Raw genomic sequence first — 93,025 nt, 5'->3', positions numbered from 1 at the left:
CTCCCTTTGGCCGCTCGGGAACCCCACCATATTACATGGCTATTTAACTGGCCTTGCTTGCGAGAGCGCTGTCTCGGTAAGCGGGGCGCATCATATCAAATGAAGCGGATGTGTAAAGCATTGAAATGCAGAAAATGAATCGTTTGCCGTTTTTTTATTCTTGGCGGTGCATCCCTGAACGAAATGCACCGATTTATTGAGCGATTACAGAATAACGGTGCGGTTGCCGTAAACGAAGACGCGCTGCGCCAGCACCTGATACAGCGCGCGGCTAAGCACATTTTTCTCTACGTCGCGCCCGGCGCGCATCATATCCTCGGCGGAATAGGTGTGATCGACGTGGATCACGTCCTGCATGATGATCGGGCCTTCGTCGAGATTGTCGTTAACGTAGTGGGCGGTGGCGCCGATGATTTTTACCCCACGCTCATAGGCCTGGTGATAAGGGCGCGCGCCGATAAATGCCGGCAGGAACGAATGGTGAATGTTGATCACCTGATTCGGATAATGCTGCACGAAGGCCGGGGTCAGCACGCGCATATATTTGGCCAGCACCACGTAATCCGGCTGATATTGATCGATCTGAGCCGTCATTTCGCGGTCGTGTTGCTCACGCGTCAAGCCTTCGTGGCTCACCAAATGGAAAGGAATATCGAAACGTTCCACCAGCGTTTGCAGCGTGTCGTGGTTGCCGATCACGGCGGCGATTTCAACATCGAGGCCGCCATAGGCGCTTTTCATCAACAAGTCGCCCAGGCAGTGAGCCTCTTTGGTGACCAGCACCACGATGCGACGGCGCCCGGTGCTGTGCAGCTCGCGCAGCGAACCTTCCGGCAGCGCGCTGTCCAGATCGGCCAGCAGCGTGTTGTCGTTGAAAATGCCTTCCAGCTCGGTACGCATGAAGAAACGCCCGGTGCGGTGATCGACGAACTCATTATTCTGGACGATATTGAGTTCGTGCTTGTAACAGATGTTGGTGATCTTGGCGATCAGCCCTTTGGCGTCTGGGCAGATGGTGCGTAACACTTTCCGTTGTACATTTTGGTGTGGCATGGGTTTGAGGATCCTGTCTGATACTGAACGGCCTGTCTGCGCAGGCGTAAACGTGAAGCGCCGGCCGCTACCGCCCGCAGCACTTCTTGTATTTTTTCCCTGAGCCGCAGGGACAAATCGCATTTCTGCCGGGCTGGGGTTTAGTGCCGTCGATATAATACCAACGTTGATCGCGACGAAGGAAGCGCGAGCGCTCATGCATCGCCTGCGGTTCGCCGCTTTCGCCATCGGTAAAACGGGCGATGAATTCGACGAAGCCTTCGTCCGGCTCATGACCGGCTTTTTCTTCCACGATCGTCAGGCCCAGCCATTCGGTATTTTTAAAGCTGTCGACGATCGCATTGCGCCAGGCTTCAGCGCCGCAGTCGGGATGCCAGGTGGCGATCAGGTAATCGACGTTATGATTCACATAGGCGGTGAAGCGTGAACGCATCAGCTGGCCGGGCGTCGGCGCCGGCTGGTTGCCGCTGATAAAAGGGGCACAGCATGCGTTATACGCCAGTCCGCTGCCGCATGGGCATGATTCGGGCAAAATAACTCCTGAGAAGACGAGGCAGAAAATGAATTTAGCGCATATGTTACCTAACAATATTCGTCAGTGACAATCTACCCTGAAAGCAGATACCCCTGTTATCGAGAGGATGGCGCTATGCGGCAAATCAAGATCGGACTGGCGTTGGGAGCTGGCTCGGCCAAAGGCTGGGCGCACATCGGCGTGATCAATGCGTTAAAGAAACTGGGAATTGAGGTCGATATCGTTGCCGGCTGCTCTGTCGGTGCGTTAGTGGGCGCGGTGTTTGCCAGCCATCGCCTGCCGGCGATGGAGCAGTGGGTGCGGTCGTTCAGCTATTGGGACGTGATTCGTCTGATGGATTTTTCCTGGCAGCGTGGTGGCTTGTTGCGCGGCGATCGCGTGTTTAATGCCGTCGGGCAGCTGTTGAAGATCAACGATATTGCCGAATGCGCGCTCAAGTTCGGCGCCGTGACGACCAATCTCAGCACCGGCCGCGAACTGTGGCTGACCGAAGGCGATATTCATCAGGCGGTGCGTGCGTCTTGCAGCATGCCCGGCCTGTTGGCGCCGGTGTGGGCCGACGGCTATTGGCTGGTGGACGGCGCGGTGGTCAATCCGGTTCCGGTGTCGCTTTGCCGGGCGCTGGGCGCCGATATCGTCATTGCGGTCGATCTGCAGCATGACGCGCACCTGATGCAGCAGGATTTGTTCTCGGTACGCATTGAGGACGAAAGTTCGGACGATGCGCCTGCCGATACCTGGCGCGGGCGTCTGAGAGAGCGCGTCGGCAGAATGCGACAGCGTAAACCGACGACGGCGCCGACGGCGATGGAGATTATGGGCACCTCGATTCAAATGCTGGAAAATCGCCTGAAGCGCAACCGGATGGCGAGCGATCCGCCGGACGTGTTGATCCAACCTTTTTGCCCGCAAATCTCGACGCTGGATTTCCACCGCGCCGATGAAGCGATCGAGGCAGGGTTACTGGCGGTGGAAAAACAACTGGATCGGTTGTTGCCGTTGATAAAAAATAGATAATTCTCGGTTCTCGGTTGGCAATGCGCGGTCGGTCTGATTCAGACGAGCATAAGTGACCTTTTTGAGCCACTATTACACTATGGAAAGGGACGAGGCTCGGCTGATGGCATTACCACTCACTCACAAACGCATCTTGATCGTTGAGGACGAACAGGTTTTTCGTTCCGTGCTGGTCGGTTATTTGACCTCGCTGGGCGCTGAAACCGGCGAGGCGACCAACGGTTTGCAGGCGCTGAGTGCCGTCGAGGACTTCAAGCCCGATCTGATTCTGTGCGATCTCGCGATGCCGGAAATGGGTGGTATCGAATTCGTTGAGCACCTGCGTTTGCAGGGAGGGCAGATCCCGGTGCTGGTGATCTCGGCCACCGACAAGATGGCCGACATTGCCAAGGTGTTGCGCTTGGGCGTACAGGATGTCCTGCTGAAGCCCCTGACCGATCTCAATCGCCTGCGTGAAGCGGTGCTGGCGTGTTTATACCCCAATATGTTCACCTCCCAGGCGATGGAAGAGGTTGAGCTTTTTCAGGATTGGGATGCGCTGAGCAAAAATCCTTCCGAAGCCGTCAAACTGCTTAAACAACTGCAACCGCCGGTACAGCAGACCATTGCACATTGCCGGATCAACTATCGGCAGTTAACCACGGGCGAAAATCCCGGCCTGGTGCTGGATATTGCCGCGTTGTCAGAAAAAGACCTGGCATTCTATTGCCTGGACGTCACGCGCGCCGGTGATAATGGCGTATTGGCGGCATTGCTGTTACGCGCATTATTTAATGGGTTGCTGCAAGACCATCTGGCTAATCAGCAACATCGCCTGCCGCAAATGTCAGCATTGTTAAAGCAGGTTAATCAATTATTGCGGCAGGGGAAATTAGACGGACAATTCCCACTGTTGCTGGGATATTATCACGCCGAAAATAAGAACCTGATTTTGGTGTCCGCCGGGCTGCATGCCAACGTCAATACCGGTGATAATCAAATTCAGCTGAGCAACGGCGTACCGCTGGGGACGCTGGGGGCGACCTACATGAACCAGATCAGTCAACGTTGCACCGCCTGGCAATGTCAGGTGTGGGGCAGCGGGGGCCGATTGCGGCTGATGCTGAGCGCTGAATAACGGGCGCCGAGCGGCGAGATCTTAAGCTATTCACTTATCGGTAATTAAACCGTTTATTTATTCTCCCGATTATCAGAACGGGTAATAGTCCTAAATGTTTTCTATTTGTGTTCTGGCTAATGCTCGGCGCGCATAAGCTGGTATACTCCGAAGGTTTTTTTATATCGAGCCCAAGCTCATAAAATGAGCGCTTTAGCTTTAAGAGAGGAAATAATGCCTGCTGTAAATCGCAAAGTCAGAAAAGCCGTGATCCCGGTTGCAGGCTTGGGTACGCGGATGTTACCAGCCACCAAAGCCATTCCAAAAGAAATGCTGCCGCTGGTTGATAAACCGCTGATCCAATACGTCGTCAATGAGTGCATTGCGGCAGGGATTAACGAGATTGTGCTGGTCACTCACTCCTCCAAAAACTCGATCGAAAACCATTTTGATACCAGTTTCGAACTGGAAGCGATGCTGGAAAAACGCGTCAAGCGCCAATTGCTGGATGAAGTACAGTCGATCTGCCCGAAAGGCGTTACCGTGATGCAAGTCCGTCAGGGGAATGCCAAAGGCCTGGGGCACGCTATCATGTGCGCCTACCCGATGGTGGGCGATGAGCCGGTCGCCGTGGTATTACCGGACGTGATCCTCGATGAATACAGCGCCGATCCGAAAAAAGACAACCTGCACGACATGCTGCAGCGCTTCGAAGCCACCGGCGTCAGCCAGATCATGGTTGAACCCGTGCCGCATAAGGATGTCGGAAACTACGGCGTAGCCGACTGCAAGGGCGTCGAGCTGCAGCCCGGCGAAAGCGCGCCGATGGTCAGCGTGGTCGAGAAGCCATCGCCGAATAAAGCGCCTTCCAACCTGGCGATCGTGGGTCGTTACGTGCTGTCCGCCGATATTTGGCCGCTGTTGGCGAAAACGCCTCCCGGCGCCGGCGACGAAATTCAGCTGACTGACAGCATCGAAATGCTGATGCAGCAGGAAACGGTGGAAGCGTATCACCTGAAAGGCGTGAGCCATGATTGTGGTAACAAACTGGGTTACATGCAGGCATTTGTGGAATATGGCATGCGTCATGCCAGCCTGGGCAAAGAATTTTCTCAGTGGCTGCAACAGGTTGTTGCCGCTGATAAGAAATAATTGAGTGATCTTTCGTCTTAATTTGAAAAACTAGGATTTTCACATGAAAGTAACAGTTTTTGGTATTGGTTATGTGGGTCTGGTGCAGGCCGCCGTGCTGGCTGAAGTTGGCCATGACGTTATGTGCATTGACGTCGATGAGCGAAAAGTCGAAAACCTGAAAAAAGGCAATATCCCGATTTTTGAACCGGGCCTGACGCCGCTGGTGCAGCAAAACTATGAGGCCGGTCGTCTGCATTTCACTACCGATGCCAAAGCGGGCGTGGCGCACGGGAATATCCAGTTCATCGCCGTCGGTACGCCGCCGGATGAAGACGGTTCCGCTGACCTGAAATATGTCACTGCGGTTGCGCGCACCATCGCCGAGCACATGACCGATCGTAAAGTGGTGATCGACAAATCCACCGTCCCGGTCGGCACGGCGGACAAAGTGCGTCAGGTGATGGCGGAAACGCTGGCGAAACGCGGCAGCAGCGTGCCGTTCGACGTAGTGTCTAACCCGGAATTCCTGAAGGAAGGCGCGGCGGTAGCAGACTGTATGCGCCCTGAGCGCATCGTGATCGGTACCGATAATAAAGATGTGATCGAACCTATTCGCGAGCTGTACGAGCCGTTTAACCGCAATCACGATCGTATGATCATGATGGATATCCGTAGCGCGGAGCTGACCAAGTATGCCGCCAACTGCATGCTGGCGACCAAAATCAGCTTCATGAACGAAATGTCCAACCTGGCGGAAATGCTGGGGGCGGACATTGAGAAAGTGCGTCAGGGTATCGGCTCCGACTCACGCATCGGTTATCACTTTATCTACCCTGGCTGCGGCTACGGTGGTTCTTGCTTCCCGAAAGATGTCCAGGCGTTGATCCGCACGGCGGAGCAGATCGGTTATCAACCGAAGCTGCTGCAGGCGGTAGAGCAGGTCAACTACCAACAGAAAGACAAGCTGAACAGCTTTATCAAAGACTACTTCGGCAGCGATCTGAAGGGTAAAACCTTCGCGCTGTGGGGCCTGGCGTTCAAGCCGAATACCGATGACATGCGTGAAGCGTCCAGCCGTGTGTTGATGGAGCAGCTGTGGGCCGCCGGCGCCACCGTTCAGGCCTACGATCCGGAAGCGATGAACGAAGTTCAACGCATCTATGGGCAGCGTGACGACTTGAAGCTGATGGGAACCAAAGAGGCTGCGCTGCACGGCGCCGATGCTCTGGTGATCTGCACCGAATGGCAGAATTTCCGCGCACCGGACTTCGACGTGATTAAAAGTGAACTGAAGCAGCCGGTGATCTTCGATGGACGTAACCTGTACGATCCGGAGCGTTTGGAGAATCGCGGTTTTACCTACTACGCGATTGGCCGCGGCGCCTCGATTAAACCGGTTATTTAAGGAGTGGGCATGAAATTCCTGGTTACAGGCGCCGCAGGATTTATTGGCTATCACGTTGCAGAGCGTTTGTTGACCGCCGGTCATCAGGTTGTCGGCATTGATAACCTGAACGACTATTATGACGTGGGCCTGAAAACGGCCCGTCTGGACAGACTGGCGGATAAGCCGGGATTCCGCTTTATCAAGCTGGATTTGGCCGATCGTGAAGGGATGGCGGCATTGTTCGCCGAGCATCAGTTCCAACGAGTCATTCATTTGGGGGCTCAAGCTGGCGTACGTTATTCGCTGGTCAATCCGTTGGCTTATGCGGATGCTAACCTGATCGGCCATTTAAACGTTCTGGAAGGCTGCCGTCATAATAAAGTTGAGCATTTGCTCTACGCCTCTTCCAGTTCGGTATATGGCCTGAATCGCAAGCTGCCGTTTGCGACCGAAGATTCGGTTGATCATCCGGTATCACTGTATGCGGCAACGAAAAAGGCCAATGAGCTGATGGCACACAGCTACTCCCATTTATACGGTCTCCCGACGACGGGGCTGCGCTTCTTTACCGTATATGGCCCTTGGGGACGTCCGGATATGGCGCTGTTCAAATTCACCAAGGCCATATTGGCGGGTGAGAGCATCGATGTATATAACCACGGTGAAATGCACCGTGACTTTACTTACATCGATGATATCGCCGAGGCGATTGTGCGGCTGCAGGCGGTTATTCCGCAGGCAGACCCGTCATGGACCGTTGAACAAGGATCGCCGGCGACCAGCTCCGCACCGTATCATGTTTATAATATCGGCAATAACACGCCTGTTAAACTGATGGAATATATCCGTGCGTTGGAGCAGGCATTGGGGGTGACCGCCCGTAAGAATATGCTGCCGATGCAGCCTGGCGACGTGATGGATACCAGCGCAGACACGGAAGAGCTTTATCGTGACATTGGTTTTAAACCGGAAACCAGCGTTGAAGAGGGTGTGAAGCGCTTCGTTGACTGGTATAAGGCATTCTACCAGGTTCAATAATTGAACGTGGGTAATGCGATAAAGGGGGCCTTAGGGTCCCTTTTTTTTCACAGAAATTTCATGCTCGAAGGAAAAGCGAATTAGGATATTTACTAAAAGGATAGGGCGGCGGGAACAGAACGATAAGCTTTAAAATGAAAAGGCCCCCCGCAGGGAGCCTTTCAGATACGGACTGAATCGCTATTACAGCAGGAAATCGTCCAGAGATTTACCTTGCTCTTCGATAGCTTTCTTAATCACCGCAGGCGTACGGCCTTGGCCGGTCCAGGTTTTCAGCTCGCCGTTTTCGTCTTTATATTGGTATTTAGCAGGACGTGCTGCACGTTTTGCTTTACCGGCAGCCTTGTTAGCAGCCATGGTTTGCAGCAGTTCATTCGGGTCGATGCCGTCAGCAATCAGCATTTCGCGGTATTGCTGCAGCTTACGAGTGCGTTCTTCGATTTCTGCTTGAGCCTGGCTGTCTTCTTCGCGACGTTCGTTCACAACAACTTCCAGTTTCTCGAGCATTTCTTCCAGCGTTTCCAGAGTGCATTCTCTTGCCTGGGCGCGCAGGGTGCGGATGTTGTTCAAAATCTTTAATGCTTCGCTCATTGTCCTAGTCTCAAATTATATTGGTGGGGGGCGTCTCGATAATAATAGAGTGCTCTTTTCTTTTCTGCAATAGCCAAATTGACTTGAATACTCAAATTTACCTTTAAAAAAACCATTAATCGGATCAGTCCGACAAATAATAGGAAGGCCTGTTAACTATTACCTTCATCGTGCTTAAGTCAAAATTTCAGCAGATATGCTTTAAAGGGCGCGTGGCGCAAGGCTTTCATCGATAAGTTATCGCCGTAATTTATATCAATATTACAATGGGTTCTGTGGGCTTAATCACGCCATGGCAAGCCAGACATTGTAAACAATAGGGGTATATAGGTAAAGATTGCGTCAGGTAACGTCGGGGCGTCGGCGGAGGCGATTAAATGCCCATTATTGGCCTAACGTATAATAGACAGGCGTTCCAGCGCGGCTACAGCGCCTGCGGAGGGGAAAGGGTGGCTATGCATAATGGGCAAATGACCGAGCCTAACCATTAGCAAGAATTAATAGTGATGACAGGCATACATTATCCTGTAAATAGCTGTTAAAAGAACATGCCGACAGAACGATATGTTTCGCTTGAAAGCGCATTATTACGGCGAACGCAATATTCGTTCGCTTTGGGCTGAGCCGGGGGGCGGGTTATGGTACACTCACCGTCCTAATCAACATTTGAATATTTCTTATACCATCGGAGTGGCGGGGCCATGGCTCAACTTTATTTTTATTACTCTGCGATGAATGCCGGCAAGTCTACCGCGCTGCTACAGTCTTCATATAACTATCAAGAGCGTGGGATGCGCACGCTGGTGTTCACCGCGGAGATCGATCACCGCTATGGCGTAGGCAAAGTCAGCTCACGCATCGGATTATCTTCGCAGGCCCAGCTTTATAACAACGACTCAATGCTCTTCGCCATGATTCAGCAAGAGCATCAACAGCAGCAGGTGCATTGTGTGCTGCTCGATGAAAGCCAGTTCCTGACCAAAGCGCAGGTTGAGCAATTGTGCGATGTGGTGGACCAACTGGACATTCCGGTATTGTGTTACGGTTTGCGCACAGATTTTCTCGGTGAATTGTTTACCGGCAGCCAATATTTGCTGGCCTGGGCCGATAAGCTGGTGGAATTGAAAACCATCTGTCACTGCGGGCGCAAAGCCAATATGGTGTTGCGACTGGACGAGAATGGCAAAGCGATGCATGCCGGTGAACAGGTGGTGATTGGCGGTAACGAGAGCTATGTCTCCGTCTGCCGCAAGCATTATAAAGAGGCGATTCACTCCCTGGATTAGGGGTGAAAACGCCGCCAGAGCCCGCTGAAGGGTTTTGGCGGCGTGCGCCGAAAGGCAGCGCCTCGGGCGCAATAAAAAACCCGCCGTTTGGCGGGTTTTTTTATCGGTTCACGGAACCGTTATTTCTTGGGCTTCTTTACCGCGGCTTTGGCTGCAGCCGGGGCCGCTGCTTCCTCTTCTACTGCTTCGCTGAATTCGCGGCCGTAGAAGGTATCCAGCATGATTTGCTTCAGTTCGGCAATCAGCGGATAGCGAGGGTTGGCGCCGGTGCATTGGTCGTCGAATGCGTCTTCCGACAGCTTGTCGACTTTCGCCAGGAAGTCCGCCTCCTGCACACCCGCCTCACGGATGGAGGTGGGGATGCCCAACTCGGTTTTCAGCTCGTCCAGCCAGGCCAGCAGTTTCTCAATCTTCTGCGCAGTGCGGTCGCCCGGTGCGCTCAGGCCGAGGTGATCGGCGATTTCAGCGTAGCGGCGGCGCGCCTGAGGGCGGTCGTACTGGCTGAAGGCCGTCTGCTTGGTCGGGTTGTCGTTCGCGTTGTAGCGAATGACGTTGGAAATCAGCATCGCGTTGGCCAGGCCGTGCGGAATGTGGAACTCCGAACCCAGCTTGTGCGCCATGGAGTGACAGACCCCGAGGAAGGCGTTGGCGAAGGCGATACCGGCGATGGTGGCGGCGTTGTGCACGCGTTCACGGGCAACCGGATTTTTCGCGCCTTCTTTATAGCTGGCCGGTAGATACTCTTTCAACAGTTTCAGCGCTTGCAACGCCTGGCCGTCGGAGTATTCGTTCGCCAGCACCGAAACGTAGGCTTCCAGCGCGTGGGTGACCGCATCCAGACCGCCAAAGGCGCACAGGGATTTCGGCATGTTCATCACCAGGTTGGCATCGACAATTGCCATGTCCGGGGTCAGCGCATAGTCGGCCAGCGGGTATTTCTGTCCGGTGGTGTCGTCGGTTACGACGGCAAACGGCGTGACTTCCGAACCGGTGCCTGACGTGGTGGTGATGGCGATCATCTTCGCTTTCACGCCCATTTTCGGGAACTTGTAGATACGCTTACGGATGTCCATGAAGCGCAGCGCCAGATCCTCGAAGTGGGTTTCAGGATGTTCGTACAGCACCCACATGATTTTCGCGGCGTCCATCGGCGAACCGCCGCCCAGCGCGATGATGACGTCCGGTTTGAAGGAGTTCATCTGCTCGGCGCCCTTGCGCACGATGCTCAGCGTCGGGTCGGCTTCCACTTCGAAGAACACTTCGGTTTCGATGCCGTGAGACTTCAGAACCTTGGTGATCTGGTCGGCATAGCCGTTGTTGAACAGGAAACGGTCGGTCACGATGAAGGCGCGTTTTGCCCCGTCGGTCGCCACTTCTTCCAGCGCGATAGGCAGCGAGCCCCGGCGGAAGTAGATCGATTTCGGAAGTTTATGCCACAACATGTTTTCTGCTCGCTTCGCTACAGTTTTCTTGTTGATCAGGTGTTTAGGTCCGACGTTTTCAGAGATGGAGTTACCACCCCAGGAGCCGCAACCCAGCGTCAGCGAAGGCGCGAGTTTGAAGTTATACAGGTCGCCGATACCGCCCTGAGAAGCCGGGGTGTTGATCAGGATGCGAGCCGTTTTCATTTTATCGCCGAAGTAGGCGATGCGAGCCGTTTGGTTATCCTGGTCGGTATACAGGCAGGAGGTGTGGCCAATACCGCCCATGGCGACCAGTTTTTCAGCTTTGGCGACGGCGTCTTCGAAGTCTTTGGCACGGTACATCGCCAGGGTAGGCGACAGCTTTTCATGGGCGAAAGGTTCGGACTCGTCGACCAGCTTCACTTCACCGATCAGCACTTTGGTGTTGGCCGGCACTTTGATACCTGCCATCTCGGCGATTTTCGGTGCGGATTGCCCGACGATAGCCGCGTTCAGACCGCCGTTTTTCAGGATGATGTCCTGAACCGCTTTCAGTTCTTTACCCTGCAGCAGATAGCCGCCGTGGGAAGCGAAGCGTTCGCGTACCGCATCATAAATAGCGTCAACGACGATGACCGACTGTTCGGAAGCGCAGATAACGCCGCTGTCGAAGGTTTTGGACATCAGGATAGAGGCGACCACGCGTTTGATGTCTGCGGTTTCGTCTACCACGACCGGTGTATTACCGGCACCGACGCCGATGGCCGGCTTGCCGGAGCTGTAGGCGGCTTTCACCATGCCCTGGCCACCGGTGGCCAGGATCAGGTTAATGTCAGGGTGGTGCATCAGCTGGTTGGACAGCTCGACGGTCGGTTGGTCGATCCAACCGATGATATCTTTCGGCGCGCCGGCGGCGATAGCGGCTTGCAGCACGATATCGGCGGCTTTATTGGTGGCATTCTTCGCACGCGGGTGCGGCGAGAAGATGATGCCGTTACGGGTTTTCAGGCTGATCAGCGCTTTGAAGATCGCGGTAGAAGTTGGGTTGGTGGTAGGAACGATACCGCAAATCAGGCCGATAGGTTCGGCGATGGTGATGGTACCGAAAGTGTCATCTTCAGACAGGATGCCACAGGTTTTTTCGTCTTTATAGGCGTTGTAGATGTACTCGGAAGCGAAGTGGTTTTTGATCACTTTGTCTTCGACGATACCCATTCCGGATTCTTCCACGGCCATTTTGGCCAACGGGATACGGGCATCAGCAGCGGCGAGGGCGGCAGCGCGGAAGATTTTATCCACTTGCTCTTGAGTGAAGTTGGCATATTCGCGCTGGGCTTTTTTGACACGTGCGACAAGCTCGTTCAGTTCAGCGACATTCGTTACAGCCATAATGCTCTCCTGATAATGTTAAACTCTTTCAGTAAATAAGCCGTGCGAGCCACTAGTATAGTCATAACGGGAATAAACGGTGATGAGAATACCGGGGCTTTCCCGCGTTATTTCTTCGCATGCTGCTGATTTGCTTAAAGAGCTTTACCCTACGCCAGCCGGAGGGGCAGACCGTGAGGAGAACGGAATCGGCGATGTGGCCACCCACTTTGTTCTACTCCCTGCCTACGACTAAGAGCTTACCCACTGTTGGGTAGTTGATTTGTGATCTAAATCATGAAAACAGCAAGCTGACACCTTTCAGCTTGCGGGTGTTGGGAATCATTCTTGATAACTGTGAGCAATGACTCTTTTTTCAACATAAAAAATCAAAAGGCCATACATCACTTTAACAAAGGGCATTTATTTCGCTCCATAACTTGCTGACAGTCAAAAATGCTGCTCTGGCCGGATGGATTACCCGCGGCAATTCCATTACATTAGCGCGCATAGGCAGCACACCTTTTTATAGCGATTAATGCGGAGCCATCTGTGGGCCAATCTCTGTTGGATCTTTCCGGCTTTATCAAGTTCTTTGTCGGTCTGTTTGCGCTGGTCAACCCAGTGGGCATTTTGCCGGTATTCATCAGCATGACCAGCTACCAGGCGGAAGCGGGGCGCAATAAAACCAACCTGACCGCCAACCTGTCGGTCGCCATCATTCTGTGGACCTCGTTGTTCCTGGGCGAAGGGATCCTGCGGATGTTCGGCATCTCTATCGATTCGTTCCGCATCGCCGGCGGTATTCTGGTGGTGACTATTGCCATGTCGATGATCAGCGGCAAGCTGGGGGAAGACAAACAGAACAAACAGGAGAAGTCGGAGAGCGCGATCCGCGAAAGCATCGGCGTGGTGCCGTTAGCGCTGCCGCTGATGGCGGGGCCGGGAGCGATCAGTTCCACCATCGTGTGGAGCTCCCGTTATCACAACTGGCAAAGCCTGCTCGGCTTTACGGTCGCGATCGCCTTGTTCGCCTTTTGCTGCTGGCTGTTGTTCCGCGCCGCGCCACTGTTGGTGCGTCTGCTGGGGCAGACCGGCATCAACGTGATCACCCGTATCATGGGTCTACTGCTGATGGCGCTCGGCATCGAGTTTATCGTTACCGGCATTAAGGCGATATTCCCCGGTCTGTTGTAATACGCCTTGTTTAGCCGCGCCTCTTTCGCGTTAGCGTGGCTAAAATTAATTTTAAAGTTTAAATTATTTATTGGCTCGCATTATTATAGTGCACAGGATGAATAAAATTTATGCGGTTGCACTCTTATGTTGCATAAATCTCATGTTGCTGCTCAAAAAAAACGCTAAGCGTTATTTCAATCACTTTTCCTCCCCCATTTCTGCCCATTTCGCCCCCGCTCAACGGTCACGTTGTTGTTAAATTAGTCACATCATTCTGTGGGGCTTGTCTCACTTTCATCCAGGTGTTATTAGTGATTAACCGCACATAGGCAGGTGTTTGTTCTTTGAATGGTTAGATTGTTAACTGAATGTTTCTTTTTGCGGCGGTGAGATTGCGCTGTCGGTTTCAAACGAAATGAATTTGGTTTTTTTGTCTTTAAAATCATAATGATGAGGTTGGTTTTTCCTGCCTTCGATCTTGGGGGCCGGATTGGGCTTCGTGCGATAAAAGAGAATTGCTTAACATTTTCGTAAAATTTATTGGCTATGGAATTTGGCTTCTGCTAATTTCCGAGCAACTTTCCCGTGGTCAATTAACTGAAATGCGCCACAAAAACGGGAATGATTTTTGCTGGTATCCGTTTATTTAGAATTCTTATAAACACTTCACAAACTTCGATAAGCGATGCTTGTCGGTGAAAAGGAGCCTCGATTATGCAGCAAACCCTGAAGCGTACTTCTCTGACCTTGTTGATTAGCGGCGCGTTGGGCGCCGGCACCGTAAATAGCAGTTTGGCGGCAGAGGTTCCGGCCGGCGTCCAATTGGCGCAGCAGCAGAATATTGTGATCAACAACGGTAGCGAAGTGGCTTCATTGGATCCGCATAAGGTCGAGGGCGTACCGGAAAGCAATATCATTCTTAACCTGCTTGAAGGGCTGGTGAGCACCGACGCCAACGGGCATGTGGTGCCGGCGGCGGCGACAAGCTGGGAAAACCAGAATTATCAGCAGTGGACCTTCCACCTGCGCCCCGGCTCGGTGTGGAGCGACGGCAGCCCGGTGACCGCGCAAGACTTCGTCTACAGCTGGCAGCGTCTGGCCGATCCGAAAATCGCTTCGCCCTATGCCAGCTACCTGCAATACACCAAAGTTGAGAATATCGACGACATCCTGACCGGTAAGAAGCCTCCGCAGACCCTCGGCGTTAAGGCGCTGGACGACCAGACGCTGCAGGTGACTCTGAGCGAACCGGTGCCGTATTTCATCAGCATGCTGAGCCACACATCGCTCAAACCGGTGAAACGGGCGGTGGTGGAGAAATTCGGCGATAAATGGACGCTGCCGGCCAACTATGTCGGCAACGGCGCTTACCGCCTGAAAGAGTGGGTGGTGAACGAGCGCATCGTGCTGGAGCGCAGCCCGAGCTACTGGAACAACAAGCAGACGGTGATCAACCAGGCGACCTTCCTGCCGATTACCTCAGAAGTGAGCGACGTCAACCGCTTCCGCAGCGGCGAGATCGACATCACCAACAGCGCCATTCCGCCGTACCTGTACGTCAAGATGAAGCGCGAAATGCCCGAACAGCTGCACGTTAACCCTTATCTGTGCACCTTCTATTACGAGCTCAATAACAAGCGGGCGCCGTTCACCGATCCGCGCGTGCGTACGGCGGTGAAGATGACGCTGGATCGCGACATTATCGCCAACAAGATCATGGGCCAGGGGCAGATCCCGGCCTACACCTTTACGCCAACCTTCACGGAGGGCGCCAGCTTCACTCAGCCTGCGTGGGCCGGCTGGAGTCAGGAGCAACGCAACGCCGAAGCCAGGAAACTGCTGGCGGAAGCGGGTTACAGCGACGCCAAGCCGCTGAAGTTCTCGTTGCTGTACAACACCTCCGATCAAAACAAACAGCAGGCGATCGCCGCCGCGTCGATGTGGAAGAAGAACCTGGGCGCCGAGGTCACGCTGCGCAATCAGGAGTGGAAGACTTCGCTGGAGAGCCGCCATCAGGGGCAATACGACGTAGCGCGCGCCACCTGGTGCGGGGATTACAACGAACCCAGCGCGTTCCTGAATCTGGTGCTGTCCAACAGCAGCATCAATACCGTGTTCTACAAGAGCCCGGCGTTCGACGCCATCATGGCCGCCACGCTGAAGGCGCCGGATGAGGCCGCGCGCGCCGCGCTCTATCAGCAGGCGGAAGCGCAGCTGGACAAAGACTCCGCGTTGGTTCCGGTTTATTACCGCGTCAGCGCGCGGTTGATCAAGCCGACGGTGGGTGGGTTCACCGGCAAAGATCCGCTGGACTATACCGACGTTAAAAATCTCTACATTATCAAGCAGTAAAGGGGTATTCCTCACGCCGAGGCGCTGGGGAATATAGGGAAGGCCGGCCGCCGCATTCGTTCCGCGGCGGCGGGAAAACAAAGTCCGCTTACGGGCAACGCAGGTTCCACGAAGAACCTGTGATAATAAAAAACTGGAGTCGATAAGTATGACCAACATCACGAAGAAAACGCTCATTGCCGCCGGCGTCATCACCGCGCTGGGTATCACAGCAACCACCAGCGCCTTCGCTGCTGACGTCCCGGCGGGCGTGCAGCTGGCCGACAAGCAGGAAATCGTCAAAAACAACGGTTCCGAAGTGCAGTCGCTGGATCCGCACAAAATCGAGGGCGTGCCGGAAAACAACGTCACGCGCGACCTGATGGAAGGTTTGGCGAACAACAGCCCGGACGGTTCCATCGTGCCGGGCGTCGCGGAAAGCTGGGATAACAAGGATTTCAAAGTCTGGACCTTCCACCTGCGTAAAGACGCAAAATGGTCTAACGGCAAGCCGGTGACGGCGCAAGATTTCGTCTACAGCTGGCAGCGCGTGGTGGATCCGAAAACCGCGTCGCCTTACGCCAGCTACCTGCAGTATGCCCATGTGGAAAACGTCGATGACATCATCGCCGGTAAAAAAGACAAGTCGACGCTGGGCGTGAAGGCCATCGACGACCACACCTTCCAGGTGACCCTGAGCGAGCCGGTGCCTTATCTGGTTGAAATGACCCCGCACTACGCCATGAAGCCGGTTTACAAAGACGCGGTGGAGAAGTTTGGCGAGAAGTGGACGCTACCGGCCAACTACGTCAGCAACGGCGCTTATAAACTGAAAGACTGGATTGTCAACGAACGCATCGTACTGGAACGCAACCCGGAATATTGGGATAACGCCAAAACCATCATCAATAAAGTGACGTTCCTGCCTATTTCGTCGGAAGTGACCGACGTTAACCGCTACCGCACCGGTGAAATCGACATGACCTACAACAACATGCCGATCGAACTGTTCCAAAAACTGAAGAAAGAGATCCCGAAAGAGGTGCATGTCGATCCTTACCTGTGCACCTATTACTACGAAATCAACAACCAGAAGGCGCCGTTCACCGATGCGCGCGTGCGTGAAGCGCTGAAGCTGGGCATGGATCGCGACATCATCGTCAACAAGGTGAAAAACCAGGGCGACCTGCCGGCCTACAGCTTTACGCCGCCATACACCGACGGTGCCAAGCTGACCGCACCGGAGTGGTTCGGCTGGACGCAGGAAAAACGCAACGAAGTGGCGAAGAAACTGCTGGCTGACGCCGGATACGGCCCGGGCAAACCGCTGACCTTCTCCCTGTTGTACAACACTTCCGATCTGCACAAGAAGCTGGCGATCGCCGCCGCCTCCATCTGGAAGAAAAACCTGGGTGTGGACGTGAAGCTGGTGAACCAGGAGTGGAAAACCTTCCTGGATACTCGCCATCAGGGTACCTATGACGTGGCGCGCGCCGGCTGGTGCGCCGACTACAACGAGCCGAGCTCGTTCCTGAACATGATGCTGTCCGACAGCAGCAGTAACACCCCGCACTATAAGAGCGCCGAGTTCGACAAGCTGATGGCCAACGTGTTGACCGCGAAGACCAAAGACGAGCGCGCCGAGCTGTATCAGAAAGCGGAAGTTCAGCTGGATAAAGATTCCGCCATCGTTCCGCTGTATTACTATGTGAACGCCCGTTTGGTGAAACCTTACGTCGGTGGCTACACCGGCAAAGACCCGCTTGATAACGTGTACGACAAAAACCTGTACATCATCAAGCATTGATACGGTAAGAGCCGGCGGCGCAGGCCGCCGGCCCATGTTGAGAATAATAAGCCGTCATCAGGCTGTCGCACAGGGTTAGGGCAATGCTTAAATTTATACTTCGTCGCTTATTGGAAGCGATCCCGACACTATTTATCCTTATCACCATCTCATTCTTCATGATGCGCCTGGCGCCCGGCAGTCCATTTACCGGGGAACGCGCATTACCGCCGGAAGTGATGGCAAACATCGAAGCCAAATACCATTTGAACGACCCGATCTGGAAACAGTACGGTCATTATCTGGCGCAGCTTGCGCAGGGAGACTTCGGCCCGTCCTTTAAATATAAGGACTATTCAGTCAACGATCTGGTCGCCAGCTCTTTCCCGGTTTCCGCCAAACTCGGCCTGGCCGCGTTTCTGCTGGCGGTGGTGCTGGGCGTGAGCGCCGGCGTGATCGCCGCGTTGAATCAGAACACCAAATGGGACTACACGGTGATGGGGTTCGCCATGACCGGGGTGGTGATACCCAGTTTCGTGGTGGCGCCGCTGTTGGTGCTGATCTTCGCCATCACGCTGAAATGGCTGCCGGGCGGCGGCTGGAACGGCGGCGCGCCTAGATTCATCATTCTGCCGATGGTGGCGCTGTCGCTGGCCTATATCGCCAGCATCGCCCGTATCACGCGCGGCTCGATGATTGAAGTGCTGCACTCCAACTTCATCCGCACCGCGCGCGCCAAAGGCTTGCCGATGCGTCGCATCATTTTCCGCCACGCGCTGAAACCGGCGCTGCTGCCGGTGCTGTCCTACATGGGGCCGGCATTTGTCGGCATCATCACCGGTTCGATGGTGATCGAAACCATCTACGGTCTGCCGGGGATCGGCCAGCTATTCGTTAACGGTGCGCTGAACCGTGACTACTCCCTGGTGTTGAGCCTGACCATCCTGGTCGGCGCTTTGACCATTCTGTTCAACGCGATCGTCGATGTGCTGTATGCGGTCATCGATCCGAAAATCCGTTATTAATCTGGAGCACGCGAATGATGTTGACTAAAAAGAACAGCGAAGCTCTGGAACACTTCAGCGAGAAGCTGGAAGTGGAAGGGCGCAGCCTGTGGCAAGACGCGCGCCGGCGCTTTATGCACAACCGCGCGGCGGTCAGCAGCCTGTTCATTCTGGTGCTGATCACGCTGTTTGTGGTGCTGGCACCGATGCTGTCGCAATTTGCCTACGATGATACCGACTGGGCGATGATGTCCGCCGCGCCGAGCCTGGAATCGGGGCACTACTTCGGCACCGACTCTTCCGGGCGCGATCTGCTGGTGCGCGTGGCGATCGGCGGGCGCATCTCGCTGATGGTCGGCGTGGCCGCCGCGCTGGTGGCGGTGGTGGTAGGTACCTTGTACGGCGCGATGTCCGGCTATCTGGGCGGCAAGGTTGACTCGGTGATGATGCGCCTGCTGGAGATCCTCAACTCCTTCCCGTTCATGTTCTTCGTCATCCTGCTGGTGACCTTCTTCGGCCAGAATATCCTGCTGATCTTCGTGGCGATCGGCATGGTGTCGTGGCTGGATATGGCGCGTATCGTACGCGGGCAGACCCTCGGCCTGAAGCGTAAGGAGTTCATCGAAGCGGCGCTGGTGTGCGGCGTTTCCACGCGCAACATCGTGCTGCGGCATATCGTGCCGAACGTGCTCGGTGTGGTGGTGGTGTATGCGTCGCTGCTGGTGCCGAGCATGATCCTGTTCGAATCCTTCCTCAGCTTCCTGGGGCTGGGCACGCAGGAGCCGCTCAGCAGCTGGGGCGCATTGCTCAGCGACGGCGCCAACTCAATGGAAGTTTCACCGTGGTTGCTGCTGTTCCCGGCGGGTTTCCTGGTTGTCACTCTGTTCTGTTTCAACTTTATCGGCGATGGCCTGCGTGACGCCCTCGACCCGAAAGATCGTTAAGGAGTGCAATCATGAGCACCATTGAACATCCTCAACTGCAAACCGGCACCGGCGTCAAAACGTCGCCGCTGCTGGACGTGAAAGACCTGCGCGTCACGTTTTCCACGCCGGACGGCGACGTGACGGCGGTGAACGATCTGAACTTCGACCTGCGGGCCGGCGAAACGCTGGGCATCGTCGGTGAATCCGGCTCCGGTAAATCGCAGACCGCGTTCGCCCTGATGGGGCTGCTGGCCAGCAATGGCCGCATCGGCGGCTCGGCCAAATTCAACGGCCGCGAAATCCTCAACCTGCCGGAAAATCAGCTCAACAAGTTGAGGGCCGAAGAGATCTCGATGATCTTTCAGGACCCGATGACCTCGCTCAACCCTTATATGCGCGTTGGCGAACAGCTGATGGAAGTGCTGATGCTGCATAAGAAAATGAGCAAAAGCGAAGCCTTCGAAGAGTCGGTACGCATGCTCGACGCGGTGAAAATGCCGGAAGCGCGCAAGCGCATGCGCATGTATCCGCACGAGTTTTCCGGCGGCATGCGCCAGCGCGTGATGATCGCCATGGCGCTGCTGTGCCGGCCGAAGCTGCTGATCGCCGACGAGCCGACCACTGCGCTGGACGTGACCGTTCAGGCGCAGATCATGACGCTGCTCAACGAGCTGAAGCGCGAGTTCAACACCGCCATCATCATGATCACCCACGACCTGGGCGTGGTGGCCGGCATCTGCAACAAGGTGCTGGTGATGTACGCCGGCCGTACCATGGAATACGGCAGCGCGCGCGAGGTGTTCTACCAGCCGAGCCACCCGTACTCCATCGGTCTGTTGAACGCGGTGCCGCGTCTCGACGCCGAAGGCGAAGCGTTGCTGACCATTCCCGGCAACCCGCCGAACCTGCTGCGGTTGCCGAAAGGCTGTCCGTTCCAGCCGCGCTGCCCGTACGCCATGGAACAGTGCGCGAGCGCTCCGCCGTTGGAGCAATTTGGGGAAGGGCGCCTGCGCGCCTGCTTTAAACCGGTGGAGGCGTTGGTATGACAGCGGTAACCGACAAGAAAGTGCTGCTCGAAGTCGCCGATCTGAAAGTGCACTTCGATATTCATGACGACAAACAGTGGTTCTGGCAGCCGCCGAAAACCCTGAAAGCGGTCGATGGCGTCACGCTGCGGCTGTTCGAGGGGGAAACCCTGGGCGTGGTCGGCGAATCCGGCTGCGGCAAATCCACCTTCGCGCGCGCCATCATCGGCCTGGTGAAGGCCACCAGCGGGCGCGTCGCCTGGCTGGGCAAAGATCTGCTGGGCATGAGCGACGCCGACTGGCGTAAAACCCGCAGTGATATCCAGATGATCTTCCAGGATCCGCTGGCTTCGCTCAACCCGCGCATGACCATCGGCGAGATCATCGCCGAACCGCTGCGCACCTACTACCCGAAAATGCCGCGTCAGGAAGTGAAGGACAAGGTCAAGGCGATGATGCTGAAGGTCGGCCTGCTGCCTAACCTGATCAACCGCTACCCGCACGAGTTCTCCGGCGGCCAGTGCCAGCGTATCGGCATCGCACGCGCGCTGATCCTCGAACCGAAGCTGGTGATCTGCGACGAGCCGGTCTCTGCGCTGGACGTGTCGATTCAGGCGCAGGTAGTGAACCTGTTGCAGCAGCTGCAGCGCGAGATGGGACTGTCATTGATCTTTATCGCCCACGATTTGGCGGTGGTGAAGCACATTTCCGATCGCGTGTTGGTGATGTATCTGGGCCATGCGGTGGAGTTGGGCACCTATGACGAGGTGTACCATAACCCGCAGCATCCTTACACCAAAGCGCTGATGTCGGCGGTGCCGATCCCGGATCCGGACAAGGAGAAGGAGAAGCAGATCCAGCTGTTGGAAGGGGAGTTGCCTTCGCCGATCAACCCGCCGACCGGCTGCGTGTTCCGCACCCGCTGCCCGATCGCCGGGCCGGAGTGCGCCAAGACGCGTCCGCTGCTGGAGGGCAGCTTCCGCCACGCGGTATCCTGCCTGAAGGTCGATCCGCTGTAATGCGCCGCTAGCCGGCAACAAAAAGCCCCGCTGAATAAGCGGGGCTTTTTTTATCCGATGCGCTGGCGGCGAATCATTCTTTCCACAGAATGTGGCACAGCTTGTGGTCTTTCTCGCGGCAGATCAGCACGCGGGCGAACACGTCGTTGATCGGCTCGCCGTCGCTGTCTGCCAGACCGATCACCACTTCGGCGAAGAAGTCCGGGTTCAGGTCGTAATCCACGTGCTCGCTCCAGTCTTCGGAGGGATCGTACAGTTCGGCGCCGCCGCGCTCTTCAAACTGCAGGTTGAACAGCAGAATATCCGCCGGATCCAGATTGTCGCCGGCCAATTCGAGAAAGATGTCGTAGGCCTGTTCCAGCGTTTCGTCTTCGGTAAGGCGGTTATTCAAATCCATAAAAAAATCCTGATAACAAATGATTTGGCGTTATTAAAGCATGCTCGTCGCGGCTTTTACAGCAGCGGGCTGAAAAAGTAGAACAGGCGCTCGACCAGGCGATGCCAGAATGGCCGCTTCAGCCACTCTTTGGCGTTCAGCAACTGGGAACGGGCGATGTAATCTTCCTGCACGCAGGCCAGATCGCTGCCGAAGCCGTCATCGTCGATCACCAGCGTGATCTCGAAGTTCAGCCACAGGCTGCGCATGTCCAGATTAACGGTGCCGACCAGGCTGAGCTGGCCGTCCACCAGCACGCTCTTGGTATGCAGCAGGCCACCTTCGAACTGATAGATTTTCACGCCGGCCTCCAGCAGCTCGGAGAAGAATGCGCGGCTGGCCCAGCGCACCATCATCGAATCGTTGTCGCGCGGCACGATGATACTGACCTCAACGCCGCGTAGGGCGGCGGTGCAAATGGCGTGCAGCAGATCGTCGCTCGGCACGAAGTACGGCGTGGTCATGATCAACTGCTCGCGCGCAGAATAGACCGCTGTCAGCAGCGCCTGGTGGATCATCTCCTCGGGGAAGCCGGGGCCGGAGGCGATCACCTGAATGGTATGGCCGCTTTCCTGCTCGAACGGCATGATATTGACGTCCGGCGGCGGCGGCAGAATGCGCTTGCCGGTTTCAATCTCCCAGTCGCAGGCATAGACGATGCCCATGGTCGTGGCCACCGGGCCTTCCATGCGCGCCATCAGGTCGATCCATTGGCCGACGCCCGCATCCTGCTTGAAGTAGCGCGGATCGACCATGTTCATGCTGCCGGTATAGGCGATATAGTTGTCGATCAGCACCACTTTGCGGTGCTGGCGCAGATCCATGCGGCGTAGAAATACGCGCAGCAGGTTGACCTTCAGCGCTTCGACCACTTCGATGCCGGCATTGCGCATCATCGCCGGGTAGGGGCTGCGGAAAAATTGCAGGCTGCCGGCGGAGTCCAGCATCAGGCGGCAATGTACGCCGCGCCGGGCGGCGGCCATCAGTGATTCGGCCACCTGATCGACCAGGCCGCCGGGCTGCCAGATATAGAACACCATTTCGATGTTGTGGCGTGCCAGCTCGATATCGCGGATCAGCGCTTTCAGCGTGTCGTCGGTGGTGGTGAGCAGCTGCAGCTGGTTGCCTTTGACGCCGTCGATGTCCTGGCGGCGGTTGCACAGCTGGAACAGCGGTTCGGCGACTTCACTGTACTCGGTAGCGAAGATGCGGCGGCTCTCTTTCAGCTCTTTCAGCCAGCGTGCGGTTGACGGCCACATGGCCTTGGCACGCTCGGCCCGGCGCTTGCCCAGGTGCAGTTCGCCGAACGATAAATAGGCCACGATGCCGAATAGCGGCAGAATGTAGATAACCAGCAGCCAGGCCATGGCAGAGGGAACCGCGCGGCGTTTCATCAAAATGCGCATCGTCACGCCGGCGATCAGCAGCCAGTAGCCGAACACCATGAGCCAACTGATTACGGTATAAAATGTTGTCATAAAGGCGAAAAATCCCGTTCGCAAACCACCAATGATGAGTGTACGCACAGATCGGTCAAGGCGAAACCTTTTATCGGCGCTTATGTTACATAAATATGATGAAGTTAAGGCACTTGCTGAAAATGAAAGGGCGGCTTTTGCCCGCGTGGCGCCCGCTGTACCGCCGATAACTGCGGCTTGGATCACGGACGGAAAGGACTATAATGCCCGCGGTTGGCATTAGACGAACGAGTGACGGAATTATGAGACGCAGTAGAAATGAAGTGGGCCGCTGGCGCATGTTGCGGCAGAGCCAACGCCGCCGGCATCGCTGGCTGGAACGCCAGTCGTGCAGCAATCGCCATATTATCCGGGTGCGGCGTCGCCTGGACGATCAGCATCGGCGCGCGCTGCTGTTTGCGGTATCCTGCGAGTGGTAAAACGAAAACAGTCCCGTGAGGGACTGTTTTGTTATGGCGCCAGGGTTATTTGCCCAGATAGGCGTTGAGCATCCAGACCTGTTTTTCCTGTTCTTTGATGTAATCGCTCATCAGCGACGCGGTGCCTTCGTCACCGGCGTCTGCCGCCACCGCCAGCAGCTCACGCTGCTGTTGCAGCAAGACTGAATACCCTTCCAACAGGCCGCGCAGCGTGCCTTTATCATCGGTCACGTTGGTGTGTTCCTTGATGTCGGCGGTTTTCAGATAGTCGCTGAAAGCGTGACGCGGCTGAGAACCCAGCGTCAAAATACGTTCCGCCAGCTCATCCACCTTGGTCAGCAGATCGTTATATGTCTCTTCGAATTTCGCGTGCAGTTCAAAGAACTGCGGGCCGGTAATATTCCAGTGATAGCCGCGCACGTTCATATACAGCACCTGATAGTTCGCCAACAGCGCATTCAGCGCTTCGGCGAGTTTTGCCGATTGTTTACTGTCGAGGCCGATATGGGTTTTCGCTGCTTTCTTTGCCGTTGCCATAATAATCTTCTCCTGATTATTTGTTCCGATAGTAGACAGAATCAATTTCCATAGCTGTTACAGTAACCGGATTTATCGCAGGGTTAAACACGATAACAGGCATTATTGCCATCGCTCAAACCGATGACGATAAATCCGTCGAGCAAATTGCCGAATCAGTTTACGCAGGATCCGCAGGCGAAAAAAGCCGCTTTTATCGGTTACTTGCGCAGCGCCAGTTTTACCGCGCCAGCGCCCAGCGCCATTAACAGCGCGGCGGCGATCAGCACCGTAATAAACGCGCGCTCAAAGGCCAAACGCGCCAGCTGCGTCAGCTGCTGCGCGCGGTCGGCCGCCATCCCGGCCGCCAGCCGCAGGGCTTCGTCGATGCTGTCGTAGGCCAAATCGCTGACCGGCAGCTCCGCCGGCAGTGCCAGGCTGTGGCTGTAAACCGCCGTCATCAGCCCGCCGAGCAGCGTCACGCCCAGTACGCCACCCAGTTCGTAGGAGACGTCTTCGATGGACGCCGCCATGCCGGATTTCTCCTCCGGCGCGTTCAGCATGATGGCGGTGGACGCGGCGGTGATCACGCCGCCGAGGCCAAAGCCCACCAACGCCAGGCTCACCAGCTGCAGCCCCATACTGCTTTGATACCACAGGGCGAGGCCGGCGATGCCAAAGGTGGTCAGGGCGAAACCGCCGAGGATGATGCTGCGTTCGCCGTAGCGCGGCAGCAGCAAACCGGCCATCGGCCCCGCCAGCGCCGAGGCCAGCGGGATCGGCAAAATAAACAGCGCTGCCTGCAGCGGGCTGAGGCCGAGCACCAGCTGCAAGCGTTGGCTGAGCACCAGCTCGACGCCGATCAGCGCCACCATCGACAGCAGGGCCACGCCGATGCCGCCCGCGAACAGCCGATTGCGGAACAGGGAGAAATCGATCATCGGGTGAGCACTGCGCTGCTGACGACGCACGAACAGCACGAGGAACAATACGCCGATCGTGGCCGCCACGAGCAGGGCGATCGCATCAGGCGTCGGCTTGCTCAGCTCCTTCAGCGCATAGATAGCGCCGACCAGGCCAATCATGATCTGCACCGAACCGACGATGTCCGAAGGGCGCGGGTTATCGCCGCCGCAGCGAGGGATCAGTTTCGACGCCAGCGGCCAGACCAGCAACACGACCGGCACATTGATCAGGAACACCGAACCCCACCAGAAATACTCCAGCAGCAGGCCGCCGACCACCGGGCCGATGGCCGCACCGCCGGAGGCCACCGAGGCCCAGATGCCGATCGCCAGCGCGCGTTCACGTTCGTCGGTAAAGACGTGGCGCACGATGGACAGCGTGGCGGGCATCATCATTGCCGCGCCAACGGCGAGGAACACCCGCGCGGCGATCAGCCATTCGGCGGTGGGCGAGAAAGCGGCGCACAGCGACGCGACGGCAAACACCGGCAGTCCGGCGAGAAACAGCCGTTTATGGCCGATGCGATCGCTCAGCATGCCGGCGCCGGGCAACAGGCCGGCCACCACCAACGGGTAAGCGTTGACGATCCAGAGTTTTTGCGAGGCACTGGCGTCCAGCGCCTGGGTTAAGCGCGGCAGGGCGGTATATAACACCGTCATATCGATAACGATCAGGAAAAGGGCGCTGGCGACCATCGTCAGGATCAACCAGCGGTTCTTGGCGTACATAATTCATATCCAGTTAACGTGGGCGGCGCGGAGGCGCCGCCATTCGGGTAACCCACCGGCGATGCAGGGTGGTATACTGATGACAATATATATCCATACTTTCGTATTGAAAAGAAGGGTTTCTTAATGGGACGTCAACGCAGCATCGATCGCGATAAGGTTTTGGACACCGCCGAAGAGATCGTCGCCACCCAGGGCGCCGCCGGTTTGACCATCGACGCCGTCGCCAAAGCGATGGGGATCTCCAAGGGCGGGGTGCAGTATTGCTTCGGCAGCAAAGACGCCCTGATCGATGCCATGTTCGATCGCTGGGGCAGTGCCTACGAGACGCTGTTCACGGTTATCGCCGGCGACGATCCTTCGCCGCAGACTGCCGTGCGGGCGCATATGTTGGCCACCCAGAGTTCGGATCAGACCGCCAGCGCCAAGGCCGCCGGGCTGATGGCGACGCTGATTCAAACGCCGGAGCATCTGGCGAGCACGCGCGAATGGTATCGCAGCCGCATCGCCGGTTTGGATTTGACCACCGAAGAAGGCAAGCGCGCGCGCCTGGCGTTTCTCGCCACCGAAGGCGCCTTTATGCTGCGTTACTTTGGTTTGATGGATATCGACCAGGCGGAATGGGAAACGATGTTCGCCGATATGCAGGCATTGATATTGACGGGCGGCGACAAGTAAGCGCAGGGACAAGCGGCAGGGAGCATCCTGCCGCGGGCTAAGCCTGATTATTTATAGGCTATCGCATTGATGGTTTCGAAGGTGGTTTTCCCCTCGCGACCGATAATGACGTAATACTTACCGCCCTTTTCATCTACCGCTTTCGACAGACGCGCATGGTCGATCCCCACGGTGTCGTCGCCGTCTTGTGAAATGGTCACCGGACCGATCTCGGTATGTTTCGCCGCCTCTTCCCGAGTGATTTCAATTGCCGCCAGGGAAGAGAATGAGGTGAACGCCAGCAGTGCCAAGAGATATTTAGTTGCCTTCATAATTATTCCTTTTGGAAGATAAAAACGACCCGTAACTGCATCTTGACTACGGCTCAAGTGTAGGTCAGCGGCGGCGGTTTACCATGCAGCGGTAAAAAATAGTCTCAGACGGTGGCGCCTATCACACTGATAGTTAGTCAAGGGGGCGGCGAAAGGCGTATGTTTATCGAACAAGATATTCCCTCGAAGAACCTTTAAGCCAGCCACTCCGTGCTGGCTTTTTTTTTGCAGACAAGTGCCATGGCAGGGCCCCCTGGAGCCAGGGGGCGGGGGGGATTATTTGCGGGCATCCAACAGCGCTTGGGCGTTCTCTGCGGTAACGACGGTCCACGGAATGTAGTAATGCTTCTGCGTGCCACCCTCCCATTTCAGATCCTTGGCGTACTGCTTCCAAATATCCGACTGAGGTTGATAGCTTTCACCTTTCACAGCACGCAGCGCGACGTCGATGGAGCCCTGCATCTGGCCTTTGGCATCTTGCAGAATAGAGACCATTTCACCGGCCTGCACCGCATGAATCGCGTCGGAAACGCCGTCAACGCCGGCAATCGCGAAGTCCTTCACATTCAGGCCGGCGCCTTTGATCGCTTCGATAGCGCCCAGCGCCATCTCGTCGTTTTGGCCGATCACGCCGTTGATTTTACCCCGGTGTTTCTGCAGCCAGTTTTCCATCAGCGGCTGCGCTTCCGCGCGTGACCAGTTGGCCGTTTTGCGTTCAAGTACGGTGACCTGGCCGACACCGCACTCGGCAATCGCTTTATCGTTGCCCTTGCCGCGCTGGATCTCGCCGCTGCCGCCTTTCGGGCCTTCGATAATCACCACGTTCACCTTTTGGTTCTTGCAGTCGAGTTTGTCCAGGACGGCTTTGGCTTCCAGATACCCGCCCAACTCGTCATTAGACACCACTTCAGACGTCATCGCGTCCGTGTTCAGGCGCGCGTTGGTGACCACCACCGGGATTTTGGCTTCGTTGGCATTAGTGACGATATCGATATTGGCTTCAAAATCCATCGGGTTGACGATAATGGCATCGGCGCGCGTCTGGATAGCGGTGGCGGCCTGATCGTTTTGCACCGATGCATCATAACGCCCATCGTAGAAGGTCAGCACGGCTTCGCCGCTTTTCACCGCCGGGTGTTCCTTCCCGAACCTTTCCATCAATTGCACGAACTCGGCTTTGTTGCCGTACATCAATACCGCGATTTTAACCGGGGCGGCCTGAGCAGCCGACAGGCTACCGAACATCATGGCAGAGGCAAACAACGCTATCTTGGTCTTATTCATGGTTTTCTCCTGGTAGAGTTGGGTCTGATGTTATTAATCGCGCTGTTGCTTACGCGAGGGGTCGAGCAAGACGGCAAGAACGATCAATGCGCCTTTGATAATTTGTTGGTAATACGATTGCACACCGAGCAGATCGAGGCCGTTATTCATCACCCCGATAATCAGTACGCCGAAGAAGGTGCCGACCAGCGTACCGACACCGCCGGCCATGCTGGTGCCGCCGATCACCACCGCCGCGATGGCGTCCAGCTCATACCCTGCGCCGGCGTTGGTCTGCGCCGAGCCGGTGCGCGCCGTGAGGATCAGGCCGGCGATGCCGGCCAGCGCGCCGCACAGCGTATAAACCAGAATTTTGATGCGGATGACGTTGATCCCCGAGGTGCGTGCGCTTTTCGGGTTGCCGCCAACGGCGTAGATGTAGCGCCCGAAGAGGGTTTTATTCAGCACGAGCCAGGCGAGGGCGAACAGCACGATGAAGATGATGACGGGCACCGGAACGCCGCCGACATAGCCATTGCCTAACCAGCGGAAATCGCTGTTCAATTGCGATACCGGATTGCCGTTGGTGGTCAACATGGTTAAACCGCGCGCCGCGGAGAGCATGCCCATGGTGACGATAAACGGCTGCAGCCGATAACGGGCTAACACGGTGCCGTTCACCAGGCCGCAAACGATGCCGATGCCCAGCGCCACAATCAGCGGCGCCATGACGGCGGTCGCGGTGTCGCCGATAGCCAATCCGCTGTTGTTGGTGGCGAAGCGAGCGGCAACGATCCCGCTTAACGCCAGCACCGAGCCCACGGAGAGATCGACGCCGGCCGTAATGATGACAAAGGTCATGCCGATCGCCAGAATGCCGTTGATCGAGACCTGGCGCAGGACGATCAGGGTGTTTTCATTGCTGAGAAAATAATTGCTGCTCCAGGCGCCCTGAGCGACCTGGTATTCGCCAATCAGCGCCACGATCAGGCACAGTGCGAAAAAGGCGATGATAATGCCGTACTTGTGCATACGGCGCTTATTGCGGGTGAAAAATGAAATTCCTGGTGATAAGGAGTGGGCGCTGCTCATTTTTTTTCTCTCTCTGTTAAACCGCAAGTTTCATCAGTGCTGCCTGGGTCGCCTCGGCTGCCGAAAGCTCGCCGGCCAACTGCCCGTCGCGAAACACCAATATGCGATCGCTCATGCCGATAATTTCCGAAAGCTCGGAGGAAACCATGATGATCCCTTTGTTTTGCAAGGCGAACTCCGACATAAATCGATAGATCTCTTTCTTGGCGCCGACGTCGATACCGCGCGTCGGTTCGTCGAGCAGCAAAACCTCCGGGTCCAGCAGCGCCCAGCGGCCCAGCACGACTTTTTGCTGGTTGCCGCCGCTCAGGTTGCCCACCGGCTGTTCGCCATCGTGGGTTTTTACGTTGAAGCGCTGGATCATGTCGCGGGTTCGCGCCTGCTCCCGTTTCTCGCTGACAAACCCCATCCGGCTGATGGCGGCAAAAGAGGCGATATTGATGTTTTCACTGACGGAGCGGCACAGCACCAGGCCGGTTTCCTTGCGATCTTCCGTCACGTAGGCAATGCCGCTGTCGATGGCCTTGCGCGGAGAATGGCGGTTCAGCGTCTTGTCACCCACGCGGATCGTGCCGCTGTCGGCATGCTGAACGCCGAAGATAAGATCGAGAAACTCGCTGCGGCCCGATCCCACCAGCCCATAGATGCCCAGGATCTCACCGTGCTTCAGCCGCAGGCTGATATCTTTGATCTTGCTGCGCCAACACAGGTTGTTGACCTCCAGCAAGACCTTTTCGCCGGGCTGATTGAATTTGGCGAACTCGCTGTCGTACTCGCCGCCAATAATGTGTTCGATCAGCTGCTCACGGGTAATGTCAGCGATATAGCCTTCATGGATATAGGCGCCGTCGCGGAAAATGGTGTAGCTGTCCGCGATTTGGAATATCTCTGACAAGCGGTGGGAGACGTAGATAATGCCTTTACCTTTCGCCGCCAGCTGCTGAAGCGTCTGAAAGATTTTCTGCGCATCCTCTTCGCCAATCGCCGAGGTGGGTTCATCCATGATGATGATGTCGGCATTGGCATGCGACAGCGCCTTGGCGATCTCGACCAGCTGTTGCTCGGCGACGCTGAGGTTGCGCATTTTTTCTCGGGCGTCGATCTTGAAATCGAGTTCTTTGAGCAGGCGGGTCGTGCGCTGGTTGAGCGTTGCGAAGTCGACGAACCCCAAGCGTCTCGGCTCGCGGCCCAGCCAAATGTTTTCGGCCACCGTCAGATCCGGGATCGCGCTCAGTTCCTGCTGCACGATGGCGATGCCGGCGTTGAGGGCTTCCCGAGGGTGATGAAATTCGCAGCGTTGGCCATTGATAAAAATGTCGCCGCCATCGGGTTGAATAAAGCCCATCAGAATGCTGAGAAAGGTGGATTTACCCGCGCCGTTGCCGCCGCACAGGGCATGGATGGAGCCGCGCCGCAGGCAAAACTCCGCATTCTTGAGCGCCACGACCGGGCCAAAGGTTTTCCTGACGCCGCTGACCTCCAGCAGGTAGGCGGGCGCGTGAGTCTGGGGATCTCGCGTCACAGTTGTACCTCCGGGTAGGTCTGCTGCAAGCGTTGCAGGTACCGTTGATAAAGCGTCTCGTATTGCGCCTGTCTGCCGGCATGTGGCCGTGTGTGCGTGGCTTCATCCAGCGCAACGAAACGTTGGCACAGTTCGGCCAGCAACGCGTCGGCGTTCCGCTGCGGATCGTCGGCCAACTCCGTCGCCCACATCGCCTGAATGGCGCCGCCCAGCGCGGCGGTCTCTTTGGCTTTCAGACAGACCACCGGGCACCCCATCACGTCCGCGACGATTTGTCGCCAGGCGGCGCTGCGGGCGCCACCGCCGGTGAGGCGGATCTCGCGCGCTTCGATGCCCTGACGGCGAAACAGCTCGATGCCATAGCGCAACCCATAGGTGGCGCTTTCGACCACCGCCAGGCAGAGATTGGCGCGGGTAAAATTGTCGCTATCGAGGTTATGCAGGCTGGCGCGTGCGTGGGGCAGCGGCGGAACGCGTTCGCCATTGAAGAACGGCAGCATCTCGACACCGCCTGCGCCGGGCGCGGCCTGCGCCAACAAAGCGTTAAAGCCGGCAAGGTCTTCGTCCAGCAGCGTTTGTACCGCAGTGGTGGCCGAGGTGACATTCATGGTGCAAATCAATGGCAGCCACCCGTTGGTGCTGGAGCAGAAGCCGGCAATCATGTCCGACTCCGCCGCGACGGGGGCGGCAGACCAGGCGAATAGCGTGCCGGAGGTGCCCAGACTCAGGGTAAGGGTGCCGGCCTCGATGTTGCCGGAACCGATGGCCGCCATCATGTTGTCGCCGCCGCCGGTCGATACCCGCACCGTTGGGCCGAGGCCGAGCTTCTCCGCCGCGGCGGGGCGCACCGTGCCGATGCAGCACTCCGCGCTTTTGAGCGGCGGCAGGGCATGCCACAGGCGGCCGCTGTCGTCGATGAGATCGACGGCGGTTTTGCTCCAGCGACGGGTGCGCACATCGAACAACCCGGTGCCGGAAGCGTCGCCATATTCCGCTACGCGCTCCCCGGTCAGCCAAAAGTTCAAGTAGTCATGGGGCAACAATACGGTGTGCAGTCTTGCCCACAACGCCGGATGGTGCGTCTTGAACCAAAGGATTTTTGACGCGGTATAGCCGGTGGCAATCCGCAGGCCGAGCGTTTCCAGCGAGCCGTTGACCCCGCCGAGCCGTTGCAGGAGCCGTTCGTTTTCCTCTGCGGTTTCGGTATCGCACCACAGCTTGACGCTGTGCAGCACGTTGCCGTCTGCGTCCAGCGGTACAAATCCATGTTGTTGGCCCGAGACCCCCAGAGCGTTAATTTCCCCGGCATCAATACCGGCGTTAGTCACGGCTTGGCGAAAAGCGATGACCAGCGCTTCAATCCACCAGTCGGCCTCTTGTTCGCGCCGGCCATTGGCTTGGCTGATGAGACGGTGAGGGGCGTTGCCCTCACCGAGAATCACGCCCTGTGTGCTGTCGACAATCACGACTTTCGTGCCTTGCGTACCGCAGTCTATGCCAGCATAGAGCGCCATAGGATTACTCCATTTCCAGCATGATTTTGATGTCCGAGGCATGTCCCGCCGCCGCGCGCTCGAAGGCGGCCACGCTGTCGGAGAACTTGTAGGTTTGGCTTATCAACGGCTGGACGCGCAATTTGCCGCTGCTCAACAGCCGCAGCGTGCGCGGGTACATGTTGGCGTAGCGGAAAATGGTTTTGAAGGTAATTTCCTTCGCCTGTGCGGCGACGATATCCAGCGGCGCGGCATCGATCGGCATGCCGACCAGCACCGCGGTCGCCCCTGGCGCCGCATGTTCAGCCAGCGTTGCGATAGCCGGTTTGGCGCCGCTGCATTCGAACACGACATCGGCGCCATTGCCGCTGGTGAGCGAGGCCACTTTCCCCGGCAGGTCGCCGGTTTTGATATTGACGGCGTGCAGCCCTTCATAACTGGCCGCTACGGCGAGTTTTTCGTCAAACAGGTCGCAAATAATGACGTCTGAGCAGCCGCCCGCCAGTGCCGCGAGGGCGGTGACCACGCCGATCGGACCAGCGCCGATCACCAGGGCGATATCGCCAGGTTTGATCCCGGCTTTGGTGGCCGCTTGCATGCCGATGGCTAAGGGTTCAACCATGGCGCCTTCAGCGAAACTGACGTTGTCCGGCAATTTGAATGTGAAGGCGGCGGGGTGGATGACGGTTTCGCGCAGGCAGCCGTGCACCGGCGGCGTCGCCCAGAAGCGAACGGCCGGGTCCAGGTTGTAAATACCGGCGCGCGTCTGGGCCGAGTTGAGATCGGGAATGCCGGGCTCCATGCACACGCGATCGCCGACGCTGAGGTGGGTGACGTTTTTGCCTGTCGCGATCACCACGCCGGAGGCTTCATGGCCGAGCACCATCGGGGCGTTAACCACGAACGGGCCAATGCGACCATGTTGGTAATAGTGCACATCACTGCCGCAGATGCCCACGGAATGAATTTTTATCTGCACATCACCGGGCCCCAGCGTTTCGGCAAGCTGGACATCCTCGATAGCGATTTCCCCCGCTTTGGCCAACACTAATGCTTTCATATTGCCTCCTGGTGAATCATTTTTATGGTAACGGTATCATTTCAATGCGGCGATAGTGGGCCAAAGCGGGTGGTTAAACTGTGATCGATGTTGGAATTACTCGACGGGAGTTAATTTTGCTGGTGTGTTGTTATTCAATATAGGGATGAAGATCACAAAATAGGCGATGCAATGACGGTTTTAATATCAGCATGATGATATCGATACTGTTACTTTGCAGGGTAAATGATGAACAAACAACAACGTGCCATAGCCGCTACGCTGGAATATTTGCGCCAGGCGGACATTGTCCTAACTGAAAAAGAGAAGCAACGTATTGAAATTGCGACGTTTGGCCTGGTTGACTATCCCATCTCTGGGCTGCAGCTGCTGACCTATGTCAACTCACCTCGGTATTGTGCGAAAGAGCTGGTGCTGTTTCCAGGGCAGACTTGCCCAGAACATTTGCATCCTCCCTTCGCTGGCACGCCCGGCAAGCAAGAGACGTTCCGCTGCCGTTGGGGCGAGGTGTTTCTGTTTGTCGATGATGAAAATCTGACGCTTAATGATGCCGGCGGCGAGCCGGTATGCCGGGTGCCAGAGGGCGCAGAGCCTAGGTATACCTGCAATCGCTATATTCTCTTGCGGCCAGGCGAACAATACACCATCGCACCCAATACCCGGCACTGGTTTCAGGCTGGAAAGCAGGGCGCGGTGGTGTCCGAGTTCTCTTCCGAGAGCCGTGACGAGCTGGATATCTTTACCGATCCCCGGATTAACCGCCTGGCAGGCGTAAACCATTAGCGCCACAATGAAAGTTCTGTCATGATGTTGCCAATGGTACAAAATGATACTTTAAGCTAAGGAGCTGCATTTGGCAGTGGGTCGAGGACGGAAAGCGACGCTGGCTAGCGTGGCCGCACAGGCAAACGTCAGTAAAATCACCGCTTCGCGGGCATTTTCTCAGCCGGACAAGGTTCATCCGGAAACGCTGCGCCGCATTCGGGAGACGGCTGCCGAACTCGGTTATGTGGTCAATGCCGCGGCGCGCAACCTGCGGGCGAAAAGCAGCAGAACCATCGGCATCGTCAACCCGGATATGGCCAACCCGTTCTTTGGCGGCCTGACACGCCTGATGACGCTTGAAGCGCAAAAAATGGGATACGACACCCTGGTGTTCGACTCCTATGAGTCTCAGGAAAGCGAAGACAGAATCATCGACAAACTGATTGGCTACAACGTCGATGCGATCATTCTCTCGGTCATTTCCAACGATCATCTGTACCAGCCTTCCTACCTAAAACGGTTGGAAACATTGAATATTCCGGTGGTGCTGATCGACCGGGAACTGGACAATCGCCACTGCAGCGGAGTGTATATCGATAACCTGGACTGCGGCCTTCAGGCGGGGCGCTGGCTTTTGGAACAGAAAGCGCAGCGGGTGGTGGTAGTGTCCGGACCGGAAAACTCCAACGTGGCACGGGACAGGGTCACAGGGCTGCAGGCGGCGTTGCAAGGGAAAGTGGCGTCGTTTGAAGTGCTGTATGCCGATTTCTTTATGGACGTCGCCTGGCAAGAGACGAGCCGTTGGCTGGCCAATCACCGCGCGCCGGACTTTTTCGTTGGCTGCAATAACCAGATCTCCCTGGGTATTATCAAGGCCTGCATCGAGCATCGGCTGCCGTTGATGCAGGACGTGTCGCTGTTCAGCATCGATGAGGTTTCGCATGCCGAGATCTACGGTTTTCATTTCCCCTGCGTGTCGCATGATTTGCAAGAGATCGCCTGGCAAGCCTTGAATCTGGCGATCCGTCGTATTGCCGACCCCGAGATCAAACCGGGCAAAGTGGTGGTACGGGGAAAACTCGTTATATAACGGCAGGTGCAACCTTTATGGGGAGGCTTTGGCTCACTCGCTCCGGGCGTTAGTTTGCGCCCAGTCCAAACAGCGTTGCCGCATTGCGATCCAAAATGGCGTTCACCTCTTCTTCGGGTAATCCCGCGCGCCGGATGTAGTCCACCGTGGTTTGAAACAGCTCGCCCGGCTGGAACGGGAAATCCGTGCCGAACAGCAACCGCTCGGTGCCGAACGTCGCTGCTGCCGCTTGCAGCGCGGGCACCTGATCGTGGCCTACCGTGTCGTACCACATGCGCAGGGCGGCGCGGCTTGGCGGTTCCGGCGTGTTCGGCGCCTCCCACGCGACGGTTTGGTCAAGGCGTTCCAGCGTCATCGGCAGCAGGCCGCCCAGGTGCGGCACAATGATTTTCATCTCAGGAAAGCGTTGGGGGATGCCGTTGAGGATAAAGTGCATGGCGGCGACTGTGTCTTCGATCGGCGCGCCGATCGACCAGGTCAAGGCGTAATCGGCGATGAGCGGCGAGTGCGCGCCGCGGCCGGCGGGATGAATGGCCAGCACGCTGCGGCGGCGATTGAGTTCCTGATAGAGCGGCTCGAACAGCGGGTTGGCGATAGACAGCCCGAGCACCGAGGTGGTGATGCAGGCGCCCAGCATATTGAGCTGGGTAAAGGCCCTTTCAAGCTCGCGTAACGCAGCGTCGATATGCGGCAGCGGCAAGGAAGCGATAGCCCGAAAACGGGTGGGATAACGCGCTACCAGCTCCGCATATTCATCATTGATCCGGCGCGCGGCCTCTACGGCGGCCTGTTCGTCTTCCAGATGCGGCGACAGCGGCGTCGCAGACAGGATTTGCATGTCGATGCCAGCGTTGTCCAGCAGGGCGAAACGCGCGTCGAGTTCGCGTTCGGTGCGGCCGGCGCCCAGGTGCCGATAGGCGGCAACGTCGTGTACGCCATGCGCTTGCAAAAGATCCAGATACTCCGTGCTCCACAGGTGAGCGTGTACGTCGAGTCGCATCGGTCGATCTCCAGAGTTCGCGGCGATGCCGCGGGTTCAGGAGAGTATAGGCAGGCGGCGTGACGTCCCCTGGCGAGAGAGCATTTTTTCTACCGACGGGTTAGGGTGAGAGCACGCATTGATCCGGGAGCGGCGCGCCGCTCCCGATCAGGCAACGTGCAGCAGGTCAGAACACCTGTTTGAACGGTTTCACCGTCACGTCGGCGTAGACGCCGGCGGCGATATAAGGATCCTGCTGCGCCCAGGCCTGAGCTTGCGCCAGCGACTCGAATTCGGCGATCACCGTCGAACCGGTAAAGCCGGCGCCGCCGGGATCGTTGCTGTCGATGGCCGGGTTAGGGCCGGCGACCACCAGGCGACCGGCGTCACGCAGCGCCTGCAGGCGCGCCAGGTGTGCCGGGCGCACCGCCAGACGGTTTTCCAACGAGTTGGGGACGTCTTGCGCGTAGATCAGATAAAGCATGTTTCACCTTTAAAATCATGGCTATAAAACGGTGTTACCAAGGTAGCGCAAAAGGCGCGGCAGGGGAACGGTGCGCGGCGAATTTCCCGACGGATTGGCGCTTATGCCTTGAAGCCGCTACTTTTTATTCGTATAGTGCGGCGCGCTTAAACTGATATGCCATTGAGGTGAGGATATGACGGAACTGGTAAGGGAAAAACTCGATTTGCCTGCGGGCAAAAGCAAACTGCTGCTGCATTCGTGCTGCGCGCCCTGTTCCGGCGAGGTGATGGAAGCGATCCAGGCCTCCGGGATCGAGTACGCCATTTTCTTCTATAACCCCAACATTCACCCGCAAAAAGAGTATCTGCTGCGCAAGGAAGAGAACATCCGTTTCGCCGAGCAGCACGGGGTGCCGATCATTGATGCCGATTACGACACCGACAACTGGTTCGCCCGCGCCAAGGGGATGGAGAATGAGCCGGAGCGCGGCATTCGCTGCACCATGTGTTTTGACATGCGTTTCGAGCGCACGGCGCTGTATGCGCATGAGCACGGTTACGACACCATCTCCAGCTCGCTGGGCATTTCGCGCTGGAAGAATATGCAGCAGATCACCGACTGCGGCATTCGGGCGGCGGAAAAATATCCCGATTTGGTGTACTGGGATTACAACTGGCGCAAGAAGGGCGGTTCGTCGCGCATGATAGAGATCAGCAAGCGCGAACGCTTCTATCAGCAGGAATACTGCGGCTGCGTCTATTCGCTGCGCGACACCAACCTGCACCGCAAGGCGCAAGGGCGGCCGCTGATTAAACTGGGCGTGCTTTACTATGGCGATGAAGAATAACGCTTAATCACCGCAATCAACCCGCTCCGGCGGGTTTTTTATTTTTTGACGCCCGGCCAAACGTTAATGAAGCGTGTTGTTCCGGCGATAAAAAAGCAACGGCCAGGTTAATATCCTTATGAGTTTGCTGGTTTTAGCCGCGCATACTGGCGATTAAAGCGATAGTTTGCCTTTCGTTATTGAATATGATTGCTATTTGCATTTAAACTTGGCGAACCAGAGGAAACAGAATCACTATGCCACTAAAAAAGATGTTCCTTAATCGCCGTATATCCGTGCCTTTTGTCTTGTCCGTAGGCCTGCACAGCGCCCTGGTGGCGGGATTGCTTTACGCTTCGGTAAAAGAAGTGGTGGAGCTGCCGAAGCCAGAGGACGCGCCGATCAGCGTCATGATGGTCAATACCGCCGCGATGGCCGAACCGCCACCGCCGGCGCCGGCCGAGCCGGAGCCGCCGCAGGTCGAACCGGAGCCAGAACCGGAACCTATTGTGGAGCCGCCGCCGAAGGCGATCGTGAAGCCGGAGCCGGTCAAGCCGAAACCGAAACCTAAGCCGAAGCCAAAGGTCGAAAAACAGGTTAAACCGGAGCCGAAAAAAGTCGAGCCGCGCGAACCGTCGCCGTTCGACAACGACTCGCCGGCCAAGCCGATCGACAAAGCGCCGGTGAAACAGGCGCCTGCCGCGCCGGTGCAGGGGAACTCGCGCGAGGTCGTGCCGAAGGCGTTGGTGCAGTCCAAACCGATGTATCCGCCGCGCGCGCTGGCCTTACAGATTGAAGGCAGTGTTAGGGTCCAGTTTGATGTCGACAGCGATGGTCGCTTGAGTAACGTGCGTATCTTGTCGGCCGAACCGCGCAATATGTTCGAGCGCGAAGTGAAGCAGGCGCTACGCAAATGGCGCTATGAAGCCAAAGAAGCGAAAGATCTCATCGTCAACATTCGCTTCAAGCTGGATGGCTCGACCGAATTGAACTGAGGTAGATCTGGCGACAGATATCAAGCGTGTTGATCGTTTGTCGCTTCATCTGACTACCCCCCTTGACTTCCTCGCCCGATGCCTGGGCGAGGAAGCTATCCAGACCTGATAATTCACGTTGATTGTTTTACGTGAACGTCCTCTTTTTCCTACCGCAATGCCAAATTTATCCTCATAAATATTCGCAATCTGCCGGCAGACTTCACCGTTCTCATAGCAATACTTTTACATGCCTGTTGAAAAACATTCATTTTCATCAGGTTATGATTTTTTTTGACATGGATACGCAGGTTTTAAATTTATTCCTGTCGTGATTATGCGTCAAATTGGTGTAAAAAATAATCGATGGTAAACATGTGATATGTAATTCAGGTTTACAAGTGAGGGGTGATTTGCTTGAATGCGGAGCGAGATTTGTCACTACGCCCGCTAAGCCGACGACCACTGCATTGTTCGTCGGTGAGCGAGGGAAGGTGCGGTCTCAAACAGCCACTCAGGTCAGTGAAGTCTCCGTTAACCTGTGTGACAGAACGGGGGCTGTCTGACGAGGCTGTCACTGCGAATAACATCAGGATGAAAATATGAGCTGGACGATTGATAAAGTGAAAGTGCTGTTTAATAAGCCTTTGTTGGATTTGCTCTATGATGCGCAAAAGGTGCATCGTCAACATTTTGATCCGCTGGAAATACAAATGAGCACTTTGCTGTCTGTTAAAACAGGAGGGTGCCCAGAGGACTGCAAATATTGTTCGCAAAGCGCAAGGTATAAAACAGGATTGCGGGCAGAAAAGTTGTTGCAGGTAGAAAAAGTCTTACAGTCAGCCCGTACAGCGAAAGAGGCTGGCTCCTCGAGATTTTGCATGGGAGCGGCCTGGAGTAATCCGCACGAACGCGATATGCCTTATTTGGAGGAGATGGTCAGAGGGGTTAAGGCGTTGGGGTTGGAAACCTGCATGACGCTGGGAAAACTGACTGATTCTCAGGTCGAGCGATTGGCTAACGTTGGCTTAGACTACTATAGCCACAATCTGGATACCTCTCCCGAATATTATGGCAGCATCATCACAACCCGCACTTATCAGGATAGATTAACGACGATCGATAAAGTCAGGGCGGCTGGCATCAAGGTCTGCTCCGGTGGAATATTGGGTCTAGGTGAAAGTAACCTAGACCGGATTGGTCTGCTTTTGCAATTGGCAAACCTTTCTAAAGCGCCGGAAAGTGTGCCCATTAACATGCTGGTCAAGGTGGCGGGCACCCCCCTGGAAGACAGTGAGCCGGTGGATGCCTTTGACTATATCCGCGTCATTGCCGTTGCCAGAATCATGATGCCGACCTCCTATGTGCGCATCGCGGCAGGGCGCGAGAAAATGAATGAGCAAATGCAGGCCATGTGTTTTATGGCGGGGGCCAATTCAATTTTCTATGGATGCAAATTGTTAACGGCAACGAATCCCGATGAGGATCAGGATATGAAATTGATACGGAAGTTGGGTCTGAAAACACAAAAAGTGCGCCAATCACTGACAGACGAGGAAGAGGGCGCTTCATTGCTGAAAGACGTAATGACTATGGATGATGAGAACTATTATCAGGTTATTTGATGCGGCATTTAAATATGCCCACGGATAAAGCGGCAAGCCAACAGCAGTATGCTGTTGGCTTCAATCATCTTATTCTTCGAAACCGACGCGGAAATTCATTTTGCCCTCAGGCAGCGCGCGCGAGTTGCCTTCCGCATCGACCGCCACATAGGTGAACACCGCTTCGGTCGCCCGGTAACGCTGGCCGATCGGGGCGGAAGAAACTTTCTTTACCCACACTTCGATATTAATGGTGATCGAGCTGCGCCCGGTGCGGATACAGTGCGCATAGCAGCAAACCACGTCGCCTACCGCCACCGGTTTCAGGAAGGTCATGCCGTCTACGCGTACCGTCACCACGCGCCCTTCGGCGATCTCTTTGGCCTGGATGGCGCCGCCGATATCCATTTGCGACATCAGCCAGCCGCCGAAGATATCACCGTTAGCATTGGTATCAGCCGGCATCGCCAGCGTGCGCAGCACCAGCTCGCCGCTGGGTAAAGGTCGTTGTTGTGTCATAGCAGTCTGCTTTTAAAAGGAGGGAATAACATCATACTGCCCGCGGCAAGCGCCGCAGGCATTAACAATTTTGTAACTATTTTTTCTGTTCTTCCGGCATGTGCCGGTAAATATAGATACCGCTGAGGAGGGTGAAGACCAGCGTCAGTACCGTCAGGCCAAAGACTTTGAAATTGACCCAGACGCTTTGCGGCAGCCAGAAGGCGACATAGATGTTCGCCAGGCCGCAGGCCAGGAAGAAGACCGCCCAGGCCAGGTTGAGGTTACTCCACACTTTGTCCGGTAACGTCAGCTCTTTGCCCAGCATGCGCTGAACCAGCGGTTTTTTGAGCACCCATTGGCTGATCAGCAGCGCCAGCGCGAACAGCGCGTAAATCACCGTGACCTTCCATTTGATAAACAAATCATTATGGAATACCAGCGTCAGAGTGCCGAATACCAGCACCATCAAGAAGGTGATCAACGTCATCTTCTCGACCTTGCGGTATTTCACCCAGGTGAACACCAGCGCCAGTGCGGTGGCGACGATCAACGCGCCGGAGGCGACGTAGATGTCGTACAGCTTATAAAAAGCGAAAAAGACAATTAGCGGGAGGAAATCAAGAAACTGCTTCATAAATCAATCCATCATCTGTTCATCGGCCGACTATACCGGATTCGGCGAGCTCTGTGTACCGCCGGACGTTGCCGATTATCGGCGTTTAGCCGGCGGATTTCTGCCGCGAAAGCAGGAATTTGCATAAACTTACGCAAGAAAGCGCCGGCACATTGCCAGCGCGGGCCGCAGGTCGCATAGTAAGTGTCATAATAACCAGATAATTTACCGCGGAAAACAAGCATGCAGTGGAAATCTCTCCAGGCCCTGACGCCTGGTTTGACGCATTTATTGGGCTATCAACGCAGTTGGCTCAAGCCGGATATTCGCGCCGGCCTTTCCGTCGCCGCCGTCGCCCTACCGGTGGCCATCGCCTACGCCGAACTGGCCGGGGTTAGCCCGGTGGTGGGGCTCTATTCCTGTATCTTGCCGATGATGGCCTACGCGCTGTTCGGCTCGTCGCGCCAGCTGATCGTTGGGCCCGACGCTGCCACCTGCGCGGTGATCGCCGCCGTGGTGACGCCGCTGGCAGCGGGCAATATGGAACGCCATTGGCAGCTGACCATCATGATGACCGCCATGATGGGCGGTTGGTGTCTGCTGGCCAGCCGGTTCAAGCTGGGGGCACTGGCGGATCTGCTGTCGCGACCGATCCTCAGCGGGCTGCTGAACGGGGTGGCGATCACCATTATTGTCGATCAGATCGGCAAGGTGTTGGGGTTCACGGTGCGCCCGGCACAGCTGATCGAACGCATCTACGCGCTGCCCGGTAACCTGCTGCACAGCGACTGGCTGACGATGGCGGTGTCGTTGTTGACGCTGGTGACGCTGCTCGGATTTAAAAAATGGCGGCCTAACTGGCCGGCCCCGCTGTTTGCCATCGTGCTGGCGGCGTTCGTCACCTGGGCGGGCGGCCTGCAGCAGCATGGCGTGGTGACGGTGGGCGGTTTCAGCGGCGTGTTGCCGATCGTCCAATGGCCGGACTTCCAGCCCGGTTTGCTGCGCGACATGGTGATCCCGGCGCTCAACCTGGCGGTGGTGAGCTTTGTCAGCATGATGCTCACCGCCCGCAGCTTCGCCGCCAAGAACGGCTATGAGGTGAACGCCGACGCCGAGTTTCGTGCGCTGGGGCTGGTGAATATCGTCTCCGCGCTGTCGCAAGGTTTCGCCATCAGCGGTGCGGACTCGCGCACCGCGGTGAATGACGCCAACGGCGGCAAGAGTCAGCTGGTGTCGATCATCGCCGCTGCAGTCATCGCCTTCGTCTTGCTGTTCCTGATGGCACCACTGCAGTTTATTCCGGTGGCGGGATTGGGCGTGGTGCTGATGTATGCCGCCTGGTCGTTGCTGGATATCCGCGGCATCTGGATCTTGCGCCGTCGCAACGCGCAGGCGTTTCGCCTGGCGCTGTTTACCTTCCTCAGCGTGCTGCTGGTGGGGGTGATCAGCGGCATCGGGCTGGCGGTGTTGCTGGGGCTGATGCAGTTTCTGCGTACCGTCTTTCGGCCGACGGAACAACTGCTGGGCGTCAACGATGAAGGCATGATCCACTCCATGGGCAACAACAATGGGGTGAAGGCGGTGCCTGGCGTCATGATGTATCGCTTCAATTCGCCGCTGACCTATTTCAACGTGGCCTATTTCAAACGCCGTATCCTCAATTTGGTCGACGGCACGCCGTTCCAGCCTCGCTGGGTGGTGGTGGATGCGGTAGCCAGTTTTACCCATGCCGATATCAGCGTGCTGGCGGCCATCGACGAACTGAAGCGCGATCTATTACAGCGCAACGTTAAGCTGGTGCTGGCGGGGCGCCGCACCGAGCTGACGCGCTGGTTCCGCATCAACCGGTTAGGGCGCGACAAAGAGCTGATTTTGGTGCCGGACCTGTATCTGGCGCTGAAGCTGATTCAGAGTAAGGAGCAGGCGGAAGCTGCCACGGTGGGGTAAACAAAAAAGGGGCGCGCCGAAGCGTGCCCCTTGGGTTTTGGTTGCGTCGGCGTTAGCCGCGCAGCAGCATGTACAGACGGAACAGATAGATCAGCAGCAGGGCAGACACCAGGTTGCTCAACGCGGTCAGTACCACGCTGGCGACGTTCGGCGTCAGCACCGACAGATGGCTCACCAAAAACAGCACCAGCAGCTTGGCCGCCAGCCACAGCATCATCGCCGGCACAATTACGCGCGCATTGGCGAAGGCCAATTTGCTGCTCAACTTGAGCGACGCGAACACGCCTTTTTTATCGACGGAGGCGATCACCGGCGCCAGCGCAAAGGCGATTGCCATCGCCACGCCCGGCACCACAAACAGCGTCAGGCCGAGCTGGATCAGTAGGGTGCAGATAAACAGCAGCAGCAACAGACGCGGCAGATCGGGCGCCGAAGCGCCGAGCGCGCGCAGGGCGCTGGTGCGTTCGCCTTGTGATACCAGACGGATCAGCGTCAGCATCCCGCCGACCAGCAGCACATTGCCGACCAGCGCGGAGAAGGTCGCGGCTGCCGACACTTTCAGCAACACCATCTGCTGTTCCGGCGTCATCTGCTGGATCACTTCCTGAATGCCCATGCCGGTAGACGAAGCGAAATCGCTGGTGGTGGCAGCGAGCGTCGCCAACTGTTCGGCATCGGGGCTGAAGGCCTGATTCAGCAGTACGGAGATAAACGCCGTCAACAGCGCCAACATCAGGATGCTGGCCAGTTGGTTGCGTAAAAAGTTAAAACTGTCACGGTACAAAGCTTTGGCCGTGATAGGCATGCAGACTCCTTGGCGTCGGGAAAACAGAGATAAATCAGTGGGTGATTGTACCCTGTTCCACGTCGCTGTGGCACCCCGCGAATTGCACTACGCCTATTTCTTCAACGATCGTCGTTTCAGGCAGCGATAGTGGCAAGGGCACCGGCAGGGGCGGCAGGCCGTAGCGTTCCCGGGCGCGATCGCAGGCTTCGTTGCGCAGGCCGTTTTCACCGGACTGGTCGAACTCTCTGCACGGGCTGGGCCGATTGAGGTAGATAGAGCAGGACACGGCTTTGCCGATCTCGCCGTCCAGCGCGTTACAGCGCGGGGACTTGCTGTTGGTCCCCTGCATACAGCGCAGGAACGGGCTCAAAGGCTCCGTTAAGGAAAGGGGAACGGTGCCGCCGCCGTCTTCAGCTTCGGCCCAATAGAATGACACTCGAAAGTAACCGCAGCATGCGCCGCAGCTGACACAGGGATTAAGGATTTCGCTCATCTTGATTGCTCACCGACTCCTTACGGCACCAACCAAAACCAACACGGAAAATGAAATTACCTCAGCCGCATTTTTCTCCGCAACCGAAATTTGAACATGTAGATAATTTGCAACAAAATCGATTTTTTGATGCAGATCAATCCTTGATTTATTAGGCGGTTAGGTAACCTTGTTTTTAGTGGGATTTTAAATTTTTACACATAAGATGTGATCTCGATGGGATCACAAATACCCGAAAGTAGGTATATTCCCCCTCGAGCGATTAACCACACAAATGGAATGGATAATGAAAAAGACAACTCTGGTGGTATTGGCGACGATGATGGCGCCTATGTTGGCAAGTGCGCATCAGGCCGGTGATTTCCTGTTCCGCGCGGGCACCGCGACGGTGCGTCCAAATGCGGGTTCGGACAACGTATTGGGGTTGGGTTCGCTGGATGCGAAAAACAATACCCAGCTCGGTCTGACCTTCGGTTACATGGTGACGGACAACATCGGCGTTGAGTTGTTGGCCGCGACACCGTTCCGCCACAAGGTCACCCTGGGCGGCACCGATCTGGCGACCGTTCACCAATTACCGCCTACGCTGATGGCGCAATACTACTTCGGCGACAAGCAGGACAAGCTGCGTCCTTACCTGGGCGTCGGCGTTAACTACACCACCTTCTTCGACGAGAAGTTCAACGACTACGGCAAAAGCGCCGGTTTAAGCAATCTCGATCTGAAAGATTCCTGGGGCGTGGCGGCGCAGGCCGGCCTGGATTACAACCTGGATGAGCACTGGATGCTGAACATGTCGGTGTGGTGGATGAACATCGAAACCAAAACTCGCTTCAACGATGCGAATGGCGGGCACCACAGCTTCGATACGCGTCTGGATCCGTGGGTGTTCATGTTCGGGGCAGGTTACCGCTTCTGATGAAGGCCGCAAGCAGGGAGGCGTTGCGCCTCCCTGTGTCGGTATTATTTAACCTGCATCACGTTTTCAACCGATTTCACGCCGGCCACGCCGCGTGTGACCTGCACCGCACGGTTGGCGTCATCGCTGGACGTCACGAAGCCGCTCAGCTGTACGCGCCCTTTAAAGGTTTCCACGCTGATCTCGCGTGACTTGATGTTTTTATCCGCCAGCAACGCCGATTTCACTTTGGTGGTGACCACGGTGTCATCGATATAACCGCCTGTTCCCTCCGATTTTGCCGTCGGCGCGCAAGCGCTCACCGCGACCGCCACAACGGCTGCCATGCACAAGGCTGAAAGGGTTTTAAACAGCTTCATAAATTACTCTCCATGCAATGTTATGGTTGAAATTCGCTACGGTTTTTCGCCATAGCGAGCGCATTCCCCAAATCAAACGAAGAAATGCATAGCGAACAAAGTTCATTGTGAGACAAGACTGGGGTTTGTTCAAATTTTTGCTGTAAATAAATGGAACAAACTTTGAGGGGAAACAAGCTGTTAAAGCGAGCGCCGGCAGGGCGCTCGCTAAAGAGGATCACGCCCGGGTGGCGCGCTTCATATTGCTGACGAAGGCCGCCAGCTTGGTCAGCATCTCCGCAGGGTTGGCATGGTGCTGTTCGATGATTTTGACGATTGCCGAGCCGGAGATCGCGCCGGCGGCCCCGGCCTGCAGCGCCGCCTTCACCTGCTCGGGTTCGGAGATGCCGAAGCCCTGCAGCGGCGGCGCGGCGTGATACTCGCGCAGCTTGTTCACCAGGTGATGCAACGGCAGCTGAGCCCGGCTTTCGGTGCCGGTCACCCCGGCGCGCGACAGCAGGTAGGTGTAGCCGCGGCCGTGCGACGCGATTTCACGCAGCAGATCGTCATCGGCGTTCGGCGGGCAGATGAAGATCGGTGCGATACCGTGGCGCGCGGCGGCGGCGCGGAATGGCGCAGACTCTTCAAACGGCACGTCGGCGACCAGCACCGAATCCACGCCCACTTCGGCGCAGCGTTGGTAAAACGCATCGATGCCTTTATGGAACACCAGGTTGGCGTACATCAGCAGGCCGATGGGTATGGTCGGGTGCTTCTGGCGGATGGCCGCCAACATCTCGAAGCATTGGGTCGGCGTGACGCCGGCGGCGAAGGCGCGCAGCGTCGCGCTCTGGATGGTTGGGCCATCCGCCAGCGGGTCGGAGAAGGGAATGCCCAGCTCCAGCGCGTCCGCACCGGCCTCGATCAGGGTGTCGATAATCTGCAGCGACAGCGCCGGGTTAGGATCGCCCAGCGTCACGAACGGGACGAATGCGCCTTCCTTGCTGCTTTCCAGACGCGTGAACAGTTGCTGATAACGTTCCATCAGATTTCTCCCCGTGCTTTCAAAATGTCGTGAACGGTAAATATGTCTTTGTCGCCGCGGCCGGACAGGTTGACCACCAGGATCTGCTCTTTCTGCGGCGTTTCACGGATCATTTTCAGCGCGTGCGCCAGGGCGTGTGAGGATTCCAGCGCCGGGATGATGCCTTCATGGCGCGACAGCGCCTTGAACGCTTCCAGCGCTTCGTCGTCGGTGATCGACACGTATTCGGCGCGGCCGGTGCTGTTCAGGAAGGCGTGCTGCGGCCCGACGGACGGGAAGTCCAGTCCGGCGGAGATCGAATAGGATTCTTCAATCTGGCCTTCGGCGGTCTGCATCATCGGCGCCTTCATGCCGAAGTAGATGCCGACGTGGCCGTGTTTGAGCGGCGCGCCGTGCTGACCGGTTTCGATGCCCAGGCCGGCAGGTTCCACCCCGATCAGCCCAACGCCGGCGTCATCGATAAAGTCGGCGAACATGCCGATGGCGTTGGAGCCGCCGCCGACGCAGGCGATGACCGCATCCGGCAGACGGCCTTCGCGCTCCAGCACCTGCGCTTTGGTTTCTTCGCCGATCATGCGCTGGAATTCACGCACGATGGTGGGGTACGGGTGCGGGCCGGCGGCGGTGCCGAGCATGTAGTGCGCGGTTTCATAGCTGCCGGACCAGTCGCGCAACGCTTCGTTGCAGGCGTCTTTCAGGGTGGCGGAGCCGCTGTGCACCGGGATCACTTCCGCGCCCATCAACCGCATGCGGAACACGTTCGGCGACTGGCGCTCGACGTCTTTGGCGCCCATATAGATGCGGCATTTCAGGCCGAGCAGCGCACAGGCCAGCGCCGACGCGACGCCGTGTTGGCCTGCGCCGGTTTCCGCGATGATCTCGGTTTTGCCCATGCGCTTGGCCAGCAACGCCTGGCCCAGCACCTGGTTGGTCTTGTGTGCGCCGCCGTGCAGCAGGTCTTCACGCTTCAGATAAAGCTTGGTGTTGCTGCCGGCGGTGAGGTTTTTGCACAGCGTCAGCGCCGTCGGGCGGCCCGCGTAGTTCTTCAACAGATCGATAAATTCAGCCTGAAATTCCGGATCGCGCTGCGCGCTGACAAAGGCTTCTTCCAGTTGTTTCAGGGCCGGCATCAGAATTTGCGGCACATACTGGCCACCAAATTCGCCGAAGTAGGGGTTAAGCAGCGTCATGAGAGTTCCCGTTATTATCCGTTATTAATATAGAGCCGTATTCAGTAGGCGCGCAGGGTCTGGAAGACCGAGGCCAGGCGCGCGGGATCTTTGATGCCCGGTTCGCTTTCCACGCCGGAGTTGAAGTCCAGCCCGGCGCAGCCGAGCTTGGCCGCTTCGACGCAGTTGTCGGCGCGTAGGCCGCCCGCCAGCATCACGTTAGTCAGATCTTGGTCTTGCAATACCGACCAGTCGAAGCGTTGACCGGTGCCGCCGGCGCCGTTGTCCAGCAGATAACGGTCGACATGTTGCAGATCGCGCGCCGGAACCCGATCTTTCACGCTCAGCGCCTTCCAGATGCGGCAATCGGCCGGCAAACGGGCGCGCAGGGCGCTGATATAGGCCTGGTCTTCCGCGCCGTGCAGTTGCACCGCATGCAGTCCGAGGCGTTCAACGGTCAACGCCACGGTATCGACCTGGGCGTCGCAGAATACGCCGACGTACTTCAGCGGCGCGCCGGAGATCACTTCGCGGGCGCGGGTGATGTCTACATAGCGCGGTGAACGCCCGACAAAGATTAGCCCGCCGTAGATGGCGCCGGCCTGATAGGCGGCGGCGGCGTCCTGCGGACGGGTTAGGCCGCACACTTTGTTGTCGCCCAGGATCACGCGGCGCACGGCGGCGCGCAGATCGGGTTCAGACATCAGCGCGCTGCCGATCAGAAAGCCGTTGGCGTAATGGCTCAGCTCGCGGATCTGCCCGTAGTTGTTGATGCCCGACTCGCTGATCACCGTTACGCCATGCGGCACGCGCGGCGCCAGCTCACGGGTGCGGTTCAGGTCGATGCTCAGATCGCGCAGATCGCGGTTATTGATGCCGACCACGCGCGCTTCCAGCGCGATCGCACGCTGCAGCTCTTCTTCACTGATCACTTCGGTCAGCACACCCATGTTCAGGCTGTGAGCCACCGCGGCCAGCTGGCGGTACTGCTCGTCGGTCAACACCGACAGCATCAGCAAGATGGCATCGGCCTGATAGTAGCGCGCCAGGTAGATCTGATACGGGTCGATGATAAAGTCTTTGCACAATACCGGTTGGGTGACGGTTTTACTGACCAGCGGCAGGAAATCGAAGCTGCCCTGAAAGTATTTCTCGTCGGTCAGCACCGAGATCGCCGAGGCGAAATCTTTATAGACCGTGGCGATCTCCACCGGATCAAAGTTCTCACGAATCAGTCCCTTGGAAGGCGAGGCCTTCTTGCATTCGAGAATGAAAGCCGTCCGGGTGCCCTGCAGCGCGTGGTAGAAGCTGCGTTCGCTCGGTACGATGTCATTCTGAAAGCCGGCCAGGGGCTGTTGCTGTTGTCGCGCCGCGATCCATTGCGCTTTGTCGCGGACAATCTTGTGTAGCACGGTTTCCTGCATCATTTATCCTCTTGCCGCCAGTGCGATGACACGCTCATAGGCCTGCCCGCTGTTGATCATATCCAGTGCCTGCTGCGCATTTTGGCGCAGGTCTTCATGTCCGAATAACTTCAGAAGCAACGCGACGTTGGCCGCGACCGCCGCGGCGTGCGCCGGCTCGCCTTTACCTTGTAACAGCCGCGCCAAAATGTCACGGTTTTCTTCCGGCGTGCCGCCCAGCAAGGCTTCCAGCGGATAGGTTTCCAATCCGAAGGACTGCGGCGTGAGCTGGTAGCTGCTGATTTCGCCGTTGTTCAATTCCGCTACGTGCGTCGGGGCGTGGATCGCCACCTCGTCCATGCCGCCGCCGTGAACCACCGCCGCACGCTGATAGCCCAACACGCGCAGGGTTTCGGCAATCGGCAGCACCAGTTCCGGGCTGTATACGCCGATCAGCGCCAGCGGCGGACGCGCCGGGTTAATCAGCGGGCCCAGCACGTTGAACAGCGTGCGGGTCTTCAGCTGCTGGCGCACCGGCATGGCGTGGCGAAAACCGGTGTGGTACTGCGGCGCGAACAGGAAACACACGCCGAGGTCGTCCAGCGCTTTGCGCGCTTCTTCCGCCGGCAGATCCAGACGGATGCCGAACGCAGCCAGCAGATCCGAAGAGCCGGAACGGCTGGAGACGCTGCGGTTGCCGTGTTTGGCGATTTTCGCGCCGCACGCCGCCGCCACGAAGGCGCTGGCGGTGGAAATATTGATGCTGTTGGTGCCGTCGCCGCCGGTGCCGACGATATCGGCGAACAGATAATCCGGGCGCGGGAATGGCTGAGCGTCGTCCAGCAGCGCTTTGGCGGCGCCGGCGATCTCTTCCGGGCGCTCGCCGCGGACTTTCATGCTGATCAGCGCGGCCGCCAGTTGGCTCGGCTCCAGTTCGCCGCGCACGATGGCGCTGAACAGCTGTTGGCTTTCCTGCTGGCTCATCGACTCGGCGCGGTACAGTTTCTCAAGAATAGGTTGCATCGTCGTGTTCCTTATATTACTTCGCCAGCGCCCAGGCGAGGGTCTGCTCAAGCAGGCGCGCGCCGTGGGTGGTCAGAATCGATTCCGGGTGGAACTGGAAGCCACACACGCGGCGACGGTCGTCGCGCACCGCCATCACCATCTCGCCGAAACGGGCGTTGACGGTGAGATCGGCCGGGATGTTGCTGCCGACCAACGAATGGTAGCGCGCCACCGGCAGCGGGTTGGCCATGCCGGCGAACATGCCTTCGCCATCGTGAACGATCGCCGAGGCTTTACCGTGCAGGATCTCACCCGCCTGGCCGACCTGGCCGCCGTAGGCTTCGACGATCGCCTGGTGGCCGAGGCAGATGCCGATGATCGGCAGCCGGCCGCGCAGGCGCTGCAGCAGTTCCGGCATGCAGCCCGCTTCGGACGGCGTGCCGGGGCCCGGCGACAGCATCAGCACCGGCTGGGTCATGTGCTCCAGGCGTTCGATGATCACCTCGGCGGCGATCTGGTTACGGTAAATCACCACCTGGTGGCCGCTGGCGCGCAGCTGATCGACCAGGTTGTAAGTAAAGGAGTCGACGTTGTCGAGCAGCAGGATATCGGCCATCAGAACACCTCCTTGGCATGGTGCGCAGTGGCGATGGCGCGCAGCACGGCACGGGCTTTATTACGGGTTTCGTCGGCTTCCGCCTGCGGGATGGAATCCAGTACCACGCCGGCGCCGGCCTGCACGGTGGCGATGCCGTCTTCAACGTAGGCAGAGCGAATGACGATGCAGGTATCCAGATCGCCGGTGGCGGTGAAGTAGCCCACCGCGCCGCCGTAGCTGCCGCGGCGCGTGCCTTCTGAGGCGGCGATCAGCTGCATCGCCCGCACTTTCGGCGCGCCGCTGAGGGTGCCCATGTTCATGCAGGCCTGGTAGGCGTGCAGCACGTCGAGATCGGCGCGCAGGGTGCCCACCACGCGGGAAACCAGGTGCATGACGAACGAATAGCGGTCCACCTTGGTCAGGTCGGCCACGTAGCGGCTGCCGGCCTGGCAGATGCGCGCCAGATCGTTGCGCGCCAGATCGACCAGCATCAGGTGCTCGGCCAGCTCTTTGTGGTCGGTGCGCATTTCCAGCTCGATGCGGCTGTCGAGATCCAGATCCAGCGAACCGTCGGCACGGCGGCCGCGTGGGCGAGTGCCGGCGATCGGGTAGATTTCGATTTGGCGATTGCCCGCGTCGTATTTCAGCGCGCTCTCCGGCGAAGCGCCGAACAGGGTGAAGTCATCATCCTGCATGAAGAACATGTACGGGCTGGGGTTGTTGTCTTTCAAGGTCTGGTAGGCCGCCAGCGGCGCCGGGCAAGGCAGGGAGAAGCGGCGCGACGGCACCACCTGGAAAATCTCGCCCTGACGGATCGCTTCCTGTAGTTCGCTGACCACCGCGCCGTACTCTTCGTCGCTCTGGTTGCAGCTCAGCTGCATGTTCTCCAGCGTTTGATGCGGGATCGGCTGCGGGGTTTGTTGCAACTCGGCCTGCAGCTGTTCCAGACGTTGCTGCAAGCGCTGTACTTCACTCGCCTGCTCGCTGAAGACGCTGGCCTGCAGGCGGGCCGAGCCGCGTTGGTGATCCAGCACCAGCAGGGTCTCCGCCAGATAGAAACAGAAATCCGGGCAGCGCTGATCCTGGCGCAGTGCCGGCAGGTCTTCGAAACCGGCGACCAAATCGTAGGCGAACAGGCCGCCCAGCATCACGGCTTCGCGCTCGTCCGCCGGTGAGTCCACCAGGGTCAGCAGCGTGCGCAGCGCGTCGAACACCGACAGTGAGCGCAGGCGAGCGTCTTCGTCCTGCACCGCGTCGATCGCCGGGAAGGTCAGTTCGCGGCCGTTGGGGCGCGCCTGATTGCGCACCTCGGACGGCAGCGCTTCGTCCAGCAGCGGCAACAGCGCCGCGCCGTTGGCGGTGAGCGCCTGCACGCTGACGGTATGGCCCAGTGCGGTAATGCGCAGCGCGCTGTCGATCACCAGCAGGCTCTGCAGATTCTGTTTGCTGTTGATTTCCGCCGACTCCAGCAGCAGGGTGGCCGGACGGGCGCCGCACAGCTGGTGGAAAATGGTGGTGGGGTCGCCCCGGTAGCTGGCTTGCGCCTTCAGCAATGTCAGTTGTGGTTTGATGTTCATCATTGGTGGTTCCAGTGAATTCTGTCCATAAAAAAGCCCGCATCAGGTGCGGGCTCAGGAAATCTGCATTGTCAGATGACAGCTATGCGCGATTACACCGCCCGCAAGAGGGAGGTACGCCACCAACCGTGAAGAGAAATATAGTTGTTCATTTGCCGACTCTCTCTGTTAACGCTCATCTGACACGGCCGTTGCCGTGAACTTGTGTACTAGTTAACTAGTTCGGCGCGGCAAAGTCAACCCTCTTTTTGCACAATGTTTTAGCGGTCAGCGTGAATTCTATTCATCATCCGCCTGGTGCCTGCGGCCAGGGCAGAATAGATTTCCGTCCGGCCGCCGATCGCGGGTATGATAGAAAACCAAGCCATTGCCGGATAGCCGTTTTGACAGACAGTAACCCCCAATCCACCGCTTTTACTCTGTACGACCTCCACAGCCACACGACCGCCTCCGACGGCTACCTGACGCCGACGCAGCTGGTACAGCGTGCGGTCGAGATGCGTGTGGGCGTGCTGGCGATCACCGATCACGATACCACCGCCGGATTGGCCGAGGCCGCCGCGGCTATTGCGGAGCAGGCGTTGCCGCTGCGGTTGGTCAACGGAGTGGAAATCTCGACGCTGTGGGAAAATCATGAAATCCATATCGTTGGGTTGGGCATGGACGTCACGCATCCGGCGCTGGTGACGTTGCTGGCTGCGCAAACCGAGCACCGCCACCGACGGGCACAGGAGATCGGCGTGCGTCTGGGTAAGGCGCGCATTCCCGATGCCTATGCCGGCGCCCAGCGGTTGGCGGGGGCCGGTGCGGTGACCCGCGGCCATTTCGCCCGTTACCTGGTGGAGATTGGCGTGGCGGACAACATGGCGCAGGTGTTCAAGAAATACCTGGCCAAGGGCAAAACCGGCTACGTGCCGCCGCAGTGGTGTACAATAGAACAAGCCATTGATGCGATTCATCAATCGGGCGGTCAGGCGGTGATGGCGCATCCAGGCCGTTACGATCTGACCGCGAAGTGGTTGAAACGTTTGCTGGCGCATTTCGCCGAACACGGCGGCGACGCCATGGAAGTGGCGCAGTGTCAGCAGGCGCCGCATGAGCGCTCGCAATTGGCGAAATACGCCCAGGACTACCGCCTGTTGGCCTCGCAAGGCTCTGATTTTCATCAGCCTTGTTCGTGGATCGAACTGGGCCGCAAGCTGTGGCTGCCGGGCGGCGTTGAGCCGGTGTGGCGCGATTGGCCGCAACCGGGCGAGGCGGTCTGATTTTACGCGCGTGTGGCAACGCGCGCGGGCATCATTTTAGGAGCAAGTCATGAGTCAGCTTTTTTATATTCACCCGGACAACCCGCAGCCGCGTTTGATTAACCAGGCGGTTGAGGTGCTGCGCAAGGGCGGCGTGATCGTTTATCCCACCGATTCCGGCTATGCGCTGGGTTGCATGCTGGAAGAGAAGGCGGCGATGGAGCGCATTTGCCGCATCCGTCAGTTGGACGGCAACCACAACTTTACCCTGATGTGTCGCGATCTGTCCGAGTTGTCGACCTATGCGCACGTCGATAATACGGCGTTCCGCCTGATCAAAAACAATACGCCGGGCAACTACACCTTCATTCTGAAAGCGACCAAAGAAGTGCCGCGCCGCCTGATGAATGAAAAGCGCAAAACCATCGGCCTGCGCGTGCCGTCGAACCCGATCGCATTGGCGCTGTTGGAGGCGCTGAACGAACCGATGATGTCCACCACGCTGATGCTGCCGGGCAATGATTTTGCCGAGTCCGATCCGGAAGAGATCAGCGATCATTTAGGCAAGGTGGTCGATCTGGTGATCCACGGCGGTTTCCTCGGCCAACAGCCGACTACGGTTATCGATCTGACCGAATCCTCGCCGGAAGTGGTGCGCGAAGGGGCGGGCGACGCGGCGCCTTTCCGCTGATGTAAAAGGTTGCCACCTTGCCCATTGTCTGAAAATCGGCTGAAGCGACGCTATTTCGCGTGAAAGCCGCTATTCTTGAATACTTCAGAATTGATAATGGGCAGGACGCGCAGCAATGATTAAACAGGTTTCTTTTTTAGCGGCCTTATTATTTTCCTCAATGGCAAATGCGGGGTTTTATTCGGGCAGCGGTTTGCTGGCGGAATCCGGCGGTTACGTAAAAAATAAAAGCGGTGAAGCCACCGTGGCCGAAGCGCTGAATGGCGGCATGTTTATGGGGTACGTCGCCGGCGTATTCGATACCTATTCCATGCAGGGCAATCGCAATATCTGCCCGGAAGCCGGGATGAGCATCGGCGTAGCCGCCGACGCGGTGATGCAGTATTTGAACGAGCATCCTGAGCAGCTGCATTATTCCGCACCGTCGGTGATCATGTTGGCGCTAACCGCCGCCTATCCCTGCGTGCGCCATTAAGTTTCCCTTCCAATTCGTGCGCATTTTTTCATAAGGTGCGCTCGGACTCTTTCCGCACGAACTTCAATAGATCAATGCCTGCTGCGCTGTCACCTTATCCCCGTCGGTATTTCCCGAACGGGTCGGGGAGAGACGCGCAGGAGGTAATATGACCGCATTTCACAGCGCCAACATGGCGCTCGACTATCAGGATATCGGCTCAGGGCCGCTCACGCTGGTGTTGCTGCCCGGCTGGTGCGAACCGAAAACCGTGTTTGAGCCGTTCATCGCTCTGGCCGCCGAACGCTATCGGGTGATCAGTATCGACTGGCGCGGCCACGGCCTGTCGTCAAAAGCGGCGGAGATGTCGCTGGCGGCGGACGATTTGCTGGAAGATGTGCGTCAGTTGCTGACGGCGCTGCGTTTGGACAATGTGATCACCCTGTCGGTGGCGCACGCCAGCTGGCTGGCGGTGGCGTTGGCCGAAGCGTTGCCGCAGCGGGTACGGGGCATGGTGTTTCTCGACTGGATCATGACGCAGCCGGAACCGGCGTTCTTTACGGCGGTGAGCCGTATGCAGCAGCCGCAGCAGTGGCTGGCGGCGCGTGACGCCTTGTTCGACTTCTGGCAGGGAGGCATCCGCCACGCTCGGGTCAAACGCCATCTGGAGGTCGAAATGGCGCAGGAAGATTACCGGCTGTGGCGTGCCGCCGGCGTGGCCATCGAACAGGCCTACCGGCAGTTCGGCTCGCCGCTGCAACGCCTGGCGGGAATGAGCGCGCCGCCCCCGTGTCGACACATCTACTCGTTGGATCGCCGCGACGACTATCTGCGGCGGCAGCAGGCATTTGCCGCCGAACAGCCGTTTTTCTCCGTGGTGCGTCTAGGGGAGGCCCGCACTCACCTCGGCATTTTGGAACGGCCCGACGCGGTGCTGTGGGCGGTGGAGGATTTTTTAGCGCCGTGAACGCCGTCTGAAGGGGGCCACCGCCGATAAAGTGGGTTTCAACACCTTAGAAAGCCTGTATAATACGCGGTTAGATCCTGATAAACGTATTATGACCGTTGTGGCGCTTGGCCGCGGCGGTATCCCCCCGACGCCTGTGAAGGCGACATTAGAGGTTGCTCAATGAGCGAAAAGTTACAGAAAGTTTTAGCGCGCGCCGGGCATGGCTCGCGTCGTGAAATCGAAACCATGATTGAAGCCGGGCGCGTCAGCGTCGACGGCAAGGTCGCCAAGTTGGGCGATCGCGTTGAAGTGACCCCGGCGATGAAAATTCGTCTGGATGGCCATGTCCTGTCGATCAAAGAATCCGAAGAGGTGGTTTGCCGGGTGCTGGCTTACTACAAACCGGAAGGCGAGCTGTGTACCCGCAGCGATCCTGAAGGCCGCCCGACGGTGTTCGATCGCTTACCGAAGCTGCGCGGTTCGCGCTGGGTGGCGGTAGGGCGTCTGGACGTCAACACCTCCGGTCTGCTGTTGTTCACCACCGACGGTGAACTGGCGAACCGTCTGATGCACCCAAGCCGTGAAGTGGAACGTGAGTACGCGGTACGCGTGTTCGGCCAGGTCGACGATGCGAAAGTGAAGCAGCTGAGCAAGGGCGTGCAGCTGGAAGACGGCCCGGCCGCGTTCCGCACCATCAGCTTCCAGGGCGGTGAAGGCCTCAACCAGTGGTACAACGTGACCCTGACCGAAGGCCGCAACCGTGAAGTGCGTCGCCTGTGGGAAGCCGTGGGCGTGCAGGTGAGCCGCCTGATCCGCGTGCGCTACGGCGACATCGATCTGCCGAAAGGCCTGCCGCGTGGCGGCTGGGCGGAACTGGATCTGCCGGCGATCAACTACCTGCGCGAGCTGGTTGAATTGAAACCGGAAACGGTCAGCAAAATGCCGGTGGAGCGTGAGCGCCGCCGCGTGAAGGCTAACCAGATCCGCCGTGCGGTCAAGCGCCACTCTCAGGTGGCCGGCAGCGGCCGCCGCAGTGCGCCAGGCAGCAAGCCGGGTAAACCGGGCAAGCCAAGCAAACGCAGCTAATTCCTCATTCTGGCCCCGTTCGGGGCCAGAACTTTTTGTTACCAATCGATCCCCTGCTGCGCCTTCACGCCGGCATCGAACGCGTGTTTCACCGGCCGCATCTCCGTGACCGTATCCGCCAGTTCCAGCAAATCGCGATGGCAACCGCGCCCGGTCAAGATCACCGTTTGGTGCGCAGGGCGCCCCAGCAACGCTGCCTTCAGCTCTTCCAGTTCCAGATAGCCGTAGGTCAGCATGTAGGTCACTTCGTCCAGCAGCACCAGATCCAGGCTGCTGTCGGCCAGCATGCGCTTGCCGTGCTGCCACACCGCCTGGCAGGCGGCGGTATCGCCGGCTTTATTCTGCGTCTCCCAGGTAAAACCGGTGGCCATCACCTGGAATTCAACGCCGTGTTGCTGCAGCAGATTCTTTTCGCCATTGGGCCACTCGCCCTTGATGAACTGGATCACCCCGGCGCGCATGCCGTGGCCAACCGCCCGGGTGACGGTGCCGAAGGCGGCGGTGGTTTTACCCTTGCCGTTACCGGTAAACACCAACAGCAGGCCGCGGGTGTCCTGCGCGGCGGCGATGCGGGCATCGACCTGTTCTTTCAGGCGCTGCTGACGCTGTTGATGACGATCTTCCTCCATGAAACGCTCCTTATTATTCGGCCGCGCCGGGTTTACGGTTTGGCTGCGCGTCGAAGCTCATGCCGGTTTTCCGGCGGCTGTCTTCGCCCATCAGATACAGATACAGCGGCATGATATCGGCCGGGGTTTTCAGCTTGTTCTTGTCTTCGTGCGGGAAGGCAGATGCGCGCATTTTGGTGCGGGTGCCACCCGGATTGATGCAGTTCACCCGCAGATTGCGGTTTTTATACTCGTCGGCCAGCACCTGCATCATGCCCTCGGTGGCGAATTTCGACACCGCATAGGCACCCCAGTCTGCGCGGCCGGTGCGCCCGACGCTGGAACTGGTGAACACCAGCGAACCGGCGTGGGATTTCAGCAGCAGCGGCAGCAGCGCCTGAGTCAGCATAAAGGTGGCGTTGACGTTAACCTGCATCACCTCTTGCCACATGGTCATCGACAGGTCGGCCATCGGCGCGATGTCGCCGAGCAGGCCGGCGTTGTGCAGCACGCCGTCAAGGCGGGGGATCTGGCTCGCCAGATCGTCGGCTATCTGCCGGCATTGCTCCTGAGTGGCGTGCAGCAAGTCCAGCGTCACCACCCGGGCCGGGGCGCCGCCCTGGGCCGCGATCTCTTGTTGTACCGCCAGCAGTTTGCTCTCGGTGCGCCCCAGCAGCACCAGCTGAGCGCCGAAGCGCGCATAGGTCAGCGCCGCTTCGCGGCCGATGCCGTCACCGGCGCCGGTGACCAAAATGATACGTTGTTCGAGCAGATCTTGTTTGGGTTGGTAATGCACGATAAATCCTCGCCTGGGTGGCTGTTCTCCCGCGAATATCGGGGAGCAAGGGTGAAACGCGCGGCCGGGGCGGGAGCAAAGGCTCGACCGTCTGCGGGCCGCGCAGCGAATTCGTCTCATCGTATTGATGAATAATGGGTGTTATATGCCTTAATCCGTGGGCATTTTCAATGCGTAGCAGGCTGAAATGGCATTCTTTTGTAACAAAAGCACGGCGGTGGCGCCTTGGTTCGGCCTTGAATCGTCCCCATAGTGATGATCCGTGTGCAATGAATTTTCATTTAGCCGCGACAGCAGCCGCTGCGGTTGGCTAAAATGGAAAGAAGCATACTAACAACCTGTAAATAAAGGCGGAATCTGTGGAGTTTATATCTGTTTATGGCCTGTTTCTGGCCAAGGTCGCCACGGTGGTGCTCGCCATCGCCGCGTTGGCCATCCTGGCGGTCAGTTTGGGGCAACGCAAGAACCGCCAGAAAGGGGAGCTGCAGCTGACCGATCTCGGTGAACAGTATCGCGAGATGCAGCGTGATATGCGCCTGGCGCGTATGGATACCGCCGAGCAGAAGGTCTGGCTGAAACAGTTCAAAAAGCAGACCAAGGCCGACGACAAGCTGAAGAAGCAGCGCGCCAAGTCCGGCGCGGTGGAAGTGACTAAGCCGTGCCTGTATGTGCTGGACTTCAAGGGCAGCATGGACGCGCACGAAGTCACCTCGCTGCGCGAAGAGATCTCGGCGGTGCTGGCGGTAGCGTCGGCGCAGGATGAAGTTCTGCTGCGCCTGGAAAGCCCTGGCGGGGTGGTGCACGGCTACGGCCTAGCGGCCTCGCAGCTGGAGCGCCTGCGCAAAGGCGGCATTCGCCTGACGGTAGCGGTGGATAAAGTGGCGGCCAGCGGCGGCTACATGATGGCCTGCGTCGCGGATCGCATCGTGGCGGCGCCGTTCGCCATCATCGGCTCCATCGGCGTGGTGGCGCAGATCCCGAACTTCCACCGCCTGCTGAAAAAGAACGACATCGATGTGGAGCTGCACACCGCCGGGCAGTTCAAACGGACGCTGACGCTGTTTGGCGAAAACACCGAGCAGGGGCGCGAGAAGTTCCGCGAAGATCTGAACGAAACCCACGAGCTGTTCAAACGCTTCGTGCATGAGCAGCGCCCGTCGCTGGACATCGACAGCGTCGCCACCGGTGAACACTGGTTCGGTTCTCAGGCCAAAGAAAAGGGGCTTATCGACGCCATCGGCACCAGCGACGATTTGCTGATCGCCGAGCTGGATAACCACGAGGTGATCGCCGTGCGCTACACGCGCCGCAAACGCCTGATGGATCGCTTCACCGGCAGCGCGGCGGAAAGCGTCGATCGCTTGCTGCTGCGCTGGTGGCAGCGTGGTGAAAAGCCGCTGCTGTAACGGCGGTGATAGCGTGAATCAACGGGGGCCAGGTGCCCCCGTTTTCTTTTCTCAATCGACCAGGTGGTATTTTTCCGAAAGCAGATGGGCCAAATGTTTAAACATATTAAATACCGCGGTGGTTTTGGCGGTGGGCAATCCATCGGCATCCAAAAAGTATTCGCCGCGGAAAACTAAAACGCCGCTTTTTTGTTCAACGTCGGTGGCGATCATGCCGTGCAGATAATCTTCGTGTTGGCGGATGATGTTATTTGCTTCCGCCAGCAGGGCCTCGCGGCCGATAGGGGCAGTATTCGTGTGCATTTATTAGACTCCAAACTAAAAACTCTGCGCATATTCTAACGCCGGTTCGCTTTTATCCGCAAACCGACTAAGGTTTATTTGCCGTCTGGATGGCCATGGGCGGCCGCCGGTTGGCGAAATCGGTCTTTCCGTGCTAATTAGGTTGCGTGACGCTTTTTATCAGGTACAGTGTGGGATTTTGCGGCGTCGGGTGGAAGGTTTTGTTTACGCCATGAATAAAACTCACACAGCCATACTTCTGGGGCATGGGTGAATAGCAGGCAGGATCAACAACTTGCGTTCAGGTTGAGCAGTTGGGCAACCAAAAGAAAAAAATCTGTTGATCTCTTGCCAGACTGCCGCAATATAAAAAAAGAGACACGAATTGCCGCGGCACGGCGAGATAAAAGACTTCTTTTTAGAAGAAATAAATTAGGTAAAGGTAAATATGGGTAAAGCTCTCGTAATAGTTGAGTCCCCGGCAAAAGCCAAAACTATTAATAAATATTTAGGAAATGACTACGTGGTGAAGTCCAGCGTCGGTCATATCCGTGATTTGCCGACCAGTGGCTCAGCCAGCAAAAAGAGCGCTGACTCAACCGAAGACAAAGCCAAGAAAAAAGTTAAAAAAGATGAGAAGGCGGCGCTGGTAAATCGCATGGGCGTCGACCCTTACCACGGCTGGAAAGCACATTATGAAATCCTGCCGGGTAAAGAAAAAGTGGTCGCCGAGTTAAAATCGTTGGCGGAAAACGCCGACCACATTTATCTCGCAACCGACCTTGACCGCGAAGGGGAAGCCATCGCCTGGCACCTGCGGGAAGTGATCGGTGGGGATGACAAACGCTTTAGCCGCGTGGTGTTTAACGAAATCACCAAAAACGCAATCCAACAGGCGTTCAAACAGCCGGGCGAGCTGAACATTGATCGCGTTAACGCGCAGCAGGCTCGCCGGTTTATGGACCGCGTGGTGGGCTATATGGTCTCGCCGCTGCTGTGGAAAAAAATTGCCCGCGGCCTGTCCGCCGGCCGCGTACAGTCGGTGGCGGTGCGCCTGGTGGTTGAGCGCGAACGCGACATCAAGGCCTTCGTGCCGGAAGAGTACTGGGAGCTGCATGCCGATCTGCTGGCGAAGGGTGAAACCGCGCTGCAGATGGAAGTGACTCACGCGCACGACAAACCGTTCAAGCCGGTCAACCGCGAGCAGACTCACGCCGCGGTCAAGCTGTTGGAAAAAGCCCGCTACACGGTGCTGGATCGCGAAGATAAACCGACCAGCAGCAAGCCGGGCGCGCCTTTCATTACCTCCACGCTGCAACAGGCCGCCAGCACTCGTCTGAGCTTCGGCGTGAAGAAAACCATGATGATGGCGCAACGGCTGTATGAAGCCGGCCACATCACCTATATGCGTACCGACTCGACCAACCTGAGCCAGGATGCGCTCAACATGGTGCGTGGCTACATCGGTGACAACTTCGGCGACAAATACCTGCCGAAGGCGCCGAATCAGTACAGCAGCAAAGAGAATTCGCAGGAAGCGCACGAAGCGATCCGTCCTTCGGACGTGAACGTGCTCGCCGAGCAGTTGAAAGACATGGAAGCGGACGCGCAGAAGCTGTATCAGCTGATCTGGCGCCAGTTCGTTGCCTGCCAGATGACGCCGGCGCAATACGATTCCACCACGCTGACGGTGAAAGCCGGCGATTATCAGCTGCGCGCCAAGGGCCGTACGCTGCGCTTTGACGGCTGGACCAAGGTGATGCCGGCGCTGCGCAAGGGCGATGAAGATCGCACCCTGCCATACGTCGAAATCGGCAGCGATCTGGATCTGCAAAAACTGATCCCAAGCCAGCACTTCACCAAGCCGCCGGCGCGCTACAGCGAAGCCTCGCTGGTGAAAGAGTTGGAAAAACGCGGCATCGGCCGCCCGTCCACCTACGCCTCCATCATCTCGACCATTCAGGATCGCGGTTATGTGCGGGTGGAAAGCCGCCGCTTCTATGCCGAGAAAATGGGTGAGATCGTCACCGATCGCCTGGAAGAAAACTTCCGCGAGCTGATGAACTATGACTTCACCGCGCGCATGGAAGACGGTCTCGATGAGGTTGCCAACAACCAGGCCGAGTGGAAAGCGGTGCTGGACGAATTCTTCGTCGACTTCAGCGAGCAGTTGGAAACGGCGGAGAAGGATCCGGAAGAAGGCGGCATGCGCCCTAACCAGATGGTGATGACCAGCATCGACTGCCCGACCTGCGGCCGTAAGATGGGCATCCGTACCGCCAGCACCGGCGTGTTCCTCGGCTGTTCCGGCTATGCGCTGCCGCCGAAGGAGCGCTGCAAAACCACCATCAACCTGGTGCCGGAAGCGGAAGTGCTCAACATCCTCGAAGGCGACGACGCGGAAACCAACGCGCTGCGCGCCCGCCGCCGCTGCCAGAAATGCGGTACGGCGATGGACAGTTATCTGATCGACAACCAGCGTAAGCTGCATGTCTGCGGTAACAACCCGGCGTGTGACGGCTATGAGATCGAAGAGGGCGAGTTCCGCCTGAAAGGCTACGATGGCCCGGTGGTGGAGTGCGACAAGTGCGGCTCGGAAATGCACCTGAAAATGGGGCGCTTCGGCAAGTACATGGGCTGTACCAACGAGAACTGTAAAAACACCCGCAAGATCCTGCGCAACGGCGATGTCGCGCCGCCGAAGGAAGATCCGGTGCCGTTGCCGGAGCTGCCGTGTGAGAAGTCCGACGCCTATTTCGTGCTGCGTGACGGCGCTGCCGGCGTGTTCCTGGCGGCCAATACCTTCCCTAAATCGCGCGAAACCCGTGCGCCGCTGGTGGAAGAGCTGGCTCGCTTCAAGGATCGCTTGCCGGAGAAGCTGCGCTATCTGGCCGATGCGCCGGTGGCGGATGCCGAAGGCAATAAAACGCTGGTGCGTTTCAGCCGTAAAACCAAACAGCAGTACGTCTCTTCTGAAAAAGACGGCAAGGCGACCGGTTGGTCCGCGTTCTACGTGGACGGCAAGTGGGTCGAAGGCAAGAAGTAAGGCCGGGTTGTCCTGCCTGCAAGATGAAAAACCAGCCCTGGCGGCTGGTTTTTTTTATTGGTGAAAAGCGGCAAACGGATCTATCCTTTGCTGTTTTTATCCCTCCGTCACCGTCGTTTCACGTTGATACCAATGCAAAATAATCGTTATCATAGTGTGACGCGGATCTATACTTGAAGCTGCAACGTGGTATAGTGGTTATATAAAAAGTTTTTTTATTATTAAAGCTTATTAACAACGGCGTTTTCTTCACCATCAGGGTAGAACACGGTGTTTATGGCTTGTGAGTTTCAGCATACCGGGGCGACACCGATATACCTGGCTGCGGGTAAGCCGCAGTGTTTAACCTAGGATGGTATAAGATATGAAATTGCAGCAGCTTCGTTACATTGTGGAAGTGGTTAACCACAACCTGAATGTCTCCTCGACGGCAGAAGGGCTCTATACCTCGCAACCCGGCATCAGTAAACAGGTGCGCATGCTCGAAGATGAGCTGGGCATCCAGATTTTCGCCCGCAGCGGCAAACACCTGACCCAGGTCACCCCGGCCGGCCAGGAAATCATTCGCATCGCGCGTGAAGTGCTGTCCAAGGTGGACGCCATCAAGGCCGTCGCCGGTGAACACACCTATCCGGACAAAGGCTCACTGTACGTCGCCACCACGCATACCCAGGCTCGCTACGCCTTGCCCAACGTGATCAAAGGCTTCATCGAGCGTTACCCGCGCGTCTCGCTGCACATGCATCAGGGCTCGCCGACGCAGATCGCCGAAGCGGTCTCCAAAGGTACCGCCGATTTCGCCATCGCCACCGAAGCGCTGCACCTGTACGACGATCTCATCATGCTGCCGTGCTACCACTGGAACCGCGCGGTGGTGGTGAAGCCCGATCATCCTTTGGCGGGTAAAAGCAGCATCAGCATTGAAGAGCTGGCGGCTTACCCGATCGTCACTTACACCTTCGGCTTTACCGGGCGTTCGGAGTTGGATACCGCCTTCAACCGCGCCGGCCTGACGCCGCGCATCGTCTTTACCGCCACCGACGCCGACGTGATCAAAACTTACGTGCGTCTGGGATTGGGGGTTGGGGTGATCGCCAGCATGGCGGTGGATCCGGTTCAGGATCCGGATCTGGTGACGGTGGATGCGCGTGATATCTTCACCTACAGCACCACTAAGATCGGTTTCCGCCGCAGCACTTTCCTGCGTAGCTACATGTACGACTTCATTCAGCGCTTCGCGCCGCACCTGACGCGCGACGTGGTCGACAGCGCGGTGGCGCTGCGCTCCAACGAAGAAATTGAAGCGATGTTCAAGGACATCAAGCTGCCTATCAAATAGCCGCCAGCGTTGACGACATCAAACAACACCCGGACAGGCCTGCGCCTCTCCGGGTTTTTTATGAGCAAAACCCTGCGCCATAAAACACCCCATTCGCAAGCTGCGCTAATCCAATCCTAGTGGGGAGAATGCGTTATGGCGCTTTAACGTCAGGCCAACGCCCTCTGTCATTTTCGCTAAGTTTCTGAATCACGGCCATTCAACCTTGAAACAGCTTATGGCTCCCTTGTTAGGAATCATCTGAAAACAAAGTGTTTTTGTTCTGGCAAAGAGTTTTTTTTCTCTCGGAAGTTAAAGTAATGCTAACCAATTGCCAGCGGAGCCGCTTATCTCATGACCAGCCGTATCTCTGTTCAATTGCCCGTTGAGGGCCTGCTTTTTTGGAAGCTGGCGGGCCGTGAGGCCTTGTCCGAGCCGTTTGCGCTTACGCTGACCTTGCTGGGCCGGGATGCCCGCATTAATCGCAGCGAGCTGTTGGGGCAACCGGTCACGGTGAATTTACCGACGGGGCTGCTGTCAGCGGATCGCCATATCAATGGCAAAGTGACCCGCGTTGCCGTCAGTGCCGTCGAATTAAGTGGCACGCGTTATGCTGTGTATACGCTGACGGTGGAATCGGATCTATGGCCGATGAAGCGGGATCGCAATCTGCGCATCTTCCAGGGCCAGACGGTGCCGCAAACGGTGCATGCTTTGCTCAGCGAATATCAGGTGAACGTAGAGGATAAACTCACCGGTCGCTATCGGGTGTGGGATTACTGTGTTCAGTATCAGGAGAGCAGTCTCGATTTTATCAGCCGCCTCATGGAGCTGGAGGGTATCGTTTACCATTTTCGCCATGAGGCGGGCCGCCACACGCTGGTGCTGACGGATGCGGCAGGGCAGTATCAGCCGTTTAGCGGCTACGAGACGATTCCTTACCATCAGACTCCGTCTGGCGGCAGCACCCTCGAGCAGGGCATCGGCCAATGGGCACCGGAAGACAGCGTAACGCCGGGCATTTACGGTTTGGACGACTATGACTTTCGCAAACCGAACGCCTGGCTGTTCCAGGCTCGTCAAAACCCGGCCTCGCCGATGCCGGGCAGCATCGATGTCTACGATTGGCCGGGCCGCTATGTCGAACACGCCGATGGAGAGTTCTACGCGCGCGTGCGCCAGGAACGCTGGCAGGTGGAACATCAGCAGGTACACGGCACAGCAACGGCGATTGGAATAGCGCCGGGTTATACCTTTACCCTGATCAACGCCCCGTTTTTCAGCGATAACGGCGAATACCTGACGACGGCCGCCGATTATACGTTCTCCGAGAACCGCTACGCCAGCGGCGAAGAAGGAGAGACGGTTCATCGCATCGACTTTACGGTTATCCCGGCCGCTACCGTCTTTCGTCCGCTGACGGTGACGCCGTGGCCGCGCACCTATGGCCCGCAAACGGCCAAGGTGGTGGGGCCTGTCGGCGAGAATATCTGGACGGACAAATACGGCCGGATAAAAGTGAAGTTTCACTGGGATCGCCGCGCCAAAGGGGATGATACCAGTTCGTGCTGGGTGAGGGTCTCGAGTGCCTGGGCGGGGCAAGGGTTCGGTTCGGTACAGATACCGCGCGTCGGCGATGAAGTGGTGGTGGACTTTATCAATGGCGATCCGGATCGGCCGATTGTCACCGGGCGCGTCTACAATGAGGCGAGCATGCCGCCGTGGGTGTTGCCGGCGGCGGCTACGCAAATGGGCTTTATGACTCGCAGTAAGGACGGAAGCCGGGATAACGCCAGCTATCTGTTTTTCGAAGATAAGGTGGGCAGCGAGGCCGTGGAACTGCACTCCGAAAAGGATATGAAGGTTTCGGTGGAAAATGACCAGCAGGTCAATATTGACGGTAACCGGACGACAACTATCCTCAAGCAACAGCAAGACGAAGTGACGGGCAATGCCACCTTCCATTACAAGAGCCAGCGTACCACCACGGTGGATCACAAAGAAACCGGCTATTTTAATGGCGGTGTCGCTACGGAGATCAAGGCGGGGCGGACGTTCGACATTAAGGACGGCGGCGACAAGGTAACGATCAAAGGCGACCGCACCAGCGATATCGACGGGAATGAAAGCCACCATGTCACCGGCAAACTGACTGAGACCCTGGATAAAGGGCGGGACGTTACGATCGGCGCCGGCGGCCATAAAGAGGACATCACCGGGGGCGTTACCCGCGAGATCAAGGGCGGCGTCAACGAAACGATCAAAGACGGCGTTACCACCAATATCAATAGCGGCGACTGGACGCAAAACGTCAACGCGGGAACTATTACGATTTACAGCCCGCATCAGATCAAGATTGTCAGCGGCGAAAAAATCAGCCTTGAAGCGCCAGAGTCCGTGTTCAATCCCAAGCTGCACAGCCTGACCGTGACCGCCTTCAGCGAAAGCATTACCGGTAATAGCGTATCGGCATCGGCGATAGCCAGCAGCATCGTTGGCGTGTCCAACGGCCTGACGGGGCTATCAAATTCTTATAAGCTGAAAGAGTTTTCAAAGACGGCGTTCAAAACGGAAACGAACGGGGTGGTGGTGAATGTCGAGGTGACCAATATCAGCAACAGAACGCTGAATGTAACGAATAACTCGTTGTTTATAATTACATAAAATGGAGCAGCACACTTATGTCTCTGGCTGATATGTCGAAGTACTTCCTGTATGCGGGGATCGCCACCCCTGTCGTGATGGGCATTTTCTTTTACTGTATTTTTAAAAATAACGGCGGTAACTCGACCGAGACGTCTGCCGTTAAAAACTATCTCAACAAGGACAGCTGGCAAGGCGAAATTATCGCCTCGCACCTCGAATCCTGTCGGCAAACCAACACTCGATACGGCAATGACTTTTTCTTTGACGTTGATTTTTATCTCCCGGGCGACACCCGACTCCACACTGCCAAGGCCCTGGTTCAACCTGGCCAGATGCATTTACTGCGCAAAGGGATGGACATCAAAGTAAAGAAGGGCCGTAAGGATCAGCTGGCGGTTGTGGAGATGGATTTCCCCGCTGAGCCGTTGTAGAGCAAACCTTTCCCTGTTAAAGCGCCGCATCGTTGCGGCGTTTTTGTTGGCGCATGGCCTAACCCCTTGGCGGCGCTCGGACTTCTTTTCCGCTGATTGTTCCTGCCTATCGCTGTGATCAAATCGTGTTGTTATCAAAACGTTAACTTATCTTTGTGGTATCTTTAAACAAGACCTCACTGATTACCCTGTTTTAGTCACAATAAGAAATGGAGGAGCTATGTCGTCCGATCTTCGTGAAACAAGTCTGGATAAGCTGGTTGCGCTGAATAGCGAATATTACTATTACAGTCTGCCGCTGGCGGCAAAGCAGCTGGGTGCTATCGACCGGTTGCCGAAATCAATGAAAGTGCTGTTGGAAAACCTGCTGCGCCATGTGGATGGCGACACCGTGCAGGTTGACGACCTCAAGGCCATCGTCGCCTGGCTGCAAACCGGCCATGCTGACCGTGAGATCGCCTATCGTCCGGCGCGCGTGCTGATGCAGGATTTTACCGGCGTTCCGGCGGTGGTGGATCTGGCCGCGATGCGCGAAGCGGTACGGCGGCTGGGCGGAAACGTCGACCAGGTGAATCCGCTGTCGCCGGTGGATCTGGTGATTGACCACTCGGTTACCGTCGATGAATTTGGCGACGATAACGCCTTTGAAGACAACGTGCGTATCGAAATGCAGCGCAACCACGAGCGCTACACCTTCCTGCGCTGGGGGCAGAAAGCCTTCAACCGCTTCCGCGTGGTGCCGCCGGGCACCGGCATCTGTCACCAGGTCAACCTTGAATACCTTGGCCAAACGGTCTGGCACAGCGACGAAAGCGGCCGCCGCGTGGCTTATCCCGATACGCTGGTGGGCACCGATTCCCACACCACCATGATCAACGGCCTGGGTATCCTCGGCTGGGGCGTCGGCGGCATCGAAGCGGAAGCGGCGATGCTGGGCCAGCCGGTATCGATGCTGATCCCGGACGTGGTCGGCTTCAAGCTGACCGGCAAGCTCCGCGAGGGCATTACCGCCACCGACCTGGTGTTGACCGTGACCCAAATGCTGCGCAAGCACGGCGTGGTCGGCAAGTTCGTCGAGTTTTATGGCGACGGGCTGGCCGATCTGCCGTTGGCGGACCGGGCAACCATCGCCAACATGTCGCCGGAGTTCGGCGCCACCTGCGGTTTCTTCCCGGTGGATGACGTTACGCTCGGCTATATGAAGCTCAGCGGCCGCAGCGCCGAACAAATCGCGCTGGTGGAAGCCTACGCCAAAGCGCAGGGCATGTGGCGCAACCCGGGTGATGAACCGGTCTTCACCAGCTCGCTGGCGCTGGACATGTCAACCGTGGAAGCCAGCCTCGCCGGGCCAAAGCGCCCGCAGGATCGCGTTGCGCTGCCGAATGTGCCGCAGGCGTTCAAGGCCGCCACCGAGCTGGATATCGGGGGACACAAGGCCAATACCGACAGCAAAACCTTTACGCTGGATGGGCAACAGCACGAACTGCGAGACGGTGCGGTGGTGATCGCGGCGATCACCTCCTGCACCAACACCTCCAACCCGAGCGTAATGATGGCGGCCGGCCTGCTGGCGAAAAACGCCGTCAAGAAAGGGCTGCGCAGCAAACCCTGGGTAAAAACCTCGCTGGCGCCGGGATCCAAAGTGGTGACCGACTACTTCGACAGTGCCAAACTCACCGCCTACCTGGAAGAGCTGGGGTTCAACCTGGTGGGGTATGGCTGTACCACCTGCATCGGTAACTCGGGTCCGTTACCTGATCCGATCGAGCAGGCGATCAAAGAAGGCGATCTGACCGTGGGGGCGGTGCTCTCGGGCAACCGTAACTTTGAAGGGCGCATCCACCCGCTGGTGAAAACCAACTGGCTGGCCTCGCCGCCGCTGGTGGTGGCTTATGCGCTGGCGGGCAGCATGAAGATTGACCTGACCAAAGAGCCGCTGGGCGAGGGCAATGACGGTCAGCCGGTCTACCTGAAGGATATCTGGCCGAGCAGCCAGGACATCGCTCAGGCGGTGGACGAAGTGCGCACCGAGATGTTCCACAAGGAATACGGCGAAGTGTTCGACGGCGACGCCAACTGGCAGGCGATCCAGGTGGCCGGTTCGGCGACCTATCAGTGGCAGGAGGATTCTACCTATATCCGCCATCCGCCGTTCTTCAGCACCATGAAGGTGAAACCGGACCCGGTGCAGGACATCAAAGACGCGCGTATTCTGGCGATTTTGGCCGACTCGGTGACCACCGATCACATCTCGCCGGCGGGTAACATCAAGCGCGACAGCCCGGCGGGGCGTTACCTGAGCGAGCATGGCGTAGCGCCGCAGGATTTCAACTCCTACGGTTCACGCCGTGGCAACCACGAAGTGATGATGCGCGGTACCTTCGCCAATATCCGCATCCGCAACGAAATGGTACCGGGCGTGGAGGGGGGCTATACCCGCCATATTCCGTCGCAGCAGCAGCTGTCTATCTACGATGCCGCCATGCAGTATCAGCAGGAGAAGGTGCCGCTGGCGGTGATCGCCGGCAAAGAGTACGGCTCCGGCTCCAGCCGCGACTGGGCGGCGAAGGGGCCGCGCCTGCTGGGCGTGCGGGTGGTGATTGCCGAATCCTTCGAGCGTATTCACCGCTCCAACCTGATCGGCATGGGGATTTTGCCGCTGGAGTTCCCGCAAGGGGTGACGCGCAAAACCCTGGGGCTGACCGGGGATGAGCAGATTAGCGTCGGCGGCCTGCAGCAGCTGCAGCCGGGCCAAACGGTGCCGGTGCATATCACCTATGCCGACGGGCGCAAGGACGTGATCAACACCCGTTGCCGCATCGATACCGGCAATGAGCTGACCTACTACGAAAACGACGGCATCCTGCACTATGTGATCAGGAAAATGCTGTAATTAGGCAATAAAAAGGGCGCCGTAAGGCGCCCTGATTGTTTCCGCCGCGGCGGCGATCATTTCTGATCGAGCAAATGGCCCATTTTGGCGGCCTTGGTCGCCAGATAGTGTTCGTTCTTCGGGTTGCGGCCGACGATCAGCGGCACGCGCTCGCTGATGTTGATGCCGGCTTCGGTCAGGATCTCGACCTTTTTCGGGTTGTTGGTCAGCAAACGCACCGCGTCGACGCCCAGCAGTTTGAACATGTCGGCGCACAGGGTGAAGTCGCGCTCATCGGCGGCAAAGCCGAGCTGGTGGTTGGCTTCCACGGTGTCTGCGCCCTTATCCTGCAGGGCATAGGCGCGGATCTTGTTCAACAGGCCGATATTGCGGCCCTCCTGGCGATGATAAAGCAGGATGCCACGGCCTTCTTCGGCAATCTGCTCCAGCGCGGCTTCCAGTTGAAAACCGCAGTCGCAGCGCAGGCTGAACAGGGCATCGCCGGTCAGACATTCGGAATGCACGCGTGCGAGCACCGGCGTTTCGCCGGAAATATCACCGAATACCAGCGCCAGATGGTCATGCCCGGTCGCCAGTTCTTCGAATCCTACCATCAGGAAATCGCCCCAAGGTGTCGGCAGTTTAGCCTCTGCCACCCGTTTAAGCTGCATGTCATTCTCCACAAAAAACTACGATTCAATCATTGTCGCGCATCCTAAGTCCGGTTCGGTAAATTGACCAAGACTAAAACGTGCTACGCCGATCTCTATTTCGTTAATTATCGTCTATTTTGCCACAACTTCTTGCCGGGCGGTGCTCAGCAAACCAGCAGATGGCGTTTTCTGGCCACCTATTACTGCGATAGGTTGCCTATCTGTTTAATTTTTCGCGTGTTATCAATATTGCACTCTTGTTACACTGCTGCCTGATTCACGCAGAGGAAGAATAGAATGTATGAGATAGCAAAACGCACGGCGGGCGGCGCGCTGTTGTTGCTGTTGATGCCGCTGGTAGTATGGGCATCCGGCTGGCACTGGCAGCCCGGCGGCAACGAGCCGCTGCTCAAAGCGCTGTACTGGGTGACCGAAACCGTGACCTCGCCGTGGGGCATTCTGACCAGCGCTATCCTTTGCGGTTGGTTTTTGTGGTGCCTGCGCTTTCGGTTGAAGGCAGCCATCGGCCTGGCCATTCTGCTTGCCGCCGCGTTGGTGATTGGGCAGGGGGTCAAGTCCTTAATCAAGGATCGGGTGCAAGAACCGCGACCGTTTGTGGTATGGCTGGAGCAAACCCACGGCGTGGACGGTAAATACTTCTATTCGCTGCATCGCAAAGAGCGCAGCGCGCTGGTGCGCGAGCAATTGCAGGATCAGACGGTGGTGCCGAACTGGCTGCGCAAGCACTGGCAGTTTGAAACCGGTTTCGCTTTCCCGTCGGGGCACACGATGTTCGCCGCTACCTGGGCGCTGTTGGGCGTAGGGCTGCTGTGGCCGCGCCGCCATTATAAAACCGTCGCGCTGCTGATGGTGTGGGCGACCGGCGTGATGGGCAGCCGCCTGCTGTTGGGCATGCACTGGCCGCGCGATCTGGCGATGGCTACGCTGATCAGCTGGCTGCTGGTGGTGGTCACCTGCTGGTTGGCGCAGCGCTGGTTCGGCCCGCTGACGCCGCCGCCGCAAGAGCAGCAGGAAATCGCGGCGCGCAAGCCTGAGAAATGAGTGTTATGTGACCATGTCACACACACGGCGGCGTCGGATCGGCGCCGCATTAACCGCTTACATTTTCCCGCCATTGCAATCCGCCCGGTTGCCCCCATATCCTTATAAATTCGACGTTTTGAGAAGCTTTCTCATCAATTTGTTCGCTAAGACCGTTTACTGCCGAATATGCCAGCAGATATGTGGTTTTATCGTGCCGCAGGGTTTCCCTGCCGCAGCGGGAAATGCTAACTTAAGGGTTAGGGACGCCACGTTTTGGCATCGTTCATCCGATTCACTCGGCATCGCGGGAAAGAATGTGAAATATTTGCTGATTTTTTTGTTGGTTCTGGTGATCTTCGTGATTTCCGTCACCTTGGGTGCGCATAACGATCAGGTGGTCAATTTTAACTATCTGGTTGCGCAGGGCGATTATCGCGTATCGACCCTGTTGGCCACGCTGTTTGGCGCCGGTTTCGTGCTCGGCTGGATCATTTGCGGTCTGTTCTACCTGCGTACCCGTATTGCGCTGGGCCGCGCCGAGCGCAAGATCAAAAGGCTGGAGCTGCAGCTTGAGCAGCCCGCTGAACCGGCGGCTCAGCCCGTTGTCAGCAAGGAATAATCCTCTATGTTAGAACTGCTGTTTCTGTTGCTGCCCGTGGCTGCCGCGTACGGTTGGTACATGGGGCGCAGAAGCGCTCAGCAGGATAAACAGCAAGAAGCCAACCGCCTGTCGCGTGAATACGTGGCAGGGGTGAACTTTCTGCTTTCCAACCAGCAGGACAAGGCGGTCGATCTGTTCCTCGATATGTTGAAAGAGGACAGCAACACCGTTGAAGCCCACCTGACGCTGGGTAACCTGTTCCGCTCGCGCGGCGAAGTCGACCGCGCCATCCGCATCCATCAGGCCTTGATGGAAAGCGCCTCACTGACCTTTGAACAGCGCCTGCTGGCGGTACAGCAGCTGGGCCGCGACTATATGGCGGCCGGGCTGTACGATCGCGCGGAAGACATGTTCAGCCAGTTGACTGACGAAGCGGATTTCCGCGTATCGGCGCTGCAGCAGTTGCTGGTGATCCATCAGGCCACCAGCGATTGGCAAAAAGCCATCGACGTGGCGGAAAAATTGGTCAAGCTGGGCAAAGAGAAACAACGCGTCGAGATCGCACACTTTTACTGTGAGCTGGCATTGCAGGCGATGGGCAGCGACGATCTCGATCGGGCGATGAGCCTGCTCAAGCGGGCGGATGCAGCCGATAAACAGTGTGCGCGCGTGTCTATCATGTTCGGGCGCATCTACATGGCGCAAAACGACTATGCTAAAGCGGCCGAGTCGCTGCAACGGGTGCTGAGTCAGGATAAAGAGTTGGTCAGCGAAACGCTGCCGATGCTGCAGGAATGCTACACGCATCTGCCGGAACAACAGCACAACTGGGCTGAATTCCTGAAGCGCTGCGTGGAAGAGAACACCGGTGCCACCGCCGATCTGATGCTGGCCGAGATCATCGAGCAGCACGAAGGGCGCGACGTGGTGCAGGTTTATATCAACCGCCAGCTGCAACGCCATCCGACCATGCGGGTGTTTTACCGGCTGATGGATTATCACCTGGCGGACGCCGAAGACGGCCGAGCGAAAGAGAGTCTGCTGCTGTTGCGCGATATGGTCGGCGAGCAAATTCGCACCAAGCCGCGTTACCGCTGCCACAAATGCGGCTTCACCGCCCACTCGCTCTATTGGCATTGTCCGTCGTGCCGCGCCTGGTCATCGGTTAAACCGATCCGCGGCCTGGACGGGCAATAACGCGGCGGCGCGACAAAACAAAACGGGGCGATTTATCGCCCCGTTTTTTTATGTTCGTCTGTTCGTCGTTTACTTTTTCTTGCCGCCTTTGGCGCCGGTTTTCAACAGCTGGCGGAGTTTTTTCAGCTCTTTCTGGCTCAGCGGCTGTTCTATTTCTTCTTCGGTGCTTTGGTTGTCTATCTCGCCGTGGTGCAGCTCATCCGCCTTTTTGGTCGGTTTTTCTGCCTTGGCGGCGGGCGCGCTGAAGCTGCTTTCCAGGCGCTGGCATACTTCCACGCTCAGCGAAAATTCGTTTTCAGCGGCGGCGGCGCGGATTTTTTCCTTGAGTTCCAGAGGAATTTTAATGGTAAGTGTCGATATCTCGCTCATTTTGAAAGCCTTTCTGCAGGAAGATGCCTTCAAGCTAAGCCACTGGCGATCGGGTGTCTAGTGTGTAATAAAAATTTAATATTTATGTAACAAATGAGAGCGGGGCAAACGCGGGTTTTTTAGGCGAGAAACAGAGGCAGGGCCCGAGTGAGCGGGCCCTGTACCGGAAACATTATTTGTAGATGATCGCGGTGCCGCTCAGCATGTTGTTACCACCGGCGGAGATGATGCGGTAGCTGCTGGCGCCCTGGGCATCCGCTTTAGCGGCCAGCTTTTTCTCCAGGCTGCTGAGGGTGGTCGCGTGGCCTGCGGAAACGACGCCGGTGGCAGTCAGGCTATCGGCCTGCTGGCTGCTGATCGGTTCAGCCGCGAAGGTGGCGAAAGAGGTCAGTGCGATAGCGGCAGCGGCCGCAAAATATTTGATGGTTTTCATAGGTGACTCCAGTCTGTTTATTAAGGAAGGAAGCCGTTCGCTTCCGATGTGGTGAATAATAAAGCATCTGTACCAATTGAAAATCTGATAATGCTGAGTAAGTCATTCAAAATATCTGATTAACAATTTACGCATCTTTACGGCGTTTTACGCTGCGTGGTTTATTGCTGACGCGCTTTCGTTGACGCGCCATGACAAAGGTGAGAAGTAACATGACAGAGCGCCGGTGCGCGCTGCGGCTGGGATTTCTGGCCCCCGGCATGTAGAATGCGGCGGTCAGTTTCGCGGGTGAGTCCCTGATTATGTCTATTTTAGAGAAGGTAGAAGAAATGAAGTCTGAAAATAACACTAATAACAATGACTTAAAATCATCTCCAATCGTTGTGGCGTTAGATTACGCCGATAAGAACGCTGCGCTGGCGTTCGCCGACCGTATCGATCCGCAAGACTGCCGGCTGAAAGTGGGCAAAGAAATGTTCACGCTGTTTGGGCCGCAGCTGGTGCGCGATCTGCATGGGCGTGGCTTCGACGTGTTTCTCGACCTGAAATTCCACGATATACCCAATACCACCGCGCATGCGGTCGCGGCGGCGGCTGAGCTGGGTGTTTGGATGGTCAACGTCCATGCCAGCGGCGGTGCGCGCATGATGACCGCCGCTAAAGAAGCGTTGGCGCCATTCGGGGCGGATGCGCCGCTGCTGATTGCCGTGACGGTGCTCACCAGCATGGAAGCGGAAGACCTGCGCGGCATCGGCATCGAGGCCAGCCCGGCGGAGCACGCCGAGCGCCTGGCACGCCTGACCCGCGACTGTGGGCTGGACGGCGTGGTGTGTTCGGCACACGAAGCGCAGCGGCTGAAGGCGGCCTGCGGGCAGGCTTTCCAACTGGTTACACCGGGGATCCGCCCTGAGGGCAGCGCGGCGGGCGACCAGCGCCGTATCATGACGCCGGTGCAGGCGCAGGCCGCCGGCGTGGACTACATGGTGATTGGGCGTCCGATCACCCAATCTGCCGATCCGGCCGCGACGCTGCGCGCGATCCGCGCCTCTTTGGCCTGAGGAACCGCCGATGAATGACGATAACAGCCGCCTGGTGTATTCCACGGACACCGGCCGCATCAAGCAGGAAGAGGTTAAGCCGCAACGCGCCAAGGGCGACGGCATCGTGCGCATCCAGCGTCAAACCAGCGGCCGCAAGGGGAAGGGCGTGTGCCTGATTGCCGGCGTCGATCTGGATGACGCTGCGCTCGACAAACTGGCGGCCGAGCTGAAAAAGAAATGCGGCTGCGGCGGTTCGGTGAAAGACGGGATCATCGAGATCCAGGGCGATAAACGCGATCTGCTCAAGCAGCTGCTGGAAGCCAAAGGCATGAAGGTCAAATTGGCGGGCGGTTGAGGTGAATCGCCATGCCGCGGTGCAATGCCGTGGCATGGCTTGAGGTTGTTGCTGCCGGGGGTTAGCCCGTTAACGGTAAAAGAACTCTAGACGTAAAGTAAAGCAGACCTGAAATCATCGTTATTTTGGTTAATGCGTCAAAGCGCCGAGGCGCTTTTGCCAGCCTGTCGGCCGAGGACTCTCGGTCAGGTTATTTGCCAACCTGGTGACCGATGATGCCCCCCACCGCAGCCCCGCCCAACGTGCCCAACGCGCTGCCGTCTGTCAGTACGGCGCCGCCGACTGCACCGGCGCCGGCGCCGATAGCGGTGTTACGATCGCGCTTGGACATGTTGGAACAGGCGCTGAGTGAAAACGCCAAAGTCAGTGCCAGAGCGGCGGTAGCGAAACGTTTATTGATAATCATCATAATGACTTCTCCTTAGCATTGGCTATATGGAAGTGCCCTATAAGTATAGGCGTTAACCATCAATCAGGCCTGCTGTTGATTCCCGTACAGTATCGATATAAAAAATGGCATTTTTTGTTAATGACCGAATAATTAGCAGGTTACGGCCCAAAAGTTACCGAAAATGAGTATAGGTTTCTCGGAAAGGATAAACAGGTAAATAGTCTTAAAATCCCGCTGCACAGGGGGAACGGTGCGCGGTGTGGCCCGCGCACCGCGGTGGGTGCGGTGGCGGCCCGCGTTAGTCGTTGACCAACTCCACCTGTACGCCCTGGCGTTTCAACTGATGCTGATACTCCAGTGCCAAACGCGAATCGGTGATCACCCGGCTGATCTGGCCCGGCTGCGCCAGCGGGTTGGGCTGGATCTGGCCGAATTTGCAGGAGTCCGTCAGCACGATATTCTCCACGCCCTTGGCCAGCACCGCGCTGACCACGTCGGCGCGCATCATGTCGCGGCCGGTAAAGCCGGTTTCGGCCTGAAAGCCGTCAATGCCGATAAACGCCTTGTTGAAATGCACCTGCTGAATGCACAGCCGCGTGAGCGGGCCGACTACGGTCTCGCTTTTCTTCTGGTACATGCCGCCCAGCACAATCACGTCGCAGTCGGTTTCTTTCAGCAGGTTGGCGATGTAGTGGCTGACGGTGATCAGCGTAATGCGCTTGCGTTCGGCGATGTAGCGGGCCAGCAGGGCGTTGGCGCTGCCGCTCTCGATAAAGATCGTCTCGCCGTCATTGACCTGCGCGGCGGCGTACTGCGCCAACCGTTGCTTGAGGGTGAAATTGGACATCATGCGAGCGTCGACGTCGTCGCTCTCCAGCGCCACGGCGGAGCCATGTACCCGCTTCAGATAACTGCGCTTTTCCAGCAGGTTGAGATCCTGCCGGATAGTGACTTCCGAAACGCCCGAGGCGCGCGCTAGCTCATTGACGCTGATCCGCCGGCGATCGTTAACCAACTGCAATATGGTCTGTTGTCGTAAATTCATATCGGCCTGATGATGCGGCCGCCAAGGCGCGGCCGCTAAGAGTCAAAGGTTTAAAGAGTATGTTCTGTGCGCGCAATAATATCATCCTGCGCCTCAGGGGATAATGCGGTAAAGAAAGCGGAATAGCCAGCTACGCGAACCACTAAATCACGATATTGGTCAGGGTGTTGCTTCGCCGCCAGCAGCGTTTCGCGCGACACGATGTTGTACTGCACATGCCAGCCGCGGTAGCTCTCGAAGAAAGTGCGCAACATCAGCATCAGCTTTTCCCGATCGCGCGGGTTGTCCAGCGTCGCCGGGTTCAGTTTTTGATTGAGCAACACGCCGCCGAGGATCGCCTCGGTCGGTAATTTGGCGAGCGAATTGAATACCGCCGTTGGCCCCAGGTGGTCGGTGCCGGACGCCGGGCTGGCACCTTCCGCCAGCGGCTGGTGCGCCTTGCGCCCATCCGGGGTAGCCAGGGTGGCGGCGCCGAAGGGCACGTTGGCCGAGATAGACGACGTGCCGGCGTAGTAGCCGCCGCCGATCGGCCCGCGGCCGAAGCGGGTGTTGCGGTACTGCTTCAGTTCCTCGATGTAGGTTTGGTAGGCGCGCACCAGCAGCCGATCGACGTCGTCCACGTCGTTGCCGTATTTGGGTGCGGCGTTGAGCAGCCGCTGGCGCAGCTGTTCGCCATCCAGCCCGGCGAAGTCGTCGGCCAGCGCCGCCGCCAGCTGCTGCTGGCCGATTGTCCCTTGATCGAACACCAGTTTGCGCACCGCCGCCAGGCTGTTGCCGAGGTTGGCGATGCCGACCTGAAGGCCGGAAACCCAGTCGTACTTGGCGCCGCCTTGCTTGATGCTTTTGCCGCGTTCGATGCAGTCATCCACCAGCGCGGAACAGAGGATATCGTGGGCGTTCTCCTCCAGCACGCTGTCCACCACGCATTCGATCTCAATTGACTTGCGCGTGTAGTAGCGGATTTGCCGATCCCAGGCGGCCATCACCTGCTCGAAATCGGTGAAGTTTCCTTTGGACAGCGCCTGTTCCTGCGGCAGGAAAATCTGCCCGGAGGTGGCGTCGCGGCCCTGTTCCAACGCCGCCAGCAGCACGCGGGCGAAGTTGATGAAGCTCATGCCGGTGCAGCGATAGCCCCATTTACCGCCGACGGCGGTCTCGATGCAGCCGATGGCGGCATAGTCGTAGGCGTCCTGCGGTTCAACCCCCAGCTTGATGAACTCGGGTATGACGACTTCGTCGTTGTTGAACGCCGGCATGCCGAAGCCGCAGCGGATCACCTGCACACAGGCGTCAAGGAAATCGGCGCTCATCCCGGCGTGGTAACGCACGCTGAGGTTGGGCTGGGTGGAGCGCAGGCGGCCGCAGGACTCGAGAATGGCGTAGGACAGCGGGTTGACCGCGTCGCACGGCCGGCCGTCGATCAGTTTTTGGCCGCCGATGGTGACGTTCTGGTACAGCGGGCTGCCGGCGGAGGCCTTGGAGTGCGAGCCGGAACGGATCTTGTTGACCTCCAGCAGCTTCAGCCAGCAGCTGTGTATCAGCTCGATGGCGTCTTCCCGCGCCAGATTTTGCTCCAGCTCCACGTCGCGCCGATACCAGGGATAGAGATATTGGTCGAGGCGACCGAAGGAAACCGAATGGCCGTTGGATTCGATCTGCAACGTCAGCTGGATGAAATAGCACAGCTGTAGCGCCTGCCAGAAGGTGTGCGGCGGGCGATGGGCGATCAGGTCGCAGTTGTCTGCGATAGCCAGCAGCTCGGTGCGGCGCCAGTCGCGGGTTTCGCGTTGCGCCATGTCGCGCGCCAGGCGAGCGAAGCGCAGGATGTGTTCGCTCAGCGCCGCCAGCACGATGTCGATGGCGTTGAGAAACTGCGCTTTGTGCAGATCTTCCCACTCGGTCAGGTGCAGGCGGCGGCTGCGCGCGTTCACCTTTTCACGCAGGCCGTCGAGGCCTAACTCCAGCAGCAGCGGGAAGTTGACCGCCAGATGGGCGTCGCCGGAGGTCATGTTGCCCTCGGCCTTGATGATGCCCGTGGCGAGCAGCGCCTTCTGTTCGTCGGTAAACATGCCGTAGCAGCGATCCTGCACCGTTTGGCCGCGCCACCAGGGGCAAAGACGGTGCAAAATCGCCTTGTTCTCTTCGCTGACCGAGAAGCCGGCACCCGGCCGGTCGGCCAACTGGTCTATCTCGCTTTCTATCCAGCCGACGGTATATTCGGGGAAAATCGGCGCGGCGCGCAGCTCGCTGGCCTGGTTGCCGACGATCAGCTCGTCGTTGGCGATCCAGATGCTGCGCTTCGCCAGGTGGTTAGCCAGCGCCAGCGCACGGCGCACCGGCAGCGGCCGATCCTGGTGCTGTTGGTAGGCCTCGGTATAGTGCTGCGCGCGTTCGGTGCACACCGGCGGTTTGACGATGTGGATCAGCGCGTTCTTATGCGCCTGAATACGGGCGCTGAGGGTGGTCAAATCCAATGTGGTCATGGCGTTATCCTCGCAAAATGGCGGTCAGGCCTTTGGCGCCGGCGTACGCTTCGGCGAAGGCCAGCAGATCGGGCGCGTCCAGCGGCGTGCGGGCGGCGCGGTAGGGCTCGCCGAGCAGGTGATACTTGTTGATGCCCAGCGTGTGGTACGGCAGAAAATGGATCTCCGATACGCCGATCTCGTCGGCGGCGAAGTCGACAATCGCGCGGACAGAGTGGCGATCGGCATTGAAATCGGGGATCAGCGGCACGCGCACGGTCATTGGCACGCCGTGCGCCGCCAGCCGGCGAAAATTGTTCATCACCCGGCGGGCCGAGCCGCCGGTCCAGGTTTTGAAACGCGCTTCATCGGTGTGTTTGAGATCGGCCAACAGCAGATCCAGCCAGGGCAACGAAGGGGCGATGTAATGCCACGGCACGTGCAGACAGGATTCGACGGCGGTGTGGATGCCGGCTTCGCGGCCGCGCCGCAGCAGCTCCGCCGCGACTTCCGGCTGCATAAAGGGCTCGCCGCCGGACAGCGTTAAACCGCCGCCGCTGCGCAGGTAGAAAGGCTTATCCCGCATCACCTCGGCCATGATATCGTCGGGGTTGACCACGCTGCCGCACAGGGTGAGCGCGCCGGTCGGGCAGGCGGCGGCCAGCGCCGCGTAGTCGTCTGCGCTGATGACGTCGCGCCGCAGCGTCAGTGCGCCCTCGTCACGTAGCAGGCCTTGTGGGCAGCGCTCGGTGCACAGCGTACAGCCGCTCAGACACAGGCGCTCGTCAAACAGCAGATCCGCGTGGCGCGAGCGGCTTTCCGGGTTCTGACACCAGCGGCAGCTCAGCGGGCACCCTTTTAAAAAGACCACGCTGCGGATGCCGGGGCCATCATGGGTCGAGTAGCGCTGCAGATTGAAGAACATGAATCACCCGTTTGGCGTTGCTGAATCTTTCGCCATTAAAGATCTTTCGAATGAAAGTTGAATTGATTTTGATCAAAAGTTGACGGGGTTTTTGCCCTATGATGATCAGAGTTTGAATCCGCCCACAGAACATGACACAGGAGTCCGTGATGGAGCTTTATCTCGATACCGCCGATGTGACTGCGGTAAAACGCCTGGCGCGCATTCTGCCGCTGCACGGCGTCACCACCAACCCGAGCATCGTGGCGAAGGAAGGCAAGCCGATCTGGGAAGTGCTGCCTGCACTGCGCGACGCCCTTGGCGGCACCGGCAAGCTGTTTGCGCAGGTGATGGCGGCCGATGCCGAGCGCATGGTGGCGGAGGCGGCGCTGCTCAGCCAGCGGGTACCGGGGCTGGTGGTGAAGATCCCGGCAACCGCTGAGGGATTGGCGGCGATCAAGAAGCTTAAAACGATGTCCATCCCGACGCTGGGCACGGCGGTATACGGCGCCGGGCAGGGGCTGCTGGCGGCCTTGGCCGGGGCGGAATATGTGGCGCCTTACGTCAATCGGGTAGACGCGCAGGGCGGCGACGGTATCGAAATGGTGCACGAGCTGCAGCAGCTGCTGAGCCTGCACGCGCCGTCGGCGCAGGTGCTGGCCGCCAGCTTCAAAACGCCGCGCCAGGCGCTGGAATGCCTGCTGGCGGGCTGCCAGGCCATCACGCTGCCGGTGGATGTGGCGGAGCAGTTCCTGAGTGCGCCGGCGGTGCAGGCCGCGGTCGAGAAGTTCGAGCAGGATTGGCAGGGGGCGTTCGGCAGCAATTTGTTGAGCTGATAACGGCCTGATGTGTTAATTTTCCTCCCGATCGACAATTAATTTTAAAGGATGGCGCATCATGGCGTCATCCTCCCGCCGTTTCGCCATTCTTCTCATGCCCGCCGCCTCCCTTATGGTTTTGTGAACCGCAGTGCCATAAAGCTGTTGATTTTTCCCCCTCGAGGCTCATAATTCGCCCAAGAGTAAGTTTTATTTACATTAATTTACTTAACTTATGATTTTGACCAAATAAATAACTATAAGTAACGGTGAGGAGCCAAGGATGCGCTCAGATTCAGATAGTGCTCGTGCTTTACTTTATTCTATCCGCTGCGGGCTGTCGGGATTATTGATCGGCGTTGTACCCCTGTTTTCCGCTTCAGCGTCTACCAGCGATGGAATGGCGTCCATTGATGCCCGCGAACAGCAGCGCCAGCAGGAGCGCGAGCGCGCCCTGCAACAGCAAAATGCCCCGCAGGCCGATGCGCGCCTTTCCCGTCCTGACGTTGTGCTGCCCGATTACCCAACCGATGAACGCCCTTGCTTCATCATCAATCGGCTAACGTTGGTCGGCGAGTCTGCCGATCGCTTTCAATGGGCGTTGAACGCCGCGGCGGATGCCAGGGGCCGCTGTCTGGGCAGTCAGGGCATTGTGCTTGTCATCAACAAGGTGCAAAACGTCATACTGGCCAAGGGCTATGTCACAACACGCGTGATGGCGCAGGAGCAGGACTTGACCACGGGCGTATTGACGCTGACGTTGCAGCCGGGGCGTATTGGTGACATCCGCTTTGAGGAGCCGGTCTCCTGGCGTGGGCGGCTGTGGAACGCTATTCCGGCCTCACGCGGTGATATCCTCAACTTGCGTGATATCGAACAGGGGCTGGAGAACTTTAGACGGGTGCCCAGCGCCAATGCCGATATTAAAATCGTACCCGGCGTCGAGGACGGAACCAGTGACCTGCAGGTCAACTGGCATGAGGGGCGCCCGATACGGCTCAGTCTGGGGCTTGACGACAGCGGCTCCAAAAGTACCGGGCGTTATCTCGGTTCGGCCACTCTGGCTATCGATGCGCCGTTTGCACAGAATGACCTGTTTTACGCCAACATCGGCAAGGATGTGTTTCAGCACGGGCCGTTTGGCAACCGTTCACATACGCTGAACTACTTTTTCCCGGTGGGATATTGGGCTTTCTCGGCCAATTACAACGACTACACCTATCACCAGAACATCCCCAACGCCAATGAGGTGCTGCGCTACAGCGGCAAGAGCGACAACATGCAGTTGACCGTCTCCCGGTTGCTGTACCGCGACCAGTCGCACAAGTTAACGCTCAACCTGCGCGGTTACCGCAAGCACTCGACTAACGCCATGGACGACGTTGATATTGTGTCGCAAAAACGTCGGACCGCCGGCTGGGAGCTGGGGCTGAATCAGCGCAGCTACTTCGGTACCACTACGCTGGACGGCAATATCAACTGGCGCCGCGGTACCGGGGCGTTCAATGCCTTGCCTGCGCCGGAAGAATCGCGTCACGAAGGCAGTGCGCGTACCGGCATTTTGCTCGCCGACCTGGGCATCAACCGGCCTTTCTCCTGGGGTGAGCAGCCCTGGCGGTTTTATACCAGCGTGCGGGGCCAGTGGAGCCAGAATGCGTTGACGCCGCAGGAGCGGATGGCCATTGCCGGGCGTTACACGGTGCGTGGCTTTGATGGCGAACAGATGCTGTCCGGCGAAAAGGGCCTGCTGTGGCGCAATGAAATCGCCTGGAACGTGTTTTCTCGCGGGCATGAATTGTATCTGGCCGCCGACTACGGTCGGGTGGACGGCCCAAACACCCGCCACTTGGTTGGCCATCAATTGGCGGGCAGCGCGCTCGGCGTGCGCGGCGCGCTGTGGGGGCGATTCAGCTATGACCTGTTTGCCGGCGTTCCGCTCTACAAGCCTGCGGGGTTCCACACCTCCGGCGCGACCGCGGGTTTTAGCGTAAATCTGGAAATTTGAACATCGCGATACCGGCAGCGTTGCTGCGCTGACCTGAACGGACTGGCTTTTCTCACGGATGTGACCTATGAACAAACATTGCTATCGCCTTATCTTCAGCCGCACCCACGGGGAGTTGCGGGTGGTGTCCGAACTGGCCCGCAGCTGCAGCAGCGAGCCGGGGCAACGCATCGGTTCAGGAATAACGGTTGGAAGTCGTCTGTGGGTCACCGTGCGTCGGTCAGTGTGGCTGCTTGGGCTGTTGATGTTCGCCGGCCCCGTCATGGCAGACGGTATTGCCGCGGACGGCGGTGCCAATCCTTCCCAGCGGCCGGAGGTCATCAATACCCAGAACGGCTTGCCGCAGGTCAACATCACCGCCCCCAACCAGGCTGGGGTTTCACATAATCAGTATCAGCAGTTCGACGTCGACGCCAAAGGCGCCATCCTCAACAACTCGGCGGTGATGACCGCGACCCAGATGGCCGGGATGATCCAGGGTAACCCTAATCTCAATCCCAATTCCGCGCCGGCGCGCGTCATCCTCAACGAAGTCAACAGCAACAATCCCAGCCAGCTGCGCGGTTTTATGGAAGTGGCCGGCGGCAAGGCGCAGGTGATTGTGGCCAACCCCGCCGGCATTGTCTGCAACGGCTGCGGCACCATCAACGCCGGACGCATGACGCTGACCACCGGTAAACCGCAACTGAACGCCGATGGCAGTGTGGCGGGCTACCAGGTCGAGCGTGGCGTGGTGCGCATCGAGGGCGGTGGGCTCAACGGCGATACCCGTCATGATACCGAGTACGTCGACATTCTGGCGCGCGCGGTGGAGGTCAACGCCGGCGTCTGGGCTAAAGAAGGCGTAACGCTGGTGGCTGGCCGCAATCGCGTGAGCGCGGACGGCAAAACCGCCGCGCCGCTTTCGGGCGACGGCAGCGCCAGGCCTGAGCTTGCCATCGATATGGGGCAGATGGGCGGCATGTACAGCGGCAGTATCCGCATGATTGGCACTGAAGCCGGCGTCGGCGTGCGTAACCAGGGCGGACAGGTCCAGGCGGGCAAAACGCTCACCGTGAGCAGCGAAGGCAAGCTCAGCTGGCGCTCTGGTGCGCCGGATGCGGCCACGCAGGCCGGCGGCGATATTCAGCTGGCGGCAAAAGGCGACATCGAGACGCACGGGAAAGTGTATAGCGGTGGCCAACTGGCCGTGCAGAGTCGCGAGGGAATGTTAACGCAATCCGGTACGTTGGCGGCGGCCGGGAATGTGCACCTGGACGCCGCGCGCGGCATCCAAAGCAGTGGCCACCTGCTGGCGGGCAGTAATGCCGACAGCACGCTGGTCCATGATGCCAATCTGCAGCTTGATAGCCAGGGCGAAATTCGCGCCAGTGGCAGTCTGCTCAGTAAAAAGAACGTCAACGCGACCGGGCGGCGGGTGGATATCAGCGGCGCGCAGGTCGGAGCCGGCCGTACCGCGCTGACGGCCCGCGAGGGCGGGGTGGTATTGCGCCAGTCCACCGTAGACAGCGGTGAGCTGGCCGTGAGCACGAAGGGAAATGTGGATGCGCAGCAGGCCAGGGTCAAGGCCGGGCGCTGGGCGGTGGATGCCGACAACCTGTCCAACCAACAGGCGACCTGGTCACAGACCGGTGACGGTGAAAGCCGTTTCACCCTGGCAGGCGCACTGGATAACAGTGACGGCACCATCGAGACGCAGAGCCTTCTGCTTTCGGCCAGCCGGCTGGTCAATCAGCGTGGTCGCCTGGTGGCGCTGGGGGAAACGGCACAGCACTGGCGAGTGAGTGGCCTGCTCGACAATGGCGGTGGCACGATGGGCAGCAACGGAGCTCTTCGCCTCGACGCCGGCCGCCTCGATAATCAGCGCGGCACGGTAAAAACCCAGGCGGGCTTCACGCTCCATGCTGATGGCGCGGTGAATAATGCCGGGGGCAGCCTGCTGGCCGGGAACGGCCTGGCGCTTGAGGCAGGTAGCGATCTGAATAACCAGTCCGGCACCCTGAGTGGCGATGACGTGCGTCTGGCGGTACAACGGCTGGATAACGCGCAGGGGCAGGTCATCGGCCAGGGCAATCTCGACCTGACGGCCAGCCGCCTGGATAACCAACGCGGCCTGATGGGCGCCGGCAAGGCGCTGGATATCCATACCGGCGACTGGGACAACCGTGGCGGCACGGCGCAAGGCGAAACGGCCGTCACGGCAACGACCCTCAATAACGACGGTGGCAAGCTGCTGTCCGGCCAGGCATCAACCCTGACGACCTCGGGTAATGCCAGTAACTGTGGCGGCGAAATCAGCGCCGCGGTGCTGACGGTGAAGTCTGACCGTCTCGACAACACGCAGGGCAAGGTGATTGGCCGACAACGGCTTGAGCTGCATGCCCGTCAGGGGCTGGACAACACGCAGGGGCTGCTGGGCGCCGGTGAGATGCTGACGGTGAGCAGTGAGGGCGAGCTGAACAATCATCACGGTAGGGTGCAGGGAAATGGGCAAACCACGGTGTCAGCGCGAGACGTCCACAACGAGGCCGGCAAGCTGCTGGGTGGGCAAAGGCTCTCTCTCACTACGTCGGGCGTGCTTGGCAACCGCGAGGGGGAAATCAGCGGCGAGTCGCTCACGCTAACGGCGCAGCGCCTCGATAACGCTCAGGGCAAGGTGGTCGCCAGGCAGGATGCGAACCTGACGGCGAAGCAAGGGTTGAGCAACGCCGCCGGCTGGCTTGAAGGCGGCAGCACACTCGCCGTCAACACCGATGGCGATTGGGACAACCAGGGTGGCACCGCACAAGGTGGCCGGCAGGTCACCGCCAGCGCGCAGTCGCTTGACAATACCGGCGGGCGGCTGCAGTCCGGCGGTAACCTGACGCTTGACGCCGCAGGCAATATCCTCAATCGCACCGGCAAACTGACCGCGCAGCAAGCCCTTGCCGTTAACGGCGGTGCAGCCAGCCTGTTCGATAATGATGGCGGCTCCCTGCAGAGCGGTGGCGACCTGTCTCTGCAGGGAGGGCAGTTGACCAACCGCACCGCCGGTGTGGTGCTCGGCGGGCAGGCGCTTTCCCTGAACCTGACCGGCGGCTGGGACAATCAGGGCGGCACCTTGACCGGCAATGGCCGCACGCAGGTGCGCGCCGCCAGTCTGCTCAATGCTCAGGGCGCCATCAACGCGCTGGGCAGCCTGGATATGCAGTTCACCGGCAAGCTGGATAACGGCCAGGGGCGGATTTTTAGTCAGTCGTCTCAAATGCTGCAGGCGCAGGATATCGTCAACGCGCAGGGTTGGATGGGCAGCCAGGGGCGCTGGCGGGCCAGAAGCGGCGGTTTTGACAATACGAAGGGCAGCGTACAGAGCCAGCAGGAAGCACAGCTGGCGGCTGATTGGTTGGATAACGCCAGGGGCGTGATGCAATCGGCACAAAACCTGGCGCTGCGCATCAAACAGGATATCGATAATCGCAACGGCAAGGTCTCGGCGCAGGGGCAGCTTGCTGTTGCAGGCGCCAAAGATGGCGAACATGCCGGCGCCATCAATAACGCGGGTGGTCAGTGGCTGGCGGGCCAGGTGCTGACTATTGCCGCCCATAGCCTTGATAACGCACAGGCGGGGCAACTCTACAGCCAGAAGCAGCTGCGGCTCAATCTGAACAGTGGGCTGGACAACCGCGGCGGGAAAATACAGGGCGGCGGTGCGCTGGCGCTTGACGCACAAACGCTGAATAATGCCGGCGGGACGATAGACGGCCAGCAACACGTAGCGCTGCGTATTCTTGGCTTGCTGGAGAATACCGACGGTGCCGTGCGCAGCAATGGCGACCAGAAGGTGTCGGCCGCCGGTATCAATAATACACGCGGCGTATTCAGCAGCCGCGGCGGCATCGCGGTGGCATCAAAGCAGCTGGACAACGCCGGAGGTACGCTCATCAGTCAGGGGGCGGGTATCTACCGACTCGACCGGCTTAACAATCAGCACGGCAAGGTGCACAGCGGTGACTCGCTCACCCTTGAGGGGGCGCAGGTCAACAACCGGGGTGGGCAATTAGTGTCAACCCAGGGGCTGGCGCTCAAGGCCGGGACGCTCGATAACAGCGGTCAGGGCACGCTCAGCAGCCAGGCGGCTCTCAATTTACAGGCCGACCGTCTGAACAATCGCGATGGCGGGTTGATACTGGGCACCACACGCGCCGACATCACCTCTCATGATATCGACAATACCGCAGGCCGCCTGCAGAGTAGCGGCCAGATGACCCTCGCGGGGGTAACGCAGCTGGACAACCGCCAGGGGCGTATCCTGGCCAACGGCAACCTCAATATCAATACTGACCGGTCACAGACCGACTCGCCGCTGGCGCTGCTCAACCAGGGCGGGCGCGTGGAGAGCGCCGGGCAACTCACCGTGCATGCGCGTACCTTGGATAATCAGAACGGTACCCTGCTGGGGCTGCAGGTGCTGACGCTGTCCGCGCAGCAGGACTACACCCATCAGACCGGCGAAACGATCAGCAGTAACGGCACGGTGACGTTCTCCCTGAGCGGCGCCTTTACCAACCTGGCGGATTGGTTGCTGCCAGGCAATCTGGCGCTCACTGCGGCCAGCATCACCAATCCGGCGACGCTGGTGGGCAAAACGCTGCGGCTGACGACCGGAGCCTTGCAAAACACCGGGCGCCTTGAGGCGGACAGCATGACGCTGAACGTCGATTCCCTGGACAACACCGCGGCGCTGATGGGCGACGACATCACCGTGAACGGGCGCATTATCGACAACCACGGTGCGCCTGCGGTGATGGCGGCGACCCACAGCCTGACGGTGCAGGCCGGTGAGCGACTGACCAATCGGGAGGGCGCGCTGATTTACAGCGCCGACCGCCTGCAGTTGCACAGCGATGACCTGATTGAAAATCGGGCCAGCTTTATCGAAGCAGACGGTGACGCCACCGTCGAGGCCCGTCGCCTGAACAACCTGCGCGAAGGGCTGGTGATTGAGCGTGACGCGGAGAAGAGCGACTACAAATGGCACCGCTACAACTACTACTGGCGCTCTTATGGTTCGGCGGTCAATCCCGACAAAAGCACCCTGGCGCCGACTACCCAACAGCTGACATTCCAGGATGATTCGGCGGCGCAAACCAACCGCTACGGCACTCTGCTGGCCATTGATGCGGCGGGCAAGCGCGCACAGGTGCGGGTCAAGGACAATAAGGGCCAATTGACCGACCTGTGGGTCAACTACCTGGCGCTCAAGCCGAATGCCGATGGCAGCTATGCGATGACGTTCTATGAAACGCGTGGGGGCAATCAGCTGGCGACCATCCCGACGCCTTATCAAAACGGCTTCCATTGGGAGCACGACTGGACGCAGGTGATGACCTGGGATCCCGAAAAGCATGTCGATATCGACAGCGCGCCGTTCATCACCGATTACAACAACTTCCGCGAACGTACCGAGAGCGGCACGGTGACGCGCGACAAGCTGGTGAGTGAGGGGATCGGCGCGCGTATTCTGGCGGGCGGCAACATGGTGCTGCGCATCACGGGAGCGTTGCTCAATGACGCCAGCGTCATTACCGCCAACGGCAATCTGACGCAGGACGGCGGCGGCAGCGTGGACAACCGCGGTTACTCGGTTAATGAGCGGCGCCAGGCGGCTATCGTTGACCATTATGACAAGGACACGCATCACTGGTACCCCACGTTCAACCGGGACGAAACCACGGCGCTGGCGACCGTTGACGGGGTGATCACCGGCAATGGCACGGTCACCATCAACGGAGCCCGCATCACCAACACCACGGTCAATCAGGCGCAAATCAGTCAACTTGATGCGGCGTTAAAGGCGGTGGATGCCGAACGCGCCGAGCTTGAGCGCAATCCGCTGGCCTTCACGGTAGAGGGCGCTGCCCGACCTGACGGCGATACGACGCTGGCGCCGGGCGAGCAAATGACAAGACCGGGCGCCACGCCGTCCTCGCCGCTGGGGCGCCCACTGCTGCCGTCTGAGCTGGCGCTGACGCAGTTACAGCACCTGGGCAATGTGGCCACCGCCATCCCCAATAACGGCTTGTTTAGTCAGCATACGGCGACCGGCAGCCCGTTCCTGGTGGTGACCGATGAACGCTTTACCCGCCGCGACAACTTTATCAGCAGCGACTATATGCTAGAACGCGTAGGGTATGACCCCGCGCAGGCCCATAAGCGCCTGGGCGACGGCTTTTACGAGCAGCGTCTGGTGCGCGAGCAGGTGCTGGCGCTGACCGGCAAACCGTCCGTCAAGGGCTGGGATGCGATGGAGCAGTATCAGCAACTGATGAACAACGGCAGCAAAGTCGCCCAGGACTTCCATCTGGTGCCGGGTGTGGCCCTGACGCCGGAGCAAATTGCAGCGTTGCAACAGGATATCGTCTGGCTGGTGAGCGAGACGGTGCAAACGGAAGGCGGCCCGCAAACGGTGTGGGTACCGAAGGTGTACCTGGCACAGACTACGCTGCGCCTGACCGGCGATGGCGCGGTAATTGGCGGCGGCGACCTGCAACTCTCGGCAAACAGCATCACCAATGCCGGCAACCTGTTTGCCGACAAAGCCCTGACGGTCGACGCCGGGCAGTTCCTGCATCAGGGCGGCGACATCAAAGCCGGCAGCATTGACGTGCAGGCCGACAGTCTGGCCATGAGCACTAACCTGCAGGATGCGCTGCGTCAGGCGACGATGAGCGCCGGCGATATTCGCCTGCGCGGCACCGATATCACGCTCACGGGGGCGAAACTGGATGCGGCCGATACGCTCAGCCTGAGCGCGCGTAACGATCTGACCATCACCGCCGCGAAAAGCAGCCATACCGCCGATCTTGAGGTTATCTCCGGTTCAATGGGTAACCGCACCCGCGGCGGCACGGAAGCGGCAGGCTCCCGGATGGCGCACGTCAGCGGCGAATGGCAGCAGGCTCAGGGGAGTGAGCTTAACGCCGGCGGCAACCTCACGCTCAATGCCGGGCGAGACGTCACGTTCACGGGCAGCCAGGCCAGCGCCGCCGGCAGCACCCGCGTGCAGGCCGGCGGCGATATCAACATCAGGGCCGAAAGCACCACCAATACCACGCATCTGGACGCCAACAGCCGTACTTCATCAGTCAGCAACGACCGCCAGGAAGAGCGCCTGACATTAAGCGCACTCAGCGGAGACCAGGGCGTCACCCTGGTGGCGGGCAACCGCCTGTTGGCCGAAGGCGCGCAGATTGACAGTAAAGAGGGGCGTATTGGCGTCAGCGCGCGGGACGTGACCATTAAAGACGCGCGCACCCGCACGCAGGACCAGGACAGCGAAAACAAACGCGAGGGCAAAACCAAAAGCCATCGCATCGAACAAACCGAGCGCGAAATCAGCACCGGCAGCACCTTCAACGGGCGCGAGGGCGTGACCGTGATCGGGCGTGAAGGCGACGTCACGGTCACCGGCAGCACCTTGCACAGCGACCAGGGCGCCATCGCCCTGCAGGCGAAGCAGGATGTGACCCTCAATACCGCCACCGAACGCGAGTCGACCCTCAGTGAAGAGCGGTCACAGAAAAAAGGCTTCCTGAAAAAAAGCAGCAGCCACAGCGTGGCGCATGACGCCACCACACGCGAGAAAGGCAGCCTGCTGAGCGGCAACAGCGTCAGCGTCAGCGCCGGCAACGATCTGACGGTCACCGGCTCGGCCATTGCCGCTGACCGGGACGTGAACCTGCAGGCCGGCCGTAACGTCGACATCGGCGCGGCCACCGAGACCGACACGCATTACCTGCTGGAAGAGAAGAAAAAAAGCGGCCTGCTGGGCAGCGGCGGCATCGGCTTCACCATTGGTAAACAGTCGAGTAAACACGAAATCGACGAGAAAGGCAGGACTCAGAGCCAAAGTGTCAGCACCGTCGGCAGCAGTCAGGGCAGCGTCAACATCACGGCGGGTAACCAGTTGCACATCGGTGGCGCCGATCTGATCGCGAACAAGGACCTGGCTCTGACCGGCGACAGCGTGACTATTGACCCCGGCTACGATCAGCGTACGCGCAAAGAAACCTTCGAGCAGAAACAGAGCGGCCTGAGCGTGGCGCTGTCGGGCACCGTGGGCGGCGCGCTCAACGCGGCCGTCAGCTCGGCGCAACAGGCAAGAAAAGAAGGCGACGGACGCCTGAACGCACTGCAAAACACCAAGGCGGCGCTGTCCGGCGTGCAGGCCGCACAGGCCTGGGAGCGGGACAATGCGCTGACCGCCTCGGCGGAGGCGAAAAACGCCGCTGCCGGTTTACAGCCGGGAGACGAAGATGCGGCGCAGGGCGCCACCAACACGGTAGGCATCAGCGCCTCCTACGGCAGCCAGTCGTCGAAGAGCGAAACCCGCACCGACAGCCGCCAGTCGCAGGGCAGCACGCTTACCGCCGGGCAAAACCTGTCGATAACGGCAACCGGTAAAAGTCACAACGCACAGAGTGGCGATATCACTATCACCGGCAGCCAGTTGAAGGCGGGCAAAGACCTGTCGCTCGATGCGGCGCGGGACATTACCCTGCAGTCGGCGCAGAACAGCGAAAGCACCGTCGGCAAGAACAGCAGCAAAGGCGGCAACGTCGGTGTCGGCATCGGCGCAGGCTCGGGCGGCTATGGCATCAGCGTCTCGGCCGGCGTCAATGCCGGCAAGGGGCATGAGAACGGCAACGGCCTGACGCATGCCGAAACCACCCTGGATGCGGGCAGTAATCTCAACCTGACCAGCGGCCGCGACACCCGGCTGACCGGCGCGCAGGCCAGCGGAGAAAAGGTCACCGTCGACGTGGGCCGTGACCTGACGCTGCAAAGCCAACAAGACAGCGACCGCTATGACGCCAAACAGCAAAACGCCAGCGCGGGCGGTAGCTTCACCTTCGGCTCGATGACCGGCTCAGCCAACGTAAGCGCCAGCAAGGACAAGCTGCACAGCAACTTCGACTCGGTAAAAGAGCAGACCGGGCTGTTTGCCGGCAAGGGCGGGTATGACGTCAAGGTCAAAGAACACACCCAGCTCGACGGCGCCGTTATTGCAAGCCAAGCGGACAAAGAGAAGAACCGCCTCGATACCGGCACGCTGGGCTGGACGGACATCCACAACCAGGCGGACTACAGCGCAACGCATAGCGGCGGCAGCTTCAGCACCGGCGGGCCGGTGGGCAAAGACCTGCTGACCAACATGGCCGGCGGCATGCTGTCGGGCGCCAACAACAGCGGGCATGCCGAGGGCACGACGAAGGCCGGGGTCAGCGAAGGTACGCTGATAGTTCGCGACAAAGACAAACAGCAGCAGGATGTGGCGCAGCTGAACCGGGATACCGAGCATGCCAACGACGGCAGCATCAGCCCGATATTCAACAAGGAGAAGGAGCAGAACCGGCTCAAGCAGGCGCAGTTGATTGGGGAGATTGGCGGCCAGGCGATGGACGTCATCCGCACGCAGGGAGATATCGCCGGGCTGAAGGCGCAGAAAGACCCGGTGGCGCTGGCGCAGGCCAGGGAGCAGCTTGAGAAGAGCGGTAAACCGACGACCGATGCGGCGGTGATGCAGCGGGCATACGACAACGCGATGCGGCAGTACGGCACCGGCAGCGATTTGCAGAAGGCGGCGCAGGCGGTGACGGGT

The 93,025-nt window shown here is 58.4% G+C and carries 76 protein-coding genes, 1 pseudogene and 1 other annotated feature; of the genes and pseudogenes, 41 read left to right on the top strand and 36 right to left on the bottom strand.

Annotated elements, in window-relative coordinates; translation table 11 throughout:
* Nucleotides 1-204: 204 nt before the first annotated feature.
* Both purU and FUU19_RS13670 read right to left on the bottom strand, forming a co-directional pair.
* Nucleotides 205-1,053: a formyltetrahydrofolate deformylase gene (gene purU, locus FUU19_RS13675; protein ID WP_060423821.1), complete on the bottom strand. Its 849-nt coding sequence runs from the start codon at nt 1,051-1,053 to the stop codon at nt 205-207.
* A gap of 67 nt (nt 1,054-1,120) precedes the next feature.
* On the bottom strand, nt 1,121-1,585 hold the full coding sequence (locus tag FUU19_RS13670; protein WP_038877235.1) for a YchJ family protein: 465 nt from the start codon (nt 1,583-1,585) through the stop codon (nt 1,121-1,123).
* 117 nt (nt 1,586-1,702) lie between these two features.
* Here FUU19_RS13670 and rssA point away from each other — a divergent pair, with 117 nt between their 5' ends.
* From rssA to FUU19_RS13645, 5 genes are all read left to right on the top strand, one after another.
* Complete coding sequence (gene rssA / locus FUU19_RS13665; protein ID WP_230490907.1) at nt 1,703-2,605, top strand: patatin-like phospholipase RssA; 903 nt, start codon at nt 1,703-1,705, stop codon at nt 2,603-2,605.
* 103 nt (nt 2,606-2,708) lie between these two features.
* Entirely contained in the window at nt 2,709-3,722 is a 1,014-nt protein-coding gene (rssB, locus tag FUU19_RS13660; protein WP_141968440.1) for a two-component system response regulator RssB, read from the top strand.
* A gap of 213 nt (nt 3,723-3,935) precedes the next feature.
* Entirely contained in the window at nt 3,936-4,853 is a 918-nt protein-coding gene (galU, locus tag FUU19_RS13655; protein WP_202669599.1) for a UTP--glucose-1-phosphate uridylyltransferase GalU, read from the top strand.
* A 43-nt stretch (nt 4,854-4,896) separates the two neighbouring features.
* A complete protein-coding gene (locus FUU19_RS13650; RefSeq protein WP_038877243.1) occupies nt 4,897-6,240 on the top strand; it encodes a UDP-glucose dehydrogenase family protein in 1,344 nt (447 codons plus the stop codon).
* A gap of 9 nt (nt 6,241-6,249) precedes the next feature.
* Entirely contained in the window at nt 6,250-7,260 is a 1,011-nt protein-coding gene (locus tag FUU19_RS13645) for an NAD-dependent epimerase (protein ID WP_038877245.1), read from the top strand.
* A gap of 183 nt (nt 7,261-7,443) precedes the next feature.
* Here the strand turns inward: FUU19_RS13645 and hns are convergent, their stop codons facing one another.
* The gene (gene hns / locus FUU19_RS13640) at nt 7,444-7,851 is read right to left on the bottom strand and encodes a histone-like nucleoid-structuring protein H-NS (protein WP_004932170.1); all 408 of its coding nucleotides are present in this window, start codon (nt 7,849-7,851) and stop codon (nt 7,444-7,446) included.
* Nucleotides 7,852-8,552: 701 nt separating this feature from the next.
* On the opposite strand from hns, the gene FUU19_RS13635 reads away from it, so the two are divergent.
* Entirely contained in the window at nt 8,553-9,137 is a 585-nt protein-coding gene (locus FUU19_RS13635) for a thymidine kinase (protein WP_038877247.1), read from the top strand.
* Nucleotides 9,138-9,256: 119 nt separating this feature from the next.
* Here FUU19_RS13635 and adhE read toward each other — a convergent pair whose 3' ends face one another.
* Nucleotides 9,257-11,929, bottom strand: coding sequence for a bifunctional acetaldehyde-CoA/alcohol dehydrogenase (adhE, locus tag FUU19_RS13630; RefSeq protein WP_230507144.1), 2,673 nt, complete (start codon nt 11,927-11,929; stop codon nt 9,257-9,259).
* 531 nt (nt 11,930-12,460) lie between these two features.
* Here adhE and FUU19_RS13625 point away from each other — a divergent pair.
* The 7 genes from FUU19_RS13625 (at nt 12,461) to oppF (ending at nt 21,178) form a co-directional block, all read left to right on the top strand.
* The gene (locus tag FUU19_RS13625) at nt 12,461-13,105 is read left to right on the top strand and encodes a YchE family NAAT transporter (RefSeq protein WP_015378089.1); all 645 of its coding nucleotides are present in this window, start codon (nt 12,461-12,463) and stop codon (nt 13,103-13,105) included.
* 696 nt (nt 13,106-13,801) lie between these two features.
* Entirely contained in the window at nt 13,802-15,439 is a 1,638-nt protein-coding gene (locus FUU19_RS13620; protein ID WP_230490908.1) for an ABC transporter substrate-binding protein, read from the top strand.
* A 148-nt stretch (nt 15,440-15,587) separates the two neighbouring features.
* Nucleotides 15,588-17,225, top strand: a complete 1,638-nt coding sequence (oppA, locus tag FUU19_RS13615) for an oligopeptide ABC transporter substrate-binding protein OppA (RefSeq protein ID WP_230490909.1) — start codon at nt 15,588-15,590, stop codon at nt 17,223-17,225.
* Nucleotides 17,226-17,308: 83 nt separating this feature from the next.
* A complete protein-coding gene (oppB, locus tag FUU19_RS13610; RefSeq protein WP_089184696.1) occupies nt 17,309-18,229 on the top strand; it encodes an oligopeptide ABC transporter permease OppB in 921 nt (306 codons plus the stop codon).
* 14 nt (nt 18,230-18,243) lie between these two features.
* On the top strand, nt 18,244-19,152 hold the full coding sequence (oppC, locus tag FUU19_RS13605) for an oligopeptide ABC transporter permease OppC (protein WP_202669596.1): 909 nt from the start codon (nt 18,244-18,246) through the stop codon (nt 19,150-19,152).
* 11 nt (nt 19,153-19,163) lie between these two features.
* Nucleotides 19,164-20,180, top strand: coding sequence for an ABC transporter ATP-binding protein (oppD, locus tag FUU19_RS13600; protein WP_049295760.1), 1,017 nt, complete (start codon nt 19,164-19,166; stop codon nt 20,178-20,180).
* Nucleotides 20,177-21,178: a murein tripeptide/oligopeptide ABC transporter ATP binding protein OppF gene (gene oppF / locus FUU19_RS13595; protein WP_025303071.1), complete on the top strand. Its 1,002-nt coding sequence runs from the start codon at nt 20,177-20,179 to the stop codon at nt 21,176-21,178. The genes oppD and oppF overlap by 4 nt, the downstream gene beginning before the upstream one ends.
* A 73-nt stretch (nt 21,179-21,251) precedes the next feature.
* On the opposite strand, the gene FUU19_RS13590 is transcribed toward oppF, so the two are convergent.
* Both FUU19_RS13590 and cls read right to left on the bottom strand, forming a co-directional pair.
* Nucleotides 21,252-21,575, bottom strand: coding sequence for an HI1450 family dsDNA-mimic protein (locus FUU19_RS13590; RefSeq protein ID WP_004932139.1), 324 nt, complete (start codon nt 21,573-21,575; stop codon nt 21,252-21,254).
* Nucleotides 21,576-21,631: 56 nt separating this feature from the next.
* The gene (gene cls, locus FUU19_RS13585; protein WP_230490910.1) at nt 21,632-23,092 is read right to left on the bottom strand and encodes a cardiolipin synthase; all 1,461 of its coding nucleotides are present in this window, start codon (nt 23,090-23,092) and stop codon (nt 21,632-21,634) included.
* 242 nt (nt 23,093-23,334) lie between these two features.
* On the opposite strand from cls, the gene FUU19_RS13580 reads away from it, so the two are divergent.
* On the top strand, nt 23,335-23,511 hold the full coding sequence (locus tag FUU19_RS13580; RefSeq protein ID WP_025159792.1) for a YciY family protein: 177 nt from the start codon (nt 23,335-23,337) through the stop codon (nt 23,509-23,511).
* Nucleotides 23,512-23,556: 45 nt separating this feature from the next.
* Here FUU19_RS13580 and FUU19_RS13575 read toward each other — a convergent pair whose 3' ends face one another.
* Together FUU19_RS13575 and smfY are read right to left on the bottom strand one after the other, a co-directional pair.
* Nucleotides 23,557-24,048 carry a Dps family protein gene (locus tag FUU19_RS13575; RefSeq protein ID WP_063990105.1) on the bottom strand — a complete coding sequence of 164 codons (492 nt, stop codon included), beginning with the start codon at nt 24,046-24,048 and terminating at the stop codon, nt 23,557-23,559.
* A 200-nt stretch (nt 24,049-24,248) separates the two neighbouring features.
* Complete coding sequence (gene smfY / locus FUU19_RS13570; protein WP_197834384.1) at nt 24,249-25,721, bottom strand: multidrug efflux MFS transporter SmfY; 1,473 nt, start codon at nt 25,719-25,721, stop codon at nt 24,249-24,251.
* 126 nt (nt 25,722-25,847) lie between these two features.
* Here smfY and FUU19_RS13565 point away from each other — a divergent pair, with 126 nt between their 5' ends.
* Nucleotides 25,848-26,399, top strand: a complete 552-nt coding sequence (locus tag FUU19_RS13565; RefSeq protein WP_197834385.1) for a TetR/AcrR family transcriptional regulator — start codon at nt 25,848-25,850, stop codon at nt 26,397-26,399.
* Between the two features lie 47 nt (nt 26,400-26,446).
* On the opposite strand, the gene FUU19_RS13560 is transcribed toward FUU19_RS13565, so the two are convergent.
* The 6 genes from FUU19_RS13560 to FUU19_RS13535 form a co-directional block, all read right to left on the bottom strand.
* Nucleotides 26,447-26,710, bottom strand: a complete 264-nt coding sequence (locus tag FUU19_RS13560) for a hypothetical protein (protein WP_019452732.1) — start codon at nt 26,708-26,710, stop codon at nt 26,447-26,449.
* A gap of 276 nt (nt 26,711-26,986) precedes the next feature.
* Complete coding sequence (locus FUU19_RS13555) at nt 26,987-27,994, bottom strand: substrate-binding domain-containing protein (protein ID WP_197834386.1); 1,008 nt, start codon at nt 27,992-27,994, stop codon at nt 26,987-26,989.
* Nucleotides 27,995-28,027: 33 nt separating this feature from the next.
* Nucleotides 28,028-29,005 (bottom strand): ABC transporter permease, encoded by a 978-nt coding sequence (locus tag FUU19_RS13550; protein WP_373275456.1) that lies wholly within the window; start codon nt 29,003-29,005, stop codon nt 28,028-28,030.
* Nucleotides 29,006-29,081: 76 nt separating this feature from the next.
* A complete protein-coding gene (locus FUU19_RS13545) occupies nt 29,082-30,587 on the bottom strand; it encodes a sugar ABC transporter ATP-binding protein (protein ID WP_230490911.1) in 1,506 nt (501 codons plus the stop codon).
* A complete protein-coding gene (xylB, locus tag FUU19_RS13540) occupies nt 30,584-32,101 on the bottom strand; it encodes a xylulokinase (RefSeq protein ID WP_230490912.1) in 1,518 nt (505 codons plus the stop codon). Before xylB ends, FUU19_RS13545 begins: the two co-directional genes overlap by 4 nt.
* Nucleotides 32,102-32,105: 4 nt before the next feature.
* Nucleotides 32,106-33,140, bottom strand: coding sequence for an NAD(P)-dependent alcohol dehydrogenase (locus FUU19_RS13535; protein ID WP_230490913.1), 1,035 nt, complete (start codon nt 33,138-33,140; stop codon nt 32,106-32,108).
* A 228-nt stretch (nt 33,141-33,368) separates the two neighbouring features.
* Here FUU19_RS13535 and FUU19_RS13530 point away from each other — a divergent pair, with 228 nt between their 5' ends.
* Nucleotides 33,369-33,923, top strand: coding sequence for a D-lyxose/D-mannose family sugar isomerase (locus FUU19_RS13530; RefSeq protein WP_230490914.1), 555 nt, complete (start codon nt 33,369-33,371; stop codon nt 33,921-33,923).
* 70 nt (nt 33,924-33,993) lie between these two features.
* Nucleotides 33,994-34,995 (top strand): LacI family DNA-binding transcriptional regulator, encoded by a 1,002-nt coding sequence (locus FUU19_RS13525; RefSeq protein WP_141968469.1) that lies wholly within the window; start codon nt 33,994-33,996, stop codon nt 34,993-34,995.
* A gap of 49 nt (nt 34,996-35,044) precedes the next feature.
* On the opposite strand, the gene FUU19_RS13520 is transcribed toward FUU19_RS13525, so the two are convergent.
* On the bottom strand, nt 35,045-35,995 hold the full coding sequence (locus FUU19_RS13520) for an amidohydrolase family protein (protein ID WP_230490915.1): 951 nt from the start codon (nt 35,993-35,995) through the stop codon (nt 35,045-35,047).
* 166 nt (nt 35,996-36,161) lie between these two features.
* Complete coding sequence (locus tag FUU19_RS13515; RefSeq protein WP_230490916.1) at nt 36,162-36,458, bottom strand: YciI family protein; 297 nt, start codon at nt 36,456-36,458, stop codon at nt 36,162-36,164.
* 175 nt (nt 36,459-36,633) lie between these two features.
* Between FUU19_RS13515 and FUU19_RS13510 the strand changes: the two genes are divergently transcribed.
* The 3 genes from FUU19_RS13510 (at nt 36,634) to bioB (ending at nt 39,865) form a co-directional block, all read left to right on the top strand.
* Complete coding sequence (locus tag FUU19_RS13510) at nt 36,634-37,287, top strand: epoxyqueuosine reductase QueH (RefSeq protein WP_025303057.1); 654 nt, start codon at nt 36,634-36,636, stop codon at nt 37,285-37,287.
* Nucleotides 37,288-37,523: 236 nt separating this feature from the next.
* On the top strand, nt 37,524-38,261 hold the full coding sequence (tonB, locus tag FUU19_RS13505; RefSeq protein ID WP_141959394.1) for a TonB system transport protein TonB: 738 nt from the start codon (nt 37,524-37,526) through the stop codon (nt 38,259-38,261).
* Between the two features lie 581 nt (nt 38,262-38,842).
* On the top strand, nt 38,843-39,865 hold the full coding sequence (gene bioB, locus FUU19_RS13500; protein ID WP_117286753.1) for a biotin synthase BioB: 1,023 nt from the start codon (nt 38,843-38,845) through the stop codon (nt 39,863-39,865).
* Nucleotides 39,866-39,934: 69 nt separating this feature from the next.
* On the opposite strand, the gene yciA is transcribed toward bioB, so the two are convergent.
* On the bottom strand, nt 39,935-40,363 hold the full coding sequence (yciA, locus tag FUU19_RS13495; protein ID WP_004932085.1) for an acyl-CoA thioester hydrolase YciA: 429 nt from the start codon (nt 40,361-40,363) through the stop codon (nt 39,935-39,937).
* Between the two features lie 76 nt (nt 40,364-40,439).
* A complete protein-coding gene (locus FUU19_RS13490; protein WP_004932082.1) occupies nt 40,440-40,979 on the bottom strand; it encodes a septation protein A in 540 nt (179 codons plus the stop codon).
* A gap of 222 nt (nt 40,980-41,201) precedes the next feature.
* On the opposite strand from FUU19_RS13490, the gene FUU19_RS13485 reads away from it, so the two are divergent.
* Entirely contained in the window at nt 41,202-42,905 is a 1,704-nt protein-coding gene (locus FUU19_RS13485) for a SulP family inorganic anion transporter (protein WP_230490917.1), read from the top strand.
* A 52-nt stretch (nt 42,906-42,957) separates the two neighbouring features.
* On the opposite strand, the gene FUU19_RS13480 is transcribed toward FUU19_RS13485, so the two are convergent.
* Both FUU19_RS13480 and FUU19_RS13475 read right to left on the bottom strand, forming a co-directional pair.
* Nucleotides 42,958-43,710 (bottom strand): YciC family protein, encoded by a 753-nt coding sequence (locus tag FUU19_RS13480; RefSeq protein ID WP_230490918.1) that lies wholly within the window; start codon nt 43,708-43,710, stop codon nt 42,958-42,960.
* Between the two features lie 34 nt (nt 43,711-43,744).
* Nucleotides 43,745-44,185 (bottom strand): YkgJ family cysteine cluster protein, encoded by a 441-nt coding sequence (locus FUU19_RS13475; RefSeq protein ID WP_197834392.1) that lies wholly within the window; start codon nt 44,183-44,185, stop codon nt 43,745-43,747.
* 286 nt (nt 44,186-44,471) lie between these two features.
* On the opposite strand from FUU19_RS13475, the gene ompW reads away from it, so the two are divergent.
* Nucleotides 44,472-45,104: an outer membrane protein OmpW gene (gene ompW, locus FUU19_RS13470; protein ID WP_019452715.1), complete on the top strand. Its 633-nt coding sequence runs from the start codon at nt 44,472-44,474 to the stop codon at nt 45,102-45,104.
* Nucleotides 45,105-45,148: 44 nt separating this feature from the next.
* On the opposite strand, the gene FUU19_RS13465 is transcribed toward ompW, so the two are convergent.
* The 6 genes and pseudogenes from FUU19_RS13465 to FUU19_RS13440 all read right to left on the bottom strand — a co-directional run bounded on the left by FUU19_RS13465 (nt 45,149) and on the right by FUU19_RS13440 (nt 52,242).
* The gene (locus tag FUU19_RS13465; protein ID WP_016927515.1) at nt 45,149-45,463 is read right to left on the bottom strand and encodes a BON domain-containing protein; all 315 of its coding nucleotides are present in this window, start codon (nt 45,461-45,463) and stop codon (nt 45,149-45,151) included.
* A gap of 217 nt (nt 45,464-45,680) precedes the next feature.
* Nucleotides 45,681-46,487 (bottom strand): tryptophan synthase subunit alpha, encoded by an 807-nt coding sequence (trpA, locus tag FUU19_RS13460; RefSeq protein ID WP_033634763.1) that lies wholly within the window; start codon nt 46,485-46,487, stop codon nt 45,681-45,683.
* Nucleotides 46,487-47,677 (bottom strand): tryptophan synthase subunit beta, encoded by a 1,191-nt coding sequence (trpB, locus tag FUU19_RS13455; protein WP_141968483.1) that lies wholly within the window; start codon nt 47,675-47,677, stop codon nt 46,487-46,489. The genes trpA and trpB overlap by 1 nt, the downstream gene beginning before the upstream one ends.
* A gap of 41 nt (nt 47,678-47,718) precedes the next feature.
* On the bottom strand, nt 47,719-49,080 hold the full coding sequence (trpCF, locus tag FUU19_RS13450) for a bifunctional indole-3-glycerol-phosphate synthase TrpC/phosphoribosylanthranilate isomerase TrpF (protein WP_141972922.1): 1,362 nt from the start codon (nt 49,078-49,080) through the stop codon (nt 47,719-47,721).
* A 3-nt stretch (nt 49,081-49,083) separates the two neighbouring features.
* Nucleotides 49,084-50,680: pseudogene (gene trpD / locus FUU19_RS13445) on the bottom strand (bifunctional anthranilate synthase glutamate amidotransferase component TrpG/anthranilate phosphoribosyltransferase TrpD).
* Nucleotides 50,680-52,242, bottom strand: coding sequence for an anthranilate synthase component 1 (locus FUU19_RS13440; protein ID WP_202669588.1), 1,563 nt, complete (start codon nt 52,240-52,242; stop codon nt 50,680-50,682). The pseudogene trpD and the gene FUU19_RS13440 overlap by 1 nt, the downstream one beginning before the upstream one ends.
* A gap of 24 nt (nt 52,243-52,266) precedes the next feature.
* Nucleotides 52,267-52,370 (bottom strand) — a sequence feature (Trp leader region).
* 252 nt (nt 52,371-52,622) lie between these two features.
* Here FUU19_RS13440 and rnm point away from each other — a divergent pair.
* The 5 genes from rnm (at nt 52,623) to rluB (ending at nt 56,663) form a co-directional block, all read left to right on the top strand.
* Nucleotides 52,623-53,504 carry an RNase RNM gene (gene rnm, locus FUU19_RS13435; protein WP_202669587.1) on the top strand — a complete coding sequence of 294 codons (882 nt, stop codon included), beginning with the start codon at nt 52,623-52,625 and terminating at the stop codon, nt 53,502-53,504.
* A 49-nt stretch (nt 53,505-53,553) separates the two neighbouring features.
* Nucleotides 53,554-54,174 (top strand): L-threonylcarbamoyladenylate synthase, encoded by a 621-nt coding sequence (locus tag FUU19_RS13430; RefSeq protein WP_033643268.1) that lies wholly within the window; start codon nt 53,554-53,556, stop codon nt 54,172-54,174.
* A gap of 115 nt (nt 54,175-54,289) precedes the next feature.
* Nucleotides 54,290-54,649 carry a Rap1a/Tai family immunity protein gene (locus FUU19_RS13425; RefSeq protein WP_141968492.1) on the top strand — a complete coding sequence of 120 codons (360 nt, stop codon included), beginning with the start codon at nt 54,290-54,292 and terminating at the stop codon, nt 54,647-54,649.
* A 148-nt stretch (nt 54,650-54,797) separates the two neighbouring features.
* Nucleotides 54,798-55,595: an alpha/beta fold hydrolase gene (locus tag FUU19_RS13420; protein WP_202669586.1), complete on the top strand. Its 798-nt coding sequence runs from the start codon at nt 54,798-54,800 to the stop codon at nt 55,593-55,595.
* A 162-nt stretch (nt 55,596-55,757) separates the two neighbouring features.
* Entirely contained in the window at nt 55,758-56,663 is a 906-nt protein-coding gene (gene rluB, locus FUU19_RS13415; RefSeq protein WP_025303042.1) for a 23S rRNA pseudouridine(2605) synthase RluB, read from the top strand.
* A gap of 38 nt (nt 56,664-56,701) precedes the next feature.
* On the opposite strand, the gene cobO is transcribed toward rluB, so the two are convergent.
* Nucleotides 56,702-57,292: a cob(I)yrinic acid a,c-diamide adenosyltransferase gene (cobO, locus tag FUU19_RS13410; protein ID WP_202669585.1), complete on the bottom strand. Its 591-nt coding sequence runs from the start codon at nt 57,290-57,292 to the stop codon at nt 56,702-56,704.
* 13 nt (nt 57,293-57,305) lie between these two features.
* The gene (locus tag FUU19_RS13405; protein ID WP_089195947.1) at nt 57,306-58,067 is read right to left on the bottom strand and encodes a YciK family oxidoreductase; all 762 of its coding nucleotides are present in this window, start codon (nt 58,065-58,067) and stop codon (nt 57,306-57,308) included.
* 359 nt (nt 58,068-58,426) lie between these two features.
* Between FUU19_RS13405 and sohB the strand changes: the two genes are divergently transcribed.
* Nucleotides 58,427-59,473 carry a protease SohB gene (gene sohB / locus FUU19_RS13400; protein WP_038877302.1) on the top strand — a complete coding sequence of 349 codons (1,047 nt, stop codon included), beginning with the start codon at nt 58,427-58,429 and terminating at the stop codon, nt 59,471-59,473.
* A 51-nt stretch (nt 59,474-59,524) separates the two neighbouring features.
* Here sohB and FUU19_RS13395 read toward each other — a convergent pair whose 3' ends face one another.
* The gene (locus tag FUU19_RS13395) at nt 59,525-59,776 is read right to left on the bottom strand and encodes a YciN family protein (protein WP_063990040.1); all 252 of its coding nucleotides are present in this window, start codon (nt 59,774-59,776) and stop codon (nt 59,525-59,527) included.
* A gap of 427 nt (nt 59,777-60,203) precedes the next feature.
* Between FUU19_RS13395 and topA the strand changes: the two genes are divergently transcribed.
* The 5 genes from topA to acnA all read left to right on the top strand — a co-directional run bounded on the left by topA (nt 60,204) and on the right by acnA (nt 70,089).
* Nucleotides 60,204-62,801: a type I DNA topoisomerase gene (gene topA / locus FUU19_RS13390; RefSeq protein WP_141968496.1), complete on the top strand. Its 2,598-nt coding sequence runs from the start codon at nt 60,204-60,206 to the stop codon at nt 62,799-62,801.
* 364 nt (nt 62,802-63,165) lie between these two features.
* The gene (cysB, locus tag FUU19_RS13385; RefSeq protein WP_004930690.1) at nt 63,166-64,140 is read left to right on the top strand and encodes an HTH-type transcriptional regulator CysB; all 975 of its coding nucleotides are present in this window, start codon (nt 63,166-63,168) and stop codon (nt 64,138-64,140) included.
* Between the two features lie 333 nt (nt 64,141-64,473).
* Nucleotides 64,474-66,783, top strand: a complete 2,310-nt coding sequence (locus tag FUU19_RS13380; RefSeq protein WP_230490919.1) for a type VI secretion system Vgr family protein — start codon at nt 64,474-64,476, stop codon at nt 66,781-66,783.
* Nucleotides 66,784-66,800: 17 nt separating this feature from the next.
* Complete coding sequence (locus FUU19_RS13375; RefSeq protein ID WP_141968500.1) at nt 66,801-67,196, top strand: hypothetical protein; 396 nt, start codon at nt 66,801-66,803, stop codon at nt 67,194-67,196.
* A gap of 220 nt (nt 67,197-67,416) precedes the next feature.
* Entirely contained in the window at nt 67,417-70,089 is a 2,673-nt protein-coding gene (acnA, locus tag FUU19_RS13370) for an aconitate hydratase AcnA (protein WP_230490920.1), read from the top strand.
* Between the two features lie 56 nt (nt 70,090-70,145).
* On the opposite strand, the gene ribA is transcribed toward acnA, so the two are convergent.
* Nucleotides 70,146-70,739, bottom strand: coding sequence for a GTP cyclohydrolase II (gene ribA, locus FUU19_RS13365; RefSeq protein WP_141968504.1), 594 nt, complete (start codon nt 70,737-70,739; stop codon nt 70,146-70,148).
* Nucleotides 70,740-71,018: 279 nt separating this feature from the next.
* Here ribA and pgpB point away from each other — a divergent pair, with 279 nt between their 5' ends.
* From pgpB to lapB, 3 genes are all read left to right on the top strand, one after another.
* Complete coding sequence (gene pgpB, locus FUU19_RS13360) at nt 71,019-71,783, top strand: phosphatidylglycerophosphatase B (protein ID WP_141968506.1); 765 nt, start codon at nt 71,019-71,021, stop codon at nt 71,781-71,783.
* Between the two features lie 298 nt (nt 71,784-72,081).
* Nucleotides 72,082-72,384 carry a LapA family protein gene (locus FUU19_RS13355; RefSeq protein WP_004930650.1) on the top strand — a complete coding sequence of 101 codons (303 nt, stop codon included), beginning with the start codon at nt 72,082-72,084 and terminating at the stop codon, nt 72,382-72,384.
* Nucleotides 72,385-72,390: 6 nt separating this feature from the next.
* Nucleotides 72,391-73,563, top strand: a complete 1,173-nt coding sequence (lapB, locus tag FUU19_RS13350; protein WP_025303023.1) for a lipopolysaccharide assembly protein LapB — start codon at nt 72,391-72,393, stop codon at nt 73,561-73,563.
* 69 nt (nt 73,564-73,632) lie between these two features.
* Here lapB and FUU19_RS13345 read toward each other — a convergent pair whose 3' ends face one another.
* Complete coding sequence (locus tag FUU19_RS13345) at nt 73,633-73,932, bottom strand: Arc family DNA-binding protein (protein ID WP_063918434.1); 300 nt, start codon at nt 73,930-73,932, stop codon at nt 73,633-73,635.
* A gap of 172 nt (nt 73,933-74,104) precedes the next feature.
* Entirely contained in the window at nt 74,105-74,365 is a 261-nt protein-coding gene (gene bhsA, locus FUU19_RS13340) for a multiple stress resistance protein BhsA (protein WP_141968508.1), read from the bottom strand.
* A gap of 329 nt (nt 74,366-74,694) precedes the next feature.
* Here bhsA and pyrF point away from each other — a divergent pair, with 329 nt between their 5' ends.
* A complete protein-coding gene (gene pyrF / locus FUU19_RS13335; RefSeq protein WP_230490921.1) occupies nt 74,695-75,423 on the top strand; it encodes an orotidine-5'-phosphate decarboxylase in 729 nt (242 codons plus the stop codon).
* 10 nt (nt 75,424-75,433) lie between these two features.
* On the top strand, nt 75,434-75,760 hold the full coding sequence (gene yciH / locus FUU19_RS13330) for a stress response translation initiation inhibitor YciH (protein ID WP_060418537.1): 327 nt from the start codon (nt 75,434-75,436) through the stop codon (nt 75,758-75,760).
* 190 nt (nt 75,761-75,950) lie between these two features.
* On the opposite strand, the gene osmB is transcribed toward yciH, so the two are convergent.
* The 4 genes from osmB to FUU19_RS13310 form a co-directional block, all read right to left on the bottom strand.
* Entirely contained in the window at nt 75,951-76,169 is a 219-nt protein-coding gene (gene osmB, locus FUU19_RS13325) for an osmotically-inducible lipoprotein OsmB (RefSeq protein ID WP_004945176.1), read from the bottom strand.
* Between the two features lie 280 nt (nt 76,170-76,449).
* Nucleotides 76,450-77,196, bottom strand: coding sequence for a DeoR family transcriptional regulator (locus tag FUU19_RS13320; protein ID WP_230507143.1), 747 nt, complete (start codon nt 77,194-77,196; stop codon nt 76,450-76,452).
* A 50-nt stretch (nt 77,197-77,246) separates the two neighbouring features.
* The gene (locus FUU19_RS13315; protein WP_230490922.1) at nt 77,247-79,679 is read right to left on the bottom strand and encodes a formate C-acetyltransferase/glycerol dehydratase family glycyl radical enzyme; all 2,433 of its coding nucleotides are present in this window, start codon (nt 79,677-79,679) and stop codon (nt 77,247-77,249) included.
* A gap of 4 nt (nt 79,680-79,683) precedes the next feature.
* On the bottom strand, nt 79,684-80,583 hold the full coding sequence (locus FUU19_RS13310; RefSeq protein ID WP_230490923.1) for a glycyl-radical enzyme activating protein: 900 nt from the start codon (nt 80,581-80,583) through the stop codon (nt 79,684-79,686).
* Between the two features lie 149 nt (nt 80,584-80,732).
* On the opposite strand from FUU19_RS13310, the gene fsa reads away from it, so the two are divergent.
* The 3 genes from fsa to FUU19_RS13295 all read left to right on the top strand — a co-directional run.
* The gene (gene fsa / locus FUU19_RS13305; RefSeq protein ID WP_047567218.1) at nt 80,733-81,398 is read left to right on the top strand and encodes a fructose-6-phosphate aldolase; all 666 of its coding nucleotides are present in this window, start codon (nt 80,733-80,735) and stop codon (nt 81,396-81,398) included.
* 382 nt (nt 81,399-81,780) lie between these two features.
* Nucleotides 81,781-83,385 (top strand): ShlB/FhaC/HecB family hemolysin secretion/activation protein, encoded by a 1,605-nt coding sequence (locus FUU19_RS13300; protein ID WP_230490924.1) that lies wholly within the window; start codon nt 81,781-81,783, stop codon nt 83,383-83,385.
* A gap of 67 nt (nt 83,386-83,452) precedes the next feature.
* Nucleotides 83,453-93,025: hemagglutinin repeat-containing protein (locus FUU19_RS13295; protein WP_230507142.1), on the top strand; the 9,573-nt coding region annotated here is incomplete at its 3' end.

The organism is Serratia montpellierensis (assembly GCF_020858655.1).
In the GTDB taxonomy this organism is placed as follows: domain Bacteria; phylum Pseudomonadota; class Gammaproteobacteria; order Enterobacterales; family Enterobacteriaceae; genus Serratia; species Serratia montpellierensis.
This window is presented reverse-complemented; position numbering and strand designations above follow the sequence as displayed.

What these genes read in the sequence shown, in the direction of transcription:
- purU (WP_060423821.1), bottom strand. Translation starts at nt 1,053, where the DNA reads ATGCCACACCAAAATGTACAACGGAAAGTGTTACGCACCATCTGCCCA.
- rssA (WP_230490907.1), top strand. Translation starts at nt 1,703, where the DNA reads ATGCGGCAAATCAAGATCGGACTGGCGTTGGGAGCTGGCTCGGCCAAA.
- rssB (WP_141968440.1), top strand. Translation starts at nt 2,709, where the DNA reads ATGGCATTACCACTCACTCACAAACGCATCTTGATCGTTGAGGACGAA.
- galU (WP_202669599.1), top strand. Translation starts at nt 3,936, where the DNA reads ATGCCTGCTGTAAATCGCAAAGTCAGAAAAGCCGTGATCCCGGTTGCA.
- FUU19_RS13650 (WP_038877243.1), top strand. Translation starts at nt 4,897, where the DNA reads ATGAAAGTAACAGTTTTTGGTATTGGTTATGTGGGTCTGGTGCAGGCC.
- FUU19_RS13645 (WP_038877245.1), top strand. Translation starts at nt 6,250, where the DNA reads ATGAAATTCCTGGTTACAGGCGCCGCAGGATTTATTGGCTATCACGTT.
- hns (WP_004932170.1), bottom strand. Translation starts at nt 7,851, where the DNA reads ATGAGCGAAGCATTAAAGATTTTGAACAACATCCGCACCCTGCGCGCC.
- FUU19_RS13635 (WP_038877247.1), top strand. Translation starts at nt 8,553, where the DNA reads ATGGCTCAACTTTATTTTTATTACTCTGCGATGAATGCCGGCAAGTCT.
- adhE (WP_230507144.1), bottom strand. Translation starts at nt 11,929, where the DNA reads ATGGCTGTAACGAATGTCGCTGAACTGAACGAGCTTGTCGCACGTGTC.
- FUU19_RS13620 (WP_230490908.1), top strand. Translation starts at nt 13,802, where the DNA reads ATGCAGCAAACCCTGAAGCGTACTTCTCTGACCTTGTTGATTAGCGGC.
- oppA (WP_230490909.1), top strand. Translation starts at nt 15,588, where the DNA reads ATGACCAACATCACGAAGAAAACGCTCATTGCCGCCGGCGTCATCACC.
- oppB (WP_089184696.1), top strand. Translation starts at nt 17,309, where the DNA reads ATGCTTAAATTTATACTTCGTCGCTTATTGGAAGCGATCCCGACACTA.
- oppC (WP_202669596.1), top strand. Translation starts at nt 18,244, where the DNA reads ATGATGTTGACTAAAAAGAACAGCGAAGCTCTGGAACACTTCAGCGAG.
- oppD (WP_049295760.1), top strand. Translation starts at nt 19,164, where the DNA reads ATGAGCACCATTGAACATCCTCAACTGCAAACCGGCACCGGCGTCAAA.
- oppF (WP_025303071.1), top strand. Translation starts at nt 20,177, where the DNA reads ATGACAGCGGTAACCGACAAGAAAGTGCTGCTCGAAGTCGCCGATCTG.
- FUU19_RS13590 (WP_004932139.1), bottom strand. Translation starts at nt 21,575, where the DNA reads ATGGATTTGAATAACCGCCTTACCGAAGACGAAACGCTGGAACAGGCC.
- cls (WP_230490910.1), bottom strand. Translation starts at nt 23,092, where the DNA reads ATGACAACATTTTATACCGTAATCAGTTGGCTCATGGTGTTCGGCTAC.
- FUU19_RS13580 (WP_025159792.1), top strand. Translation starts at nt 23,335, where the DNA reads ATGAGACGCAGTAGAAATGAAGTGGGCCGCTGGCGCATGTTGCGGCAG.
- FUU19_RS13575 (WP_063990105.1), bottom strand. Translation starts at nt 24,048, where the DNA reads ATGGCAACGGCAAAGAAAGCAGCGAAAACCCATATCGGCCTCGACAGT.
- smfY (WP_197834384.1), bottom strand. Translation starts at nt 25,721, where the DNA reads ATGTACGCCAAGAACCGCTGGTTGATCCTGACGATGGTCGCCAGCGCC.
- FUU19_RS13565 (WP_197834385.1), top strand. Translation starts at nt 25,848, where the DNA reads ATGGGACGTCAACGCAGCATCGATCGCGATAAGGTTTTGGACACCGCC.
- FUU19_RS13560 (WP_019452732.1), bottom strand. Translation starts at nt 26,710, where the DNA reads ATGAAGGCAACTAAATATCTCTTGGCACTGCTGGCGTTCACCTCATTC.
- FUU19_RS13555 (WP_197834386.1), bottom strand. Translation starts at nt 27,994, where the DNA reads ATGAATAAGACCAAGATAGCGTTGTTTGCCTCTGCCATGATGTTCGGT.
- FUU19_RS13550 (WP_373275456.1), bottom strand. Translation starts at nt 29,005, where the DNA reads ATGCACAAGTACGGCATTATCATCGCCTTTTTCGCACTGTGCCTGATC.
- xylB (WP_230490912.1), bottom strand. Translation starts at nt 32,101, where the DNA reads ATGGCGCTCTATGCTGGCATAGACTGCGGTACGCAAGGCACGAAAGTC.
- FUU19_RS13535 (WP_230490913.1), bottom strand. Translation starts at nt 33,140, where the DNA reads ATGAAAGCATTAGTGTTGGCCAAAGCGGGGGAAATCGCTATCGAGGAT.
- FUU19_RS13530 (WP_230490914.1), top strand. Translation starts at nt 33,369, where the DNA reads ATGAACAAACAACAACGTGCCATAGCCGCTACGCTGGAATATTTGCGC.
- FUU19_RS13520 (WP_230490915.1), bottom strand. Translation starts at nt 35,995, where the DNA reads ATGCGACTCGACGTACACGCTCACCTGTGGAGCACGGAGTATCTGGAT.
- FUU19_RS13515 (WP_230490916.1), bottom strand. Translation starts at nt 36,458, where the DNA reads ATGCTTTATCTGATCTACGCGCAAGACGTCCCCAACTCGTTGGAAAAC.
- FUU19_RS13510 (WP_025303057.1), top strand. Translation starts at nt 36,634, where the DNA reads ATGACGGAACTGGTAAGGGAAAAACTCGATTTGCCTGCGGGCAAAAGC.
- tonB (WP_141959394.1), top strand. Translation starts at nt 37,524, where the DNA reads ATGCCACTAAAAAAGATGTTCCTTAATCGCCGTATATCCGTGCCTTTT.
- bioB (WP_117286753.1), top strand. Translation starts at nt 38,843, where the DNA reads ATGAGCTGGACGATTGATAAAGTGAAAGTGCTGTTTAATAAGCCTTTG.
- yciA (WP_004932085.1), bottom strand. Translation starts at nt 40,363, where the DNA reads ATGACACAACAACGACCTTTACCCAGCGGCGAGCTGGTGCTGCGCACG.
- FUU19_RS13490 (WP_004932082.1), bottom strand. Translation starts at nt 40,979, where the DNA reads ATGAAGCAGTTTCTTGATTTCCTCCCGCTAATTGTCTTTTTCGCTTTT.
- FUU19_RS13485 (WP_230490917.1), top strand. Translation starts at nt 41,202, where the DNA reads ATGCAGTGGAAATCTCTCCAGGCCCTGACGCCTGGTTTGACGCATTTA.
- FUU19_RS13480 (WP_230490918.1), bottom strand. Translation starts at nt 43,710, where the DNA reads ATGCCTATCACGGCCAAAGCTTTGTACCGTGACAGTTTTAACTTTTTA.
- FUU19_RS13475 (WP_197834392.1), bottom strand. Translation starts at nt 44,185, where the DNA reads ATGAGCGAAATCCTTAATCCCTGTGTCAGCTGCGGCGCATGCTGCGGT.
- ompW (WP_019452715.1), top strand. Translation starts at nt 44,472, where the DNA reads ATGAAAAAGACAACTCTGGTGGTATTGGCGACGATGATGGCGCCTATG.
- FUU19_RS13465 (WP_016927515.1), bottom strand. Translation starts at nt 45,463, where the DNA reads ATGAAGCTGTTTAAAACCCTTTCAGCCTTGTGCATGGCAGCCGTTGTG.
- trpA (WP_033634763.1), bottom strand. Translation starts at nt 46,487, where the DNA reads ATGGAACGTTATCAGCAACTGTTCACGCGTCTGGAAAGCAGCAAGGAA.
- trpB (WP_141968483.1), bottom strand. Translation starts at nt 47,677, where the DNA reads ATGACGCTGCTTAACCCCTACTTCGGCGAATTTGGTGGCCAGTATGTG.
- trpCF (WP_141972922.1), bottom strand. Translation starts at nt 49,080, where the DNA reads ATGCAGGAAACCGTGCTACACAAGATTGTCCGCGACAAAGCGCAATGG.
- FUU19_RS13440 (WP_202669588.1), bottom strand. Translation starts at nt 52,242, where the DNA reads ATGATGAACATCAAACCACAACTGACATTGCTGAAGGCGCAAGCCAGC.
- FUU19_RS13430 (WP_033643268.1), top strand. Translation starts at nt 53,554, where the DNA reads ATGAGTCAGCTTTTTTATATTCACCCGGACAACCCGCAGCCGCGTTTG.
- FUU19_RS13425 (WP_141968492.1), top strand. Translation starts at nt 54,290, where the DNA reads ATGATTAAACAGGTTTCTTTTTTAGCGGCCTTATTATTTTCCTCAATG.
- FUU19_RS13420 (WP_202669586.1), top strand. Translation starts at nt 54,798, where the DNA reads ATGACCGCATTTCACAGCGCCAACATGGCGCTCGACTATCAGGATATC.
- rluB (WP_025303042.1), top strand. Translation starts at nt 55,758, where the DNA reads ATGAGCGAAAAGTTACAGAAAGTTTTAGCGCGCGCCGGGCATGGCTCG.
- cobO (WP_202669585.1), bottom strand. Translation starts at nt 57,292, where the DNA reads ATGGAGGAAGATCGTCATCAACAGCGTCAGCAGCGCCTGAAAGAACAG.
- FUU19_RS13395 (WP_063990040.1), bottom strand. Translation starts at nt 59,776, where the DNA reads ATGCACACGAATACTGCCCCTATCGGCCGCGAGGCCCTGCTGGCGGAA.
- topA (WP_141968496.1), top strand. Translation starts at nt 60,204, where the DNA reads ATGGGTAAAGCTCTCGTAATAGTTGAGTCCCCGGCAAAAGCCAAAACT.
- cysB (WP_004930690.1), top strand. Translation starts at nt 63,166, where the DNA reads ATGAAATTGCAGCAGCTTCGTTACATTGTGGAAGTGGTTAACCACAAC.
- FUU19_RS13380 (WP_230490919.1), top strand. Translation starts at nt 64,474, where the DNA reads ATGACCAGCCGTATCTCTGTTCAATTGCCCGTTGAGGGCCTGCTTTTT.
- FUU19_RS13375 (WP_141968500.1), top strand. Translation starts at nt 66,801, where the DNA reads ATGTCTCTGGCTGATATGTCGAAGTACTTCCTGTATGCGGGGATCGCC.
- acnA (WP_230490920.1), top strand. Translation starts at nt 67,417, where the DNA reads ATGTCGTCCGATCTTCGTGAAACAAGTCTGGATAAGCTGGTTGCGCTG.
- ribA (WP_141968504.1), bottom strand. Translation starts at nt 70,739, where the DNA reads ATGCAGCTTAAACGGGTGGCAGAGGCTAAACTGCCGACACCTTGGGGC.
- pgpB (WP_141968506.1), top strand. Translation starts at nt 71,019, where the DNA reads ATGTATGAGATAGCAAAACGCACGGCGGGCGGCGCGCTGTTGTTGCTG.
- lapB (WP_025303023.1), top strand. Translation starts at nt 72,391, where the DNA reads ATGTTAGAACTGCTGTTTCTGTTGCTGCCCGTGGCTGCCGCGTACGGT.
- FUU19_RS13345 (WP_063918434.1), bottom strand. Translation starts at nt 73,932, where the DNA reads ATGAGCGAGATATCGACACTTACCATTAAAATTCCTCTGGAACTCAAG.
- bhsA (WP_141968508.1), bottom strand. Translation starts at nt 74,365, where the DNA reads ATGAAAACCATCAAATATTTTGCGGCCGCTGCCGCTATCGCACTGACC.
- pyrF (WP_230490921.1), top strand. Translation starts at nt 74,695, where the DNA reads ATGAAGTCTGAAAATAACACTAATAACAATGACTTAAAATCATCTCCA.
- yciH (WP_060418537.1), top strand. Translation starts at nt 75,434, where the DNA reads ATGAATGACGATAACAGCCGCCTGGTGTATTCCACGGACACCGGCCGC.
- osmB (WP_004945176.1), bottom strand. Translation starts at nt 76,169, where the DNA reads ATGATGATTATCAATAAACGTTTCGCTACCGCCGCTCTGGCACTGACT.
- FUU19_RS13320 (WP_230507143.1), bottom strand. Translation starts at nt 77,196, where the DNA reads ATGAATTTACGACAACAGACCATATTGCAGTTGGTTAACGATCGCCGG.
- FUU19_RS13315 (WP_230490922.1), bottom strand. Translation starts at nt 79,679, where the DNA reads ATGACCACATTGGATTTGACCACCCTCAGCGCCCGTATTCAGGCGCAT.
- FUU19_RS13310 (WP_230490923.1), bottom strand. Translation starts at nt 80,583, where the DNA reads ATGTTCTTCAATCTGCAGCGCTACTCGACCCATGATGGCCCCGGCATC.
- fsa (WP_047567218.1), top strand. Translation starts at nt 80,733, where the DNA reads ATGGAGCTTTATCTCGATACCGCCGATGTGACTGCGGTAAAACGCCTG.
- FUU19_RS13300 (WP_230490924.1), top strand. Translation starts at nt 81,781, where the DNA reads ATGGCGTCCATTGATGCCCGCGAACAGCAGCGCCAGCAGGAGCGCGAG.